The organism is Chitinophaga eiseniae (genome assembly GCF_900167135.1).
In the GTDB taxonomy this organism is placed as follows: domain Bacteria; phylum Bacteroidota; class Bacteroidia; order Chitinophagales; family Chitinophagaceae; genus Chitinophaga; species Chitinophaga eiseniae.
In genome coordinates, this window is sequence record NZ_FUWZ01000001.1 from 806,208 (window position 1) to 921,550 (window position 115,343).

At 51.5% G+C, this 115,343-nt stretch carries 106 protein-coding genes and 3 tRNA genes (2 of these 109 cut by a window edge); 57 read left to right on the forward strand and 52 right to left on the reverse strand.

What is annotated here, in order from left to right:
* Positions 1-456, forward strand: partial view of a LysM peptidoglycan-binding domain-containing protein gene (locus B5D63_RS03385; protein WP_159455875.1) — the end only. It extends 528 nt beyond the left edge of the window; 456 of the gene's 984 nt are visible here — the last part of the coding sequence; its start codon lies beyond the left edge, outside the window; the stop codon is at positions 454-456.
* 166 nt (positions 457-622) lie between these two features.
* On the opposite strand, the gene fmt is transcribed toward B5D63_RS03385, so the two are convergent.
* Both fmt and B5D63_RS03395 read right to left on the reverse strand, forming a co-directional pair.
* Positions 623-1,549 (reverse strand): methionyl-tRNA formyltransferase, encoded by a 927-nt coding sequence (fmt, locus tag B5D63_RS03390; protein ID WP_235021450.1) that lies wholly within the window; start codon positions 1,547-1,549, stop codon positions 623-625.
* Between the two features lie 20 nt (positions 1,550-1,569).
* Positions 1,570-2,742: an exo-beta-N-acetylmuramidase NamZ family protein gene (locus B5D63_RS03395; RefSeq protein WP_078667347.1), complete on the reverse strand. Its 1,173-nt coding sequence runs from the start codon at positions 2,740-2,742 to the stop codon at positions 1,570-1,572.
* A 103-nt stretch (positions 2,743-2,845) separates the two neighbouring features.
* Between B5D63_RS03395 and B5D63_RS03400 the strand changes: the two genes are divergently transcribed.
* Positions 2,846-3,274 (forward strand): FKBP-type peptidyl-prolyl cis-trans isomerase, encoded by a 429-nt coding sequence (locus B5D63_RS03400; protein WP_078667348.1) that lies wholly within the window; start codon positions 2,846-2,848, stop codon positions 3,272-3,274.
* A gap of 58 nt (positions 3,275-3,332) precedes the next feature.
* Here the strand turns inward: B5D63_RS03400 and B5D63_RS03405 are convergent, their stop codons facing one another.
* From B5D63_RS03405 to metE, 3 genes are read right to left on the reverse strand one after another with little or no spacing between them, the layout of a single operon-like run.
* A complete protein-coding gene (locus tag B5D63_RS03405; RefSeq protein WP_078667349.1) occupies positions 3,333-3,725 on the reverse strand; it encodes an acyl-CoA thioesterase in 393 nt (130 codons plus the stop codon).
* Positions 3,726-3,733: 8 nt separating this feature from the next.
* Positions 3,734-3,943 (reverse strand): cysteine-rich CWC family protein, encoded by a 210-nt coding sequence (locus B5D63_RS03410; RefSeq protein ID WP_078667350.1) that lies wholly within the window; start codon positions 3,941-3,943, stop codon positions 3,734-3,736.
* Positions 3,944-3,976: 33 nt separating this feature from the next.
* Positions 3,977-6,265 (reverse strand): 5-methyltetrahydropteroyltriglutamate--homocysteine S-methyltransferase, encoded by a 2,289-nt coding sequence (gene metE / locus B5D63_RS03415; RefSeq protein WP_078668527.1) that lies wholly within the window; start codon positions 6,263-6,265, stop codon positions 3,977-3,979.
* Between the two features lie 195 nt (positions 6,266-6,460).
* Between metE and pepT the strand changes: the two genes are divergently transcribed.
* From pepT to B5D63_RS03430, 3 genes are read left to right on the forward strand one after another with little or no spacing between them, the layout of a single operon-like run.
* Positions 6,461-7,708 carry a peptidase T gene (gene pepT, locus B5D63_RS03420; RefSeq protein WP_078667351.1) on the forward strand — a complete coding sequence of 416 codons (1,248 nt, stop codon included), beginning with the start codon at positions 6,461-6,463 and terminating at the stop codon, positions 7,706-7,708.
* A gap of 58 nt (positions 7,709-7,766) precedes the next feature.
* A complete protein-coding gene (locus B5D63_RS03425; RefSeq protein WP_078667352.1) occupies positions 7,767-8,480 on the forward strand; it encodes a MotA/TolQ/ExbB proton channel family protein in 714 nt (237 codons plus the stop codon).
* Between the two features lie 11 nt (positions 8,481-8,491).
* Positions 8,492-8,887, forward strand: coding sequence for an ExbD/TolR family protein (locus B5D63_RS03430; RefSeq protein ID WP_078667353.1), 396 nt, complete (start codon positions 8,492-8,494; stop codon positions 8,885-8,887).
* A 152-nt stretch (positions 8,888-9,039) separates the two neighbouring features.
* Here B5D63_RS03430 and prmC read toward each other — a convergent pair whose 3' ends face one another.
* Complete coding sequence (gene prmC, locus B5D63_RS03435) at positions 9,040-9,909, reverse strand: peptide chain release factor N(5)-glutamine methyltransferase (RefSeq protein WP_200816900.1); 870 nt, start codon at positions 9,907-9,909, stop codon at positions 9,040-9,042.
* A gap of 107 nt (positions 9,910-10,016) precedes the next feature.
* Between prmC and ribD the strand changes: the two genes are divergently transcribed.
* Together ribD and B5D63_RS03445 are read left to right on the forward strand one after the other, a co-directional pair.
* Complete coding sequence (gene ribD / locus B5D63_RS03440; protein WP_078667355.1) at positions 10,017-11,057, forward strand: bifunctional diaminohydroxyphosphoribosylaminopyrimidine deaminase/5-amino-6-(5-phosphoribosylamino)uracil reductase RibD; 1,041 nt, start codon at positions 10,017-10,019, stop codon at positions 11,055-11,057.
* Positions 11,058-11,090: 33 nt separating this feature from the next.
* Complete coding sequence (locus B5D63_RS03445) at positions 11,091-11,690, forward strand: IMPACT family protein (protein WP_078667356.1); 600 nt, start codon at positions 11,091-11,093, stop codon at positions 11,688-11,690.
* A 430-nt stretch (positions 11,691-12,120) separates the two neighbouring features.
* Here B5D63_RS03445 and B5D63_RS03450 read toward each other — a convergent pair whose 3' ends face one another.
* Positions 12,121-13,005: a 3-hydroxyacyl-CoA dehydrogenase family protein gene (locus B5D63_RS03450; RefSeq protein WP_078667357.1), complete on the reverse strand. Its 885-nt coding sequence runs from the start codon at positions 13,003-13,005 to the stop codon at positions 12,121-12,123.
* Positions 13,006-13,120: 115 nt separating this feature from the next.
* The gene (locus B5D63_RS03455; RefSeq protein WP_078667358.1) at positions 13,121-13,777 is read right to left on the reverse strand and encodes a carboxypeptidase-like regulatory domain-containing protein; all 657 of its coding nucleotides are present in this window, start codon (positions 13,775-13,777) and stop codon (positions 13,121-13,123) included.
* Positions 13,778-13,904: 127 nt separating this feature from the next.
* Here B5D63_RS03455 and B5D63_RS03460 point away from each other — a divergent pair, with 127 nt between their 5' ends.
* Both B5D63_RS03460 and pyrF read left to right on the forward strand, forming a co-directional pair.
* The gene (locus B5D63_RS03460; protein ID WP_078667359.1) at positions 13,905-15,002 is read left to right on the forward strand and encodes an Mrp/NBP35 family ATP-binding protein; all 1,098 of its coding nucleotides are present in this window, start codon (positions 13,905-13,907) and stop codon (positions 15,000-15,002) included.
* A gap of 251 nt (positions 15,003-15,253) precedes the next feature.
* A complete protein-coding gene (pyrF, locus tag B5D63_RS03465) occupies positions 15,254-16,075 on the forward strand; it encodes an orotidine-5'-phosphate decarboxylase (protein ID WP_078667360.1) in 822 nt (273 codons plus the stop codon).
* Between the two features lie 83 nt (positions 16,076-16,158).
* On the opposite strand, the gene B5D63_RS03470 is transcribed toward pyrF, so the two are convergent.
* Positions 16,159-16,596, reverse strand: coding sequence for a YciI family protein (locus tag B5D63_RS03470; RefSeq protein WP_078667361.1), 438 nt, complete (start codon positions 16,594-16,596; stop codon positions 16,159-16,161).
* A gap of 220 nt (positions 16,597-16,816) precedes the next feature.
* Here B5D63_RS03470 and B5D63_RS03475 point away from each other — a divergent pair, with 220 nt between their 5' ends.
* The 3 genes from B5D63_RS03475 to B5D63_RS03485 all read left to right on the forward strand — a co-directional run bounded on the left by B5D63_RS03475 (position 16,817) and on the right by B5D63_RS03485 (position 20,294).
* Positions 16,817-17,995 carry an acyl-CoA dehydrogenase family protein gene (locus B5D63_RS03475; protein ID WP_078667362.1) on the forward strand — a complete coding sequence of 393 codons (1,179 nt, stop codon included), beginning with the start codon at positions 16,817-16,819 and terminating at the stop codon, positions 17,993-17,995.
* Positions 17,996-18,025: 30 nt separating this feature from the next.
* On the forward strand, positions 18,026-19,207 hold the full coding sequence (locus B5D63_RS03480; protein ID WP_078667363.1) for an MFS transporter: 1,182 nt from the start codon (positions 18,026-18,028) through the stop codon (positions 19,205-19,207).
* A gap of 70 nt (positions 19,208-19,277) precedes the next feature.
* On the forward strand, positions 19,278-20,294 hold the full coding sequence (locus B5D63_RS03485) for an FAD:protein FMN transferase (RefSeq protein WP_078667364.1): 1,017 nt from the start codon (positions 19,278-19,280) through the stop codon (positions 20,292-20,294).
* Between the two features lie 181 nt (positions 20,295-20,475).
* Here B5D63_RS03485 and B5D63_RS03490 read toward each other — a convergent pair whose 3' ends face one another.
* The 6 genes from B5D63_RS03490 to B5D63_RS03515 all read right to left on the reverse strand — a co-directional run bounded on the left by B5D63_RS03490 (position 20,476) and on the right by B5D63_RS03515 (position 25,669).
* On the reverse strand, positions 20,476-21,096 hold the full coding sequence (locus B5D63_RS03490; protein ID WP_078667365.1) for an outer membrane beta-barrel protein: 621 nt from the start codon (positions 21,094-21,096) through the stop codon (positions 20,476-20,478).
* A gap of 33 nt (positions 21,097-21,129) precedes the next feature.
* The gene (locus B5D63_RS03495) at positions 21,130-21,771 is read right to left on the reverse strand and encodes a DUF4136 domain-containing protein (protein WP_078667366.1); all 642 of its coding nucleotides are present in this window, start codon (positions 21,769-21,771) and stop codon (positions 21,130-21,132) included.
* A 231-nt stretch (positions 21,772-22,002) separates the two neighbouring features.
* The gene (locus B5D63_RS03500; RefSeq protein WP_078667367.1) at positions 22,003-22,632 is read right to left on the reverse strand and encodes an HAD family hydrolase; all 630 of its coding nucleotides are present in this window, start codon (positions 22,630-22,632) and stop codon (positions 22,003-22,005) included.
* A 32-nt stretch (positions 22,633-22,664) separates the two neighbouring features.
* A complete protein-coding gene (locus B5D63_RS03505) occupies positions 22,665-23,918 on the reverse strand; it encodes a DUF2130 domain-containing protein (RefSeq protein ID WP_235021451.1) in 1,254 nt (417 codons plus the stop codon).
* A gap of 414 nt (positions 23,919-24,332) precedes the next feature.
* Positions 24,333-24,419, reverse strand: a tRNA-Leu gene (locus tag B5D63_RS03510).
* Positions 24,420-24,526: 107 nt separating this feature from the next.
* Positions 24,527-25,669: a sensor histidine kinase gene (locus B5D63_RS03515; RefSeq protein ID WP_078667369.1), complete on the reverse strand. Its 1,143-nt coding sequence runs from the start codon at positions 25,667-25,669 to the stop codon at positions 24,527-24,529.
* A 118-nt stretch (positions 25,670-25,787) separates the two neighbouring features.
* Between B5D63_RS03515 and B5D63_RS03520 the strand changes: the two genes are divergently transcribed.
* The 5 genes from B5D63_RS03520 (at position 25,788) to B5D63_RS03540 (ending at position 29,101) form a co-directional block, all read left to right on the forward strand.
* Positions 25,788-26,807: a glycosyltransferase family 2 protein gene (locus B5D63_RS03520; protein ID WP_078667370.1), complete on the forward strand. Its 1,020-nt coding sequence runs from the start codon at positions 25,788-25,790 to the stop codon at positions 26,805-26,807.
* A 98-nt stretch (positions 26,808-26,905) separates the two neighbouring features.
* The gene (locus B5D63_RS03525) at positions 26,906-27,106 is read left to right on the forward strand and encodes a hypothetical protein (protein WP_078667371.1); all 201 of its coding nucleotides are present in this window, start codon (positions 26,906-26,908) and stop codon (positions 27,104-27,106) included.
* A gap of 342 nt (positions 27,107-27,448) precedes the next feature.
* Positions 27,449-28,675 (forward strand): PepSY-associated TM helix domain-containing protein, encoded by a 1,227-nt coding sequence (locus B5D63_RS03530; RefSeq protein WP_235021452.1) that lies wholly within the window; start codon positions 27,449-27,451, stop codon positions 28,673-28,675.
* 225 nt (positions 28,676-28,900) lie between these two features.
* Positions 28,901-28,976: transfer RNA gene (locus B5D63_RS03535), tRNA-Gly, on the forward strand.
* A 52-nt stretch (positions 28,977-29,028) separates the two neighbouring features.
* Positions 29,029-29,101 (forward strand) — tRNA-Gly (locus B5D63_RS03540).
* Positions 29,102-29,392: 291 nt separating this feature from the next.
* On the opposite strand, the gene B5D63_RS03545 is transcribed toward B5D63_RS03540, so the two are convergent.
* Both B5D63_RS03545 and B5D63_RS03550 read right to left on the reverse strand, forming a co-directional pair.
* Positions 29,393-30,553: a hypothetical protein gene (locus B5D63_RS03545; RefSeq protein ID WP_078667373.1), complete on the reverse strand. Its 1,161-nt coding sequence runs from the start codon at positions 30,551-30,553 to the stop codon at positions 29,393-29,395.
* Positions 30,550-31,521 carry a DUF2157 domain-containing protein gene (locus B5D63_RS03550; RefSeq protein ID WP_078667374.1) on the reverse strand — a complete coding sequence of 324 codons (972 nt, stop codon included), beginning with the start codon at positions 31,519-31,521 and terminating at the stop codon, positions 30,550-30,552. The genes B5D63_RS03545 and B5D63_RS03550 overlap by 4 nt, the downstream gene beginning before the upstream one ends.
* A gap of 131 nt (positions 31,522-31,652) precedes the next feature.
* Here B5D63_RS03550 and B5D63_RS03555 point away from each other — a divergent pair, with 131 nt between their 5' ends.
* Complete coding sequence (locus B5D63_RS03555; protein ID WP_078667375.1) at positions 31,653-32,525, forward strand: SMP-30/gluconolactonase/LRE family protein; 873 nt, start codon at positions 31,653-31,655, stop codon at positions 32,523-32,525.
* 186 nt (positions 32,526-32,711) lie between these two features.
* On the forward strand, positions 32,712-33,005 hold the full coding sequence (locus B5D63_RS03560; RefSeq protein ID WP_078667376.1) for a GNAT family N-acetyltransferase: 294 nt from the start codon (positions 32,712-32,714) through the stop codon (positions 33,003-33,005).
* A gap of 165 nt (positions 33,006-33,170) precedes the next feature.
* On the opposite strand, the gene B5D63_RS03565 is transcribed toward B5D63_RS03560, so the two are convergent.
* On the reverse strand, positions 33,171-33,668 hold the full coding sequence (locus B5D63_RS03565; RefSeq protein WP_078667377.1) for an OmpH/Skp family outer membrane protein: 498 nt from the start codon (positions 33,666-33,668) through the stop codon (positions 33,171-33,173).
* Between the two features lie 511 nt (positions 33,669-34,179).
* Between B5D63_RS03565 and B5D63_RS03570 the strand changes: the two genes are divergently transcribed.
* From B5D63_RS03570 to B5D63_RS03585, 4 genes are all read left to right on the forward strand, one after another.
* Complete coding sequence (locus tag B5D63_RS03570; protein WP_078667378.1) at positions 34,180-34,755, forward strand: RNA polymerase sigma-70 factor; 576 nt, start codon at positions 34,180-34,182, stop codon at positions 34,753-34,755.
* Between the two features lie 10 nt (positions 34,756-34,765).
* Positions 34,766-35,746 (forward strand): FecR domain-containing protein, encoded by a 981-nt coding sequence (locus tag B5D63_RS03575; RefSeq protein WP_078667379.1) that lies wholly within the window; start codon positions 34,766-34,768, stop codon positions 35,744-35,746.
* Positions 35,747-35,760: 14 nt separating this feature from the next.
* A complete protein-coding gene (locus tag B5D63_RS03580; protein ID WP_143312750.1) occupies positions 35,761-37,566 on the forward strand; it encodes an STN and carboxypeptidase regulatory-like domain-containing protein in 1,806 nt (601 codons plus the stop codon).
* Between the two features lie 74 nt (positions 37,567-37,640).
* Positions 37,641-38,777, forward strand: a complete 1,137-nt coding sequence (locus B5D63_RS03585; RefSeq protein ID WP_143312751.1) for a hypothetical protein — start codon at positions 37,641-37,643, stop codon at positions 38,775-38,777.
* Between the two features lie 73 nt (positions 38,778-38,850).
* Here B5D63_RS03585 and B5D63_RS03590 read toward each other — a convergent pair whose 3' ends face one another.
* Both B5D63_RS03590 and B5D63_RS03595 read right to left on the reverse strand, forming a co-directional pair.
* Entirely contained in the window at positions 38,851-39,717 is an 867-nt protein-coding gene (locus B5D63_RS03590) for an NHL repeat-containing protein (protein ID WP_078667382.1), read from the reverse strand.
* 61 nt (positions 39,718-39,778) lie between these two features.
* Positions 39,779-40,645, reverse strand: coding sequence for an AraC family transcriptional regulator (locus B5D63_RS03595; protein ID WP_078667383.1), 867 nt, complete (start codon positions 40,643-40,645; stop codon positions 39,779-39,781).
* Between the two features lie 111 nt (positions 40,646-40,756).
* On the opposite strand from B5D63_RS03595, the gene B5D63_RS03600 reads away from it, so the two are divergent.
* The 3 genes from B5D63_RS03600 to B5D63_RS03615 all read left to right on the forward strand — a co-directional run bounded on the left by B5D63_RS03600 (position 40,757) and on the right by B5D63_RS03615 (position 45,748).
* Complete coding sequence (locus tag B5D63_RS03600) at positions 40,757-41,167, forward strand: hypothetical protein (RefSeq protein WP_143312752.1); 411 nt, start codon at positions 40,757-40,759, stop codon at positions 41,165-41,167.
* A 174-nt stretch (positions 41,168-41,341) separates the two neighbouring features.
* Positions 41,342-43,873 carry a phosphocholine-specific phospholipase C gene (locus B5D63_RS03605; RefSeq protein WP_078667385.1) on the forward strand — a complete coding sequence of 844 codons (2,532 nt, stop codon included), beginning with the start codon at positions 41,342-41,344 and terminating at the stop codon, positions 43,871-43,873.
* 303 nt (positions 43,874-44,176) lie between these two features.
* Complete coding sequence (locus B5D63_RS03615; RefSeq protein WP_078667387.1) at positions 44,177-45,748, forward strand: L,D-transpeptidase family protein; 1,572 nt, start codon at positions 44,177-44,179, stop codon at positions 45,746-45,748.
* Here the strand turns inward: B5D63_RS03615 and B5D63_RS03620 are convergent.
* Entirely contained in the window at positions 45,745-46,503 is a 759-nt protein-coding gene (locus B5D63_RS03620; RefSeq protein WP_235021453.1) for a murein L,D-transpeptidase catalytic domain family protein, read from the reverse strand. The genes B5D63_RS03615 and B5D63_RS03620 overlap by 4 nt on opposite strands.
* A 325-nt stretch (positions 46,504-46,828) precedes the next feature.
* Here B5D63_RS03620 and B5D63_RS03625 point away from each other — a divergent pair, with 325 nt between their 5' ends.
* On the forward strand, positions 46,829-48,469 hold the full coding sequence (locus B5D63_RS03625) for a DUF885 family protein (RefSeq protein ID WP_159455876.1): 1,641 nt from the start codon (positions 46,829-46,831) through the stop codon (positions 48,467-48,469).
* 28 nt (positions 48,470-48,497) lie between these two features.
* Positions 48,498-49,274, forward strand: a complete 777-nt coding sequence (locus B5D63_RS03630) for a DNA-formamidopyrimidine glycosylase family protein (protein ID WP_078667389.1) — start codon at positions 48,498-48,500, stop codon at positions 49,272-49,274.
* 7 nt (positions 49,275-49,281) lie between these two features.
* Here B5D63_RS03630 and B5D63_RS03635 read toward each other — a convergent pair whose 3' ends face one another.
* From B5D63_RS03635 to B5D63_RS03700, 14 genes are all read right to left on the reverse strand, one after another.
* Positions 49,282-50,025 (reverse strand): DUF72 domain-containing protein, encoded by a 744-nt coding sequence (locus B5D63_RS03635; RefSeq protein WP_078667390.1) that lies wholly within the window; start codon positions 50,023-50,025, stop codon positions 49,282-49,284.
* Between the two features lie 37 nt (positions 50,026-50,062).
* On the reverse strand, positions 50,063-50,875 hold the full coding sequence (locus B5D63_RS03640; RefSeq protein WP_078667391.1) for an SDR family NAD(P)-dependent oxidoreductase: 813 nt from the start codon (positions 50,873-50,875) through the stop codon (positions 50,063-50,065).
* Between the two features lie 17 nt (positions 50,876-50,892).
* On the reverse strand, positions 50,893-51,786 hold the full coding sequence (locus tag B5D63_RS03645) for a phytanoyl-CoA dioxygenase family protein (protein WP_078667392.1): 894 nt from the start codon (positions 51,784-51,786) through the stop codon (positions 50,893-50,895).
* A 292-nt stretch (positions 51,787-52,078) separates the two neighbouring features.
* A complete protein-coding gene (locus tag B5D63_RS03650; protein ID WP_078667393.1) occupies positions 52,079-52,663 on the reverse strand; it encodes a nucleotidyltransferase family protein in 585 nt (194 codons plus the stop codon).
* Positions 52,663-53,820, reverse strand: coding sequence for an XdhC family protein (locus B5D63_RS03655; RefSeq protein WP_078667394.1), 1,158 nt, complete (start codon positions 53,818-53,820; stop codon positions 52,663-52,665). Before B5D63_RS03655 ends, B5D63_RS03650 begins: the two co-directional genes overlap by 1 nt.
* A gap of 4 nt (positions 53,821-53,824) precedes the next feature.
* Complete coding sequence (locus B5D63_RS03660; protein WP_078667395.1) at positions 53,825-56,008, reverse strand: xanthine dehydrogenase family protein molybdopterin-binding subunit; 2,184 nt, start codon at positions 56,006-56,008, stop codon at positions 53,825-53,827.
* Positions 56,005-56,985, reverse strand: coding sequence for an FAD binding domain-containing protein (locus B5D63_RS03665; protein WP_078667396.1), 981 nt, complete (start codon positions 56,983-56,985; stop codon positions 56,005-56,007). Before B5D63_RS03665 ends, B5D63_RS03660 begins: the two co-directional genes overlap by 4 nt.
* Complete coding sequence (locus B5D63_RS03670) at positions 56,982-57,620, reverse strand: (2Fe-2S)-binding protein (protein ID WP_078667397.1); 639 nt, start codon at positions 57,618-57,620, stop codon at positions 56,982-56,984. The genes B5D63_RS03665 and B5D63_RS03670 overlap by 4 nt, the downstream gene beginning before the upstream one ends.
* A 255-nt stretch (positions 57,621-57,875) precedes the next feature.
* On the reverse strand, positions 57,876-59,459 hold the full coding sequence (locus B5D63_RS03675) for a RagB/SusD family nutrient uptake outer membrane protein (protein WP_078668529.1): 1,584 nt from the start codon (positions 59,457-59,459) through the stop codon (positions 57,876-57,878).
* Positions 59,460-59,480: 21 nt separating this feature from the next.
* Entirely contained in the window at positions 59,481-62,819 is a 3,339-nt protein-coding gene (locus tag B5D63_RS03680) for a TonB-dependent receptor (RefSeq protein WP_159455877.1), read from the reverse strand.
* A gap of 271 nt (positions 62,820-63,090) precedes the next feature.
* A complete protein-coding gene (locus tag B5D63_RS03685) occupies positions 63,091-64,248 on the reverse strand; it encodes a FecR family protein (RefSeq protein WP_078667399.1) in 1,158 nt (385 codons plus the stop codon).
* A gap of 121 nt (positions 64,249-64,369) precedes the next feature.
* Complete coding sequence (locus tag B5D63_RS03690) at positions 64,370-64,969, reverse strand: RNA polymerase sigma factor (protein WP_078667400.1); 600 nt, start codon at positions 64,967-64,969, stop codon at positions 64,370-64,372.
* Positions 64,970-65,303: 334 nt separating this feature from the next.
* Complete coding sequence (locus tag B5D63_RS03695) at positions 65,304-65,864, reverse strand: SMI1/KNR4 family protein (protein WP_078667401.1); 561 nt, start codon at positions 65,862-65,864, stop codon at positions 65,304-65,306.
* On the reverse strand, positions 65,857-67,077 hold the full coding sequence (locus B5D63_RS03700; RefSeq protein WP_078667402.1) for a tetratricopeptide repeat protein: 1,221 nt from the start codon (positions 67,075-67,077) through the stop codon (positions 65,857-65,859). The genes B5D63_RS03695 and B5D63_RS03700 overlap by 8 nt, the downstream gene beginning before the upstream one ends.
* Before the next feature lie 9 nt (positions 67,078-67,086).
* Here B5D63_RS03700 and B5D63_RS03705 point away from each other — a divergent pair, with 9 nt between their 5' ends.
* On the forward strand, positions 67,087-67,341 hold the full coding sequence (locus B5D63_RS03705) for a hypothetical protein (RefSeq protein ID WP_078667403.1): 255 nt from the start codon (positions 67,087-67,089) through the stop codon (positions 67,339-67,341).
* Here B5D63_RS03705 and B5D63_RS35245 read toward each other — a convergent pair.
* Complete coding sequence (locus tag B5D63_RS35245) at positions 67,330-67,575, reverse strand: hypothetical protein (RefSeq protein WP_200816901.1); 246 nt, start codon at positions 67,573-67,575, stop codon at positions 67,330-67,332. The genes B5D63_RS03705 and B5D63_RS35245 overlap by 12 nt on opposite strands.
* Positions 67,576-67,669: 94 nt before the next feature.
* Positions 67,670-68,308 carry a sugar phosphate isomerase/epimerase family protein gene (locus B5D63_RS03710; RefSeq protein WP_200816902.1) on the reverse strand — a complete coding sequence of 213 codons (639 nt, stop codon included), beginning with the start codon at positions 68,306-68,308 and terminating at the stop codon, positions 67,670-67,672.
* Positions 68,309-68,483: 175 nt separating this feature from the next.
* Between B5D63_RS03710 and lepB the strand changes: the two genes are divergently transcribed.
* Positions 68,484-69,683 (forward strand): signal peptidase I, encoded by a 1,200-nt coding sequence (gene lepB, locus B5D63_RS03715; protein ID WP_078667404.1) that lies wholly within the window; start codon positions 68,484-68,486, stop codon positions 69,681-69,683.
* A 163-nt stretch (positions 69,684-69,846) separates the two neighbouring features.
* On the opposite strand, the gene B5D63_RS03720 is transcribed toward lepB, so the two are convergent.
* The 3 genes from B5D63_RS03720 to B5D63_RS03730 form a co-directional block, all read right to left on the reverse strand.
* A complete protein-coding gene (locus tag B5D63_RS03720) occupies positions 69,847-71,262 on the reverse strand; it encodes an amidohydrolase family protein (protein ID WP_078667405.1) in 1,416 nt (471 codons plus the stop codon).
* Complete coding sequence (locus B5D63_RS03725; RefSeq protein ID WP_200816903.1) at positions 71,259-72,461, reverse strand: MFS transporter; 1,203 nt, start codon at positions 72,459-72,461, stop codon at positions 71,259-71,261. Before B5D63_RS03725 ends, B5D63_RS03720 begins: the two co-directional genes overlap by 4 nt.
* A gap of 77 nt (positions 72,462-72,538) precedes the next feature.
* Positions 72,539-73,381 (reverse strand): helix-turn-helix domain-containing protein, encoded by an 843-nt coding sequence (locus B5D63_RS03730; protein ID WP_078667406.1) that lies wholly within the window; start codon positions 73,379-73,381, stop codon positions 72,539-72,541.
* Between the two features lie 174 nt (positions 73,382-73,555).
* Between B5D63_RS03730 and B5D63_RS03735 the strand changes: the two genes are divergently transcribed.
* From B5D63_RS03735 to B5D63_RS03750, 4 genes are all read left to right on the forward strand, one after another.
* A complete protein-coding gene (locus B5D63_RS03735; protein ID WP_200816904.1) occupies positions 73,556-74,464 on the forward strand; it encodes a YheT family hydrolase in 909 nt (302 codons plus the stop codon).
* Positions 74,465-74,520: 56 nt separating this feature from the next.
* Complete coding sequence (locus tag B5D63_RS03740) at positions 74,521-75,621, forward strand: FecR family protein (RefSeq protein WP_078667408.1); 1,101 nt, start codon at positions 74,521-74,523, stop codon at positions 75,619-75,621.
* 186 nt (positions 75,622-75,807) lie between these two features.
* Positions 75,808-78,477 (forward strand): GH116 family glycosyl-hydrolase, encoded by a 2,670-nt coding sequence (locus tag B5D63_RS03745; RefSeq protein WP_078667409.1) that lies wholly within the window; start codon positions 75,808-75,810, stop codon positions 78,475-78,477.
* A 42-nt stretch (positions 78,478-78,519) separates the two neighbouring features.
* Positions 78,520-79,095 (forward strand): DUF1543 domain-containing protein, encoded by a 576-nt coding sequence (locus tag B5D63_RS03750; RefSeq protein WP_078667410.1) that lies wholly within the window; start codon positions 78,520-78,522, stop codon positions 79,093-79,095.
* An 83-nt stretch (positions 79,096-79,178) separates the two neighbouring features.
* On the opposite strand, the gene B5D63_RS03755 is transcribed toward B5D63_RS03750, so the two are convergent.
* The gene (locus B5D63_RS03755) at positions 79,179-79,400 is read right to left on the reverse strand and encodes a hypothetical protein (RefSeq protein ID WP_143312754.1); all 222 of its coding nucleotides are present in this window, start codon (positions 79,398-79,400) and stop codon (positions 79,179-79,181) included.
* A gap of 109 nt (positions 79,401-79,509) precedes the next feature.
* Here B5D63_RS03755 and B5D63_RS03760 point away from each other — a divergent pair, with 109 nt between their 5' ends.
* A complete protein-coding gene (locus tag B5D63_RS03760; RefSeq protein WP_159455878.1) occupies positions 79,510-80,664 on the forward strand; it encodes a TlpA disulfide reductase family protein in 1,155 nt (384 codons plus the stop codon).
* Positions 80,665-80,668: 4 nt separating this feature from the next.
* Here B5D63_RS03760 and B5D63_RS03765 read toward each other — a convergent pair whose 3' ends face one another.
* From B5D63_RS03765 to B5D63_RS03775, 3 genes are all read right to left on the reverse strand, one after another.
* On the reverse strand, positions 80,669-81,931 hold the full coding sequence (locus tag B5D63_RS03765; RefSeq protein ID WP_078667413.1) for an acetyl-CoA C-acetyltransferase: 1,263 nt from the start codon (positions 81,929-81,931) through the stop codon (positions 80,669-80,671).
* A gap of 50 nt (positions 81,932-81,981) precedes the next feature.
* Positions 81,982-82,947, reverse strand: coding sequence for a 2-hydroxyacid dehydrogenase (locus tag B5D63_RS03770; protein ID WP_078667414.1), 966 nt, complete (start codon positions 82,945-82,947; stop codon positions 81,982-81,984).
* A gap of 78 nt (positions 82,948-83,025) precedes the next feature.
* Positions 83,026-85,530 carry a cation-translocating P-type ATPase gene (locus B5D63_RS03775; RefSeq protein ID WP_078667415.1) on the reverse strand — a complete coding sequence of 835 codons (2,505 nt, stop codon included), beginning with the start codon at positions 85,528-85,530 and terminating at the stop codon, positions 83,026-83,028.
* Positions 85,531-85,770: 240 nt separating this feature from the next.
* Here B5D63_RS03775 and B5D63_RS03780 point away from each other — a divergent pair, with 240 nt between their 5' ends.
* Positions 85,771-87,216 (forward strand): ArnT family glycosyltransferase, encoded by a 1,446-nt coding sequence (locus tag B5D63_RS03780; protein WP_159455879.1) that lies wholly within the window; start codon positions 85,771-85,773, stop codon positions 87,214-87,216.
* A 6-nt stretch (positions 87,217-87,222) separates the two neighbouring features.
* Here the strand turns inward: B5D63_RS03780 and B5D63_RS03785 are convergent, their stop codons facing one another.
* Positions 87,223-87,600, reverse strand: a complete 378-nt coding sequence (locus B5D63_RS03785) for an Hpt domain-containing protein (RefSeq protein ID WP_078667417.1) — start codon at positions 87,598-87,600, stop codon at positions 87,223-87,225.
* Positions 87,601-87,803: 203 nt separating this feature from the next.
* Between B5D63_RS03785 and B5D63_RS03790 the strand changes: the two genes are divergently transcribed.
* Together B5D63_RS03790 and B5D63_RS03795 are read left to right on the forward strand one after the other, a co-directional pair.
* The gene (locus B5D63_RS03790; RefSeq protein ID WP_078667418.1) at positions 87,804-88,493 is read left to right on the forward strand and encodes a hypothetical protein; all 690 of its coding nucleotides are present in this window, start codon (positions 87,804-87,806) and stop codon (positions 88,491-88,493) included.
* Between the two features lie 11 nt (positions 88,494-88,504).
* Positions 88,505-88,891, forward strand: coding sequence for a hypothetical protein (locus B5D63_RS03795; RefSeq protein WP_078667419.1), 387 nt, complete (start codon positions 88,505-88,507; stop codon positions 88,889-88,891).
* A 276-nt stretch (positions 88,892-89,167) separates the two neighbouring features.
* Here the strand turns inward: B5D63_RS03795 and B5D63_RS03800 are convergent, their stop codons facing one another.
* On the reverse strand, positions 89,168-90,226 hold the full coding sequence (locus B5D63_RS03800; RefSeq protein ID WP_078667420.1) for a response regulator: 1,059 nt from the start codon (positions 90,224-90,226) through the stop codon (positions 89,168-89,170).
* Positions 90,227-90,232: 6 nt separating this feature from the next.
* Positions 90,233-91,759, reverse strand: coding sequence for a sensor histidine kinase (locus B5D63_RS03805; RefSeq protein WP_078667421.1), 1,527 nt, complete (start codon positions 91,757-91,759; stop codon positions 90,233-90,235).
* Between the two features lie 174 nt (positions 91,760-91,933).
* Between B5D63_RS03805 and B5D63_RS03810 the strand changes: the two genes are divergently transcribed.
* On the forward strand, positions 91,934-94,327 hold the full coding sequence (locus tag B5D63_RS03810) for an ABC transporter permease (protein ID WP_078667422.1): 2,394 nt from the start codon (positions 91,934-91,936) through the stop codon (positions 94,325-94,327).
* A 7-nt stretch (positions 94,328-94,334) separates the two neighbouring features.
* On the opposite strand, the gene B5D63_RS03815 is transcribed toward B5D63_RS03810, so the two are convergent.
* Both B5D63_RS03815 and B5D63_RS03820 read right to left on the reverse strand, forming a co-directional pair.
* Positions 94,335-95,048, reverse strand: coding sequence for a pirin family protein (locus B5D63_RS03815; protein WP_078667423.1), 714 nt, complete (start codon positions 95,046-95,048; stop codon positions 94,335-94,337).
* Between the two features lie 137 nt (positions 95,049-95,185).
* Positions 95,186-96,139: a YiiG family protein gene (locus tag B5D63_RS03820; protein ID WP_078667424.1), complete on the reverse strand. Its 954-nt coding sequence runs from the start codon at positions 96,137-96,139 to the stop codon at positions 95,186-95,188.
* Between the two features lie 175 nt (positions 96,140-96,314).
* Between B5D63_RS03820 and B5D63_RS03825 the strand changes: the two genes are divergently transcribed.
* Together B5D63_RS03825 and B5D63_RS03830 are read left to right on the forward strand one after the other, a co-directional pair.
* On the forward strand, positions 96,315-98,432 hold the full coding sequence (locus B5D63_RS03825) for a catalase (RefSeq protein ID WP_078667425.1): 2,118 nt from the start codon (positions 96,315-96,317) through the stop codon (positions 98,430-98,432).
* A 165-nt stretch (positions 98,433-98,597) separates the two neighbouring features.
* Entirely contained in the window at positions 98,598-100,142 is a 1,545-nt protein-coding gene (locus B5D63_RS03830) for a sulfatase (protein ID WP_078667426.1), read from the forward strand.
* Between the two features lie 202 nt (positions 100,143-100,344).
* Here B5D63_RS03830 and B5D63_RS03835 read toward each other — a convergent pair whose 3' ends face one another.
* Complete coding sequence (locus B5D63_RS03835; RefSeq protein WP_078667427.1) at positions 100,345-100,764, reverse strand: hypothetical protein; 420 nt, start codon at positions 100,762-100,764, stop codon at positions 100,345-100,347.
* Positions 100,765-100,871: 107 nt separating this feature from the next.
* On the reverse strand, positions 100,872-101,756 hold the full coding sequence (locus B5D63_RS03840; RefSeq protein WP_078667428.1) for a helix-turn-helix domain-containing protein: 885 nt from the start codon (positions 101,754-101,756) through the stop codon (positions 100,872-100,874).
* A 228-nt stretch (positions 101,757-101,984) separates the two neighbouring features.
* Between B5D63_RS03840 and B5D63_RS34550 the strand changes: the two genes are divergently transcribed.
* The 16 genes from B5D63_RS34550 to B5D63_RS03915 all read left to right on the forward strand — a co-directional run bounded on the left by B5D63_RS34550 (position 101,985) and on the right by B5D63_RS03915 (position 113,940).
* Positions 101,985-102,254, forward strand: coding sequence for a hypothetical protein (locus tag B5D63_RS34550; protein ID WP_143312755.1), 270 nt, complete (start codon positions 101,985-101,987; stop codon positions 102,252-102,254).
* A gap of 244 nt (positions 102,255-102,498) precedes the next feature.
* A complete protein-coding gene (ureA, locus tag B5D63_RS03850; RefSeq protein ID WP_078667430.1) occupies positions 102,499-102,801 on the forward strand; it encodes an urease subunit gamma in 303 nt (100 codons plus the stop codon).
* A gap of 18 nt (positions 102,802-102,819) precedes the next feature.
* Positions 102,820-103,194 (forward strand): urease subunit beta, encoded by a 375-nt coding sequence (gene ureB, locus B5D63_RS03855; RefSeq protein ID WP_078667431.1) that lies wholly within the window; start codon positions 102,820-102,822, stop codon positions 103,192-103,194.
* On the forward strand, positions 103,191-104,912 hold the full coding sequence (gene ureC, locus B5D63_RS03860) for an urease subunit alpha (protein WP_078667432.1): 1,722 nt from the start codon (positions 103,191-103,193) through the stop codon (positions 104,910-104,912). The genes ureB and ureC overlap by 4 nt, the downstream gene beginning before the upstream one ends.
* A 12-nt stretch (positions 104,913-104,924) precedes the next feature.
* A complete protein-coding gene (gene ureE, locus B5D63_RS03865; RefSeq protein WP_078667433.1) occupies positions 104,925-105,437 on the forward strand; it encodes an urease accessory protein UreE in 513 nt (170 codons plus the stop codon).
* Positions 105,418-106,131 carry an urease accessory protein UreF gene (locus tag B5D63_RS03870; RefSeq protein WP_235021454.1) on the forward strand — a complete coding sequence of 238 codons (714 nt, stop codon included), beginning with the start codon at positions 105,418-105,420 and terminating at the stop codon, positions 106,129-106,131. The genes ureE and B5D63_RS03870 overlap by 20 nt, the downstream gene beginning before the upstream one ends.
* A gap of 19 nt (positions 106,132-106,150) precedes the next feature.
* Positions 106,151-106,789 carry an urease accessory protein UreG gene (gene ureG, locus B5D63_RS03875; RefSeq protein ID WP_078667434.1) on the forward strand — a complete coding sequence of 213 codons (639 nt, stop codon included), beginning with the start codon at positions 106,151-106,153 and terminating at the stop codon, positions 106,787-106,789.
* Between the two features lie 17 nt (positions 106,790-106,806).
* Positions 106,807-107,613, forward strand: a complete 807-nt coding sequence (locus B5D63_RS03880; protein WP_159455880.1) for an urease accessory protein UreD — start codon at positions 106,807-106,809, stop codon at positions 107,611-107,613.
* On the forward strand, positions 107,610-108,311 hold the full coding sequence (locus B5D63_RS03885) for a hypothetical protein (RefSeq protein ID WP_078667436.1): 702 nt from the start codon (positions 107,610-107,612) through the stop codon (positions 108,309-108,311). The genes B5D63_RS03880 and B5D63_RS03885 overlap by 4 nt, the downstream gene beginning before the upstream one ends.
* A 49-nt stretch (positions 108,312-108,360) precedes the next feature.
* On the forward strand, positions 108,361-109,221 hold the full coding sequence (locus B5D63_RS03890; RefSeq protein ID WP_262488129.1) for an urea transporter: 861 nt from the start codon (positions 108,361-108,363) through the stop codon (positions 109,219-109,221).
* An 11-nt stretch (positions 109,222-109,232) separates the two neighbouring features.
* Positions 109,233-110,834 (forward strand): TonB-dependent receptor, encoded by a 1,602-nt coding sequence (locus B5D63_RS03895; RefSeq protein WP_200816905.1) that lies wholly within the window; start codon positions 109,233-109,235, stop codon positions 110,832-110,834.
* A 17-nt stretch (positions 110,835-110,851) separates the two neighbouring features.
* Positions 110,852-111,250, forward strand: coding sequence for a TonB-dependent receptor (locus B5D63_RS35250; RefSeq protein WP_200816906.1), 399 nt, complete (start codon positions 110,852-110,854; stop codon positions 111,248-111,250).
* A 72-nt stretch (positions 111,251-111,322) separates the two neighbouring features.
* Positions 111,323-112,012: an NUDIX hydrolase gene (locus tag B5D63_RS03900; RefSeq protein WP_078667437.1), complete on the forward strand. Its 690-nt coding sequence runs from the start codon at positions 111,323-111,325 to the stop codon at positions 112,010-112,012.
* A complete protein-coding gene (locus B5D63_RS03905; RefSeq protein ID WP_078667438.1) occupies positions 112,009-112,644 on the forward strand; it encodes a DUF4291 domain-containing protein in 636 nt (211 codons plus the stop codon). Before B5D63_RS03900 ends, B5D63_RS03905 begins: the two co-directional genes overlap by 4 nt.
* A gap of 12 nt (positions 112,645-112,656) precedes the next feature.
* Positions 112,657-113,202: a 2OG-Fe(II) oxygenase gene (locus B5D63_RS03910; RefSeq protein ID WP_078667439.1), complete on the forward strand. Its 546-nt coding sequence runs from the start codon at positions 112,657-112,659 to the stop codon at positions 113,200-113,202.
* A gap of 9 nt (positions 113,203-113,211) precedes the next feature.
* A complete protein-coding gene (locus B5D63_RS03915; protein ID WP_078667440.1) occupies positions 113,212-113,940 on the forward strand; it encodes a metallophosphoesterase family protein in 729 nt (242 codons plus the stop codon).
* A 98-nt stretch (positions 113,941-114,038) separates the two neighbouring features.
* Here B5D63_RS03915 and B5D63_RS03920 read toward each other — a convergent pair whose 3' ends face one another.
* Positions 114,039-115,343, reverse strand: the 3' portion of a protein-coding gene (locus B5D63_RS03920; protein ID WP_078667441.1) for a TonB-dependent receptor. Its footprint extends 1,269 nt past the window's final position; only the last 1,305 of its 2,574 coding nucleotides appear in the window; its start codon lies off the right edge, out of view — the gene reads right to left on this strand; its stop codon occupies positions 114,039-114,041.

A 115,343-nucleotide genomic window follows, 5' to 3' on the forward strand; every position in this document is an offset into this window, starting at 1 on the left:
GCAGAACCTGTAACGCCTCCGGCAACAGAAGCACCCCGTAAAGAAGTGAAAAAAGAAGCCGAAGCCCGCCCGGTAACAGACACCCCGGAAACCGCGCCAGCGCCTGCCCCGGCTCCGAAACCGGCAGCACCCGTAGTGGCCAGCGGCGACTTCGAGAAGCTGTACGATCAACAGACCAGCGGCGGTAAAAAAGCCACCACAGAGAAAGGCCCCGGCACCTGGTTTAAAAGCAACGCGGTAGGTAAATACTACGCGCTGCACAACACAGCAGCCCGCGGTACGATCATCAAAGTCACCAACCCGCTCAACGGTAAAGCCATCTACGCCAAAGTACTGGACGTGATCCCGCAGATGAAATCCAACGCAGGCCTCATCATAAAACTGAGCGATGGCGCTATGCAGGCGCTGGGCACTACAGACGCCCGCTTCTACTGCGAACTGAGCTACGATAATTAGTTCCCGCAAAGCACGCAAAGGCGCCAAGCAGCAAAGACGCAAAGAATAAAATATAAGCGAACCAAGAAAGCAAAGGAGCGAAGATCATATTTTGATCTTCGCTCCTTTGCTTTCTTATAATTCTTATTAGTCCTTTGCGTCTTTGCTGCTTGGCGCCTTTGCGTGGCTAAAAACGGTATCCCCGCAGAAACGCCTCGGTATCCATCCGTTTCTTGCCTTCCAGCTGCACCTCATCGAGATAAAGGTAACCATCCGGCGCCGCCATCCTCACATAGGTCTTTTGGTCTGTGTCGAATTCGCCGGGAGCGATAGACGGTTTTCCCGGCTCCTTATGCGCTTTGTATATTTTGATGCTTTTGCCTTGTAACGTTGTCCAGGCGGCAGGATAGGGGCTCAGGCCGCGTACGAGATTATATATTTTGTCCAATGGCTCCTGCCAGTTGATCTGACAGGTTTCCTTGAATATTTTCGGCGCATGTTTGATATCTTCGGCGGCGATGGTTGCCTGTGGCGTTTCCTGTGCATTACCTGCGGCAATGGCCTGTACGGTTTTTAACAGCAGGCGGGCGCCGGTATGCATCAGCTCATCATGCAGCTCACCCGCAGTTTCATCTTCGCGGATGGCAACTTTGTCGGACAGGAGGATATCGCCGGTATCAATTTCGTGCTGTAGTTTGAAAGTCGTAACACCGGAAGTTGTTTCGCCGTTGATGATGGCCCAGTTGATGGGCGCCGCGCCGCGGTAGTTGGGCAACAGTGACGCATGTACGTTGATGGTGCCTTCCGGAGGCATATTCCACACCATTTCCGGCAGCATACGGAAAGCCACCACCACCTGCAGGTCTGCTTTAAGTGCGGCCAGCTGTGCGATGAACTCCGGATTTTTCAGTTTCTCCGGTTGCAATACGGTTAACCCTTTGCTGACAGCATATTTTTTAACGGCGCTCTCCTGCATTTGCAGGCCACGGCCGGCGGGCTTGTCGGGCGCGGTGATCACGCCCACGATATTAAATCCGTTCTCTACCAGTATATCAAGGGATGCTACTGCGAAATCAGGCGTCCCCATAAAAACGATGCGAAGCTGTTTGTTCATAGACCGCAAAAGTAAATCAATTATTCCTCGTACAGCAGGTATTTTGCACGGATGGCTTTAAACCGCTGCAGCCCCGGTTCCCAGCTTCTGCGGATGTCTGCTTCCGACAGGCCGTTTTTGATTTGCTGCTGTAATTGTGCATTGCCTGCCAGTTTATTGAAGAAGTTGTTAAAGAATTTATCTTTTTCGGGATACAGTGCATATGCCTGCAGCAACCATTTCAACGCTATCTGGCGGCCTTTTGCGGGCGCCGCTTCGGGCGCTTTGCTCAGATCGAAGCCGTAACACAACTGATCTTTCAACGGCGGGTTTTTAGCGCCGGGTACGCTGCGTGGCGTAAAAGAAAAACCCTTCTTAGGGAACAACGGGGAGCCAAACAGTTGGAAAGGCTTGTCGGTGCCGCGTCCCAGGCTGACAGGCGTGCCCTCGAAGAAACAAAGGGAGGTGTACAGGTTCACCGCCGCCATGTCAGGCAGATTGGGAGACGGTGCAACCGGCAAACGATAATACGTATGGTGCGTGTAGTTTTCGCAGGGGATAACGGTCAACCTGCATTTGACACCTTTGTTGAGCCAGCCTTCGCCATTGAGCATCTGTGCGTATTCTCCTACGGTCATGCCATGTACGATGGGGATGGGCTGCATACCTACAAAGGAGCGGAAAGCCGTGTCCAGTACAGGTCCGTCCACATAGTCGCCATTGGGATTGGGCCGGTCGAGCACGATGATGGGTTTGTTGTTGGCTGCGGCAGACTCCATGAGTTCCTGCAGGGAAGAGATGTAGGTATAGAAACGGGCGCCTACGTCCTGTACGTCGAAGATGAGCACGTCTACATCCTGCAGATCGGCTGCTGTGGCTTTCCGGTGCTGGCCGTAGAGTGATACGACGGGCAGCCCGGTATTTTTATCGGTGCTGTTACCCACTTTCTCACCGGCGTCAGCCTGGCCGCGAAAGCCGTGCTCAGGGCTGAAAATCTTGGTGATGTGTACCTGTAGTTTCAGCAGTGTGTCTACCAGGTGCGCCTGGCCGATGGTAGCGGTTTGGTTGACGAGCAGGGCCACCCGCTTGTTTTGCAGCAGCGGCAGGTACTGACTGGTTTGTGCGGCGCCCGGTATCACATGGGTGGCGTACTGCGCCTGTGCGGAGGCGAGCAGGCAGCATAAAAGCGTGCAGAGGATTAATATACGGTTCATGCCTGTTAAGATACGGCAAAACCCGTATGGCAGTGAGAAAAAATGGTGATATATGGTCGGTTTTAGTATCTTGCGGCTATTATTCACTATAAACAACTAATTTATGCAAGCTGTTAAAAACGGGGATACTGTGAAGGTGCACTATCAGGGCCGTTTGACCGACGGTACCATGTTTGATTCCTCCGAGGGCAGAGCGCCGCTGGAGTTCAAAGTTGGTGCGCACATGGTGATCAAAGGCTTTGAGAACGGTGTGCTGGATATGAAGCCGGGCGAGAAGAAAACAATTCATATCCCTGTTGATCAGGCATATGGTCCGAAGAATGATGAAATGATCATGGAATTTCCTAAAGCAAATATACCTCCTGACCTGAACCCGGAAGTGGGTATGGAACTGCAGATGAGCAATCCTGAAGGCCAGGTTTTCCAGGTAAGAGTTGCTGCCGTGGGTGCTGAGTTCATCACCCTGGATGCCAACCATCCGCTGGCTGGCCAGGATCTGGTGTTTGATCTGGAACTGGTGGAAATCGCATAATAGCTGGTTATTTGATCATTGAGATACTTCAATGATCAAATAACCAAACATTGATATTTTAGACCGGTACTTTTATAGGTACCGGTTTTTTATTTTCATCTATTGCCACAAAGGTGAAAATACCGCTGATCGCATGTTCCCGGTGGTCAACGTACATCTGTTCCACATAGATGTCCACTCTTACTTTCAGACTGGTGTTGCCTACATGTATCACCGTGCCGATCAGCTCCACGATGGTGCCGTGCGGAATAGGTTTTTTGAAATCGATTCTGTCTGATGATACGGTGACGGTACGCATTTTCGTGAAGCGGGTAGCGGTGATAAAGGCTACTTCGTCCATCATATGCATGGCGGTGCCGCCGAAAAGGGTGTCATAATGGTTTACCGTGTTAGGAAATACCGCTTTGAAAATTCTGGTAACGGATTTCTCGATCTGTTCTTCGTATGCCATGGTTTGATTTATAGTGGAGCATCAGGCTGTTTTTGCAATGCGGCCTGTAATTCGCGTAAACAATTTTCGCAGAGGCAGCCCTGGTATTTTTCGCTTATCCTGAAACGTTCTTCCAGCGTGAGTGGTACCCCGCTGCACTGGCAGCGATGAATACTGTTGACCCGGCATTCAAAAGTCCGGTTGCAGCGGGGGCAGGAGACGATTTCATGTTTCAGCATGTGCCAAATGTACGAAATGCTGAAGGAATGAAATTACACCAGTTGTTTTCTCACTTCACGGGCAGCCTGTACCATGTTACGCAATGACATTTCCGTTTCCGGCCATTTCCTTGTTTTGAGGCCACAGTCAGGATTTACCCAGAGATTGCGGGCGGGCAGGAGTTCAGCTGCACGCTGCAGCAGTTTGCCCATTTCTGCTACGCCTGGCACACGGGGGGAGTGTATATCGTATACGCCCGGCCCTGTTTCATTAGGGTAGCGGAACTGCGCAAAGGCTTCCAGCAGCTCCATCTGCGAGCGGGAAGTTTCCATGGTGATCACATCTGCGTCCATAGCGGCTATGTGGGCGATGATATCATTGAATTCTGCGTAGCACATATGCGTGTGTATCTGTGTGGTGTCCTGCACGGGCGCTACCGACAGGCGGAAGGCATCGACAGCCTGCTTCAGGTAGGTGTCCTGCTGACTTTTGCGCAGGGGCAGTCCTTCGCGCAGCGCCGGTTCATCTACCTGTATAATGGCTATACCGGCATCTTCCAGGTCTTTCACTTCATCACGGATAGCCAGCGCTATCTGAAATGCTGTATCCATGCGGGGCTGATCGTTTCTTACAAATGACCATTGCAGAATGGTGACAGGACCGGTCAGCATGCCTTTCACTGGTTTACCGGTAAGTGATTGCGCATACCGGCTCCAGGCAACGGTCATCGGCTGTGGGCGCCATACATCGCCGTAGATAACGGGTGGTTTTACGCAGCGCGAACCATAACTCTGTACCCAGCCGTTTTGCGTGAAGGCGAAACCTTCCAGCTGCTCGCCGAAATACTCTACCATGTCGTTGCGCTCAAACTCGCCGTGCACCAGCACATCCAGGCCCAGCGATTCCTGCCATGAGATGGCTTCCCGGATAGCGACGCTGATGTCCTGATCGTATTGTTCAGCGCTGATATGCCCTTTTTTGAGATTGGAGCGCAGCTGTCGTATTTCCACGGTCTGAGGGAACGAACCGATGGTGGTGGTTGGCAGCAACGGCAGTTGCAGCTTTTCCTGCTGTAGGGGCTGACGTTCGGTAAAGCTGTGCGCACGTGAGAAATCATCCGGCGTGATACCTGAAAGCCGCGCTTTCACTGCCGGTACATGAATGCCTGGCGCCGTTTTCCGTTGTTCCATCACCTGCTGGTTCTCCGCCAGCAGCGAGGTATCCCCGGCAATGATTTTTTTCAGGGAGATGACTTCCTGTACTTTCTGCCGCGCAAAGGCCATCCATTGTTTCACATCTGCCTTGAGGGCTGTTTCATCGTCCAGGTTGTATGGCACATGCAGCAGCGAGCAGGAGGTGGCCAGCATGACGCGTTCTGTGCCCAGCGCCGCGGTGGCGCGGTTGATCAGCGCCAGCGAGGCGGCGTAGTCGTTTTTCCAGATGTTGCGGCCGTCTACCACGCCCAGTGATAGCTGCATATTTTCAGGAAGCATTTTCAGGAGGCTGTCCACCTGTTCCGGTGCGCGGACAAGGTCTATATGCAGCGCATTTACAGGCAGCTGCAAAGCCAGTTCTGTATTATCTTCCAGCGCGCCAAAGTAAGTGGTGAGCAACAGTTTCAGGTCCGGGAACGCTTCACGGATAGCGGTGTAAGCCAGCTGGTACAGTATTTTATCAGCAGGTTCGAGGTCAGTCACCAGAGAGGGCTCATCAAGCTGTATCCAGTCGGCCCCGGCATTGCGGAGGGCGGCCAGCAGTTCGAGATAGGCGGGTAGCAGCTGTTGCAATAAGGATGCGCGGGTAACGCCGGCCGTCTTTATTTTGCCACAGAGGATGTATGTCACAGGCCCTATCAGTACAGGTTTGGTGCGGATGCCCTGTTGCAGCGCCTCCTGGAACTCCAGTATGCTCTTACGGGATTGCAGGCTGTAAGTCTGACTGTCATCAAATTCAGGTACCAGGTAGTGATAGTTGGTATCAAACCATTTGGTCATTTCCACCGCCGTGAGATCGAAGCCATTCTTCTGATAACCCCTTGCCATGGCGAAGTACAGCTCCAGGCAGTGCGGGTTGGCAAAAGACCGGCGCAGCTCCTGGAAGCGGGCGGGTATCACGCCCAGGGCCATGCTCATGTCCAGCATCTGATCATAAAAAGAAAAATCGTTGGAGGGTATCAGGTCTATGCCTGCCTGATGAAGGGTTTCCCAGTGCTCTTTTCGTAGTAGCCTGGCCGTTAGTTCCAGTTTCTCCAGGGAAATTTTACCTGCCCAGTAATTTTCACAGGCTTTCTTCAGTTCTCGCTGGCTGCCTATTCTGGGGTAGCCTGGAATATTGGTAATCATATACAGGATGGTTTTTGTTCCCGGCAAACCTATTAATATTGTATGTTTGTTTTATTAATATTGAAAAAATTGGTGTTTTGTAGTAGAAAAATGGTCTTTTGTAGAATTTTTTACTGAAACGACTATTGTGAGCGATGGTTAAACAGAACAATTTACGGCAAAAGGGTGCACCGGTTTTTTCCTTACGTTTGCAATATGTTTACAAATTACTCATATACTGTTGATACGCGCTTTATTCGTTACGCGCAAATAGATACACAATCCGATCCGCAAAGCACCAGCTTTCCCACTACAGAAAAACAGAAAGACCTGTCCCGTCTGCTGGTAAAGGAATTGCACGAGATGGGCATCACCGATGCGGAACTCGACGAACATGGTTACGTCTATGCCACTATTCCGGCCAATACCGACAAACAGGTGCCGGTCATCTGTTTCTGTTCCCATGTGGACACCTCCTCCGACAGCAGCGGCACCGGTGTGAAACCGATCGTGCATCGTGCCTATGATGGTGGTAATATCGTATTACCGGATGATAAGAACGTGGTGATCAGCCCGCGGGAGCATCCTTACCTGGCCGGCAAAAAGGGAGATGACATCATTACCGCCAGCGGCACAACGCTGCTTGGTGCTGACGATAAAGCCGGCGTAGCGGAAATTATGGACGCCGCTCATTTTCTGATGACGCATCCGGAAGTAAAGCACGGCGCCATCCGCATCCTGTTCACTCCTGATGAAGAAGTGGGCCGCGGCGTGGAAAAAGTAGATATGAAAAAACTCGCCGCTCAATTTGGTTATACCATGGATGGCGGTGAACTGGGATCACTGGAAGACGAAAACTTTTCTGCCGACGGCGCTAAAATCACGGTATATGGCGTAAGCGCGCATCCCGGTTCAGCGAAAGACAAGCTGGTAAGCGCTATCAAGATCGCCAGCGAGATCGTGGACGCTTTGCCGAAAGACAGCCTTTCTCCAGAAACAACGGAAGACAGGGAAGGGTTTATCCACCCGGTACGTATAAGCGGCACCGTAGAAAAAACAGAGATTGATTTTATTATCCGTGACTTCACCACTGCCCACCTGGAATCTCACGAGGCCTTCCTGCGCCGCCAGATGGAGAAGGTGCTGGAGCGTTATCCTGAAGCCCGGGCCACACTGAAAGTCAACGAGCAATACCGCAATATGAAAGAGGTGCTGGACCTGCATCCGGAAGTGACTGCGTATGCAGCGGAGGCTATCCGCCGTGCGGGCATACAGCCGTTGAAAATGAGCATCCGTGGCGGTACTGATGGTTCCCGCCTGTCTTTCATGGGATTGCCCTGCCCTAATATTTTTACCGGTGAAATGGCCCTCCACAGCAAACAGGAGTATGTCAGCATACAGGATATGCAAAAAGCGGTGCAAACAATCGTATATCTGGCACAAGTTTGGGAGGAAAAGGCCTGATCAGTTACGTATTTCGTAATTATTTTACTATTTTAACCGTTAATAGAAGAAAATCCACATGATACTAGGGCTTATCACATTATTGCAGGATACATTGCTTCCGAAGGCCGATTCTTTAGCGCAGGCCGCCAATGCAGCTGCAGCACCACCACAAGAGATACACCTGATCGACATGCTCATGAAAGGGGGCGTACTCATGATACCATTGGGTATTCTCTCCGTTATAGCGGTATTTGTGTTTGTAGAAAGATATCTGACCATTGCAAAGGCGGGCCGTCTGGAAGATAACTTTATGCCGATGATCCGTGATCAGATCACTACCGGCAATATTATGGGCGCCCGTTCCCTCGCCAAAAACACGCAGGGGCCTATCGCACGGATGATCGACAAAGGCCTGCAACGCATCGGAAAACCGATCGATTCCATTGAGAAGTCTATGGAAAATGTGGGTAAACTGGAGATCTACCGGATGGAAAAAAATCTGGTGATCCTCTCCATCATCGCCGGTATTGCGCCGATGTTCGGGTTTCTGGGGACCATCGCGGGTATGATCCAGACCTTCTTCAACATCTCTATCACCTCCGATATTACCCTCGGCACCATCGCGGGTGGTATTTATGTGAAGATGATCACCTCGGCTACCGGTCTGATCATCGGTATTGTGGCCTTTATCGGTTACAGTTTCCTGAATGCACAGATAGACAAGGTTGTTAACAAGATGGAAGGCGCTGCAGCAGAGTTTACTGACATTCTGCAGGAACCCACCCGCTAAAACCACCACTCATGAATTTACGCAGGAGAAATAAGAAACACGTGGAGATGCACAACTCGGCACTGAATGACATCCTGTTCATTCTGCTGTTGTTCTTCCTGATTGTTTCCACACTGGCCAATCCCAACGTCATCAAACTGATGTTGCCGAAAGCCCAGAGCAATACCAAAGCCAAGCAGACCGTCGTAGTGAGCATCAACGAAAAGCATGAGTTTTTTGTAGGGACCACCAAAGTGCCTTTCGAGGGCCTTAAACAGGCGCTGGCGCCCGCGGTCGCCAATGAGAAGGTAGACCCGACCATTGTGATCAATGCGGAAAAATCAGTGCCGATAGAAGATGTGGTGAATGTGATGGAGGTTGCCAAACAGATAGGTGCCAAGGTAGTGCTGGCAACGGCTAAGCAGTAGTCTCGCAAAGCGCGCTAAGATTTTAATACAGATTAAGAACGCAAAGAAACGGAGACCATCTTTCAGATTATGTTATGCGGTATGATTGATTTATCATACTTAACATACAAAGATCTGAAAGATGGTCTCCGTTTCTTTGCGTTCTTAATTTATTAACTTAATCTCTGCGTTCTTTGCGAGCCCTTAACCATTCTGTCCTTGCCGAACATATCCTGCCGGAGCGTCACGTCCTGGAAACCGAGCGACTGCAGCAGGTCGACCACCTCTTTGCCCAGTGATTCATTGATTTCGAAATAGAGGGCGCCGCCGGGGTTCAGCTTCTGCAGGGCTGTGCCGGCGATGTGCCGGTAAAACAACAGTGCGTCGTTGTCCGGCACAAACAGCGCGATAGATGGTTCGAAGCCCCATACCTGCTGCTGCATAGTGGCTTGTTCGCGCTGTGTGATGTAGGGAGGGTTGCTGACGATCACGTCAAACGAAGGCAGTGTGGCCATCTGTTGTGCATCGAGGGCGCTGCGCTGTTGGAAATCCACTTCCAGCCGCAGGCGTGCGGCGTTGCCTTTCGCGACGGCCAGCGCTTCTTCACTGACATCTATGGCTGCTACCACGGCGGAGGGGATGTTTTGTTTCAATGCCAGCGGGATACAGCCGCTGCCGGTGCCGATGTCCAGCAGATGCGGGCGGGCGTGGCCGGCGAGGTCGTCCAGGATCCAGGCTACCAGCTCTTCTGTTTCCGGCCGAGGGATCAGCACATGCCGGTTGACGGTCAGTTCCATGCCGTAAAACCAGCCGGAGCCGGTCACATACTGCACGGGTTCCAGCCGTTGCAGCGCTTCTATGGCGGCTTTCAGCCGGGCGTTCTGGTCGGGCGACAACAACCGGGCTTTGTGCACCAGACGGTCCAGTTTATTCATGCCCGTTATATGCTCCAATACGATATGCGCTATATTGGCTGCTTCGCGTGGATCGTATACATCGCCGATGGCGCCGGTGATATAGGTAAAGGCTGTTTGTATAGTCAAATTTGATAATTTAAAAATCAGCCGGAAAATACAAACCGGGGAATGGTTTGGCATTTTCCGTCGGCTAAAAACGTAATTTTGGCAAAAATATTACTTAACTGGGTATCATGAATAGCACAGACCATGAAATTTTTATGCGGCGGTGCCTGGAGCTGGCGGCGATGGGTAGCGGCCATGTGGCGCCCAATCCGGTGGTAGGAGCGGTGCTGGTACACCAGGGCCGTATCATCGGGGAAGGCTTCCACCGGCAATATGGTCAGGCACATGCCGAAGTGAACTGTGTGAACAGCGTAACGCCGGAAGACAGGCCCCTCATCCAGCGGGCTACCATGTATGTAAGCCTCGAGCCCTGTGCGCATCATGGTAAAACGCCGCCCTGTGCTGATCTGATCGTATCAGAAAAGATCCCGGAAGTGGTGATCGGTTGTGTGGACACCTTCTCGGCGGTAGCCGGAAAAGGCATCGAAAAGTTAAATAAAGCTGGTATAAAAGTACATACTGGCGTGCTGGAAAAGGAATGCAGGGCTATCAACCGCCGCTTCTTCACTTTTCACGAACAGCAGCGGCCTTATATCATCCTCAAATGGGCCCAGAGCCGCAATGGCCTTATGGCCGGCCCGGACGGGGCGCCGGTGCGTATCTCCAATCGCTGGAGCGACCGCCTCGTACACCGCTGGCGCAGTGAAGAGATGGCCATCCTGGTGGGTACCCGCACTGCTATTCTCGATAATCCCAGGCTCAATACCCGCTTGTGGCCTGGTAAACATCCGCTGCGACTGGTCATCGACCGGACCCTGGCAGTGCCCCGCACGCATCACCTGTGGGATGGCAGCGTCCCTACTGTTTTTATCACGGCCCGGGATGGGCAGGCCGGAAACGCAGCGCTGCTACAGCTCGACTTTTCTGCACCGCTGCTGCCGCAATTAATGCAAAGTCTTCACCAGCGGCAGGTCCAGAGCGTACTGGTGGAAGGCGGGCCTTATCTGCTGCAGCGTTTCCTGGAAACAGACCTGTGGGACGAAGCCCGCGTGATTACGGGAACGGATACACTGCCGGATGGACTGGCAGCGCCGGCCCTGCGGCAGGCGGCAGGCGTAGAAAGCCTGCACCTCAAGGGGGACCGTATCGACATTTACCGTCGCGGATAAAACAAGAATATCTGGTTTTTCTAAAATATATAGATGGAGGTTTATTTTACAGTTGACAAGACTGCTGTCGCTGAGTTCAAAGACAGGGGCAGCAAATTTCTGGGTTATGTGTTTCCCGTGAAAACCCCTGAAGCGGTGAAAGATTGTCTGATGGAAGTGAAGAAGGAGCATCCCAAAGCCACTCACCATTGTTATGCCTACCGGCTGGGCACCGACGGGATGCAGTTCCGCGCTAATGACGACGGGGAGCCTTCCGGTTCTGCGGGCAAACCCATCCTGGGGCAGATAGACAGTAAACAGTTGACAGATGTGCTGGTAGTGGTGGTGCGGTATTTTGGCGGCACCCTGCTGGGTGTGCCGGGGCTGATCAATGCCTATAAGGTGAGCGCTTCTATGGTGCTGCAACTGGTGCCTGCTGTTCAGAAAAACATCGAGTCAAAATACCATCTCACTTTCGACTATACCATTATGAACGATGTGATGATCGTGGTGAAACAAAATAATTGCACCGTCCTGTCACAGGAGCTGCAGCTTTTCTGTACTATGGACATAGGAGTTCCAAAGACGAACGAGGAGCTGTGCCTTTTGCGTCTCCGCGACATTCACGGACTGGAGATAAAATCGTTGAAGTAGCGGCTGTTGGTTTCGCGGTGAATTGAAAATTGGCAAACAGTTCCAGGCAAAGATAAGGAGACCGGGAAGCTTCCGGCATGTCCATTCTAACGCATGCCCTTTTTAATAACAGCACCATAGCCACCGCGGCTGCTGCAATTAAAAAGAATCTATAACGTTTCAACATAGTGGTAATATTTCAGGGTGATAACGAGGACGATAAAGAAATATGCCAGAAAAATATTTGTTGAAAATGAATAAGTTATACAGTAAATAGGTGGCTGAAATTGTCCGAACACGAAAGCCGAACGTCCAAAACCGGACAACATCAAAAATCAGTTACAAATTACGGATAAGGAATTTACGAATAAAGGGTTTTCTAATGGGATGCATAATTATTAACATTTCCATAAGAAAACCCTCCGTTATTTATAAATAGAAGTACCGGTTATCAAAACCGGGGGCTTACTACGAGATCTTTGCTGCCCGGGGTGTATTTGTAGAAGCCTTCCCCGCTTTTTACACCAAGGTAACCGGCGGTGACCATGTTCACCAGCAGGGGGCAGGGCGCATATTTGGGATTCCCGAATCCATCGTGCAATACATGGAGGATGGAGAGGCATACATCCAGCCCGATGAAGTCGGCCAGCTGTAAGGGCCCCATCGGATGGGCCATTCCGAGTTTCATGACAGTATCTATTTCCGCTACGCCGGCTACGCCTTCGAAGAGGGAGTAGATCGCTTCGTTGATCATGGGCATGAGGATGCGGTTGGCGATAAAGCCGGGATAGTCGTTGACTACACAGGGTACTTTGCCCAGCTTTTCGGAGAGCGCTACGATTTCCTGTGTCACGCTTTTATCGGTGGCGTAACCATTGATGATTTCCACCAGTTTCATCACCGGCACCGGGTTCATGAAGTGCATACCGATGACTTTTGCCGGCCGTTTGGTGACGGCGGCAATTTTGGTAATGGAGATGGAGGAGGTGTTGGTCGCCAGGATCGCCTCCGGATGCGCGTGTTGATCGAGGTCCTGGAATATTTTAAGTTTCAGCGCTACATTTTCGGTGGCGGCTTCCACCACCAGTGCGACTTCTTTTACCCCGTCAGGGATAGCGGTAAAGGTGGTGATATTAGCGAGTGTCTGTGTTTTCTGTTCTTCGGTGACAGTGCCTTTGGCCACCTGTCTGTCGAGATTTTTGCCGATGGTTTGTATGGCTTTTTCGAGGGCTGTCGCTGATACATCTATCAGGTTTACCGAATAGCCATTCTGGGCAAATACGTGTGCAATACCGTTACCCATAGTGCCTGCGCCTATAACCGCTACTTTTTGCATGGAGATTATTTTGGTTCTGATAATAAGGCAAGATAAATGTTTTATGCATAAAAAAACGAAGAGCAGTTGCTCTTCGTTTATCGGGAGAACCCTTTAGTATCTTGTTGATGACCGGTTAATAATCGTCTTTCCGTTTGTAGTCGCCCCGTTTCCAGGCCTGGATAAATTGTGCCCAGGCCAGGGGGTTGAAGATATTCTGCGGTGGTGGCTGTCCGGCGTAGTACAGGGACTGCGCCTGTTTATTGAGGTACATGCTGGTGCCTTCCGCGCCGTCGATCGGCGTGTAGCGGGTCATGGCCCTCAGCCTTGCGTTTTCTGTGTTTTTGCGGGCTATCTCATAGGCATCGTCGGGGATGTCCATGGTAGCGAAAGCTCTTTCAAACTCCTGCCGGCTGAGGTAGGGTTTGATGATAGTTACCGGAAGATAGGTGGTGTCTTCCACCATCAGTTGTATCAGGGAGAAATTATTGCCTTTGAGCGTGGTCGGGATTTTATAGTCCTTCTTTTTAAAGCCTACGGCGCTGAAGGTGAGGGTATCCCCTTTGAACACCACGATGGAAAACACACCGGCGGCGTTGGAGATGGTACCACGGCCCTGGCCTCTGACAATAATGCTGACTGCCGGAACTGCCCGGAGGCTGTCCGCTGTCATGGTAAGACCTGAAATCTGAATGACACTGTCCCTGAAATCCGCAATTTGGGCCTTCAACAGGAAAGGAGATAAAAGGAACACCAGGATGAGTGACAGTATGTAGGATCTTTTGTGATGCATGCCGGCCCTAAGATATAGAAATTTAATTACTTGTCTCCCAGCGATGGATGAACGCGAAGAAGAAGTTGTAAATTAACTTCCAATTGGGTTAACTTTGCAGTCAGGAATCGAATTTTAACAACAATTTATGATGACGAAAGAGCAGATTTTACAGGCCCTGAGCAACGTCGAAGAGCCCGATCTGGGTAAGGATCTGGTGACGTTGAACATGGTAAAAGATATAGAGATAAACGGCAACAAGGTGAAGTTTACGGTAGTGCTGACAACACCGGCCTGCCCGTTGAAAGATCTTATCAGGAACGCATGTGTTAATGCCATTCATATGATGGTAAGCAAGGACGCGGAAGTGGAAGTGGTAATGACGGCCAATGTGAGCTCGCGTCGCACGGAAGGTAAAGGCGTACTGGCTGGCGTAAAAAATATTATTGTCGTGGCCTCCGGTAAAGGCGGCGTGGGCAAATCCACCGTAGCGGCCAATCTGGCGCTGGCGCTGGGCCGTGATGGCGCCCGTGTAGGCCTGATGGACGCCGACATCTACGGTCCGTCCGTTCCCATTATGTTTGGCCTCCGTGGCGAAAGACCGATGATGGTGAACGTGGAAGGCAAAGGCATGATCCAGCCTATCGAGAAATACGGCATCAAAGTGATGTCCATCGGCCTGCTGATCGATGAAAGGCAGGCGGTAGTCTGGCGCGGCCCGATGGCCAGCAGCGCCCTCCGGCAGTTCCTGACCGACGTATACTGGGGCGAACTGGACTACCTGGTGATCGACATGCCTCCCGGCACCGGCGATATTCACCTGACGCTGGTACAGACCGTACCGGTAACCGGCGCCGTGATGGTGACCACCCCGCAGGACGTGGCCCTGGCAGACGTACAGAAAGGTATCGCCATGTTCAACGGGCAGCAGATCAATGTGCCTATCCTCGGACTGGTGGAAAACATGGCTTATTTTACCCCTGCGGAACTGCCGGAAAATAAATACTACATCTTCGGTAAAGAAGGTGGCCGTAAACTGGCAGAAGATCTTGAAATACCGTTCCTGGGCGAAATACCGCTGGTACAGAGCATCCGTGAGGGTGGCGACAGCGGCGAACCAGCCATGGCCGGCGACGACAAAACTACCCGTAAAGCTTTCCTGGACGTGGCCGGCGCCGCCGCCAGAAGCATCGCGATGCGGAATGCCAACATCGCCCCCACCAGAATTGTGGATGTGATCGTATAGGATTCCCCGGGGAGCACATAACTACAGCGAAGATGAGGCGGTATGATCCGCAGCATCTTCGCTGTTTTTTAAAAAATCTTCATTCTTTTTTTCCTTATCTTTAATTGAATCTTCCTCCAAAATGATTGTCGGTAAACCATAACGGCCACAACAAATACACCACAGTAGAATATTTTAGAGGTAATCGTAATATGTTTAAACTGCCGCAATGCCTAAGTTTTGCTTAACTTTGCGCCCCAAATAAACCGACTATGAATCGACAGGAATTGGTGAATCTTATTAAGGAAAAACAATCTTATCTGTGCGTAGGATTGGATACAGACATGCAAAAGATTCCGAAACACCTGCTGTCTCACGCAGATCCGGTGTTTGCCTTTAACAAGGCAATAATAGACGCTACCAAAGACCTTTGTGTAGCGTATAAAATCAATACGGCCTTTTACGAATGTATGGGCATCCGCGGATGGGAAAGTCTGCAGCGTACGGTAGAATACATCCCCTCCGGTATCTTTACCATCGCCGATGCAAAACGCGGTGATATCGGCAATACCTCCACCCAATACGCCAAAACTTTTTTTGATACGTATAAGTTTGATTCCGTTACGGTAGCTCCTTATATGGGGAAAGACAGCGTATTACCTTTTCTTCAGTTCCCGGAAAAATGGACCATCCTGCTGGGACTGACGTCGAATGAAGGCAGCCAGGACTTCCAACTGCAACAGGCGGGTGATGAACTGCTGTTTGAAAGAGTGATGAAAACAGCCATGGAATGGGGCACACCGGATAACCTGATGTTTGTGGTAGGCGCCACACAGTCTGCTCAACTGGGGTATATCCGTAAAATGGTTCCTGACCACTTTTTCCTGGTACCGGGCGTAGGCGCCCAGGGAGGCAGCCTGCAGGACATCTCCACACAGGCCATGAACAAAGATTGCGGCCTGCTGGTAAATGTCAGCCGTGGTATCATCTACGCCGGCAATGGTGAAGACTTTGCCACCGACGCCCGTAACGCCGCCCTGCAATATCAGCAGGAGATGGCCACCTACCTGAACCAGACCACTGTCAGCCTCTGATACTGACAATAGCCGTTGGCGTTAGCTTTTAGCCGGCCTCAAAGAATTTAAGGAAGGCTGAAAGCTAACCGCCACCCAGGCAGCTATTTAAATACGCAGTTTTTTTCCGTCCACCACGGCAGCACCTCAAAACGTAACCGCCCCGCACGCACCGCAGGATCTTCCTTCACCAGTTGTACCGCTTCCACACTATCGCGGCAATCCAGGATAAATATCCCTTTCAGGTCTCCGTCATTACCAAACGGGCCCGCTACCAGCAGTTTGCCGGTTTGCGCCAGCTGCCGGATATGCTGCATATGCGCAGTCTGAATATCCGCTGCCGCTGCTGCCGGCTGATCGCGGTGAGGACCCCCTTTAAGAAATACCATCCAGTAACATTTCATGCCCCCGTCGGCAACAGATCGTTGATGGCCACTAAGAACAGCGGAGGATATTGACTGTAGTGCAGCAGGATGAAAAGACACCGTTACGATAACCAGAAATGCGAGCAGGAAAAGCGCAGGAATAACTTTGCTTGCCATAACTTTTGAATTACGAATGAGGAATTACGTCTTCCAATTATCAACCACAATTTACGAATTACCCGTTACATGATAAGGGCGAACGATTGACTATGAATAACTTAACAAAGCCATCCGTTTGTTGCGGCCATTGGATAACGGCACCATGCGGGAATCTGTCATTTGTAATTCGTCGTTCGTAATTCGTAATTGGTTATATTGGGGTATTAAACCCGAACAGATGTCTAAAGATTTATTCCAGTCACCGGATTATTATGCTGTAGATGGTTTGTTGACAGAAGAACACCTGTTGATCCGCGATACAGTAAGGCAGTGGGTAAAGAAAGAAATTTCGCCCATTATTGAAGATTATTGCCAGCGTGCTGCTTTCCCTTCGCATATCCTGAAAGGGCTTGGCGAACTCGGTTGTTTTGGTCCCACTGTGCCGCAGGAATATGGCGGCGGTGGTATGGACCACATTGCTTACGGGCTGATGATGCAGGAGCTGGAACGTGGCGACAGCGGCATCCGCTCCACCGCTTCGGTGCAGGGTTCCCTGGTGATGTATCCTATTTTTACTTTCGGCAGTGAAGCGCAGAAAAAGAAATATCTGCCTAAACTGGCTACCGGCGAATGGATGGGCTGCTTCGGCCTGACTGAACCGGACCATGGTTCCAACCCGGCCGGCATGATCACCAACTTCCGCGAAGACGGCGATCACGTAATTCTCAATGGTGCTAAAATGTGGATATCCAATGCTCCTTTCGCACAGATCGCCGTGGTATGGGCCAAAGACCCTGAAGGCGTTATCCGCGGCATCATCGTGGAGCGTGGCATGGAAGGGTTTACCACACCGGAGACGAAAGGCAAATGGAGCCTCCGCGCCAGCGCCACCGGCGAATTGGTATTCGACAATGTAAGAGTTCCCAAAGAAAATATACTGCCGTTGGTCAAAGGATTGAAAGGGCCGCTCAGCTGCCTGTCTTCCGCCCGCTATGGTATTGCATGGGGTGTTATCGGCGCTGCGATGGACTGTTACGATACGGCGCTGCGCTACTCCAAAGAACGCAGCCAGTTCGGCCGGCCTATCGGTGGTTTTCAGCTCACCCAGAAGAAACTGGCGGAAATGGTGACGGAGATCACCAAAGCACAATTGCTCAACTGGCGCCTGGGTGTCCTGAAAAATGAAGGCAAAGCCACGCCGGCGCAGATCTCCATGGCTAAACGCAATTCCTGCGAAGTGGCTACCAAAATAGCCCGCGATGCCCGCTCTATCCTGGGTGGTATGGGCATCACCGGCGAATTCCCTGTCATGCGGCATATGATGAACCTGGAAAGTGTGCTCACCTATGAAGGCACGCATGAGATCCATCTGCTGATCACCGGCATGGACGTTACCGGCTTCGATGCTTTCAAATAACATTTTTCTCGGGCGGGTAAACCAAGTGATATGACCTACCTGACGCGTACCATCTGGCTGCTCTCATTGATTAGCCTGGTAACCGATATCGCCAGCGAGATGCTTTATCCCGTTATGCCGATATACCTGCAAAGTATCGGTTTTTCGGTATGGATAATTGGTGTGCTGGAAGGAATTGCAGAAGCTATCGCCGGTTTAAGTAAAGGATATTTCGGAAAACTGTCGGACCAGACTGGCAGGCGTACTCCCTTTATACGGCTTGGATACGGCCTGAGCGCAGTGTCCAAGCCAATGATAGCTGTATTTGTTTACCCGCTTTGGATATTTTTTGCCCGCACGGCCGACAGGCTCGGAAAAGGCATCCGGACAGGGGCCAGGGATGCCCTGCTGTCTGATGAAGCTACCACAGAAACCAAAGGCCGTGTGTTTGGCTTCCATCGGTCCATGGATACGATGGGTGCCGTGGTGGGGCCTTCATTGGCACTTTTGTTTCTTTACTATTTTCCGGGCAGTTACCGTAGTATGTTCCTGATTGCCTTCGTTCCCGGTTTGCTGGCTATCATTTTGTCGTTATACCTGCAGGAGCAAACGGCCTCCCCCACAAAAGAAAAGGCTCCGCCTGTCCGTTTTTTTGCTTTTTTAGATTACTGGAAGAGTAGCCCTGCCGCTTACCGCAGGCTGGTGGCTGGTTTATTGGTATTTACCCTCTGTAACAGTTCAGATGTTTTTCTGTTGCTTCGGATTAAACAGGCAGGTTTGAGCGATAATGCGACCATCGGCATCTATATTTTTTATAATCTCATATATGCACTGGCTGCTTTCCCGTTAGGGATACTGGCGGACCGCATCGGCTTGAAAAAAATATTCCTTGCAGGACTGATGTTGTTTGTGATGGTATATGCAGGCATGAGTGTAGCGGGAAGCTGGCTTTGGTACGCCAGCCTGTTTCTGTTATATGGACTATATGCTGCAGCTACCGAGGGTATCTCCAAAGCATGGATCAGCACTATCACTGATAAAACGGATACAGCCACGGCAATTGGCACTTTTACTGGTTTACAGAGTATCTGCACCATGATGGCCAGCATGCTCACCGGTTGGATATGGTATCATTTCGGAGCTTTGACGGCCTTTCTCCTTACTGCCTGTATCGCTTTTATAGTAGTGGCTTATTTGCTGGTCAGAGTGCCGGCGCCTGATACCAATACCTGACTGTTTTTTACAGAAAACCCCGGCACAAAATATTATCTTACCTGCCTGTCACTCTTGTTATCTGTTTTTTATGAAGACGTTTTTTTTGCTATTGATGAGCATATGCATCGGGACTGCGGCAACGGCGCAGGAACAACTGCTGAAGCTGGTGACCTGTGAAGGAAAGGCGCAGGGCACCTACTACATTGTGAAATATCTCGCTGTAGACACCGCGTCTATGCGGGACCGTATCGATTCGGTGTTTGCTGTGATAGACCATTCGTTGTCATTGTATAAGCCTGGCTCTTTGATCAATCAATTCAATGCCACCGGTGATGTGAAGATGGACGAACATATGCGGACCGTGGTGGAAAAAGCTATCTATACCAGCAAGGCCACGCAGGGTATTTTTGATATAACCGTGAAGCCATTGGTGTATCTCTGGGGTTTTGGCGTTACCAAACCTTCTTTCCGGGGAGTGCCGCCGGCAGACAGTATTAAAAAGGCTTTATCGTATGTGGGTTACCGTTACCTGTCGGTAAAAGGGGATCATCTCACCACCACTAAAAAAGGCGTACAAATAGATTGTAATGGTATCGCACAGGGCTATACGGTAGATGTGCTGGGGAAGTTCCTGGAGCAGCAGGGCATTCAACATTATCTGGTGGATGTGGGAGGGGAGTTGTGTGCCAAAGGCGTGAACCAGCAGGGAAAAAACTGGCGTGTCGGTATTGAACGCCCGGCGCCCGGTGATACGGCCTATGAACCGATACAGGCGATGGTGGAGCTGCAAAATAATGGTATTGCTACCAGTGGCAACTACCGCCGTTTTTTTGACCAGGGGCGTACCCGTTTCGCTCATACCATCGATCCAGGGACAGGCGTGGCGTTGCACAACCAGATCATCAGTGTGACGGTGATGGCGAAAGACTGTTTTACAGCAGACGCCTTTGATAATCCGCTGATATTAATGGGCGTGGAGAAAGGGTTGAAATTTATCGCGCAGCATCCGGCATATGGGCTGGAGGCGCTGTACATCTACAAAGCGGCGGATGGCAGTATAAAGGAGGCGCGTAGCCCGGGCTTTCGGTATTTTGGGATTTTTTGATTTACGATTTTTTGATTTCACGATTACCGAAAACAAGTTTGCTAATTGTCTCCGCTTAATGATTCGCAAAATCAAAAAATCGTAAATCAAAAAATCCCAAAATAAAAAAAGCCCCGCCTCGAATAAACGAGCGGGGCGCATCCTCACTATTCCTCTTTCATGAATATGGATAAAAAATGTTTTAGTGTATGTGTACTTTAATACCAACGTTTGCCTGAACGGTGTTGTAGTTGGTAATATCGTTGTACTTATACGGTGAATAATTGTACCGTACGTTGGCGTTGAACATAACGGGGGAGTAGCGGCCGAAAGGCACGTTGATACCCACTTCCGGGCTGACCATAAACTGCCAGCTGTTTTTCTTCTCTACAAACTCGCCCCAATATTTTTCATAATTCATATTTGCGGCACCTACGCCCAGCACACCGTAAGGAATCACAGCACTGGTGGCCGGTGTGAAAGCATAACCTACCGTAGCCTGAAGGGGTATTACCTGCAGGGTGCGGGACTGTACGGCAGAAACGTCCCCTTGTTTGTCGGGGTATACCGCACGGGGTATTCTTTCATAAAAATCCTGATAGCCGCTGCGTACACCTACAGACAGGCGATCGTTCAGCATATAGGACAAACCGGCGCTCCAGCCACGGAAGCTGGTTTTATCGGTGTAGTCTTTCAGGGAGCCGAGTGGTTGGGCAATGGAGTAATTGATGTCTATGGACAAAGGCGGACGGCTTTGCGCAGACACAGCCTGTGCAGCGATACATCCCGCGAAAATCAACAGCCAGTTTTTTATCTTTTTCATCTCTCTATCAATTTAAAATTTTCGGAATGGGCGTTATTTGCTTTTGCTCAGGTATGCTGATTGTGCAAAGGAAGCCTGTACCATTGGGTCTACGTTGCTGGTATTCCATACGCCTGAGCCGCGCCACAGGGCGTTCCATACAACGTTGAATTTGTCGTTCTTCGCGTTTTTCAGATCGAAGAGATCGATAGCGGTCTGTTTTTCGTTGACCTGGTATACGGTGTAGTAAGAAGGCCAGTACCAGCCGCCACCGGGATAACCCCACCATCCTGCGTCCCAGTAGCCGGGACCGCCCCACCAGCCTGGATTCCAGTTAATGCTGGTATAGGAGTTGTCGATGCGGGTAAGATTAATGCCCAGATCAGGTTTGGCGGATTTGTCCACCTGAGTATAGCCTCTCTGTTTCATGGCAGCCGTCACAGACGCAATGAGTTGTTTGTCGTAGGTGGTCAGGGCTTTTTTGGCGGAATCGCTGTTCCTGCTAAGTACGACCACGGAGTCAACGATACTGAAGGTAGTATAGGATTTAAAATCAGCCGTGTTATCGTGGTTGGTGATATAAATCCGGGACTCCTCGTCTGTCATGTCCTTCAAGGGGTCTTTACGGCAGCTGCTGATGGACATCATTGCCACGAGAGCGGCAACAGCACTGAGTAAATACATTGTTCTTTTCATATCCTCGCGTATTTATTTTTATGATAGGTCTCTTCCGTAAAGGTTAACAGCGGAGTGCGTGTCAAATGTTAACATATAACGCCGGCTGGCACGCGGCTGCAGGGAAGTTTCCGTTTATCCTATTATTCAACGCTTTGGATAGAAAGAAGTTACAGGAAGTTTACTGGAGAATTGTTAAGGTAATCCTAAAATGAAAGTTGGGTTAACAAAATGAGCTTTTAACAAAGATGATTAGTTTAATATGTTTTTGGAAACTAATACATCTTTTAACTGCTCTGGATGAACGAAATGGATGCTGTCGATGCCTTGCGCTTCCGCAGCTTTTACATTGCGGAGATTGTCATCGATGAACAGGGCGTGTTCTGCGTCCACCTGGTAACGGCTGAGGAGGAGCTGATAAAAAGAGGGAAAGGGTTTGCGTTGTCTTTCGCGGCCGGACACCACGATACCATCAAACCATTGCAGGAAGGGGAATTCCACCAGGGCGAGGGGAAATGTTTCGTTAGACCAGTTGGTGAGTGCGTATAATTTGTATTTGCCACTGTCTTTCAGCTGGCGTAGCAATTGCACAGATCCGGGGATTTCGCCGCCCAGCATTTCTTTCCAGCGGCCGTAGTAGGCGCGGATTTGCGCTTCGTGTGCGGGGTGGCTGGTGACCAGCATTTCAGTGGCTTCCTGCAGGCTTCTGCCGGCATCCTGTTCTTCGTTCCAGTCAGGCGTGCAGATATTCTGCAGGAAATTGTCGATTTCTGCTTCTGTCGCAAATATTTTGCGGTACAGATAACGGGGATTCCAGTCGATCAGTACCGATCCCAGGTCAAAAATAATAGTGTCGTACACGTTATTTGTTTGGCTTTTCATAGGTTAATGAGACAATTAGAAAGCGATTGTGTTTAAAGGCTGTCCGGTAATTCATCGGCGGCGTCTTCCAATAGTTTGAGATCTACGGAATCGCTGCCGGCAATACCTTCTATTGAGCCTTTGATATGTGCGGCGTTGAGTAGTACTTTTTCCAGTTGTTTTTCGCGGGCTTTCCACAGTTTTTCCATGGCGTCGCGCTCGCGTTGTATGGAGAGTTTCATGGACATAAAGCCTTCGCGGATTGCTTTCCATTGTTCAGCGAATTCGCTGCTGGTGAGGTATCCGTAGAGCATATGCATTTTGTCCCCTTTGTTTTCCTGGGTGCGGATACTGCCGGCGATTTTGATGATGCCATCGCGCAGTACATAAGCGAGTGATTTTACTTCCGCGAAGGTGCAGATCCAGATACCTTCTTTTTCTCCGAAGCGTTCCATATCACGGGGCATGGCCTGTGTTACGAGGATGGCCACGTCGATGCCCTGGCTGCGCATGTCGGCTTTCAGTTTTTCTATCCAGTCGCGCGTAAATTCTTTGGTCCTTTTGCTTTCGTAGATAATACGGCCGCATTCCTGGCCAAAGGAATTACGTATCAGCTGTACGCAGTCGGCCCCACGCACTCCTTTGCCCACAGGCGTCACCTCGTCATACGGGAATGTGCTGCGGAGCATTTCTTCCAGCACGAGTTCCTGCACTTCGCCCTGCAACTGGGTAGAACCCTGTTCGGCGCGGCGTTTCATTTCCTCCGCCAGTTTACGCTGGTCTTCCAGTTGTTTTTCCAGCTCGCGCATGCGCAGCTGGTATTCGGTATCCTTCAGTGTATTGCGTTCTGCTTCTTCCTTACGGATTTTTTCTGCCAGCTCGCCGCGGGCTTCCATCAGCTTTTTCTGCAGGTCCAGTTCCAGTTCCTGCTCTTTATTTTTCAGTTCCTGCTCTTTCCGGAGGAATTCCAGTTCCTGTTTGCGGGCTTCCCGGAGACGGGCTTCCTGCTCCTGGTTGGCTTCCCGGAGGGTGGATAGCTGGTTGTCATAATCAGCTGTAATGGATTTGCGCAGTTCTTCCGCTAGACTTTCCTGTAGCCGCTTTTTTTCGGCCTGCAGCCGTTGAGCCACTTCCTGTTCCTGTTGCAGCCGGAGCGTTTCTATCTGCTGGCGCTCCTGCGCCATGCGGTTTTTCTCCGTCAGCAGGCTGTTTTTCTCGGCCTGCAGGGAATCGAGGCGCTTACGCCATTCAGATTCCATTTTCCCCCTCATTTCCTTTTCAATGTCTGCGGCAAATGCATCCTCCATGACAAATTGGTGTCTGCAATTGGGACAGGTAATAGATGTTCCCATAATTTCAGTACAAAAATTACGTAAAGATAGGGTTTAAGCAAGTTCGCCGGAAACGAATAAAAAAAGGAAGGAACATGACTTCCTTCCGCTCAACATAAACGGCACAAACAATAGTAAATAGGTTTAACAATAAGATAGTGCAATTTCCTGTCTGGGGGTTATGGCTAAATTCTTCTTTTATTGTTAGCTGAAGGTTAAGGAACGATGAAGGAATTGTTAAGAAAGCTGCCGGTGAGTAGGGATTAAGTGCTTGTTAGTCAATTGATTGGAAATAGAATGATAAAGGGGGGCGGAAGAGATTGCCTTTTTGTGTGAGGGTAACGCTGCATAAAACGACAAAACCCGCTCCTGGAGCGGGTTTTGTTTAAGTGGTGCGAAGGAGGAGATTCGAACTCCCAAGCCCTTTCAGGCACTACCACCTCAAAGTAGCGCGTCTACCAATTTCGCCACCTTCGCATCTTTTCTGGTAGAATGGGCTGCAAAAATAATGGCTTTTTAGAAATAAGCAAATTTATTTATGCTTTTTCTCAAAAATGTGTCTTTGGCGGTGAGGGTGAAACCGGTTATTTCCTAAGCAGGATGCGGAAAGTAGTGCCTTTGTTTATTTCTGAAGATTTTACAAAAAGTCTTCCTTTATGATACTCTTCGATGATTCTTTTGGCGAGGGAGAGCCCTAGCCCCCATCCTCTTTTTTTGGTGCTGAAGCCGGGCTTGAATACTTTTTCGAAGTGCATTTTGGGAATGCCTTTGCCGCTGTCGGAGATATCGATGGTCACGAAGGTGGGGTGGTTGTCGATGTTGATATCGATATGGCCGCTGCCTTCCATGGCGTCGAGCGCATTTTTCAGCAGGTTCTCCACTACCCAGTCAAACAGCGGGGGCGAGATCATGACGGGCAGTTCTTTTTCGGCGGAGTGAACGGAGAAGCGCACTTTCTGCGGCGCTCTTTTCCGGATGTAGGCTGTCATGTTTTCAATTTGTTCGAGCACATCACGTTCTTCCAGTTTGGGCACGCTGCCTATTTTAGAGAAGCGGTCGGTGATGAGTTTGAGGCGGTCTACATCTTTGGCCAGTTCTGTCACCATCATGGTGTTGGCTTCATTTTCCCGGAGGATTTCCAGCCATGCCTCCATAGATGAAAGGGGGGTGCCCAGCTGGTGGGCGGTTTCTTTGGCGAGGCCTACCCACACCTGGTTCTGCGTGGCGCGGTTGGTGCTGGAGAGGGCGAAGAGCACCAGTGCGATAAAAAGGGTGACCACGCCCAGTTGTATGTAGGGGTAGTAGCGTATTTGCCGGAGGATAAGAGAGTCGCCGTAATACACATAGTTGTATTGCTGATGGCCTGCTTCCACGGCAAACGGCGGGTGTTGTTTTTTGAAGGCCTGCAGTTGTTCCTGCAGGTAGCCCGGGTTTTGGGCGATGCGCAGGGAGTCGAGGTTGCGGCTGTCGAGGATACGTCCCTGTTTATCGGTAAGGATAAGCGGGATGGTGGTATTGTTGGTCACTATTTCCACCGCGAGGTTAAGATTGGCGTCGGGGCCTGACTTGAGCAGTTCCCGGTTGGCTTCTACCCAGGTGGCTACTTTTTTGCGTTCTTCATCCTGTATTTTTCTTGTCAGGTTGCTGACGAACCATATCGTGGTCACGATAATGAGCACTGCTATGGAGGCCAGCACGAACTTCCACCCGATGTATTGTCTAAACATATAACTAATTTAAGCCTTATTCCGCTTTGATGATTCGGGATGATTAGCAAATATTAGAATCCTTTGTTGCATATTTGCATCTCTTAATTTTATTATTCACGCATAAACGTAATATCATTTGCACATATTGCCATCAGTTGCTGTCGTTATATTAAATTGGAACGGGAAGGCTTTCCTGGAGAAGTTTTTGCCGTCAGTGTGCCGCTCTACTTATGGTAATCTGCAGCTGGTGCTGGCCGATAACGCTTCTACTGACGACAGTGTGGCGTTTGTGGCCGCCAACTACCCATCGGTACGTATTATCCGTAATCCGTCCAACGACGGTTTTGCCGGCGGGTATAATGAAGCGCTGGCGCATGTGGAGGCCGATATTTATGTGTTACTGAACCAGGACGTGGAGGTGGAACCGGGATGGATAGAGCCGGTGGTGGCGCTGATGGAATCTGATCCGCGCATCGCGGCCTGCCAGCCTAAGATGCGGGCTTACCATCAGCCGGACGAGTTTGAATATGCCGGCGCCGCCGGCGGCTGGATGGATGTGCTGGGCTATACCTTCTGCCGGGGCCGCATTCTTTATACCACGGAAAAAGACGAAGGACAGTATGACGATGTGCAGGATGTTTTCTGGGCAACGGGTGCCGCGCTCTTTATCCGTTCGGCCTGTTTTCACCAGGTAGGTGGTTTTGACCGTGACTTTTTCGCCCATATGGAAGAAGTGGACCTGTGCTGGCGCCTGCAGCGGGCCGGCTACCGGGTATGCTACTGCCCCGGTTCCAAAGTGTTCCACGTTGGCGGAGGCAGCCTGCCACAGGGCAATCCCCGCAAGCTCTATCTCAATTTCCGCAACAACCTCATGATGCTGTGGAAAAACCTGCATAGCGAAGACCGCTGGATCGTATTGTTCCAACGTTTTTTCCTCGATATCCTGGCGGCAGTGAAAAGCCTGGTGTCAGGCAAACCCAAAGACATGGCCGCTATCTGGCGCGCCTATCGCGATTATTACCGCTGGCGGAAGACCTATGTCAACAAACATGAGCTGCCGGAAGTGAAGCTGATGAAAATGAAAGGCGTTTTCCACGGAATCATGATCTGGCGTTATTACTTCCTCCGCAGGAAGAAGTTCAAAGACCTGATATAAAAATCGGGGAAACAGGGGCTCTTCTCCCTAAAATATCCCGATAACTACATACATAAATCCAAAATATTTGTTAGGTTTGCACCGGAAATAAACTGAATATGGAACACAATACAGTAGAAAATAAGAATGACATCACCCGCGACAGGGTTTCCCGCTCCCGTTTCTTTTATTATGTGGGTCTGTTTTGTTTAGTGGCGTTTTTACTCGGCGGCTGCTACAATCTGTACAAACACAAATATCCGGGTAAGCCTGATGTGACTGTTCAGGAAAGTTCCTTGTACAATCCGAAGTATAAATAAGTAATATAAGCAACGCTTATTTACTGACAAACATAATTATCCAGCCTCCCGCGGTTTTCCCCGGGAGGTTTTTTTGACCCCGTGATTCTCCTGATTCTCCTGATTTTCCCTGATTTTTCTGATACCTGCGTTATTTTCCCGGTATGGTGTCTCTAGGCTTTGTTTTTATTGTACCCTCCTGCCTTGTTTTATACTCTCAGCCTTGTTGCCTGATATTACATCCGTACACTGGCGTATTTACCGATGCTTTTCCCTATCGCGTAAATTATATTCCCGATGCGAGTACCGTGTTAACCCATAAGCGAGGAATTTTGTAATGCCGGATAATGCCGGCATGGCTTTATGAGAACAATGGTCCAACGGAAAAAAAAGGAAGCGCACAAACCCGGTAAAAAATCTTTGGCAAGAGTAGTGGTGGACAAGCTGCACCTGTGGCTGGGGCTCGCGTCCGGCATTATTGTGCTGATTATCAGTGTAACAGGGTGCCTGTTTGTTTTCCAACGGGAAATCAGCGAAGTGGTTTACCACAAGGAAATGTTTGTGACGCCGCAGGAGCATACGCTGCCGCTGAGCGAGCTGAAGGCAAGCGCACAGCAGGCACTGGGGGATAAGCCTATTATGTCTGTCACCGCCTGGCGGGCGACGGACCGCGCCTGGGAATTTCTCGCCTATAAAGCCAATGATACCGCACTGACCTATTTCGGCTGCGTGGAATATTACGAGGCGATCATGGTCAACCCGTATACCGGGGCCGTTACCGGCCGTATTGACTACAAAAACACTTTCTTCCCCATCGTGAAGATGATACACTGGAGCCTGCTGTTGAACACCAAATACGGCCAACCGATAGTAGGCTGGAGCACTTTCGTGTTTGTGATCCTGCTGATCACCGGCCTCATCATGTGGTGGCCTAAACGCTGGACCAAAGCGACCCGTGACCAGAGTTTCAAAATAAAATGGAAGGCCAGTTTCAAGCGGGTGAATTACGACCTGCACAATGTGCTGGGGTTCTATAGCCTTATCATCGCACTGGTGCTGGCCCTCACAGGGATGGTATGGGCTTTCACCTGGTTCCAGAAAGCCGTATATGTGGCCGCCGCCGGCACTACGGAGGCGCCCGCGGTAAAACAGGTAACCTCCGGCCCGGCTATCGCTGTGGCCACCGGTAACCCGCTGGACATCGCTTTTACTACCGTTCAGCCGCTGCTTAAAGACGCCGGCCGTGTTTTCGTATATCCGGCAGCGTACCCTGAAGGCGTGCATACCCTGGGCGGCTACAGGGGAGAAGACATTTTCTTTGGCAGTGACGAGTATCAGTTTGATCAATATACGGGTAAACTGGTGGGGCATAGTGAATACAAAAAGAAGAACCGCGGCGAGAAACTGATCGCTATGAATTACGATATTCATGTGGGCGCTATCGGTGGCCTGCCAGGAAAAATAATTGCGTTCATCATCAGTTTCATCTGTGCCTCGCTGCCGGTGACCGGTTTTTATATCTGGTGGGGCAAACAGAAAAAATCAAAAAAGAAAGTGGCAAAACCTGTCGCGCGATTGAATACTGTATAAAAGTGTAATAATTTTTGTTTCTCTGGAATCGGCCATGGTATTGATTTCATGGAGATGATTTACAATTGTGTGCAATTATTTTTTTAAAAACTTTGAAAAAATATTTTGTGTTTTCAGTCCGTTTCCTATCTTTGCAATCCCAACGAAAACGCCACACGGCAAAACAAACACGCTGAAAGCGCCAACAGTTGGGAAGTTCTTAAAAATTTATGTGTTAAAACACCTGCGGAAGTAGCTCATTTGGTAGAGCACGACCTTGCCAAGGTCGGGGTGGCCGGTTCGAGCCCGGTCTTCCGCTCCAAGCCGGAATGCTTAGCAGCATCCCCCGTCGAAAAAAGTTCTTAGTCAAAATTGCGGAAGTAGCTCATTTGGTAGAGCACGACCTTGCCAAGGTCGGGGTGGCCGGTTCGAGCCCGGTCTTCCGCTCTAAAGCCTGATCATACATCATGATCAGGCTTTTTTATGTCCGGTACACAGGCGCTTCCGCCTGGACTTTTACGTGAAACGCTTCTTTTGCTGTTACGTCTTGTCTTCTTTTCCCTACACATCAGAACAAGCCTTTTGTCAGGGCTTTTCCCTGAGGCGCTCATTTTGCCGGTGTGGCCTGCTCGTTTTCTGCACGCCCGGGGTGTGGCCAGCGCCTTACCATAGGACGTGCTCACAAAAAAGCGCACCGTTGCCGATGCGCTTCCTGTCTATAAATATTTTTTATTCAGTTTAAAAATCGCCGCTGGCGCCGCCGCCGCCGCCGGAACCACCGCCAAAATTGGGATGTGTGTCTGCCGGTCTTGCTGTTGGCGGGAATGTTTGTGCTATAATCAACGATTCCAGTTTCAGTCTGTCTGCCATGCCTGACTCATCAGATGGGGCATAGGTGAAACCGTTTTTAGGGGTATGCAGGTACCTTATCAACGCCCATGCGCCGCCTGTCAGCACCAGTCCGCCCAGTGCCATGGCCGATTCCAGCGGCATTACGCTGTGGTAATATCGTATCGTGAATACGATCATGGCAATTAGAATAACGCCTGTACGCAGCAGCACGGCATCTTTTTTACGAACGCCCAGGTAGATATACAACGGAGGAATGATCACCGTCAGGGCCCAGAAGAGCCATCCGGCGGGAATACCGGTATCATTGTCCGGCATGAACAACATGCTGTTGGTTTCCCGTACCACGTAGTAGTTGCCGGCCATATAGAGCGTTATCAGCGATAAAACGCGCAACAGGGTAAAGCAGTCGCTGTAATGCCGCAGTGCCGGACGTTTTACGAGCCGGCTGCTGATCAGGTACACCGCCAGTGAGATACCCATGAGCAGGAACGGCATGAATGCTGTGCTGTAAGGGATCTTTAGCGCTTGCCAGAAAACCAGCAGCAGAAAGGAGAGATAGGCAACGGCGGAAGAAACCATATCGGCATAGCGCAGCGTGCCCAGTACCGTAAGAATAAAGACGGTCAGCGCCCATGCACTTTCCGACATGTCGTAGTTTTCGATGAAAATACCGCAGCAAAACAGCCCGACGGCGCTCCATAACAAGGCTTCGTTGATGCCGGAGCGGTAAGGTCTTTTCTGGCTGATGGCAAATTCCAGTACGCCCAGGCAGAGCAACGACGCCAGTATCAGCGCTACCCGGAAACCGGTAGGAGTATCGCTGCTGAGTGCCAGCAATAAAAAGAACCCGCTGGTAAAAGCGACCACAATAGCTGTGAGCAGAAAAAGCCCGACGCGGATGACGGGGTTGGGCGTATAAAGGTCCACCGGATGCGCTTTACGTATCGCTTCCTGTGTTTCGGTGCTGATGCATCCCTGGCGGTGTGCTTTGTCAGCCTCGTTTTGTACATAGAGATTATCGAGGGTTACTGAAGACCAGGCGATCATTGTTGTTTGATTTTTTTATTGAGTTTGATTAAGAACATAATAACACCTACCGTAGAAAATATCATGTACAGGAACCCGGAATAGATATCGTCTGCCAGGTGATTGAACACGGTGCGTCCCAGCAGGATGCTCAGGCCCACATAGCCGTATAATACCGCCAGTAGTACAAAGTAGAAGGAGTGGTCGCGGAAGGCGCGGTGCCAGGTGAGGTAAGCGCCGGCGGCTAACAGCAGGAACCAGAGCCCAAACCATTTTTCAAAGATGCACATGGCGGCGATGGTGGCGATGAAGAAGATGTGAACGCCGAAGTTGCGGTAGGTAAAGGCAAAGTGTTTTTTGAAATTACGTTTCTCTGATAGCTCTGCCAGCGCCACAAGGCCGATGCCCAGCGCCACGCCGATGTAAATCAGGTTCTCATTGCCGAAGTCATTCTGCGACAGTATCTGGAATGGCGTGATGGCAATGCCCGCCCATGCGGCCAGATTGGTGACAGCCATAGAGAGGATGCCCAGGTGATCGAAGTAGTAGGCCGTGGCAAACAAGGCCACCATGGGGATAAAGGTGGCAAGACCGTAAGCGGTGCCAAATACGGTGTACTGGAACTGCAGGTAACCGATAAAGGTGACGAAGGTGAGGCTGCCTAACAGTAACGCATAATCGTAGAAGGCATTGGGCGATTCGGTTTTTTCACGGGAAAAGGGTGCCCGATGCCGGAAACAGTAGGCATAGCAGCCAATACACAACAACGCAATGAAGAGGAGGATCACCTGGTGCCCGATGGTATCGATGTTTTTGTAAACGAGGATACCGAGGCCGCCGCTCAGTAGTAGTACGCCAAGGTACAGGGCTGATTTGATTTCCCAGTGGAGGGAGAAAAGGCGGTTGTTTTCCGCATGGGTAACACGTTGCATTTCCTCGTCACTGATCAATCCTTCTTTTTGGAGTTTGGAGAAAGTATCAATGTTCATGCAGTGAAAATACGAATTACGCTTTATGAATTGCGAATTAGAGGCTGTTTTCCGGGAAAGTTGCTATGTGAACGTATCATGAGGGCGTCAAAAATTTATAATTCGTAAAGCGTAATTCGTATTTTCATCCCATGGAGAGGTATCAATCAACATTGTTTTCCACAGGGCCTTTTGAGCTGGGCGAAGGAGCATTCTGGTGGCCGGAACGCTCGGCATGGTGCTGGGTGGATATTTTGGGCCATTCCCTGTATATGATGGACGGTAAAGGACAACGGACCCAATATCATATAGGCGAGTATGTGACGATGATAGTGCCGGTACAGGGCAGCAATGAATTGCTGCTGGGGCTTCATGGCCGTGTGGCGCGTTTCTCGCCGGAGCAGGGCCTGGGCCGCACGCTGGCGGTGCTGGACGGGAATCCCGGCCTCCGTTGCAACGATGGCAAGTGTGACCCGGCCGGCCGGCTGTGGATCGGTACCATGCACCTGACCACGCAGCGCGATAATGGCGCTTTGTATTGTATTGACCATAACCGTCCGCCGGTGATCAAGATCCCGCAGGTAAGTATCTCCAACGGGATCGTATGGTATGGCGACCGGATGTATTTTAATGATACCGTGACCAACAGGGTCCAGGAATATGCCTATGACGTGAATTCCGGTGAAATTAAATTCCTGCGCAATGTCGTTGTGATTCCTGCTGAACTGGGATCGCCCGACGGGATGACCATCGATAGCGAAGGCATGTTATGGGTGGCCCAATGGGGCGGTGGCGGGGTATACCGCTGGAATCCGGTCAACGGGCAGCTGCTGGGGAAAATAGAGGTGCCGGCCCCGCAGGTGTCCTGCTGTGTTTTCGGCGGCCCGGATATGCAGGAAATGCTGATCACCACGGCCAGGGAACACATGACGCCCCAACAGCTGGAGGCCCATCCTATGAGTGGAAACGTGTTTCACGCGAGGCTTCCTTTTAAAGGCCTGCCTGTCAACTATTTTAAATATTAGTTTAATATACATTTGATTGTTTCACGAATTCTCGTGTTTTTTTCGTACTTTTGTAGGTATGAACGGGCATTTTTAGGGTATTTTAATACCAGAGCAGCGCTATCTTATCCAACTTCCCTTTTATAATACTTCCCTTTAGTACGCTACTGAAACATTCAAGTGTATTGTATAAACTAATGAACAGTCATGAAGGATTTTACAATTATTGACAACAAAGAGGCCAGGCAGTTTGAGGCGCATATCGCAGGACAGCTGGCAAAGGTTATTTATGAAAGAAATGGCAGCCGTATTTTCCTGACAGGCGCAGAAGTGCCGCCGACCCTGGAAAAACAAGGAGTGCTGCCGATGATGCTGGGTAAAGTGATGGAGGAAATTTCTGCACAGAATATCCGGATGGTCCCTTCCAGCAAAAAAGTAGCGGAATACGTGCGCAGCAATCCTAAATGGAAAACACTGCTGGCACATGGACTGCACATCTAACGAAAAGAGTAAACGATTTTAAAGTAAACGGGCTGTTTATTTATTGGGCTGTTGCAGGAAAAGTACTTTTTCCGAATGGCGGGAGGAGAGGAGTATCTTCAAACGCTACAAGCAACCCAATAAATAAATCAGCCCGTTTAAGTTTTAAAGTCTGAGTTTGGATAATTATTTCAGTCCCAGCTTCGCTTTTACCGATGTCATCAGGTCGTCGGTCTCTGAACCGATCAGCACTTCATCCTTCGAATTGTCAATCACCATCGTGTAGCCTTTTTCAGTAGCTACCGCCTTCAGCGCCTTTTTAGCTTTATCCATGATCGGCACCAGCAACTGTTGGTCCTTCAGCTGTAATTTCTCTTCCATCCGCTGCCGGTAGTCCTGGATGCTGGCCTGTGCGTCCTGCAATTCTTTCTCTTTTATTTCTTTGATCTGCTGTGTCCATTTAGTGGCAAGACTGTCATACTCCTGCAGTTTCTTAGTATATTCTGCAACAAGGTATTGTCCGTCTTTAGCAAGCTCCTGCTGATATTTTTGCAGCGTGTCAGTCGCTTGTTTGGTTTCGGGCATAGCAGCAATCAACTGCTGAAAATTGATATAGGCGGTCTTCTGCGAAAATGCTGCGGTGCTCATGAGCAGCATCAGTGCGACAGCGCAAAAATATTTCATGATATAGTTTTCAGCAATATTATGGAATAGATATATAAGAGAATGTTAAATTGTTCACGCAAAGGAGCTAAGCAGCAAAAGGCGCAAAGACCGGTGTTTTGCACGCAAAGGAGCGAAGCAGCAAAAGGAGCAAAGACCGGTGTTTTGCACACAAAGGAGCTAAGCAGCAAAAGGCGCAAAGACCGGTGTTTTGCACGCAAAGGAGCGAAGCAGCAAAAGGAGCAAAGGACTGGTGTTTTGCACACAAAGGCGCTCAGGTCTAATTGCCAATCATGATAAATTTAAAGGCCGGCCAATGTATTCGCTTTATTATTTCATTATTATGTATGGTTTAATAATTTAATATTTGTGATAATATATTTTCCGCACCTTTGCACCTTAGCTGCTTAGCGCCTTTGCATGAAAAATTTTTAGCGCTCCATAGGGGTAACCTTATCTTTAGGTGTCGTCTTGGAAAGCATTTCAATTGGCAGAAGGAATTATCTTTGACTATAGTTATCAAAACCTACGCATGGAGTTGCAACATCCAGGTGATACTTCGTTACTGGAAAAAGAAGACGTATTAACTTTTGAACAGGCATTTAAAACCCATTTTAAAGGCTTGCATGCCTATGCCTGTACCATATTGAAAGATGAAGTGATGGCGGAAGAAATGGTGCAGAATGTATTCTGTAAACTGTGGGAGAAATCAGGAGATATCAAGATCAAACAAACTATCTCCGGGTACCTCTACAGGGCGGTATATCACGAAAGCATCAATTACCTGCGGCATCAGAAAGTAAAAGCCACGCATCAGGCACATACCCAGTATCAAATGAGCAATAACAGGGATACCGGCAATACGTCCGGGAAAGTGACCATGCGGGAACTGGAGGAAAAGCTGCACAAAGCGCTCCGTGATCTTCCGGAGAAATGCAGGACCATCTTCCAGTTGAGCCGCTTCGAAGAACTAAAATACCAGGAGATTGCCGATAAGCTTGATATCTCGGTGAAAACGGTGGAGAACCAGATGGGCAAAGCGCTGAAGCTGCTGCGCCTCAACCTGGTGGACTTTCTTCCCCTGTTGTTAATATTGCTCCACCTCTAAACCTTCTACCGTGAAAAAGCAAACTGACCATATAAACGACGATCTGCTGGTAAAATTCATGTTAGGCATCACCACGCCGGCAGAACAGCATTCCGTGGAGGCATGGATGGCTGCCGATAGCGCCAATGCCAAATACTATGAACATTTCCGGCTCATCTGGGATGAAAGTAAAAAGCTGGCGGCCGTTAGCACTGTTAACGAAGACGACGCCTGGAAACGCTTCCAGCAACGGGTAAGTACCAACGAAAACAGCGGAGGCGCCCGCATTATCAAAACCGACTTCTCCACCTGGCGCCGGAACCTCGCCATCGCAGCCACTTTGCTGGTACTGCTGGGCGCTGCCGGATTCTGGTTCATGAAAGCATCCCGGCCACAGCATACCGTTTACGCCAGTAATGCAGTCAGACTGGATACTTTGCCAGACGGCTCTTTTGTGACGCTGAATAAACAATCTTCTATCAGTTACGCGAACTCCTTTTCCAAAGAAAGACACGTGAAACTGGAAGGTGAGGCCTTCTTCAACGTAGCGCAGGACCCGGGCCGCCCCTTCGTGATCAAAGTAAACGACGTGACCGTAAAAGTACTCGGTACTTCCTTCAATATCAAAAGTGTCAATGGTAAAACAGAAGTAATCGTGGAAACAGGCGCGGTAGAGGTAACCAAACAACACCACAGCGTACAGCTGCAGCGCAACGAGAAAGCCATCGTGACAGATAAAGACGACGCACCGGTAAAACAAAGCAATACCGATGAACTGTATAACTACTACCGCACACAAACATTTGTCTGCAACAATACACCGCTGTGGAAACTGGTAGATATCCTGAATGAAGCGTATGGCGTAAACATCGTAATCGCCAATGCCGCCAAACGTGACCTGCCGATCAGCGTTACCTTCAGTAACAGCTCCCTCGACAGCACACTGAAAATTATCGGGCTTACTTACGGTATCACCGTAGACCAGCATGAAAACAATATTACCCTGAAATAACTGTAGCACAACGTATGTCGTTTAGCAGAATATTGACAATACTAATACTGATCACCACTTTCTCACTTTCCGCACAGGCACAGGGCCTGCTGAACAGGACCGTAACGGTGGAAGCCAAAAAACAAAAGTTATCGGAAGTACTGAACATCATTTCCAAGCAGGGTAATTTTTTCTTCTCTTATATCAGTAATATTCTTCCGCAGGACAGTCTCGTCAGTATCTCGGTGAAAAATAAAACGGTCCGGCAAACGTTGGATCAGCTATTGGACGGAGAATATCTCTACAAAGAATCGGGCAACTATATCATCCTCTTCAAAAAATCACCCGGACAAGTTTATTACCAGGTCACGGGTTTCGTGACGGACAGTAAAACAGGACAACGGGTACCGAATGCGAGCGTGTACGAACGACAGCAACTTATTTCCACTTTAACCAATAACGAAGGATATTTCAGGCTGCGGTTGCGGGATAAAACCCCTACCGCAGCCATCAGCATTAGTAAAGACCTGTATACCGACACCTCTGTACTGGTACATGCCGGGCAGGACCAGGAGCTGGCGGTGAATATTTCTCCCGTGAGCTATCAGCTGCGGGTGGTGGAAATTACCGGCCATAATATGAAGGTGGAAAAAACGTGGTGGGGACGTACCGTGCTGTCTTCCCGCCAGAAAATGCAGAGCCTCAACATTGGCGGTTTCTTTGCCGATAAACCCTATCAGGCTTCATTGACACCCGGCCTTGGTTCACACGGAAGAATGAGCGGACAGGTGGTCAACAAGTTCTCCATCAATTTTATCGGCGGTTATGCCGCGGGGGTGGATGGCTTTGAAATGGGCACTGTATTTAATATCGTGAAAGGCAATATGCAGCATGTGCAGGTGGGAGGCGTTTTTAACGTGGTAGGAGGAAAAACGAAGGGCGTGCAGATAGCCGGTGTTCACAACCAGGTGCTGGATTCCGTGCGCGGTGTACAGGTGGCGGGAGTCAGCAATATTGTGGAAGGGAGCACAAATGGCGTACAGATTTCCGGTGTTCTCGATCAGATACATGGTAATATGGAGGGCGTGCAGGCACAGGGCGTACTGGGTATCATACAGGGAGATGCAGACGGCTGGCAGCTATCAGGTGTCGGCAACTATGTTGGCGGTGAAGTATCAGGCGTTCAGTTGAGCGGGGTATACAACTACGCCGGCCACGATGTTGGCGGCACGCAGCTGTCCACTATCGGGAATATCAGTCATGGTACGATGAGAGGGCTGCAGCTCGGCACCATTTTCAACTATGCCAGGCATCTCAAAGGAGTGCAGATAGGATTGGTGAATATTGCGGATACTTCTTCCGGTTATACCATCGGTCTTGTTAATATCGTAAAACATGGTTATCACAAACTGTCTGTATATACCAATGAGGTGGTGAACTACAACGTGGCGTGGAAGACGGGCAGCAGCAAGTTATACAGCATCTTGCTCGCCGGTCTCAATGTGGGCGATAACAAAATATATACCGTGGGATATGGTATCGGCAAGGAGTTTAATTTTAACAAACGCCTTTTCCTCGCGGCTGAAATCACCGGCCAGAGCCTGTATACCGGTAACAACAAAGATTCCCAGCTGTACAGGGTACAACCTTTGCTGAACTTCCGGATCTCAGACAAAATTTCCATTTTCGCCGGTCCGGCCATGTCGTTTCACTTATATGAAGAATGGGACCCCAAACCCGGTTATATGTCTGAGCTTCCGGGCTCCGGCTATCATCCTTTCACATTGGGAGATGCGGGCCGCGGCTGGGTAGGCTGGCAGGCGGGCATCAGCATTTTCTGATTTTTATTTGTCGCTGCATAGGGGTAGTTGTTTATTGACGTGTCGTTAATCAGTACGCATTAATACACACTGATATGAAAATAACTACCTTGACCAGAATGATCGTTTTATCCCTACTGACCGTTAACAGTTTTACTATAAAAGTATCGGGACAGTCGAATGCCAGACCGGCCCATGTGGGGATCGTTTATCCGCTTAGTACCAACGGCACACAGGCTGCCAGCTATGTCAATCATTTTTCACTGCACGTTATCGCGGGTCTTTCCAAAGGAGAAACCGGCGCAGCGATCGCAGGTGTTTCCAATATTATCAAAGAAAGCAACAGCGGCGCTGCCATCGCCGGTTTTTCCAATCATATCGGTAACCTTACAAGAGGCGCCAGTATTTCAGGGTTTATGAACATGGTGCGGCAAGACGCGCATGGTATCATGGTGACGGGCTTCATGAACCAGGCCGGTAAGCTGCAGGGATATCAATTGGCCGGCTTTGCCAACATCGCGCAGAAAAGCGATGGCAACAGCGGACAGATATCCGGTTTCATGAACCTTACCGACAGCGTGAGCGTGGCTGTTACGGGCTTTTTAAACAGCCATCGCTCCGCAAAGGTACAGGTAGCGGGTTTCATCAACCAGGCCAAAGACGCTAATTCACAGATCGCCGGCTTCATGAACGTGGCTAAAAAAGTGAAAGGTGTGCAGGTAGCAGGTTTCCTGAACATTGCCGACAGCAGTGATTATTCGATTGCCCTGATCAACATCGTGAAAAATGGTGAAAGACAAATCAGCCTGAGCGTGGATGAAATGTCCAATACGGTCCTCTCCTTCAAATCCGGCGGACGCGTGTTATACGGTATTGTGGGCGTCGGCTACAATTTCAAAGGTGACAGCGCCACCCGCTACGTACTTCAAGGTGGTATCGGTGCACACCTGTTTATCAATTCCCATTTCCGGATTAATATGGAAGCCACCCATACCACTAATACCGACTTCCATAGAGCAGTGTACAATAAAAGCTCCTTTGGCGCTTTCCCGGCCTACCGGTTTGGCAACAATATAGAAGTGTTTGCGGGTCCTACCTTTAACTGGGTCAATACCAAAGAAGGTGTGGGTGAAGACCTGGCGCCATACTATATCTGGTCTAAACATCGCCGGAACGATAAGTTTGACGGTGCTTACATCGGGGGAACAGTCGGTGTGCAGGTTAGATTATAATCACTTGCCTGTGTTTAAAAACAGAAAGGGAGCGGCACGACACGCTCCCTTTATTTTTATATAACCGTGTACGTTAGTGTTTGGGAGAGAAGCGCAGCACATTGCCTTCCATCATCGCCGGAGTAATCACATCTCCCTGTTTGCTGAGCGTAAAATCAGCCGGGCCGGAGATCGGCTCTTTATTGACGGTAGTGGTTTTACCGGTTTTGAGATCTACTTCCACTACTACGCCTTTTTTTTCAAATGCCACCCAGTCGGACACCAGCAGCGTGTTGTGTTTGGTGAGGGCGATGCCGTCGTAGTAGCCGGTACGGTCTGTGAGGCGGACGAATTTTTTATCCTTCTGCGTCAGGTCCACATAGCCGATTTCACCGTTGGGCGTGCCAGCTGCGCCAAAGCCGCATACGTAGAGGCGTTGCCGTTTGCCGTCGTAGATCACGCCGTTGGCGCCTTTTACCGGGTTGTCAAATGCCAGTTCTTCATAGCGGGGCTGTGCGCCCAGATGCACGATATACACTTTGTTGATATCTGTGGCGGAGACAAATACGGTGGAATCGTTCATCGGTGCGATATCATTGAGCAGCACGCTGCCGGTGGCTGCCATATCGAGGGTGAACACCTGCTTGCCGGCAGACAGATCGAAGCCTTTTATTTTATCCACGTCCGGTGTGTACAGGATGTTATGCAGTACCCAGGTGCCTTTAGGAGAATCCAGGCCGCTGGCAAAGATGCTAATGTCGCCCTTACTGTTCATTTTATAAAGGATGCCGTCGCCGTCTTTTTTGGTGGGATCGCCGCCGGTATCGGAAATGTAATAGTCACTACCTTGGATGTATACACTTTCCGGTGCTTTCATGGGGGTGCGATTGAGTTGTTGCATCTGACCAAAGCCTGTACTGGCTGCTGTCAGCAGGGGAATCAGCAAATAAATTGTTTTCATGATGTTGATGGTTTATGGCAAAGATAGTGTTGGCAGGGAGCAGCGGAATAACAGAAAGCGTTCAGAAAATAGCAATTTTAGCCCGTTGCGCATTTTTAGGCGTGTCGCCGTAACGGCTTTTGTATTGTTTAATGAAGTAGGACGTGCTTTCAAATCCGCAGTCATCAGCTACTTCATTGACATTTTTAGGCGTATGGCGCAGCAGGTAGTCCGCATGTTTGAGGCGTTCGTCGTTGATCCATTTTTTGGGTGGAGCGTTATATATTTTGGCAAACTCCCTTTTGAAGGCAGAGAGACTTAACCCACATAGGGCCGCGTATTCCTGCAGGGACAATGGTTTGAGCAGATGTTCCCGGATAGTGAGCGTGAGATTTTCTGTACTGGTGTCGAACATATGATGCAGGAACGCCAGTACCTGTGCGCGATGCGGGCCGGAAAGCAGCAGCAGGAACACCTCCTGTATTTTCAGTTCCAGCAGTTTGCAGGTGTTGTCATTGGCGCGCTGCATGTAGTCGATGATACTGTTGCGGACATTGATGAGCTGTGCAGAGCAGGGCAACACCATGGGGATATTTGTACGCGCTTTTTTAATGTCTTCCATCTCTTCCAGGAAGGAGCGCAGGATGTGGTCATCCACGCAAAGCATCAGTCCCTGAAAGGTCCTGTCTTCTTCCGGCAGCAGTGCCGACATAAAATAGGTACCTCTTTTCAGAAGTATGAGATCACCAGCGGCAGCCACTATCTCCTCATCGGGAAGATGGATGTGTTTACTGCCGGAAATAATGAATACGAGGGTGTTTTCAGTGAGGAATCCTTCTGCTTTGGCCTGGTGCTCCACCAGTTTGAACCATGCCAGTGCGGATTTTCCGGCGCGGTTGATGTGCATGCCGGGATAGCTGCCGAATTCCTGCGGTAAGCGATATAACATAACGCGCAGATTAGTAAGATAAATGTTTTTACAAATATCAGGATTTCTTCATTTGTAGGAAGTAATATTTATGGCATTGTATTTGGTTAATCCATACCAAACACCTTGTATATGAAAACATGGCTATACTTACCACTTCTGTTGCTGGCTGTAGTATTTTCCAGCTGTACCAAAAACTATAATGAGGTTATCCCCAACAAGACAATTTTTTATGACGTGTCTACCACGACATGGAAGTTGGATAATCAGGGCGTTTATTACGTGCAGTTCGACGTACCGGAACTGGACCAGAATTCCAGCCAGCTGGATGGCGTGGTCGTTTCTGTTGCGCGTCAGCAGAACGGCGGATACAACCTCTTTGAGCTGTTACCGGAAGTATTCAACAATGAATACTATAATGTGATACACCAGGCTGGAACGCTGTTGGTGGAGCTGCGTGGGCCTAACGGTACGCAGGCACAGAAACCGACGGTGAACATGCGTTTTAAAATCGTGATCATCCCGGCTAACAACGCTTCCTAAACTCCTTTTAGTGAATATAAAGCAAAAAGCTTCCGCAGCGACGCGGAAGCTTTTTTTATTGTCTTTATGTGACCATTCTTCCCAGTTAATTGTGACATAACATACTTTTTGTTATTTTAAGCCGCTTAAAGCAACCCTGTTGGATGCTTACAGCTGAACAATAAAAAGTATTTCATGAACACCAGAAGAGATTTTATCAAGAAAGCAGCCCTGCTGTCTGGTGCCGCCGGCGTAGCCGGGTCCCTCCCGGGGTCCATCCAGCGTGCATTGGCCATCGACCCCCTTCCCGGTACCACTTTCCACGACGCAGAACACATCGTGATCCTGATGCAGGAAAACAGGTCGTTTGATCACTGCTACGGCACCCTTCGGGGTGTGAGAGGTTACAACGACCCCCGCGCTATCCGCCTCCCGAATAACAACCTGGTATGGCTGCAGACCAATGATAAGAACGAAACGTATGCTCCATTCCGGCTGAACATCCGGGATACCAAAGCTACCTGGATGAGCAGCCTGCCGCACTCCTGGAGCAACCAGGTAGACGCCCGCAATAACGGCCGTTACGATAAATGGCTACAGGTAAAAGCGTCCGGCAACAAGGACTGGGCGCCGATGCCGCTTACCCTGGGGTATTACAACCGGGTGGATATTCCTTTCTATTATGCCATGGCAGATGCTTTTACCGTATGTGACCAGAATTTCTGTTCCTCGCTGACAGGTACCACGCCCAACCGCCTGTACCTGTGGACAGGCACCCTGCGCGACGAGCAGAAAGCCAGCGCCAAAGCGAATGTATGGAATGAAGATGTGGACTATGGTGCAGAAGCCCATTGGACCTCTTTTCCTGAAAGACTGGAAGACAACGGCATCAGCTGGAAGATATACCAGAACGAAATCAGCGCCGCCGGCCTCGAAGGGGAGAAGGACGGTATGCTGGCCAACTTTACCGACAACCCGATCGAATGGTTTGCCGCTTTCAACGTGCGGTTTGCCACCGGTCATATCAAATACCTGCAACGCCGTATCCGGCAGCTGCCGGAAGAAATAGCGAAGTTGGCAGCCGGGATCCCTGCTGCTGACGGTGATAAAGCGAAGAAGATGCAGCAGCAACTGGAAAAGAAAAAGCAGGAACTGGAAAAGGTCAAAAAGGATGCGGAAACTTTTACCGCTGCCAATTTTGCTAAACTGCCACAACGTGCCCAAAACCTGCATAATAAAGCCTTTACAACCAATATCGCGGATGCTGACTATCACGAGCTGGAAACACTGCGCTATAAAGACGGCGATGTGGAAAGGACCGTACAGGTGCCTAAAGGCGACATTCTGCATCAGTTCCGCAGCGATGTGAACAACGGGCAGTTGCCCACCGTTTCCTGGCTGGTAGCTCCCGGTGAGTTCTCCGACCACCCGGGGTCTCCCTGGTATGGCGCCTGGTATGTGTCTGAAGTACTGGACATCCTCACCCAAAAAGAAGCGGTCTGGAAGAAAACCATTTTTATCCTTTGTTACGACGAGAACGATGGTTATTTTGACCACGTGCCTCCTTTTGTGGCGCCCTTCAAACCCGGTACAGGACTCGTTTCCAAAGGTATAGACACCGCAGTGGAATATGTTACCAAAGAGCAGGAGCAAGCCAAAGAACATGTTGGTAACGGTTCGGTACGGGAAAGCCCTATCGGTTTGGGTTACCGGGTTCCCCTGGTGATCGCTTCCCCGTGGAGCCGCGGCGGATACGTGAATTCGCAGGTGTTCGACCACACCTCTATCCTTCAGTTTATGGAAGACTTCCTGCAACATAAGACGGGTAAAGCCATTAAAGAAACGAATATCTCCGCCTGGCGCCGTACGGTATGCGGCGACCTGACGTCGGTGTTTCGCCCTTTTAACGGTGAAAAAGTAAAAGTACCCTTCCAGGAAAGGAATGAGTTCATCGAAAGTGTGTATAACGCCCGTTTCAAAAAACTGCCGGATGAATTTAAAAAACTCACCGCCGCTGAAATTGAAAAGATCAATACCCAACCGGCTAACGCCGAATGGATGCCGCGGCAGGAGGCTGGTACCCGTGTGGCCTGCGCATTGCCTTACCAGTTGTATGTAAACGGTAAGCTGGCTGTTGACAGGAAATCGTTCGAAATCAGTTTTGGCGCGTCCAATGAGGTGTTCGGCAAGAAGGCTGCCGGTTCGCCGTTCAACGTGTATGCTCCCGGTAAATACCTGCAGGCGGACAGTCGTGAGATGGAGCCGGTGCGGACCTGGTCTTACGCCGTTACCGCCGGTGATCAGCTAAAAGACGCCTGGCCTTTGTCTTCCTTCGGGGACGGGCAATACCGGCTGCGTACGTACGGCCCTAATGGCTTTTACCGTGAATTTGCCGGTAATGCACAAGACCCGCGGGTGGATATCACCTGTGAATATCAGCGTGCCCTGCGCAACCGCAAACAGCTGACCGGCAACAGCGACCTGCATATCGCTAACCGCGGCAGTAAAGCTATTACCGTGGTGGTGACAGACAATGCGTACGGCAAAGCTGCCATACGCAAAACCATTGCCGCCAATACACAGGCTGCCATTATTATCGATAACACCAGAAGCCACCGCTGGTATAACTTTACCGTAAAAGTGGAAGGCAACGACCAATTTGAACAACGTTTTGCCGGAAGAGTGGAAACGGGGGCGGAAAGCGTCAGCGACCCGGCCATGGCTTAGCTTCACGCGGAGTTCACGCAAAGCACGCAAAGGAGCAAAGAGCGCAAAGACTATATAAGCGAGCAGAGAAAGCAAAGGAGCGGAGATCAAATTTGATCTCCGCTCCTTTGCTTTCTTATTTAAACTTAAAAAAATCTTTGCGCTCTTTGCTCCTTTGCGTGCTTTGCGTGAACTCCGCGTGAACTCCGCGTGAAACTCCGCGTGAAATTCCACGGTTTGTTTCCCTGCAGCCACATCCGCAGCCCGGTTTCTGCCGGCGGCGGCTCTTTTTCGTTCTGGTGTTTATTTTGATGGTGAAAAGGCATGAGATACCTTTTCCTGTTCCCCCTGCTGGCATATCTCGTTTCAGGCTGTCATTCTCCCTCAGCACCTGAGAATGCCCAAGTCGTGACCGCTGACGTGCTCACACCCCGTAATACGGCGATCACCCCCGAAAACGCTTACAATGATCTCTTCCTGGATACGGCCGCTCTGGAAGGTTTTATTACCAAACGGCAGTTGAATGATACGGTGGCCAACCGGCTGCGCAGCTTTTACAATGCACGCAACTATGAGTTTGCCTGGATCGACAGCCGGGGGCTGACAGAAGAGGCCGCCGCTTTCCGCAGCCTGTTCAACCAAAGCTCCGATACCAGCGGTGACAAGCCGCTGAACAATAAGCTGGACAGGCTGCTGGAAGAAGACAGTCTGCGGGTGAAGGCTACCGATCCGGATATGGTCCAGACAGAGCTGATGCTTACCTGGAGGCTGGTGCGTTATTTCCGGCAGAACGGGGGAACAGTAGCGCAAATGGAGCACATGGCGCCTATGCAGAAAGAAGATATGATGGAAATGGCCGATTCCATGCTACATACCAGTGAAAAGCAGTATCCCGCCATTGCGGAGCTGAAACCCGCCTTGCGGAAGTACCGCGATATCGTCAAAGAGGGTGGGTGGCAGCCGGTAGATTCAGTGGCAGGGCAATTAAAAAAAGGGCAGTCATCTCCCGTGATCATCGGTATCAAACAAAGACTGATGGCCACAGGAGAGCTGAAGGAAAAAGACAGCAGCGGCCTGTTTACAAATGAACTGGAAGCTGCCGTTAACCGTTTCCGTAACGGACATGGTTATACGGAAAATGGCATTATTAACGATACGGTCATCAAGGCGATGAACATAACGGCCAGAGAGCGGTTAAAACAGTTGCTGATCAACATGCAGCGGATGAAGTGGTTGCCTGCCACACCCCAGGGTAAGCTGATCGTGGTGAATATTCCGGCTTTTATGCTGCATGTGACCAATAACGGTCAGAAGGTTTTTGACATGCCTATTGTAGTGGGAAAAGAGGGGCACAGCACTACCATGTTTTCAGGGAAATTGAACCAGGTGGTTTTCAGTCCTTACTGGAATATACCGCGCAGTATAGTACGGAAGGAGATACTGCCGGCGATGGCGCGTAACAGTGGTTACCTGGCCCGCAAGAACATGGAAATCACCGGGCATGTGAACGGACTGCCGGTGGTGCGGCAACGGCCGGGCGTACGCAATGCGTTGGGCCGTGTGAAGTTCCTGTTTCCCAACAGCTTCAATATCTACTTTCATGATACGCCCGAAAAGGGACTGTTTAACCGGGATAACCGCGCGTACAGCCATGGTTGTATACGGCTGAAAGACCCGGTGGCGATGGCGAAGTTCGTGTTGGAAGATGCGCCCGAATGGACAGCTGAAAAAATAGATGCCGCCATGAACAGCGGCAAACAGAAATATGTGGCCGTAAAACATCCGGTGCCGGTGATTATCACCTACTTCACCGCCTGGGCGGATGAAGACGGGACCTTACACATGGTACCGGACGTGTACGGGCATGATGCGGTGATGAAACAAAAAATGTTTTAGCTGTTCACACTGTCTTTCACCAGCATCCTGGAATGCATGGAGTAGTATTTGTCCGGGCTGTAAAGGAACAGGCAGGTGCCGTTGGCAATACGTTGTATCACTTTGCGGTGTACACCTTCCGGAATGGCCGGGCAACCGAGGCTGCGGCCAATGTATCCCTGGCTTTTGATCAGGGCCTCGTTGACATAGGCAGCACTGTGCATCACGATACCGCGGCTGAGCGCATTGTCGTTGATGCCGGCTTCTTCGCCTTCCAGCCGGAGGGAATAACCATGCTCCCCGTTATAGGTGTCGCCGGTTACATAAAAGCCAAGGCTGCTCTTGTAGCTGTTTATTTTATTGGAAAAGGTGCTGGCCAGCAGGGTACCGGAATTCCGGCCATGGGATACCAGCGTATTAAACAACAGCAGTTTGTTTTTGACGTCGATCACAAAAAGCCGCTTCTTGCTGGAAGGCAGCGAAAAATCGACAATCGAGAGAATGTCCGGGTTCCTGAGCCGGCCATTGTTTTCCAGTTGATTGTATCCCTGCATTGCGCTCTCAAATGCGTCCCGGGACAAGCCGGTCGTATCCAGCCGCATGCTGTCATACAAACTCTCCTCCTGCAGTGAGTCGTTCACTGCAGGTATAAGGGTGCGATGCGCATGGGCAGGATTTTTTTCAGCTGAGGTGAGGGTGGTAATCAGGAATACAAAAAAACCGATGGTTGCAATAAAAATTAACGGTTTAATAAACTTCTTCACTTTCAATGTCACTCCGTAAAATATTTATCAAGGTTAGAGAATGATGATTTATTCCATATCGTACGAAAATAACGATTATCGCCCGGAAATCTTGCCCCAAAAATGCCCGTTCCAGCTCGCTTCCGGCTATTTTAACAATATGTTGACATACATGGAAAATGTTTATATGGGCCAATTTTGGTGAAAAAGGGGACAATTTCAGCATAGGATCCCATGGACGGATGATTATCTTTAACGTCAGATCCAAAACAGCCCTTGCGTTATGATTAAAAGATATCTGGTCCTTTTTCCTCTGTTGTTCTTGTTTGCCCGCACAAACGCTGGTACAGGGGAGCCTGTGAAAGAACTAATCCAACAGATGGCAGCCGATGTGGAAGACCTGCACAAAGTTTATATTTTCCGGTACAGCCCGGAATATTTCGGGCGTATGCGTACTTATTACCAGCAAACGCTGACGTCGCTGAAAGCCATACCCTTTGCGTCTTTACCGGTGACGGAACAGGTGGATTACCTTCTCCTGAAGCGGAAGGTGGGCCAGGAACTGCAGCAGATCGACGACAACGAAACGTTGTATAAACTACTGACTCCTGCAGTCATTCCTTTTGCCCAGCCGCTGATGACCATGCAGGTAAAGCGCCGCCGTGGCGATAACCCGGATGTGCCAAAAATCGCGGCGGACCTGGCCATCGTACAGCAACAGATCATCACCGCCCAGGCAGCCCTGAAAAAACAAAGCCGCCTGACGCCTGCGCAGGCCCGTGAGGCCGCAGATATGGTAAGCGACCTGCGTAACGGCCTCAAAAACGTATATACGTTCTATTATGGTTATGAACCGGCCTTCACCAAACAGATAAAACAGCCCTATCAGCAAACAGACAGCCTGCTGGGCCAGTATGCCCGTTTTCTTGGTCAGGAGCTGGCAGACAAAAGCGATAAGTCCCTCGATGCCTCCGGCATCAAAGGAACACCTATCGGCAGGGAAGCGCTCATCTCACAATTGCAGTATGAGATGATCCCTTATACACCGGAAGAGCTGGTAGAAATGGCCAATAAGGAGTTTGCCTGGTGCGATGCGGAAATGCTGAAGGCATCCGCCGCCCTGGGTTTCGGCAAAGACTGGAAAAAAGCGATGGAAAAAGTGAAGGAAAATCACGTAGCGCCGGGCCGGCAGCCGGAAATGATCCACCGGCTCGCCGATGAAGCCATCAAATTTGTGGAAGACAGCAACCTGGTTACCGTACCGGCGCTGGCGAAAGAAGCATGGCGTATGTTCATGTTATCTAAAGAACAGCAGCGCTTTGCCCCCTTTTTCCTGGGGGGAGAATCTATCCTGGTGGCCTATCCTACCGACGACATGGATGAAGCCACCAGGGCCATGAGCCTTCGAAGCAACAACTACGCTTTTTCCCATGCGACCGTTTTCCATGAACTGATACCAGGGCACAACCTTCAAGGTTTCATGAACAAACGCAACAAGCCCTACCGCCGGATGTTCAGCACGCCCTTTTCCGTGGAGGGATGGGCGTTATACTGGGAAATGCTGCTGTGGAATAAGAACTTCCACAGCACGCCTGAACAAAAGGTAGGAGCGTTGTTCTGGCGCATGCACCGCTGCGCCCGCATTATCTTCTCCCTGAATTATCACCTGGGTAAATGGACGCCACAGCAATGTATCGACTTCCTCGTGGACAGGGTAGGGCACGAGCGCTTCAGCGCCTCTTCAGAAGTACGCCGCTCTTTCGAAGGTAACTACGGCCCCCTGTACCAGATCGCTTATATGATGGGCGGATTGCAGCTGCGGGCGCTGCATCATGAGCTGATTGACAGCGGTAAGATGGGCGAAAAACAATTCCATGATGCCTTTTTGCAGGAAAACGCTATTCCCATCGAGATGTTCCGCGCTATCATCACCAACCAGTCACTGACGCCGGAGTTTAAAACCCAATGGCGGTTTGCGGACCAATTGTTGCAACAATAGGGAATCGTTATTTTTATAAAAAAATGCCATGCCTGAATTACCTGACCTGAACGTGTTCAGCCACAACCTGGAGAAAGTATTACTGCACAAGCAGCTGGAAACCATCGACGTACCGGTGAAAAAGAAACTGCGTACCCCCGAAAAGGAGCTGAAAGCAGCACTGGAAGGGCAACGCCTGGAATCCATCCACCGTGTGGGCAAGGAGCTGCATATGGAGTTTAAAAACGGCCATGTACTTGGGATGCACCTGATGCTGCATGGCAAACTATATTTGTTTGAAGATAACAACGAACAGAAACATACTATCTGTACGTTGTTATTCAAAGGAGGTAAAGGCCTGGCGCTGACGGACTACCAGGGCCAGGCGAACATCTTCCTGGACCCTGAGCCGAAGGAAGCACCGGATGCCCTTTCGAAAGAACTAACCCCGGCATGGCTGGAGGCAGCATTGGGCAAAAAAAGAACGGCCATCAAAAAATTCCTGACAGATCAGCATAATATTCTTGGTATCGGTAATGCCTATGCGGACGATATCCTGTGGGAAGCCCGTATCTCCCCCTTTTCTGTTTGCAATAAAATTCCTTCGGCAGCTATCAAAGCGCTGCATAAAGCCATTCATAAAGTATTGACCGACGCGGAAAAAAATATCCGTAAACATCATCCGGATATTATCAACGGCGAGGTGCGCGATTATATGCTGGTGCATAACCATAAGTTGACCGAAAGTCCCGGTGGTGCCGCCATTCAGCATGTTTCGTCCGGCGGGAAAACCTATTACACAGATGAACAGGTGGAGTATAAATAAGCAAATATTATACGTGCAGCAACGCCTTTAGTGCTGATGCATTTTTCAGGGCATACCCGTGGCCATCGTTGTTGAAAAACGCCCATACGGCGTGTTTGTCTGCATGCCATTTCTTTATTTTAGCAGCATAGGCTTTCATTGTTTTATTGTCATAGGCGGTATCATAATGACCGTTGGGCCCGTGAAAGCGGAGGTATATATGTTTGGCCGTTACCCTTTCGGCAAACGGCCAGCGGCCACCAGCGTCAGCGATCACCCAGGCGATATTGTATTGCTCCAGCAACTGGAAGGCTGCTTCCTGTAACCAGCTGTCATGCCTGGCCTCCAGGGCAAATTCATATTCACGGTAAGTAGTTTTCAGGACCTCGAAGAAAGCGTGTATCCGTTCAGGTTGGAACACCAGCGAAGGAGGCAGCTGAATCAATACGGGACCGAGGCTGGCCCTCACGGGATCGAATATGCTGAAATAACGTTCCAGTGGTTCTGCCGGCTCCAGTAGCCGTTTTACATGGGTGATATAGCGGCTGAGCTTCGGACAGAACCAGAAACGTTTTGGTACCTTTTTTACCCAGTTTTCCACAGTACCTGGTTTAGGCAGATGATAGAAGCTGGTATTGATCTCTGTGGTTTTATAGGATTGCGCATAAAACGGGAGATATTCCACTGGCTTCAGTTCCGGAGGATAAAAAATTTCTCTCCAGTGTTTATAACTCCAGCCGGAAGTACCGATATAAATACCTTTTTTTGCCATAGGCAATGAGGTGCAAAAGCCGTTCCTTCGCCACCGATCAGCCCGGCGTGATGATCACTGCCGGTGTTTCTTCCCGCTGTTCGTAGATGTTGGCGGCGATTTTCTCCACCAATGGTTTAGGGAAAAATTTAGGCAGGAATGCATTCAGTTTGTTGACAAACCCCGGCACAATTTCCGCCTTCCCTTTAAACAGGCCGTTGACGGCTATCTTAGCCACTTTCTCAGGCGTCATGTTAAACCGGTCCGCCAGTTTGCGGGTGCTGCCGCCCATGCGGGCGCGGTTTACAAAGTCGGTGTCTGTGCTGCCGGGACTGAGGGCACTGACGGAGATGGGGGAGTGCCGCAGCTCATAGCGCAGTCCCCGGGTAAACGACAACGCAAAAGCTTTGGTCGCCGCATAGATATTGAGATAAGGGACAGTCTGATAGGCCGTAGTGCTGGCGAGGTTGAGCAACCAGGATTTTGGAAACCGGCGCAGTACCGGGATATAGGCGTAAGATAGCCCCACCTGTGCCTTTACGTTTACATCGATGATGTTGAACTGTTCTTCGAGGGTGAGGTTTTCAAAAGCGCCATTGATGCCATAGCCGGCGTTGTTGACTACTACGCTGAGCTGATCATGCCAGCGGCTGCTCCAGGTGGTGACTCTCGATAATGCGTCCGGCTGCGACAGGTCCTGATGAAGCGTGTGTACATGGACGTGATAAAGCCCCACTAATGCTGTCGCTGTTTCCTGCAGGGAAGTATCATCAAGATCTACCAGTAACAGGTGATAGTTTCTTTGTGCCAGTTCGGCTGCGATGGCTTTGCCAATACCCTTGGCAGCGCCGGTTACCAATGCGTAAGACATACGTATAATATTTTATGTTAGATGGCGGTACTGTTGACTTCCGCCAGTTTGCCTTCGGCGGTTTTGACAGCTGCCCATTGCGGTTTGCCGCCGTACAGGTGCTGTTTCAGTTGCGCCAGTTTGTGATAAAATGGTGTAGGGGATTGTGCGTGTTTGGGCTGATAAGCGCCGGTAACTACCGGGATATACATCACCCTGCGGCGGCTTTTTTCGCCGGTAAAGGGTGACTGCTGCACGCGGTGCCACAGGCGTCCGTCATGAACGGTCAGGTCGCCGGCTTCAATGTCGAAGCCTGTTTCCTGCTTGTCCGGCGCATGATCGATAAAGTATTTTTTGCGGAAGAGCAGCCGGAAGAGGCCCTGCCGGTGAGTGCCGGCGAGTACGCGCAGGCCGCCGTTTTCCAGCGGGCAGTCATCGAGGTGGATACCTACGTTGAGCATCGGCAGGATACGTGTGCCCAGGAACAGGTCCCGCGGGCTGTCGGTATGCCATCCCAGCTGGCGGAACTGGCTGCTGTTGGTATTGACGTAGTGGTTGATCACAAGCCCGTCTTTTTCGTTTTCGCCGATGCGTCCGTCGTAAGGCGACAACAGATTGGTCAGCGCCAGGAGACGTTCATCTTTCAGTAGCTCCCGCAGGGCATTACTGTAATGAGAGGCAAATGCGATACGCTGTATCAGCGGCGTACCGTTAATATCGGTCCCGAATTTTAAAGGGATACCGTTTACTTTCTGTACCTGGTTACGCAGGAGGAAATCCTGTACCTGAGCCACTTCCCTTAGGATATCTGACAGGGATGCCCTGTCGAGGAAGTTTTTGAATTGTATGATACCATGTTGCTGAAAGTAAGTCAGTTGCGGCGCAGTGACAGTTTTCCCCAGATGAAATACGGGTTGGTTGTTCGTTTTCATGACGAGCAGTTTTTTGTAACAGTAAAAATGATGGTTGGATACGAAGCTGTATGTGCGGAAGTTTGGTGGGGAAGACCGCAGCAGGGGGATCAGGATTAACAACAACAGGAGCAGGCCGCTGGTTGACCGGCAGATAGAATCCTTTGCAGGAGCAGGTTTAGATGGTGATGGTGATTTTCCATAATGGTAGATTTTATTAGTCTACTAATTATGTAGACAAATGTAGGTAAAAAGATCTGATAAAAAATACAAGGGGGACTAAAATTTTTTTCGGGGCCTGATAATGATGTGGTTAGTGAAGTTGTTGGAGATCTTCGGGGGTGTCTATATCAATAATACCTTCGGGGAAGGAGACGGTGGACACATCTTCGGGGTGTTGAAGAATGATTTTTTTCGCGCCTTCCTGCCCGCCTAACGTTATTAGGTGCGGAAAATACTTTTGATGGAAGAGAACGGGTGCACCTGTTATGCCGCCGTAAGAGCAGGCGGTTATACCTTTTTTTTGCCGGAGGTGGGTGCCGATCATTTCTTCCAACAGCGCGGGGGTGATAAATGGCTGATCGCAGAGGAGAATTAAGATGTTGCTAACGTGATTGCTTATACGTAGTATTTCGCGGACGCCGGTTTGTATGGAGCTGCCCATACCGCTTTCCCAGTCGGGGTTGATCACCGTGGTGGCTTCACTATCCTGCATATCAGGCAGGATAGTGTCGGCGAAGGCGCCCAATACCACCACGACAGGGCGTGCGGTGGTCTGTTGCGCAGTATAAAGGATACGTTGCAGCAGGCTTTGTTGCTGAAAGCGGACCTGCTGCTTGGGCGTTCCCAGGCGGCGGGAAGCGCCGGCGGCGAGTATGACGATACCGGTGTGGCGCATCACAGTTGTTGTTGAATGATCTGTTGATGGGCGCGCTGATGGATAGCGGCAGGATTGTTACGCAGCGAGTCACCTGCGGCGCCGGCCATGACGGCCTTCACCTCGCTGATGATAGACAGCGCTATTTCCTCCGGGGCGTCGGCGCCGATGTCCAGCCCGGCAGGGCCGTATATGCGTGCCCGTTGTTCCGGTGAAGCCGCCGTACCTGCTTCTTCCATTTCCTGCAACATGCGTTGCAGTTTCCTGGCTGGTCCCAGAACGCCGGTGTAACGGAGGTGATGCGGCAGCAGTGCGGTCAGCAGGGCGATGTCGTAGTTATAGTTATGGGTCATCAGTACGGCGGCGGTATAGTCATCCGGTTGCAGGTGTTGCAATACTTCCACCGGTTTGGCGACGATGACGCGCGTAGCTTCCGGGAAGCGTTGTGCCTGGGCGTAAGCCGGACGACCGTCCACAACGATGGTATGCCATCCCAGAACGGAGGCTATTTTCACCAGCGGCCGTACATCGTTACCGGCGCCGGCAATGAGCAGTTGCAAGGCCGGCGGATGCCAGGCGATAAGCGCTGTGATCTGGTCCGGGCCGTCGTTGTAAGTTTTTACGGCGGAGCGTCTGGCTGTAAACGCCGCGCACACATCGGTCAGTATGGCGGTGCGTAGCGGACCGTCTTCCATCAGCACCTGTCTTTCTCCGCCATCGGTGATTAGTATACAGGTACCGGGTTGCGGAGCGGAGCGTTGTTGCGGGCGGAAGAGCGTTACCATCACCGTAGTGTCGCGGCTGCCGGCCTGTTGCTGCAGCAGTGTGAGCGGATTCAGGGCGAGGTGCGGCCCCAGTGGCTCCAGCAGGATGTGTATGATACCGTTGCATCCCAGTCCCACGCCAATAACGGCATCGTCTTCATCGGTGGTATCGTAGGTGACCAGCATGGGTTGTTGTTGCAACATGGCGAGTTGCGCTTTGCGCAGTGCGTCACCTTCGAGGCAGCCACCGCTGATAGCGCCTGTCAGTGCGCCGTTTTCAGTGATCAGCATCCGCGCTCCGGGCTGCCGGTAGGCGGAACCTTCCACGTGCACAACGGTCGCCAGTGCGGTTTGCAGGCCTTGCTGACTGGCGGCAAGGTACGCCTTCACGATATCTTCCAGCTCTTTTTGCATGGTGTTAAATCAGTTTGTCGGGTGTGATGGGCAGGTCGCGGACCCGTTTACCGGTAGCGTTGAAGACCGCGTTGGAAACGGCGGCAGCAAAGCCGATCAGGGCTATCTCGCCCATACCTTTAGCGCCCATCGGGTTAATAACAGGATCTTTCTTATTGATGAACAGTACGTCTGTTGGTGGTGTATCTGCATTCACAGGCACATGGTAGTCTGCATAGTTGTTGTTGACATACCGGCCGTAGCGGTGATCGATCAGGGCCTCTTCCGTGAGGGCCATGCCGATGCCGCCTACCACGCCGCCGATCATCTGGCTGCGGGCGGTTTTGGTGTTTACCACCGTGCCGGAATCGGCCACGCTGACGATATGTTTGATGCGTACCACACCGGTGGCGGGATGTACATGTACTTTGGTAAAATGAACGGAGAAAGAATACATGGCGTAATGTTTCCGTTCGTCGCCGGCCTGGGAGGTAGTGGTAACGGTCAGCTCCGGCAGTTGTTGCAGCTGCAGCAGTGCGGCATAGTCCAGCCGGGTGTTGCCGGCCACCAGCTGGCCGTCTTCATGCTGAATATTTTCCGCTTTCACGCCTTTAAAAGCGGGAATACCGGCCGAGGCCATTTCCCCAAGTTTCTGCTGCAGGCTGCGGCATACGTCATTTACTGCGCTGCCGACGGTGGACACCGTGGATGAGCCGCCCTGGCGGGGCGCTTCCGGATAGGCTGATTCGCCCAGCAGGAATTCTATTTTTTTAGCATCGATGCCGGTAGCGTCGGCGGCTATCTGGACCATGGCAGTGGCGGTGCCCGGGCCTATATCTGCCGCAGCGCTGCGGATCACGAGCGTACCATCTGCTTTGAGGGTGGCGCTGGCAGTGGCTCTGCCGCGCCCGGCGCTGAACACGCCGCTACTCATACCGTAACCGACCAGCCAGCCGTTTTCCTGCAGTTGTCCGGGTGTCTGGCTGCGTTGCTGCCAGCCTATTTTAGCGGCGCCCATCTCGTAGGCTTCTTTCAGGTATTTGCTGGAGTAGGGCAGGTGCTTTTCCGGGTCTGTATCCGCATGGTTCAGGATACGCAGCTGCAACGGGTCCATTTTTAGTTGGTGGGCCAGTTCATCGATTGCTGATTCCAGCGCAAAAGCGCCGGTGGCTTCGCCGGGGCCGCGCATCCATACCGGTGTGCTGAGATTGAGCGGCACCAGCTGGTAGCGGGTGTTTACATTGGGACAGGCATACATCATGCGGCTCATGTTCACGATCGCCTCTGTGAAATCTTCATAGGGCGATGTGTTGGCCACTGCTTCATGTGTGATACCGGTCAGCTTACCATCGGTAGTAGCGCCGATACCTATACGTTGTCTGGCGGCGGGACGATAACCCACGAGGGTAAACATATCCTTACGGGTGATGACCAGTTTCACCGGCTTACGTATTTTCTTCGCTGCCAGGATGGTGGCTACTTCCATGGGCCATATGCGCAGTCCCATGCCGAAGGCGCCGCCCACAAACCGGGAGTGCACCGTGATCTGGCTTTCCGGCAGCTGAAAAAGTGTTTTCAGCGTTTGCTGCACACTTTTAACGCCTTGTGTTTTGGCGTACACCGTCAGTTGATCGGGTGTTTCCCAGTGAGCGATGATGCCCGCCAGTTCCATGGGGTTATGTACCTCAATAGGGATGTTGTATTCCGCTTCCAGGTGGACGGGCGCCTTTTTCCAGGCATCCGCTTCTCCCCGCAGGTAGTCCTTCATGTTTTTATGCTGGAAGGCCTGTCCCATGTTTTCGTCCATATCAGTCTTGTGTACTTCCTGCGCATAGGTAACTTTCACCAGGGAGGCAGCATGTACTGCGCGCTCCAGCGTATTGGCCACCACGATGGCTACCGGCTGGCCGTTGGAGTAGATGCGATCGTCGTAAAATATTTTAAGTCCCTGTTTGGGGTTGGGATTGTCCGCTTTGTAGCCCGGAACAGGCGGTGCGTTGAGGTGAGACACCACGTCGGCCACACCTGGGGCCCGGAGCGCTTTGGCGGCATCGATGGCGGTAATGCGGCCGCTGCTGACAGGGCTGCATACCAGCGCTGCATACAGCATGCCTTCCGGCTGATGGTCCGCAAAGTAGCGGGCCGTGCCGGTTACTTTCAGGCGGCCGTCTACGCGGTCCATGGATTGTCCTACTGCTTGCTTTTTCATACGGCAGCTGCTTTTGATAAGGCGGTGACGAGGCTGTTCTGCGCCATCGGCACTTTAAATGCGTTGTGTTTGTAAGTGCGGGCCGATTGCGTAGCTACGGTAGCGGCTATACGGAAATTTTCGATCGTAGGTGTTTTTCCGATCAGCGCTTTTTCTGCTTCGTGCAGGCGCCAGGGTTTGTGGGCCACGCCGCCCATGGCGAGACGGGCGCTGCGGATGGTGTTGTTGCTGATATCCAGTGCCGCGGCTACGGACACGAGTGCAAATGCGTACGAAGCGCGGTCGCGCACTTTGAGGTAGTATATGTTTTGGGTGAAAGGGCTGGCCGGAATATCAATACCGGTGATCAGTTCGCCCTTACCGAGATTATTGTCTTTATCGGGCGTATTGCCGGGCAACCGGTGAAACTCTCCGAAAGGAATGCGGCGGTTGCCTTTGGGGCCGGCCACCAGCACGGTGGCATCGAGGGCTGCCAGTGCAATGCACATATCGCTGGGATGTACGGCAATACACTGATCGCTGGCGCCGAAAATGGCGTGCATACGGTTGATGCCGCCGATAGCACTACAACCGCTGCCGGGCGTTCTTTTATTGCACGGCATGGTGATGTCATAGAAATAACTGCAACGGGTACGCTGCATCATATTGCCACCGGTGGTGGCCATGTTGCGCAGCTGCTGCGATGCCCCGGCCAGCAGCGCCTGTGACAACAGCGGGTGGCGAGTTGTCACCAGCGTATGGGCGGCCACCTCGCTGTTGAGCGTAAGTGCGCCGATATGCAGGGTATTATTGTTCAGCGTAATACTTTTCAGCGGCAGCCGGTTGATATCTACCAGCTTCTCCGGCGCCACCACGCCATTTTTCATGAGATCAAGCAGATTGGTGCCGCCGGCAATGAAGCGGGCGGATTTATCTTTCGTCAGCGCATCAATAGCCGCCTGCTGGCTGGCGGGCCTGACATAGGAAAACTGGTTCATACGGTATGCCCTCCTTGTTTTACTGCTGTAATGGCTGCCACGATATTGTCGTATGCACCGCAACGGCAGATGTTCCCACTCATGAACTCACGTATCTCTTCCGGCGAGCCTGCATGCCCTTCGCGGATACAGGCTACGGCCGACATAATCTGGCCTGGCGTACAATATCCGCACTGGAAGCCGTCATGTTTGATGAAGGCTTCCTGTACAGGATGTAAGGTGTCTCCCTGGGCAAGTCCTTCGATGGTGGTGATTTTTTTCCCTTCCTGCATAACGGCGAGGGTAAGGCAGGAATTAATACGTTGGCCGTTGACATGAACGGTACAGGCGCCGCACTGACCGTGATCGCAGCCTTTTTTGGTGCCTGTCAGGTTCAGCTGTTCGCGCAGCAGGTCCAGCAGGGTCACCCTGGGCTCCACGGACAGCTGATAAGCTTTCCCGTTGACTTCCAGGCTGACCGGCATTTTCTCGAAGAGGCCGGCAATCGTTTCATCATGTTCGCCTGCTTTGACTACCAGCGGTGGCGTGAGCGCCAGCGCCATCAATGCGGAAGATTGTTTGAGGAAGTCACGTCTGGCTTCGTGTTTGTCCCTCTTACCCGGGCATGACGGGTTTTCATTTGGTGCTTGTGACATACACAAGGGTTTTATTCAGCAATAAGGTAGCTATTTTTTAACATATGAACAAGGAGTTCCCGCAAAGCACGTAAATCACGCAAAGGCGCAGAGCAGCAAAGCACGCAAAGATTTTTTTAAGACAAATTAAGAAAGCAAAGGAGCGAAGATCAAATAGTGTTGATCTTCGCTCCTTTGCTTTCTCTGCCCGCTTATATTAATCTTTGCGTGCTTTGCTGCTCTGCGCCTTTGCGTGATTTACGTGCTTTGCCAGAACTAGTAGCCCGGATTTTGACCGAGGGTTTTATTGATATCTCTTTCTTTTTGCGGTACTGGCCAGAGATAGTCGCGTTGCGGGTTGAAAGAACGTTGATCGGCCACCACGTGATTGCCGGTCAGGGTTACTTTGCCGGTATTGGCGTCTACAGTGCCCAGGCGGGTACCATATACGGTACCGGTCCTAACGGTGGTGCCTATCTGCCAGCGCTGGATATCGTACCAGCGGAGGCCTTCGAGGGCCAGCTCCACACGGCGTTCGCGGCGTACAAGGGTACGCAGGGCAGCGATGTTGTTATAAACGGTACGGTTCACCAATGGCATACCTGCACGGGCGCGGATATCGTCGATCGCCTGGTATACGCTGTTGTCCATGACGCCGGACTCTATTTGTGCTTCCGCGTAGGTGAGCAATACCTCGGCATAACGGATCACGATGATGTTCACACCGGTGTTCCACATGTCCGGGAAGTCCTTCAGGAAAGGAACAAATTTCCGTACCAGGTAACCGGTGGGTGAGTTGTTGCCTTCGCTGTAGTAGTCAGCGGCCCCCGGGGTGATGGGATCGTAGAACTTGTCGTTATATTGTAATCCGGGGTATACCACGCTGGCCGCCAGACGAGGGTCCCTGTTGACATACGGGTTGTTGGCGTCATAACCGGAAGCAGGATCGTCGATCGTTTTGCCGTTGGTCATTTCGTAGGCATCTACCAGCGACTGCGTAGGGCTAAGCGAAGCCCATCCGCCATAACCGGAAGAAGGCAGGATACCGAGGTCTGTATTGGCATTGTCTTTTTCGTTGGCTTTGTATTGTACATCGAGGATCACCTCTTTGTTGTTTTCAAAGTCCTGGCGGAAAAGATCGGTGTAGTTCTTATAGAGGCCGTAACCGAGCGCCATCACTTTTTTACAGTCTTCTATTGCGGCAGCATAATTTTTGTCAAACAGTTCCACGCGTGCTCTCAGCGCTAAGGCGGCGCCCTTGGTGATGCGTCCCACATCGCTGCCATCATATGTTTGCGGAAGGATTTGCGCGACAGCCGCCAACTCATCGGTGATGAATTTGCGGACGTCGGCGCGGGGTGTTCTGCTGACAGTGTTAGCTTCCTGTACGCTCAGGTTTTTTACTACCAGGGGCACATCACCATACAGCTGTGACATGACGAAGTACCGGTAGGCGCGCAGGAAGCGGGCTTCCGCTTTGAAGCGGTTTCTTGTTTTTTCATCGATGGGCGCCTGGTCTACATTTTCGATGAACCAGTTACATTTCTGGATAGTGACAAAATCCCACTGGTTGGCTACCTGCGGATCGGTGGCGGTGGCGGTACCGTTGCCCAGATGTTGGTAGTTGTCCCACGCCCATTGGCTGTAGCTGTTGTCGCTGACGGCATCCATATAAATGGTGTTGTAGCTGGTTTCCCATCCTTTGTAACATCCGGCAAGCGCTGCGGAAGCAGCAGCTTCTGTTGTCCACAGCGATCCGTTGCTATAGGCGTCGGTAGGTGATTTATCCAGGAAATCTTTCTGACAGGCGGCTTGTGTCAGTGCGCCTGCAAGCAGTATATAGAGAAGGTTTCTTTTCATGATCATAATTTTTCGTAACGGTTAAAAACTAACATTCACGCCAAAAGTGTGCACTTTCACCTGCGGGTAGTAATAGATGCTGCTGGTGATGGAGGCCTCCGGATCTATCCATTTATAGAGATGATCAAAGGTCAGGATGTTCTGGCCGCTGTAATAGAAGCGTAGTTTGGTAAGGCCAATCCGCTTGATCACTTTTTCCGGGAGGGAATAACCTATCTGCAGGTTTTTAAGGCGCAGGTAAGAACCATCTTTCACCCAGAAGGAAGAAGGCGTGCCGCTGGGATCATTTTGTTTATAGTTATACCAGGTGCGGGGCATAGAAGCGCCGGGATTCGCTGTTGTCCAGCTGTCGAGGAAAGCGGAAGTCGGTTTGTTGGCATTACCGCCCACAGCACCGATCTTGCCAGCGTCAATATAGTTTTTCACACCGGCAGCGCCCTGCAGGAAGATACCGATATCAAAGTTTTTCCAGGAAGCCGTCAGGTTCAGGCCGAAGGTTACTTTCGGGAAGTAGCTGCCGAGATATTCCCTGTCGGCGCCGTTGATGGTGTCGTTGCCGTCTTTATCGCGGTATTTCAGATCGCCGGGAGCGGTGGTGGGCAACTGGAAAGGTGAATTTTTTATCTCCTCTTTTGACTGGAAGATGCCGTCGGCAACATAACCATAGATGGAGTTTACAGGATAACCTACCTGTTTAAACGTATAGCCGTTGATGATAGGTCCGGAGCCACGGAGGTCGGTCACTTCGTTGTGGATAAAGGCGGTATTGAAGCTGGCGCTATAGTTGAAGTCTCCTTTGTTATCGGCATAACTCAGTAAAAATTCCCAACCGCGGTTCAGCACGGCGCCTGCATTCTGCACCGGGTCCTGGAAGCCATAGGCGGCGCCTACCGGTACGGCCAGCAGGATGCCATTGGTTTTCTTATGGAAGTAATCGGCGCTGAAGTTCAGTTTGCCGTTCAGGAAACCCGCGTCGATACCGACACCTGCTTCGGTGGTGGTTTCCCATTTGATATCCGGGTTGGCGCCGTTGATAGGCGCCACGCCCGGTACTACACCGGCTGCCGTTCCGCCGAATACATAGTTCTGATCGCCGAGGGCGGTGAAGATGTACGGGTAATACGGGAAGGTGGGATATTTGGCATCATCCTTTCCTTTTACGTACTGGTTGCCCAGCTGGCCCCAGGAAGCTCTCAGCTTCAGGTTGGACACTGCTGGTTTCAATGCGTCGAAGAACGCTTCGCGGTCGATGTTCCAGCCGGCGGAGAAAGAGGGGAAGGTACCCCATCTGTTGCCCGGGGCGAAACGGGAAGAACCGTCATAACGCAGGTTGGCTTCCAGCAGATATTTCCCGTCGAAGTCGTAGTTCAGTCTGCCGAACCAGGAGCGCAGGCCCAGTTCATAGCTGTAGTTGAGAGCGTACTGGCCTTCTGTGCCACCGAGGTTCAGATCGGTCAGTTCGTTGTTGAGATAACCTTTGCGGTATCCTTCGTCGAAGGAGTATTTGGTTTGCTCCTGGGAGAAACCGCCCAGTATTTTGAAGTTGTGTTTGTTAAAGGATTTGGTGTATTCCAGCAAAGCCTGCTGGGTAACGGTGTTGCCGAAGTTGTTCTGATCGGTAACGGAACTGGGGCCCTGGTAAAAGGTCTTGTCGCCGTTAGCGTTATAGTATTGCTGGTCAGCCCTGAACTTCTTGATGTGATTGATCTTCATGATATAAGCCAGGGAGGGCTTGAAGTGCAGGCCTTTGATGATTTCCCAGTCCACGCCCACATTGCCTACGAGGTCATAGTAAGAATAGGTGTTTTTGCTGTTACCTTCCAGCCAGGCCATAGGGTTACCATCGCCGATAGCGCCATAGTGGCCGTTGGCATATTTGTAAGGTATGCGCGGGTTGATCCTGTTGATCTGTCTTACCAGCTGTTGAAAATCGCCGGTGTAGGGGTTGGACGGTTCTGTCTGGCCGGTGGAGGTAAAGCCGATGTTGGCATTTACTTTCACGTGGTTGGCCACCTCAGAGGTGATATTGAGGCGGGTAGTATATCTTTTGGCGTTTGTTTCCTTTACGATACCGTTCTCGTCAAAGAGGCCGAGGGACAGTGCGTACTGTGTTTTTTCGCTGCCGCCGGAGACGCCGAGGTAGTGATTTTGCTGGATGCCGCTGCCTTTGTAGAAGAGGCCGAGCCAATCCGTGTTGGGATAGTTGTAGGGATCGGAGCCGTCTTTATATTTGGCGATTTGTTCAGCGGTGTATTTAGGGGCGGACCCTTCGTTGATGGAAGCCTGGTTCTCCAGTTCCGCTACCTGCCAGGAGGGGAGGAAGTCGGGGAGGCCGGTGGCTTTCTGTTTACCTACATAGGCGTTGTAGGTAACCTGCGGAGCGCCTTTTTTTCCTTGTTTGGTGGTGATCAGAATGACGCCGTTGGCCGCGCGGGAGCCGTAGATGGCTGCGGAGGCGGCGTCTTTCAGGACAGACATGCTGGCGATATCGTCCGGGTTGATGTTGTTCAGGCTGCTGACGTTGGTCACCACGCCGTCGATCACGATCACCGGGTCGGCGGTGTTGAGGGTGCCGATACCGCGGATGCGGATGCTGCCGCCGTCGGAACCGGGCTGACCGCTTTTGGCGGCGGTAACGGTAACGCCGGGCATGGTGCCCTGTAACGCGTTGCTGACGCTGGTAACGGGCCTGTTGGCCAGTTCCTTGCTGCCGATGCTGGACACGGCGCCGGTGAGGTTGGCTTTTTTCTGGGTGCCATAACCGACTACTACCAACTGTTTGAGGGAGGCTACGTCGGACTGGAGAACGATATTGAGATGTGTTTTCCCTTTAAGGCTTATTTCCTGGGCGGTATAGCCGATGCTGGTGATGGTGATCACCGCATTTTCGTCTACGCCGGCGATCTGGAATTCGCCGTTGGGGGTGGTGATAGCGCCTTTGGTGGTACCTTTCACCATCACGGAAGCGCCGGGGATGGCTGCGCCTGTTTCGTCCACCACTTTACCGGAGATGGTGACCGGCGGTGGGGTATTGCTTTCCGTGGGTTGTATGTTTTTTGTTGTTTTTTCATTACGGGTGATGAATACCGTATTGCCCTGTACTTCGTAGCTGAGGGACTGATGTTGTAGCACCATGTCCATGGCGGTTTGCAGGGTGGCGTTTTTCAGTTCCACGGTTACCGGGGCCGTGTTTTTCAGGTCTTCCCGGTCGTAGAAGAAAGCATAGCCTGTTTGCTGGCGTATCACGTTCAGCACTCTCTGGAGGCTGACAGCGCGGGCAGACCAGGTAACAGTCTGTGCGCTGGTCGTGGCGCTTACCTGTAAGATACCCATCAGGAGCAGAAGAGAAGTTAGCTTCATAACTAACAAAAGTTTGTTGAACAGCCCGGCTTTTTTTGGATGACAACCGGGTCCGGAATTACAAATAGCCTTTACTTGCATACTTTTGCAATGTTTGGTTGAATTAATAAAGAATGTTTACCGACTTGTTTGTTGGTTTAGCTGAACTAAGGCCGGGGTTCTGACGCCAATCTTTACCCCCGGCTTATTTCATTAAAGTACATGGGAATACCTCTTTGTTAGCCTGAATTGATCATTGTTCCTGTTTTGTTTTTCATCGTTCTTATAAAGGTTATGGCTGGATAACGATCCGGTGGCCATCTTCTATTCTGTATTTTATTCTCGTTTTAGACAGTCCTTTCAGCACCTGGGAGAGGGTAAGGCTGCGGCCTATTTCTCCGTTGAACACGCGGTCCGGTATTTTGCCTTCGTAGCTCACTTCCAGGTTGTACCAGCGCGCGAGTTCCCGCATAACGGTGGGCAGGTCGGCGTTGGTGAAGGAGAAATAGCCTTCTTTCCAGGCGGTGATGGCGGAGAGGTCTACCTGGTCTGCCACCTGAACATCGTTGTGGCTTACCCTTGCCTGCTGGCCTGGTTTCAGTACCATTTGGCGGTTATGGGCAGACACCCGGATGGCGCCTTCCACGAGGGTGGTTTTGATGGCGGCTTCGTCTGTGTAAGCGTTGATGTTAAAGTGGGTGCCCAGTACGTCGACAGTGGTGTTGTTGGCCGTTACGCGGAAGGGCATGCGGGCATTTTTTGCCACATCGAAAAAGGCTTCGCCTGTCACTGTTACCTTTCTTTCTGAGCCGGTGAAGGCGGTGGGATAGGTAATGGAGGAGCCGGCGTTGAGCCATACTTTGGAGCCGTCGGGCAGGATGAGGCTATACTGGCCGCCGAGGGGCGTGCTCATGGTGTTGTACAGTATTTTGCCTGCATCGGTGCCGGCGTTGTCATATACCAGTTGTCCGTTGGCCATTTTGGTGATTTTACTGCCGCCCTGTTGTGCCAGCAGGCCATTGCCGGCGCTGTCGAGTGTTATCTGTGAGCCGTCGCTGAGCGTCAGTATGGCTTTGTTGCCGCCGGGAGCTACGTCGGGAGCTGCCTGGGTGTGTACCGGCGCTCGTGTTTTGGCGGGTTGGGTCCACCACCATGCAATGCCGGTCAGCAGCAGTATGCTGGCAGCTGCGGCCCATTTCCAATGGATGTGCCTGATGCGGGAGGGTTGCCGTGGCTTGTCGGCCGCCAAGATGCCGGTAACGAGCTGTTGCCATTCCGCCGGATCGTGACTGTCCGGGGTGGCGGGCCCATGGAAAGCTTCGATCTGCGTATTGACCATGCCCGTTTCATCCGCCTGGATCATCTCCAGCAGTTCCGTGTATTCATCCTGCGTGGCAAGGCCCTGGCGGGCTTGTGATAATAAATATATCAGTCTTTCAGTATCTGGCAATGACGTGGTTTTTTGTATCGCGTGAACGTTTGATTTTGGTGCAGGGCGACCCGGTTGCAGGGGTGTCCCTGCATATACGTACCGTAAGTGAAGTGATAGTACCTATCGGGCGGAAAAAAAATTAAAAAAAATGGGAAAAACTGTAAGAAAGTAACATCAAAGGGATACTAATACCGTGTCTGAGCAGGTATTCCCGGATGGTGCGAAGGGAGCGCACCAGCGAATTTTTGACGGTTTGGGCGGAGATGTTCAGCTGTCCGGCGATATCGGCTATTTTCAGGCCGCCTTCCCGGCTCAGCAGGTATATTTTCATGGCCTGGGGCGGCAACTGGGTGATGGCTTCCCTTATGAGCCTGGATGTTTCGGAGAGGGACAGGTTTTCCTCGGTAACATTGGTGTATTCTTCTTCGCTCCAGGACAGTTGGTGGCGGGCTTTTTCGCGGACGCCCTGTTTTTGCAACCAGGTGTAGGAGCGGTGGTAGGTCATTTTAAAGATCCAGTTACGGGGGCTGTCAACCGCGGGGAGTTTATCGCGTCCCATCCACAGGCCGAGGAATATTTCCTGGATAATGTCTTTTACCGGGGCTTCTTCCTGGATAATTTGCCGGATGACAGGCCTGATGCGGGGCACATAGAGATGAAACAGCGCTTCAAACGCTGCTTCGTCACCTTCCGCGATCCGGTCAAATAATATTGTCTCCTGTGCTGCGTCGTTCTGCATCCTGTGTCCAGATACTGATCAATCAATGGTTCGCCCCGGTGAGGTCACTCGTATGATGTTTAATGGGCACAACAGTGTAATGAAAGAAATGGCAACCGGGGTGGTCAAAGATAACATGATAATTCGGTAAAAAAGACATTAGGTTTCCGGCGGGGCCTGTGGCGGTTGGGGACGGTGGGGGGGAGCGGATATAGTAATCAGCGCCGTAAGGATTGGACCGTTGCTACACAGGGAGTGTATCTTATAGTGGCCCAGGGGTTGGGCTGGCATCTGCCTGTATAGAACGGAAACTCTTCTGTGTTGCTGATAGTGGCCCAGGGCTTTAGCCCTGGGATCACCGGTAGGGTTTTCCTGCGTTGCGGGTTTCGAAGTTCTGTATTTCCTGCTGCAGCCGGCGTTTCTGCAGGAGATAGGTCTTCAGGTCCAGCCGGGATTTTTCGGCTTCGAGGCCGGAAACGGCCTGGTGTAGCCGTATCCATTCATTGCGCAGCAGATTTTTCTCCGAATGGCGGGCGGTGGTAAAGGCGGGTGCCTCGCGAATCACATCGAGAGAATAACCCTGTTCTGTCCATTGAAGGAAATCGTCGCTGAGGACGTCCATACATTCCGGATCGAGGGCGCCGTAGCCGGTGGTGTATACGGTCAGCGTGGGCCGGGTGGTATCCAGGAAGATGCCGCGGCCGCCGCTGTCGTCTGCTATGCTCAGATAGCCGGGGAGGTACCGCTGCACCTCGTAGTCGTTATTCCTGGTCAGGAGGTCGTCGGTGCCATAGAGGTTTACCAGGTCGGTGACGAGGCGGCTTTCGTGCAGCTGTTCTGTTTCCAGGAAGCGGGCGTAAGCACCCGGCAGGGTGATGCCGAGTGCTGCTGCTATCTGTTGAAGGCGGTTATCCATTGCTTTTGAGTTGCGCCAGCCACTGTTGGGCAAATTCGTTGTCCGGCTCCAGTGCCAGCACTTTCTCGAAGGAGGCGATGGCCAGCGGGAGGTCTTCCATCTGATAGAAGAGGATGGCACGGTTGAGATGGATATAGCTGTTGTCCGGAGCGATGGCCAGTGCTTTGTTGTAGCAGGCGAGTGCTTCCTCGAAATTTTCGGCCAGCATGTACAGGGAGCCCATGTTCACGAGGAGACCAGGTTCCTCTGGCGCCAGCTCAATGCCTTTCCGGGCGTATTCCAGTCCCTGTAGCAGGCGCATCTCCACGCTTTTCTGCGTGTCTTCGTTGAAGCCGTTGTCTTCCATGAAGTTGATGCTGTGGTGGATGCTTTCCAGCAGGTTTCTCACTTCATTGTCGTACCAGCCTGCTGTTTTCTCCACCTCCTGTGTAAAGGGCAGGGCGTCGAGGTCTATGTCTATGTCTTTGTCCAGCTCGGCAGCTGTTTTCATTTTTCCTTTGGCAGGAGCGTACCACCATTCGCAGAATTTGCCGAGTTCACCACCTTCCGGCAGTTCGTCAACCGGTGGAAGTCCTTCTTCGTAGATGGCGTCGTTGGCTACTACGAGGTCGAGGATGATTTTGAGACCTTCGTGGTCGATGGGTTCATTTTCCTGTTCGGCGGCCATCACCATGTAAGGCAGCAGTTGGTACCAGCTGGCGAGCAGGTCACGGTACTGCTGCTGTGCCGCATTTTCTGCGATGATGCGGGCCATGGTGAACACGTCGGACAACTGTGGCGGGGTAGCGTCAGCACCCTGCAGGGTACCGTTGGCCACTAAAGCTTCCCACAGCGTGGAGCCGGCATCGCAGTAAAGGATATACTGTTGCTGTTGCTGGTCGAAATGGGCGTAGCCTGCTATTGGATTGGTTTCCGCGTCCCACTCCGCTTCCGGCTGGGTATAGATGAAGCTGAACTTCCGATGGGCGGCGAGGTTGTCCAGGAACGCCTGATGCTGTGCATAGGAAGGATGCGCAGTTATCGGGAAAGTATATACGAAGCGGCGCTGTACGAGTATATCCATCACCCGGAAATGGGTGAAGCCGGTGTCAAAATTTGATTGCAGCTCGTACAGGCTGTAAAAGAGACTTCTGCGGTCCAGTGAATCATCCTGGCTTTCATGCAGACAGTAGACGGACATCTCCACCAGGGATTCTATTTCATGCATCGACATATCTTGGGTATGCTTTATTTGAAACGCGAAAATACGGATTATGGAAAAAAGCGCGGGGGAGTATCTTCCGGGTGCGCATGCGGCCGGGTGGCAGCTGGTGCCGGCGAGGAGGCTGGTAGTGGTTGCGGTGGACTGAAAGCTATTGCAGGATACTTTGTACTGACATTGTCCCGGGTGCTGCCGGGCATATTACATGCCCCGCTGCTGGTGGCAGTGATGCCCCGGGCCGGATCACTGCCCGGGGCGGAAGAATTATTTCACTAATACGTTTTTCACGTAGTTATAGCTTTTGGTAATGCTGTCGAACGGATCGATGGTGATTTTGTCCTGCTCCACAAAAATATGCTGCACGCCTGCCTGTTTGGCCTGCGCGAAGATCTGCCGGAAGTTAATGCTGCCCGTGCCCACTTCTGCGAAAGACACGCCGGACAACAGCTGCATGGAGGTCTTGTTTTCATTGCCGGCAGCAGTAAGGCTGGCCGTGTTCTTTTTGTCCATGTCTTTTACGTGCCAGGCCACAAACCGGCCGGGCGCTTCGGAGAACAGCTTCAGCGGATCTACGCCGGATTTTACAGCCCAGAAAAGGTCCAGCTCAAATGATACCAGCGCGGGGGTCTGTGTTTTTGAGCATCACCTCATAACCTGTGGTGCTGCTGTCTGCCAGCTTCTTGAATTCCCAGTAGTGGTTATGGTAGCCGATCTGCAGGTTGGATTTTTTACACAGTTCGCCGGCTTTGTTCAGCTGGTCGGCCATGAACTTATAATCATCCGTTTTCAGCTTTTTATCCCACAGCGAGAGCGGGAGCACCGGCACGATAAAATACTGCTGGCCCAGTGACGCCGCCAGGTCAATCTGCGGCTGTAATGCCGCCGGGTCGCCGTTGCCCCGGGTCAGATAGTCGTTGAGCTGATAGTGGCCGCTGGGAGTGACCAGCTGGTATTCCTGGAACAACGCTTTCAGTTCCGATGGCTTGAGGCCCCAGAAGGTACCTTTGTCCTTTTCTCCTGCGTAACCGTAATAAGTCTCCACTTCCTTATAACCAATCTGCGCTACCCGTATGATCGTGCTTTTTACGTCTTTGTCCAGCTGATCCCGCAGCGTGTACAATTGCAGCCCGATATCACGGGAGAGGCCTTTCTTCTCCGTCTGTGCGAAGAGACCGCCGGGAAGCATCATACCGGCAGCTAATAAGCCGGCCTGTTGAATAAATGAACGTCGTGAGTTATGCATCTAATAATGTTGTTTGTAACGTGGACAATGACCGAAATTAAGGAAAAGGGTTTTATTGCCGCTGAAAATGTTGCTGCGGCTTTACAGCAGCGGGTTTGCGGCTAAATAATTTTTATACGGATCTGGTTTTAATTGGTTAAATTGTTAAGACTCTGATTATCCTAAAGCCAACTCGATGAAGCTATTTTTCTGGAAGCGGAAAACGGCCGGGGGACCCCAAAAAAAGAAATCAAAAGTCAGGGAATGGATAGAAGCTGCTGTTTTTGCCATCGTAGTGGCCACGCTGATCCGGACTTTCCTGTTTGAAGCTTTTATGATCCCCAGCGGCTCTATGGAAAGGACCCTGTTAATCCACGACTATCTTTTTGTTAGTAAGATCAGCTATGGTCCGCGCATCCCCATGACGCCACTGGCATTCCCGTTTGCCAATCACACCCTGCCCTTTACCAAAACCACAAAATCTTATTCCACCGCGGTACAATGGCCCTACAAACGACTGCCTGGTTTCAGTGAAGTGAAAAGGAATGATGTGATCGTGTTTAACTATCCTTGCGGAGATACGGCGTTGTACAGCAAATCGGGAGATGATGCCGACTATTACGTCATGAAACGGAACATGACGCCGGACACCCTGAAGCTGTTTTACAGTGACCCCATTTACCGCCCGGTAGACCGGCGGGAGACATGGATCAAACGTGCCGTGGGCATCAGCGGGGATACGATCATGGTGGTAAACGGGCAGCTGTTTGTTAACGGTAAACCGGGTTTTGAACCACCCGAAGCACTTACCGGCTACCAGGTAAAAACGAGGTCCGGAAAAGCGTTCAACGATAAACAGGAAAAAGACCTTGGTGTGGATGGTGGTTATGGCATGGGCGAAGACTCCTCCAGGTACTATACCTACGATCTAACCAAAGATAAAGCCGCACTGGTCAAACAATGGGGAGATACTATCCTGCCAGACCCGAAAACAAAAACACGGAGAGGCATTTTCCCGGGGGACCCCGACAACTTCCCGTGGAGCGAAGATACCTATGGCCCCATTTACGTACCTCAGAAAGGCGTCACGGTAGCACTGGATACCTGCGTATTGCCGCTCTACCGTCGCATTATTGTCAATTACGAGAACAACGAGCTGGAGGTACAGGGTGATAAAATATTTATCAACGGGCGGGAGACAAAAGCCTATACATTTAAAATGAATTATTACTGGATGATGGGCGATAACCGCCACCAGTCGATAGACTCCCGCTTCTGGGGCTTTGTGCCGGAAGATCACCTGATCGGCAAAGCGTGGGTGATATGGTTTAGCTTCCACAAGACCTACAAGGATTTTTATATCCGTTGGGGGAGGTTTTTTACATTGATTAAATAATCCATCATTCCCTTGGTTTAATCACCATCTCCATCCTGGCTTCCCCTTTCAACGCCTAAAATTCAATTCTTAATCTCAATGGCCCAATATCCTTGCCCCGGGTTCACGCCCGTGGCAAGGATGTAACCGGTTTCTTTTATGACAGCAGTATTGTTCTCACAGGTTACTGTGCGTTGGCTGCTTTTACCTTGTTGAGCAGCTGGTCCAGCGCGGTGCGGTCCAGTAACCGGCCTTTGGTGACAACAGCACTTATTTTTTCGGTGTTATGGATGTCTTCCAGCGGGTTGGCGCTGAGCAGCAGGATGTCCGCCTTTTTACCGGCGGCCAGCGCGCCGTAGTCTTTTTTATGCAGGAACGCCGGGGAATTGATCACCGAAGCCTGCAACGCCTGCAGGGGCGTAAGACCGAAACGCACCATGAGCGCCAGCTCCCGGTGTAGTCCGATACCGGGATAGTCGAATGAATTCAGATAACCGGCATCTGTGCCTGCCATGATTTTCACACCGGCTTTTTGCAGCAGCGGCAGGATGGCAGACTCTTTTTCGTATATCTCTTTCCGGTAGGCGATAGCGGCACTGTCGTCTTTCATGACCCGCTTTACCCGCATCTCATAAGTTTTCTGCAACCCTTTGCCGATGTAAACCAGGTAGGGGTCCTGTGCGTGGTTGTCCTGGTCGAAATACGCGAGTATCTGTCCCAGCGATAGAGTGGGAGTAACCGCCGTGCCTTTGGCTGCCATATGGCGATAGGCCTTCAGCGCGGCGGCGGTATCAAAATGGGTCAGTATGTACCGGTTAATATCGCGGCCTTTGATTTCTCCGTTGGCGATACGACGGGAGAGGGCCGCTTCGTCTTTTACACCTGCTTTCCAGACATAGGAGAGGTGTTCTACGGAACTAAGGCCTGCGTCGGTTACCTGTTGCAGCGTAAGGGCATAAGGTACGTGCCCGGAAATGATCATCCCCCGTTGCCGAGCGGCTTTCACCGCTTCCAGATACAGTGCTGGTTTGATCGTGTTGTCCGTAATTTTTACAAAATCTACGTGCATACGTTGCAGTGAGTCCAGCGCCTGGTGTAGTTCGGCGGTGGTACCAATTTCAATATCACCCAGCCATACAGATTTATAGCCTTCCAGTTTGGGGCCGGATGTGAAAATGGCGGGCCCCTGCAAGGTTCCGTTGTTGACTTCATCGCGCCATTTCAGCACTTCTGCGCTGATATCGGCGGCGCAATCGCGGATGGTGGTGATGCCATGAGCAAGATAGAGCGGCAGGAAGTTTTTGTTTTCATCGGCGAGGGTGTCGCCACCGCCGAAGTGCATGTGGTTGTCCCACAGGCCGGGCATGGCATACCGGTTGCCGCCATCAACCGTGTGTGCCGCTTTATACCGCGCGGCACGCTGAGGAGTGGTAACGGCCACGATCATATCGTGACGTACCACAATTGCCTGGTTGGGCGTGATCTTCCCGGTTTTGATATCGATCACTTTTACCGGGGAGATGACCAGGTCCACCGGCTGTTGGGCGGACACCGCGATCCCTCCCAGTAAGGAGAGAAAAATTAAAATTCCTTTTTTCATGATGGTGTGTTATTCCGTTGTTGAAAATTCAGTAGCAATGCGGCCAGTACAAAGGTGCCGCCCAGGAAACAAACGCCTGTCCAGTGCCAGTGGCTCCATACCTGCGCCCCCAACAGTGAGCCGAGTGCGCCGCCGGAGAAAGCGCTGGTCATGTACACGGTGTTGAGCCTGCTGCGTGCCGCAGGTAACAACGCAAACACTTTCGACTGGTTGGAGATATGTGCTACCTGTTGACCTACATCCAGCAACACTACGCCAATGATCAGTCCTGTCAGTGATGCGGCAGAAAAACCCATGATCACAAAAGCGGCCAGCATGGCCATTACGCCGAGGCGAAGGGTAAACTGCGGCCCTCTGCTGTCGGCCGATTTGCCGGCGGCCGGAGCGGCCAGCGCGCCACAGGCGCCGATCAGACCGAAGAGCCCTACCATATCACTTTTATAATGGAAAGGACTGCCTTCCAGTAAAAATACCAGTGTGGTCCAGAACACGCTGAAAGCACCAAAAGTCAGGAAGCTGGTCAGTGCGGCCTGCCGTAACGGGGAATAGGTTTTTACCATCGATACCAGCGATTTCATCAGGCTGCCGTAGCTGCCTTCAAAAGAAGGCGGGTCCGATGGCAACATGCGGTAAAGCACCACCAGTAAAACGGCCATTATACCACCGCCCAGCAGGAATACCGCGCGCCAGCCCCAGTGGGCGCCAATGATACCGCTGAGGGTGCGGGACAAGAGAATTCCGATCAACAGTCCGCTCATCACTTTACCTACAATCCTGCCGCGGGCTTCATCAGGCGCCAGGGTGGCAGCCATGGGCAGCAACAGCTGCGGTACGGCAGAGAAGAATCCGATGAACAGGCTGGCGCCTACCATCATGTAATAGTTCACAGACGCTGCCGCCAGCCACATACACACCGTGGCCCCGGCCAGTTTCCATAATATCAGTTTACGTCTTTCTGTTTTATCGCCCAGGGGTACTATCAACAGCAGCCCCAGCGTATATCCTACCTGCGTGATCGTGGCGATCACGCTCACTTTGCTTTCGCTGATGCCGAAGGTGTTGGCCATCATCAGCAGCAGTGGCTGATTGTAATAAATATTCGCGACTACCATGCCACAGGTTACCGCCATCAGCACAACAAGGGCGTTCGTTATCCCGCTGCCTTTCCTTTTGATGGGCAGTGTCATCACGTTTTCCATACTATCTTTTCTTTAAGGCAAAAGTAGACCGGAACAAAACGATGAAATGGTACTCATTATTGAATGACCGGTACTTTTTATAGATGTCTGACCTGACGGCGAAAGTCCACCGGGGTTTGCGCGGTATACTTCCGGAAGAAGCGGGAGAAATAGGAAGTATCGTTAAAGCCAAGTGAGAAAGCAATCTCTTTTACGTCCATGTCGGTAAGGATCAGCAAGCGCTTGGCTTCCAGCAGCAGCCGGTCACGGATGTATTCCCCGGCGGTGATGCCGGATTCCTTGCGGCAGACAGTATTGAGATAACTGGGGGTAACGTGCAGGCGTGCGGCGTAGTAACTGACTTCGCTGTGTTGTGCGTATTGTTTTTCCAGCAGCTGCAGAAAGCGGTTGATCAGCCGGCTACCTGCGGCAGCTGTTTCCGAAGGATAGGCTACGGCATACCATCGTTGTAACAACAGCAGGATAATCTGTAACCGGTGTTGTGTGATATTGGCTGCCGTTTCACCGGTCATCAGCTGCAGCTCTGCCGTGAGCTGTGTGTATTGCTCGCGTGTCAGCTTCAGCAGCGGCGTGGCGGATGGTGTGAAAAATGGCCACATAGGCCCTTTTTGTAGCATGAAGCTTCCCGAAAACATTACCTGGTAGCCGGTAGTGTTGGCGGAAAGCCGCCACTGGTGCGCTTGCCCGGGTGCGAGGAAAAATACGCTGTGCGGCGTCACTTTATAATCCCGGAAGTCGATAGTATGGGTGCCACTGCCTTTGGCCCCTACGATCAGCAGCATAAAAAAATCATGCTTGTGGGCTTCGTCTATCACAGGCATATTGATCGGTTCATGTTGCACAAGCTTAAAATCCTCCTGCCGGTAAGGGAGATTGAAGATTTTTTCTATGCCAAATGTCCTTAATCCTGTGATTGCCATGACGATTGCTGATTATATGGTGAGCGAAGATCAATCCGACTGCCGTTTTTACAGCGATGTGATCAGGATTACTATAAAATTATGATAATCACCGGCAATTTACTGTTTATCTTTGTGTCCTGATATAAAGCAACTATGGAGTACGCGGCGCCATTTCTTTTACGCAACCGGCATATGCAAACGATCTATCCTTCCCTCTTCAGGAAGATAAGACCCGCTGCCTATCAGCGGCGCCGTATCGATACGCCGGACGGCGATTTCCTCGACCTCGATTTCAGCGGGCAGGGAAACGACCGGGTGGTGGTGATCCTTCATGGCCTGGAGGGTAACGCTACCCGCAAATATGTACTGGGCATGGTACATATTTTTAATGAAGCCGGTTTTGATACCGTATCCATGAACTTCAGAGGATGCAGCGGTGAACCGAATAAACTACTGCGATTTTATCACAGCGGAGAAACGGACGACCTGCAAACCGTGATTGAATACCTCGTGTCGCTGGGTAAGTATACTGCGATCCATCTGGTGGGGTTTTCCCTCGGTGGCAATGTGACGCTGAAGTATATCGGTGAGCGGGGAACGGCTATCGGGCCGTTGATCAAATCGGCGGTGGCCATCTCTGTGCCCTGTGATCTGAAAGGCAGTTCCGCTGAACTCGAAAAGAAACACAACACCATTTACATGCAACGTTTTATCCGCGATCTGAAAGAAAAACTGCGGCTAAAACAAATGCAGTATCCGGACGGTATCAGCCTGGAGGGGTTTCAGCATATCCGTACCTTCCGTCAGTTCGATGACCGCTATACCGGGCCTATGCACGGTTTCCGCGATGCGATCGATTACTGGCAACAGTGCAGTTCCCTGTTTGTATTGCACCAGATCAGTATTCCCACGCTGCTGATCAATGCCAAAGATGACCCATTTCTCAGCCCCGCCTGTTACCCATATGAAATAGCGCGCCACAGCGATACTTTTTTCCTGGAAACACCGTTTAATGGTGGCCATGTAGGCTTCGTGACTTTCAACGAACCTTACTACTGGTCAGAGCAACGGGCGCTCGCCTTTTTCCGGGAACATGCATAACACCATGGACAAAGAAATGGGCCGCAGGTGTTTATTTTTTCTTATTTTGATAATTAATGGCCACCAACAGTAGTGATCAAATACGGATGTTGTTCGAGGAACAACGTAATGGTACCCTTTCCGAATCTGCCGCACAGCAGCTGAAACAGTTGCTGGACAGTGATCCGCTTGCCCGTGAAACCTGGGACGCGCTGCAGCGGCAAACAGTGAGGGAATCCGGTACAGGCAGGCCGCCACGGCGTCTTGCAGGCCAATGGTTTGCCTGGGCCGCTACGGCCCTGTTACTGATGGTCGCAGTCGGCAGTTATTTCATTTATCATACCCACCAGCATCATGACAGCACTTTTCCCGCCATGACGCGCAAATTTGTGCCCGTAAAAAATGCAGTACAGTTGCTGGTACCCGGCCGCGCTTCACTGGCGCTCACCGGTGACAGCTCTTTCCAGATATGGCAGGTTGGACAGGTGCAGCTGCGCAACGATTCTACCGGACTGCATTATGGCGGGCCCGCCAAAGGTTACGGGCTTAATACCCTGCTGGTGCCCCCCGGCGCTGACTACCGCATCACCCTGTCGGACGGAACACAGATATGGCTCAACTGTGCCTCCAAGCTGCGTTTCCCTTTCAGCTTCCCCGATCATAAACGGGAGGTGTACCTCGAAGGGGAAGCCTGGTTTAAAGTAGCCGCCAATCCGGAACAACCTTTTGAAGTACATACGCCCAATACCTCCATTACTGTGTTGGGCACTGCTTTTAATGTCAATGCCTACGACGATGAGCGCGTACGGGTGTCGCTTGTGGAAGGCGTGCTGACGGTGAAAGGCGCTTCCGATGAAGTAACCCTGAAACCGGGCATAGAATGTGTGTATGGCGATTACAACGGTTTCCGTGCCGCTCCCTTTGATACCGCCACCATCCGCGGATGGATGAAAGGAGAAGGTTATGCTATCCGCAACCAGAAATTACGTGACCTCAAACCTATCCTGGACCGCTGGTTTGCTGTGCAGGTGATTTTTGATAAACCTGAAATCGCCCATGTCGCCGTCACCGGCCCGCTGGAAAAGAACAAACTGCCCGCTTTCCTGCATGAAGCAGAGACCTCCGGCCATGTCCGTTATTACTTTACGGGGAATGAATTACATTTCACCCAGCCTTAAAAAATCGGGTATTATTTTTCCGGTAAAAAAGACTATCTAATATGCTTCAGGCTTGCTACTATTGCCGGAACATAGAAAATACAGGATGCCGGGAGACTTATGATTATCCACCGCCGCGAGCCCCTATATTTGGAAAATATTCCTTCCTGATTTTATTATCTTTCTGTCTTTGACCAATTGATCTCTATGGGACTTGCACGCAGAAATTTTCTGAAAAATATCGGGCTGGCCATGGCCGGTACTATGATGGTAAGGATACCGGCGCTGGGCCGGGCGGTAATGCCGGGCGGCGACCTGCTGCTGGCAAGGCAGCCGGATACCGCATGGCTGGCGTCTTTATATGACCGGGGCCAGACCACCACATACCTGAAAAGCAGGAACGAGCTGCAATATATCGGTATGCCGGTAGGCGGTATCCTCTGCGGTACCGTATACCTCGGCGGCGACGGCCGGTTGTGGCTGTGGGATATTTTTAACCTGAACCAGGAAGGAATAGAGCCGAAGGAGGTGGACTGGAAAGAGGCGGTACTGGGACAGGCAAAGAAAGTCCGCTCCCGCGATGGCGCCTGTTATATCCAGCCTTCTAAAGATATTCGTCCGCTGGAGCAGGGGATGGCGCTAAAGCTCACGATTGGAAAAGAAACGATGGTTCGCCCGCTGGACGAAGCCAGCTGGCCGGAAATAGCCTTTGAAGCCACTTACCCTATGGCCACCATCCGTTACATAGACCCTGCGTTGCCGGTGGAACTGACGCTGGAAGCGTTTTCTCCTTTTATTCCCCTGAATGAAGATGATTCCGGGTTGCCGGTCACCCTGTTATCCTTCCATATCCGTAACAAGGGTAAAGTGCCGGTGGAAGCGACTTTGCTGGGATGGCTGGGAAACAAGGCAGGTATCCATCACGCAAAGGAAGACCAGCACGAACGGGTAAATACCTCCGCCGGCGGCAACGGCTGGAAAGGCGTTTTGTCTGCCGTACGCGCTAAAGACGCTGCCAGCACGGCATGGCAGCAAAGTCCGGATAACGGTAACCTCTGTCTCGCAGCACTGGATGACAAGGCGACTGTCATCACACAGCTGGAACTGCCGTTGACCGAAACTTCGTTTAGCCGCTCACGTCAGGAGGCTGTAGTGCACCGCATCAAAGAAAAACTGATCGCTGGTGTTGCGGTAAGACATCGCTTGCTACCGGGTAGGGATATACGTACTGACTTTGCCATCAGCTGGTATTTTCCGAATCTCTCTTTTAAAGATATACAAGGCAAAGGGCGCTATTATGCCAATCATTTTGCAGACGCAGCAGCTGTAGTGACTTATGTACGGGAGCATCATGCACGGCTTACAGCCGACAGCCGGTTGTGGAAGACTACCTGGTACGACGCTTCGTTGCCCTGGTGGCTAATGGAGCGCACCTTTCTGAATATTTCCACACTGGCTACTACCACCGCGCACCGTTTTCAGTCGGGCCGCTTTTATGCCTGGGAGGGTGTGGGCGCCTGCGAAGGTACCTGCACGCACGTATGGCAGTACGCCCAGGCGGTAGGCAGGATATTCCCGGCGCTGGAACGCGACACGCGGCAGCGGGTGGACCTGGCCATCGGCATGCAACCCGATGGCGGCATCCTGTTCCGCGGAGAGGCAGAGAAACGCCCGGCTATCGATGGACAGGCGGGCACCGTGCTGCGTATTTACCGCGAACACCAGATGACCACGAATGACCGTTTCCTGCGGCAGAACTGGCCGCAGATCAAAAAAGCGACGCAGTTTATCATCCGGCAGGACCGCAACGGTGACGGGCTGGAAGACACGCCCATGGAGAACACGCTGGACGCTGTATGGGACGGTGAGATCGCCTGGATAGCAGGGTTGTGTATCGCCGCCGTACAGGCAGGCGCGCTGATGGCCGCAGAAGTGGGAGATACAGCGTTTGCCGATACCTGCAAAGCATATGTGCAAAAGGGCAGGCGGAATATGGAGACACAATTGTACAACGGAGAATATTTTATTCACCAGCCGGATAAGATAAAGGGCCGTTCGGTAATCGGCAGTTACAACACCTGTCACATCGATCAGGTATATGGCCAGAGCTGGGCTTTCCAGGTAGGAATGGACAGGGTGCTGGATAAAGAGAAAACACTATCTGCATTGCGTGCCTTGTGGAAATATAATTTTATGGAAGATGTAGGACCATACCTGGCCAGCCATCCGGGCGGCCGCCCTTATGCCCTGCCGGGCGAAGGAGGGATGATCCTGAACACCAATCCTTATAAGGAAGCATATCCGTTTGGCGTGAAAGACGCATGGCAGCTGGGATATTTCAACGAGTGCATGAGTGGTTTTGAGCACCAGGTGGCGTCTCATATGATGGCGGAAGGGATGACGACGGAAGCGCTTACGCTGACGAAAGCGGTGCATGACCGTTACCATGCCGCCAAACGTAATCCCTTCAACGAAATAGAATGCAGCGACCACTACGCCCGCGCTATGGCCAGTTACGGTACGTTTATCACCGCCTGCGGATTCGCCTGTCATGGTCCGCATCAATATATCCGCTTTGCACCAGCGCTGCAAAAAGAAAATTTCAGGGCGCCTTTTGTGACAGCAGAAGGGTGGGGTACCTATACACAACAACAGCAGCAAGGCCGGGGGAACTATCGTCTTGCGCTGAAACATGGACAACTGTCATTGCGGACCTGTTGTTTTGAGCAGGCCAGTCCGGCTGCAGTGGTGGTGAAAGCGGATGCACGGCAACTGCCTGCGACGTTCACCCACGAAAACGGGCGCGTAACGATTACGCTGAAACAGGCTGTCACCCTGCATGCGGGAGAAACATTGCAAGTCACCATGACGTCATGAACCGGAATTGTGTAGTTTTGTGTTTTCGTTAAACCCGAGTAAATGGAACCTTTGAAATTGTATATGTTATTGCTGGGGTGCACCATCCCCGGCCGTCATACAGAACAACATGATGTTTTTTTCGGCATTGCGCATAAACTGAGCGACCTGATACCAGATATGAAAGCTTTCTGGCCTGAAGCGGGCGACAAGCTACATGTAGATGCCTGGCGGGAAGTGACAGGTGTCGGTAACTATCAGATCACCGTGGTATCACGGGAGGAAACAGTGGATAACGCTGAACAGCTGTATTTCCTGAACCTCGGCGGATATAAGCCGGGGGAAATGGAAGAGTACCATTACAAAATGCTGCACGTCAGCAAGGACATCGGCACCGCTATCCGCGAAGCGAAAGAGACGGCTTTCTGCCAGCATAATACCTTTACCTCTCCGGGATCACCTGCCGCTACTTCCCACGTGGACGATAAATACGGCGTGGACGTAGATGATATTGTTCCGGTAAAAGACATCCTGCCGGCATCCGTGAGAACGCAGTATCAGCTGAAAATAGTACCGGTGGCCGATCAGCATCCCGAAGACGAACTGCATCTGGGATATTTCCAGTTACATAAATTATAATTACGGATTACGATCTTACTTACTGACAGTTTTTTTAACGGCTGCTCCATAATAAGGTTTACAATTCGTAATTCGTAATTGATTCAGGGATTTTCCTCGTCAATTTCTTCCTGCGAGTTTTCATCCAGCTCTTCATCAAATTCCAGTTCTTCCTGATCTTCCTGGTCTTCTTGCCCGGGTTGGTTGGGCTGGTTAATACCGTAGTTGTTGGTTTGTTCTGTCTGCTGGAATTCGCCGGTTTTTTCCCTTTGGGTATGGTGCTCGTTATTGTCGGGCTGGCCAGCGGGTTTGCGTTCTTTTGCCATACACATGATTTTAGGGAAAAAGCCACAAAGACTACGCCATTGGATGAACGGTAAATCGAATTCCGGTCTTTTTTTATACTTTTCCAGTCACAACCAACCATTAACACTGATGAAAAAAGCTTTTCTCGTATGCGCTGCCATGGCAGGCATGACCCACCTGTATGCACAAAAGGCGGGGGTAACTATCACTGGTAAAATACCGTCTGTTTTCAACAATGAGTACATCTATCTGCTGAAAGGCAGAGGTACCATGCTTGATTCCGCCAAAGTGGAAAAGGGCGCTTTCACGCTGAAATATGAATTGACGGATACTATTCAGGCTGCTTTGCGGGTCGTAAAAAAAGAAGACGGCAAATCCTATTACGGTACCAGGAACCTGTTCCTGAAGCCGGGTGACAAAGTATCGCTGACTGTAAAAGATACCAGTGGCGGTAACCTGCTGGTGAAAGGAGTGCTGAAAGGAGCTGCGCTCACCGTACAACAGGAGCAGCTGCAAAAAGAATTAAAAGAGGTAAGCGGAGAGATGGACGCGCTGCGTTCCAGGTACATGCAGCAGATGCAGGCTGTACAGAGCGGTAAGGCGCAAAGGGATACGGCTGCTGAAATAGCTATGAGCAAAAAAATGAGCGAACTGTGGAAACAACAGGAGGACATCACCAACACCTTTATCAACGCTCATCCGGATTATTATGTAAGCCTGGTGGAATTCAAGGAAAGCCTGGGAGGCCGCGTGAAAGACGTAGCTGCCACACAGGAACGTTTTAACAAATTTACACCGGCACTGCGACAGTCTTCACTCGGACTGTCTGTACAGGAGTTGCTGAAAGCGTCTGCCAAACTGAGCGTTAACCAACCGGCGCCTGATTTTGCATCTACTACGCCGGATGGCAAAACATTAAAGCTGTCTGACCTGAAAGGCAAATATGTACTGCTCGATTTCTGGGCCAGCTGGTGCGGTCCCTGCCGTGCGGAGAACCCCAATGTGGTAAAGGCCTTCCAGCAGTATAAAGACAGGAATTTTACGGTGCTGGGCGTATCACTCGACCGTGAAGGCGCGCATGATAAATGGACGGAAGCCATTGAGAAGGACGGCCTGGCATGGTATCATGTGAGTGACCTGAAATGGTGGAAAGCAGATGCAGCAGCGTTGTATATGATCCGTTCCATTCCACAAAACTTCCTGATCGATCCCAGCGGAAAAATCATTGCTTCCAACCTGCGTGGTGAAGCGCTGCAGGAAGAACTGGCGAAACTCCTGAAATAATATGTTACCGCTCCAGGATCGCGGTAACGCCCATGCCACCGGCGGTGCAGATAGACACCAAAGCCCTGCCCCCGCCGCGTTCCTGGAGTATTTTAGCTGTTTGTGCCACAATCCTCGCCCCGGTGGCGGCAAAAGGATGGCCGATGGCCACGCTGCCACCTTTCGTGTTTAGTTTGTTACGGTTTATACTCCCCAGCGGGGCATCCAGTCCCAGCTTTTTACAATAAGCGGCGTCTTCCCAGGCTTTGAGGGTACAGAGTACCTGACCGCAGAAAGCTTCATGAATTTCATATACATCGAAATCCTGCAAGTGCAGGTTGTTACGTTGCAGTAGCCGCGCTACGGCATAGGTAGGCGCCATCAGCAGCCCTTCGCCGTGTACATAGTCCACCGCTGCGGTTTCCCCGTCTGTCAGATAAGCCTGTACCGGCCATTGCCGGCGCTGTGCATATTCTTCGGAGGCCAGTAGCAGTGCAGCGGCGCCGTCGGTATAAATAGTGCTGTTGCCCGCGGTGAGCGTGCCTTTGCCGGTATGATCAAAAGCGGGTTTCAGCATGGCCAGTTTTTCAGGAGTGGTATCGGAACGGACGATGGTATCGCGGCTGACGTTTTTAAAAGGGATGACCAGCCCTTCGAAGAAACCAGCCATATAGGCGCGGGTGGTGTTCATATGACTGGTGTACGCCAGCGCGTCCTGGTCTTCCCGGCTGATGCCCCATTCCTGCACCATCTTTTCAGTATGTTGCCCCATAGAGAGACCGGTGCGTGGTTCTACAATGGAAGGGTAGAGAGGTGACAGGTCGCGGAAACGGAGAGAAGTAAGTATACGCAGTCTTTCCCCCGGTGTTTTGGCGCCTTTGAGGGCGGTGAGTTTCCAGGATAACTGCTGTTGCAGCATCAGGGGTAGGTCACTGTTGGTATCGCTGCCGCCGGCGATACCGGTTTCTATCTGTCCGGCCGCGATGCGCAGGCCCAGTTGTATGGCGGCGTCGAGGCTGGTGCCGCAGGCGCGTTGTACGTTGTAAGCCGGGGTGTGCGGATCGAGCGCCGTGCCCAGCACACATTCCCGTGCGAAGTTCCATTCAGTGGAACGGTTCAGCAGCGCGCCCAGCGCTACGTCACCAATGCGGCGCCCTTCCAGCCGGTAGGTGCTCACCAGGGCGTGCAGGCAGGCCGTGAGCATCTCCTGGTTGGAAACCCGGTTGTATTCCCGGAAGGATTTGACAAAGGGGATTCTTTTCCCGCCGATAACAGCCACTTTTCTCATAAAAGCGCATTTACTTAAAGGTACTTAAAATGAAAGAAGCGACCATGTTGTTACAGGCTGGTGACGGGATTAGGCAGGGGATCTCCTTTGAATGCGGCCAGTATGTTTTTGGCGGCCATGGCAGACATGGCATTGCGGGTTTCCTCGGTGGCGGAGCCAATATGTGGCAGTACCGCCACGGTCGGCATGTCGAGCAACGGATTATCGGGCTGCATCGGTTCCGGATTGGTGACATCCAGCCCTGCGCCCCAGATAACGCCCTGCTGCAGTGCAGCAATGAGATCTGCCTCGTTATGGATAGCGCCTCTGGCGGTATTGATGAAAATAGCCGATGGCTTCATCTGTTCAAAAACAGCTTTGTTGAACACGCCGGTGGTCTGCGGTGTCAGTGCGGTATGCACCGTGAGCACATCGCTCTGCGCCAGCAGTTCTTCAAACGAAACCCTGACGGCGCCCAGTTCTTTTTCCGCCGCTTCGTTGCGGCCGCGGTTGTGGTAGATCACTTTCATATTAAAAGCACTGACGCAACGTTTGGCCATCACATGACCAATATTGCCCAGTCCCCAGACGCCGAGTGTTTTTCCTTCCAGGTCAACGCCCAGGTTGGCGGTAGGTTCGGAGAATCCCCACTCTCCCCGCAGGATACGCCGGTAGTGGAAAAACGCTTTGCGCGCTACAGACATCATCAGCAGGAAAGCGGTATCGGCAGTGGCCGCGCTTAATACGCCCGGCGTATTGGTCACCGGTACCCGCAGTTCGTTGGCCGCCGCCACATCTACTTTGTCATATCCTACAGACAATAGCGCAATCACTTTCAGGTGGCGGCACTGCTCCAGGAAAGTGCGGTCAATGTGGTTGTCGCTGGCCAGCAGTAATGCGTCGTATTGCCGGCAGTGTGCAATCAGCTCCGCTGGGGATAGTCCACGCTTCTCTGTCCATTGGGTTACGCTGATGCCTGCACGCTGTAATAGTTCCAGTCCATCCGGCGGGATGACTCTTGTCACAAAAACCTTCATATTTGGCTATTTTATTATTTTTTTATTTGGTTATTGAAAGTATGAAAGCACTCTTCCTTACTTTCAATAACCAAATATCTAAATATCTAAATTCCTACATCGTTTGTTCCATTTCCATATCTCAAACCACCATACAGATACCGCGCCAACGCCTGCGCAGATCAGCAAAGAACGTATATCCAGCGCCGTGATATGGAAAAAGCCCGCCACCGGGGGGATATAAAGCATACATGCCAGCAGCGCCAGCGTGATCAGGATAACGCCCACCATCAGTTTGTTGTGGTTGCGCATGCTGGTGATAAATGAATAATAGAAAGAGCGGTTCACCTGTGTCAGAAATACATTGGCCAGTACCAGGGTGGTAAATACCATGCTGCGAACATAGGTTTCATCATGGCCTTGTGACAGGCTGTACTGGTAAACGCCCAGTACACCGGCGGTGATAAAAAGCCCCTGCACCAGGCTGACGGCCATCTCTTTAAAAGAGAGAAATGTTTGTCCGATAGGCCGTGGCGGCAGCCGCATGGCATTGGGTTCCATCGGTTCGTTTTCATAAACGATGGAGCAGGTGGGGCCCATGATCAGCTCGAGGAAGATGACGTGTACCGGTGTGAAGATGTTCGGGTACGCCCATCCGAGGAACAGCGGCAGCGACACGGTGAGGATAATGGGAATATGAATGGAGATAATGTATTGTACTGCTTTTTTGATGTTGGTATAAATCCTGCGGCCGATGGCAACGGCATCTACCATGCCGGAGAGGTCATCGTTCACGAGGATCAGGGCGGCGGCCTGTTTGGCGATCTCGGTGCCTTTCTGTCCCATGGCGATGCCGATGTGGGCGGCTTTCAGGGCGGGGCCGTCGTTGACGCCGTCGCCGGTCATGGCCACTACCTGGCTATCTGCCTTGAGTGCATTGATGGCGGCCAGTTTGGCTTCGGGGAACATGCGGGTGAAGATGTTCACCCGCAGCAGGGTGGCCTGCATTTCCGGAAGGGACTGTTGCATGAGCGCGTCGCCGTCTATCGCTTCCGCGGCGTGCCGCAGTCCGGCCTGCGCAGCAATGGCCCTGGTGGTGGCGCTGTTGTCGCCGGTAATGATCTTGATATCGATGCCGGCTTCATAAAACTGTTGGAAAACCTGGCTGATATTGGCTTTGGGAGGATCGTAAAAAGCCACCAGCCCCACGAAGGTAAAGGGCAGTTCCTGTTGTTGTGCCGGGTAATCTGTGCCTTTGAAGTCGGAGGTAGCTACGCCCAGCAGGCGGTATCCTTTTTCCGCCAGTTGACTGAGCTGTTGTTGTACGTTGTTTTTTTCCGCCTCCGGCAGATGACAAACGCGGAGAATAGCCTCCGGTGCTCCTTTGGCGGCAATGATCCGTTGACCGTCATTGGTTTCAAACACGTGGGTCATCATGGGTGGTTTACCTTCCAGCGGGTATTCATGCACCATGTGGTACTGCGGGCGTTCATCCGTGGCCGTAGTCTGTTCATACAGTTGATGCAGCGTTTTTTCCATCGGATCAAACGGTACCGGCTCGCTGGCCCACATGGCGGCGCGGATAACGGCGGCCGGCCACCGGCCGTCCTGGTACAGCGTTTGGTCGGCAGCGTTATAGGCCGACTGCAGGCTCATTTTGTTTTCCGTGATGGTGCCGGTTTTATCGGTACAGATAACGGTGGCGCTGCCCAGGGCTTCCACCGTGCGTATTTTCTTGACGATAATGCCCAGCTGCATCAGCCGCCGGGAGCCCAGCGCCATAAAGGTCGTAAACGCTACAGGTATCTCTTCCGGCAGGATGGACATGGCGAGGGTGAGCCCTTTCAGCAGGCTATCGGTCAGGCTGCGGCTCTGGATGAAATTGTACAGCCATACGGCGAGGAATACGCCGATGCCGATAATGGCCATGCCTTTTACAAACCGTTCTATCTGTTGCTGCAGGGGGGTGGGTTCTTCCCGGATGTCGAGGATGGCTTTGCCCAGCTGCCCTATCCTGGTCTGGTCGCCGATCTGTTCCACGCGGCAGATAGCGAGGCCGGACACTACGACGGTGCCGCTGTATACACGGGGGTTTTCGCTGCCGGCGTCCTTGAAAACGGCGTAGGCTTCGCCTGTGAGCGCGGATTCGTTGACGGAGAAGTCGTTGCTGTGCACAATCACCCCGTCGGCGTTGATGGTACTGCCTTCAGACACCACCAGCATGTCGCCGGTGACGATATCGGTGGTGGGAATAGATTGCAGGGTACCGTTGCGGACGACTTTACTCAGCGGCTCGTTCATTTTCTCCAGGGCTTCCAGGGCTTTACGGCTACGGCTATCCTGGTAAAATGAAATGCCGGATACCACCGCGATGGCGGCCAGCATAAAATAGGCTTCGCCCCATTCGCCGAGTACAAAGTAGATGGCTGTAACGGCAATCAGCAACATCAGCATAGGCTCCTGCAGTATCTCTTTCAACAGGGCCAGTACAGGGTTGATGGAAGGCTCCGGTGGAAGGTTCCGGCCGTACTCTTCCCGGGAAGCAGCTACTGCTGCGTCGTCGAGGCCGGTGATATTTTCCGGTAAATTGATTTTTACTGCCATACGCCGATTTTTATTGATACTGCCGTTGAAAACCGCCACAGTTTGCATCAGAATGGGGAAATAATAGCGTCTCTAATATAACAAATAATGGTGGGGCACAGGCAAAAGTGTTATCTTCCCATCAGAAACATGTCCGGAATGGTTCTTGTGGGCATCATCATCTAACTGTCGTCACAACTCATGCGGAAACCGGGTCCGAGTAATCTATTTATCAGATATATCTCTGCAAATAAGTGGTTGGTGGCTGCCATCTGTGTAGTTACCGTATTAAGACTTTCTTTTATTGGCGCTATGGGGCTGATGCCCCAGGATGCGTACTATTTTTTTTATGGTCAGCATCCGGCGTTGTCCTATTTTGATCATCCGCCGGCCATCGCCTATACGTTGCGGCTTTTCACCGATGTATTGGGCAGGCATGCCTGGGTGATCAAGCTGGCTGATACGGTGGTGACGATCGGCACATTGCTGGCGTTTTACCGGTTGTCCACTTTTTTCCTGTCGCGGCACCGCGCTTCCCATGCCATATTGTTGCTATATTCCACGCTGATGATCACGCTACTGTCGCTGGTGTCTACACCAGACGTGCCGCTGCTGTTGTGGTGGGGCGTTTCGCTGATTGCGTTGTACAAAGCGGTGTTTGAAGACAGCCGGATGGCCTGGGTGTGGACGGGCATTGCGATGGGACTGGCGTTTGACAGTAAGTATACCGGTATTATTTTGCCGGCGGGCACCATTCTGTTTTTGTTGCTGTCTGCCCGCCACCGGCGCTACCTATGGTCACCGTGGTTGTTGCTGGCTGTGGCTTTTTTCCTGCTGACGATTTCCCCGGTGGTGATCTGGAATGTGGAAAACCAGTTTGCCTCTTTCCGTTTTCAGTCGTCCGGAAGGGTGGGTGGCATAGAGCTGCATCCGCTGGACTTCTTTGGCGTCATTGGCCATCAGGCTGCGATACTGATACCGGTGTTGCTGGGCGCTTTGTTTTATTATTTGTACAGGGCTTTCGGCCGTTACCGGCGGAGGTTGTGGCGTGTGCCCGCAAAGCAGCTGTTCCTGCTGTGTTTTTTCCTGCCGCCGTTTTTGGGTTTTATGTTGATATCTCCTGTTTACTGGGTGAAGCTGAACTGGATGATGCCGGCGTATATCACGGGTATTATCTGGGTGAGTGCCTGGATGGGCATGAAATATATCCGTTGGCAATGGATCGTTTCCATGGTGGTGCATCTGGTGCTGGCGGTGGAGATTCTTTTTTATCCTGTGCCTATTCATTCAGATGATACCATGATTGGCTGGGACGGTTTGGGGAAGGCGGCGCGGGAGATACGCGCGCAGTACCCCGATGATTTTATGTTTTCTGCTGATGATTATAAAACGAGCGCCATGCTCAATTTCTATCTTCCCGGAATGGTCTATTCCAGGAATGTTATCGGGGAGAATGCGCTTCAATTTGATTATATCGGTACAGATCTGAGGCGGCTGGAAGGCAGGAATGCCATCTTTATCAATTCCCTGACAGATGTGAACGATGATAAGGACGAGCAGGCATATGCAGATGAGCTGAAGCCTTATTTTGCGGAGTTGGAGCCGCTGCCGCCTATTATTGTGAAACTACATGGCAGGGTGGTACGTAAGTTCCTGGTGTACCGCTGTTACGGCTACCGGCCGCCACTACCGCCTGCGGTAGAGTAGCCGCCGTTACAGGTCCAGGTCTTTCCTTACCAGGGGAACATTATTTTCCGCGGTGTTGATCAGTATGTTAATGCTGTCATTGGTGGCGTTGTCCCAGGCGCCGGTGTGTTTGATCTGGTCGAAGCAGGGCTGCAGGTAGTCCATGCCGAGGCTTTTGAAAGACGTTGCTATTTTATGTGTCTGGTGTTTGAGGGTGTCGAGATCTTTATCTGCTGCCAGCTGGCGGCAGCTGTTCACATATTCCAGGAGCGCATCGAGGTACATGGAGGCGATTTCCTTCAGGAATTTGTAATCGCCGGCGCTGACGAGCAGCAGGTACTCAAAGGAGTAGGCCGGGGTGGCCACATTGGCCAGTTGCCGGAGTTTTTCCGCGGAATTACGCATAAGGGGTGGCTTTAGGGGTTTTATAATTAGATATGTACCATTAAGTTACGACAACTAGCCGGATTTCGGTGACGGCCGTCACCGGTTGCGTTGATGACAATCATTGCATGTTGCTACAATTATCATTGTTCAGGGTCCGGGGTGGAAGTACCTTTGTGATGTCGGGAATATTTAATGGTTTTCTTTTTTTAATATGAACGCATATGTTTACCGGTTTTTTTTCCTCATCCCTGCAGCGGAGATTTTGTGAAGGCTTTCTTTTTTATCCGATCAGAAGGCTGCGGCAATACGGAGGATACATCTTCAAACAGTATAAATCAAAGTCTGGCATCAAAACGCTGCTGGAAAATCAGCGACAGATATTTGATTATAACGGTTACTATGCGGCGGAACTGGCCCGGCAGCTGAAAGAAACGGCGTTGCCGCAGGCAACAAAGCTTTCCCGGAAACTGGAGGCGTTGTATGTGGCCAGCAGACAGGAGATGCAACACAATGCGGTAAGCTTTGTGGAGTTCAACGAGGTGATCATCAGCTATTACCGGGAACTGAGCACTTACCAGGCGGTGGTGCTGGAAAGCCTGGAAAAAGAAATGAAACCGGCGATCCGTATCAAGGCCGATGATGCGGCTTTACAGTCCTTCAGGCCAGACTATCACGGCAACGTGCGGGATGTGATGAAGGGTTTTATCAGAGAGAGTAACAGGACCGCCAGATATTTACAAAAATGTATTGACGGTGACAGTAATATTTATGATATTTGTGCAGATCGAAAAATGCAGGACCTGGTCAACAGCATCAAGGAGATGTCTCTGATACAGCGTGGAATGGTTACCTTGCTGCAACACTGGGAAGACCAGCAAAGGCTGAATGGTCTGCAGGTGTATTATAACTAGCAGCACTTACTATGAACAACCGGGAAGAAATCAGGGGAAAGAATCTGCAAGACCAGCAGATATGCAGAGGATGGCTTAGTATTCTGGAAGGATTAAGAAAAGAGAACACGGCACTGTTAGACAGGCTGACTGACTCCCTGCGCCATATTAATTCCCGGGACTTCCTGGACCAGGCGGAAGCCTTTCAGGAAAAAATGATCAGCAAAAACGAGTCTTTGAAGTTATTGCGGCATGAAGTGATGGAGCAGCTGGACTGGCTGGACATTGTGCCACAGCCAAGTGAAGAGGCGCCACACGACTGGCCGGTGCTCACGCAGGATATGCGGAAGATGCAGGAAGAATTTGAAAAGATGAAAGCGGCGTTCAATAACCTGTTGCGCAACTGGCAATTAGAGTAGAGATACCTGAATGATTGATAAATGAGAAGGAAAATCGTGTAAAAGATGTAATGTGAATGTGCGGATGAAAGTGTAGCAAGACCGAGGAAACGACAGCGTGGATGAAAAGATTGTGTAAGTGGATGTGGGGATGGTTTGTGAATGGATGGGAATGTGAAAGTGCTATGCAGAGATGGGGGGTTTGAAATTGTGGGGAATGTGAAAGTGACGATGTGTGAAGATCATTTTTTGTCCCCCGGGCTTACAGGCCCGGGGCAAAAAGTGTTTTAGGCCGGATCAGTTGCGCATTGCGGCGATTTTTTCTTTTTCCTTCAGTACGATGGTCCCGTCGCGTAAAGTAATCAGTTGTTCGTCCCTGAAATCCCCGAGTGTGCGTATCAGCGACTCCTTGGCCACTCCGGCCACCGCAGCCAGGTTCTCCCGGCTGATATCTATTTCAAATTGTGGTTTTTGTGTGGTGTTGTACTTATGGTCCAGCGTGATAAGGGCGGAAGCCACTTTTTTACGCAGGGAGCTATAGGCCAGCGCAATCAGTTGTTGTTCTTTTTCCGCAATATTTTTCGCCAGCAGCTGTACAAAACGGCTCAGCACTTCCGGGTTGTTGTTCACCAGGTTTTCAAAATCCTGGTGTGGAATAATAGCCAGTACGGTATCTTCGATGGCTTCCGCGCTTTCCTGGTAAGCGCCTGCTTTCAGTAAAGCCGTGTACCCCAGAAAATCCCCTTCGTTATACAGTCCGGTAATCAGTTCCTTACCATCATCATTGCGCTGATAGGTTTTCACTTTGCCTTCCATGATATAATAGAGGCTATCGGGCCGGTTGCCCGCAGCGTATATCTGTTGTTTCCTTTTATAGTGATTGGTATTCCGGCCTTCTTTCAGGGAGGCCAGCAGGTCTTTGCCGGAGGTATTGGACAGCAGCGTGTGTAATCCGCTGATGCCGGAAGCTTCCGGCTGCCGTATTTCCGCACATCTCCGGAGACGGCTCTCGATGGCGCTCAGTAGTTCGGCGCCTTCAAAGGGTTTGGTGATATAGTCGTCGGCGCCCATTTCCATGCCTTTCCGGACGTCGGTGCGTTCTGTTTTGGCGGTGAGGAAAATGAACGGGATGGGCCGCAGGCTTTCATTCTTATGCAGCATATGGAGTACGCCGTAGCCGTCGAGCACGGGCATCATGATATCGCATACGATGAGATCGGGCTGTTGTTCGAGGGCTATGGTCACACCCTCTTTACCGTTGGAGGCCGTCAGTACATGGTAATTGGCCAGTTCAAGAATCTCCGACAGGTTATCGCGGATATCTTTATTGTCTTCGATCAGCAGGATTTTTTCCAAGATATGTCAGGTTTTGGGGGTGGGAATATGAACGATGAATTCGGTGCCTTTGTCTGGTTCACTGTGGCAGGTGATCTGTCCTTTCATCAGTTCCGTGTATTTGGCCACGATATGCAGGCCAAGTCCGGTGCCCTGGATGTTTTCGACATTGCTGCCGCGGAAAAATCTTTCAAACAGGTGCTGTTGGTCTTCCGGTTTGATACCGATACCGCAATCCTTTACCGACACGGTCAGCCGGTAGGGGGTAGCTAACGTGCGTACATACACGGTACCTTCTTCGGGTGAAAATTTTAATGCGTTGGATACAAGGTTGGTCAGTATATGGCGCAGCAGGCTTCCGTCGAACGTACTCTCCGCGGGGCCATCGTGGTGGTATACCACCTGTTGTTTGCCGCGTTTCAGTCCTTCGGCTTCCGCCAGAATCTTTTCCACATGTTTACGCGTATCGGTGAGCGCCGGCCGTACCTGAATTTTTCCTTCCTCGATTTTTCCGAGTGACAGGAAATCATTCAGGATATCGGTGAGCAGGTGCACGGCGGATGCTATCTTCCGGATATGCGCCAGCCGCTTGGGCTGGTCCTCTGTGGTGGTATATTTTTCCAGCAGGTAGGTAGAGGATAAGACGGTGCTGAGCGGCGTACGGAATTCATGGGAAGCGATAGACACGAAGCGGGACTTCAGCACATTCAGCTCTTTCTCTTTGTCCAGCGCCTGCCGCAGCTCCGCTTCCGACTTCCGCCTGGCAGAGATGTCGAGGCCAATGGCGATGTACCCGGTGACCTGCTGACTTTCATCCCGTATAGCCGATACCGTTAACGCCACGGGAAAACGGGTGCCGTCTTTGCGGATGTAGCTCCACTCAGATTCATTGGGCAGGTTGAGCCGAGCTTTGGCCGTCAGGACGTCGAACCCGGGTTCCACCACCTGCTGCAGCTCTTCCGAGAGTTTGGCGGCGCGGTCCTCCAGTTCCCCGAAGTCGTGAAACTGTATCAGCGAGCCGGTATCGGTCACCTCACGGGCAGGATAACCCAGCATTTTTACCGCAGCGGGATTAAAGAAACGGATATGCCCCATGGGTTCGGTCACAATCAGTATGGCGTCGAGGTTGGTCCAGATGCTGTTGAGGAAATTGCTGACCCTCCGGTAGGCCGATTCTTTCCCGGCCATGATGTGCGCTTCCAGCTGTTGGGCGTCCTGCGCTCTTTTCAGGGCATCGGCCGTTTGCTGTTGCGCGGAAAGGTCGGTAATGAAACAAACCTGGTAGTGCTGGTCTTCCTGCAGGTAAGAGGTGGTGGTCACTTTCACCGGGATCACCTGCCCGTTTTTACAACGCAGCCACGACCGGATATCACCAGCCAGCAGGCTGTCTGTTGGCTTGTTCAGCACTTCTTCGGGCGTATGGCCGCTCCATTCCAGGAAACATGGATTGGCCGCCTTGATCAGGCCGGCCCCGTCTACCAGGAGTATGCCCTGGGTAGCATGATTGAAGAGCAGCTCAAAACCTGGCATATGTGCCGTGCTTATGATGGTCATGGGTCTGAAAGGGTCTGTTATAAAAATAAGGAATCCATGGTTATAAAAATACAGGTCGTCCGATTTCGGACAATCTCTTTGCGCAACTGGACAAAGTTATTTTAATTTTAATTAGTAAAATTATCATTTTGAGAGGGCTATGAAGTTGGTATATTGATCGCTTGTAGCCTTACTATGTTGATCAACTACTTCAAAACAGCTTCCCGCAGTTTGCGCCGTAACAAGGTCTATACTGTTGTTAACATACTTGGCTTGTCCGCAGGCATTGCCATCTGCCTGGTTATCTTTGCGATCATCCGTTTTGAGACGGGGTTCGATCGTTTTCATACCAATCAGGACAGGGTGTACCGGGTGGTTACCCGGATGGCCAAACCCAATGGGGGCGATGTGATGGCCGGCTCTGTATCGGTGCCACTGCCGGGCGTACTGTCCGCCGAAATTCCGACCATCGCGGCGGTGAGCCCGTTTGTGCAGATCCCGGACATGGAGGTGCGGCTACCGGAAGAACACAGCCTGCTTCACAAAACGTTCAAGGAAAAGAAAGGCATCTTCGCGGTGACGCCGGCATTTTTCCAGCTGCTCGATTTTACCTGGCTGGCGGGGAATCCTGCTGTGCTGGCTGACAAACAGGCGCTGGTACTCACCCGCGAAACGGCTGCACGTTATTTCGGCGACTGGAAAAAAGCGCTGGGTCAAACCATCCGGCTGGGCGCCGACCTGCAGCTGCAGGTCAGCGGTATCGTAGAACGACCGGTCAACACAGAGTTCCAGTTTGACCTGCTGGTGCCGTTCATCGCTACGCCCTATGCAGCGAATAATGACTGGGGCGGGTTGACTTCTGTTTACCAGTGTTATGTTTTGCTCACGCCGAAGGCCGACGTGGCGCAGGTAGACCGGCAGTTGGCGCAGCTGGCTAAAAAATACCTGCCGGCAGGGCTGAAGAATGTCTTTTTGCTGCAACCCTTGCAAGACGTGCATCTGAGCCAGTTGCCCGAAAATATCGCCGCTCACGGCATTACACCGGACCGCGTACGGGCCATGTGGTGTATTGCCGGCTTCATTTTACTGATCGCCTGTATCAATTTCATCAATCTCTCCACGGCACAGGTAGTGCAGCGTGCCCGGGAAGCCGGCATCCGTAAGGTGTTGGGTAGTAATCCCGGTCAGCTGCGGCTGCAGTTCCTGGTGGAAACGTTTATACTGGTGCTGTTCTCCTGCCTGCTGGGCTTTTCGGTGGCAGGCGCACTCCTGCAGCCATTAGGGGCGATGTTGGGCGTACCACTGCCCCGGACGGAACTCTTCCTGGTAACAACCGGCCTTTTCCTGGTAGCGGTACTGGTGACCGTCACCCTGCTGTCCGGAATTTATCCGGCCATGGTACTGGCCCGCACAAACCCCGTAAGCACGCTGAAAAACAGGTTGCTGCAACAACGGTCGGACGGCTTTTTCCTGCGTAAATGGCTGGTCATATTCCAGTTCATGATTGCACAGGCATTGATCATCGGCACACTGATCATCGTAAAGCAGATGGACTTTTTCCGTACCACCGCCATGGGTTTTGAAAAAGACTACATCGTCAACCTGCCGATGCCGGCCGCATCATTAAGCGCTAAGCGTGACCTGTTTCACGAGCGGCTTTCCAGGCTGCCACAGGTGTCTGCTATTAGTTTCAATACCGCGCCACCGGCATCGGATGACAACTGGTGGACCGATTTTAAATTTGATAACAGCCCGCGAAGCTCCGACCTGAATGCTATCCACAAAGCGATTGATACCGCCTATCTGCCACTGTTTCAAATTCCGCTGGCCGCAGGGCGCAACGTGACCGCCAACGATTCTGTCCGGGAGTTTCTCATTAATGAAACGCTGGTCAAAAAACTGGGTTATCATCAACCGGAAGAAGTACTGAACAAACGGATTGAAATGTGGGGCTTTATGAAAGGTACAGTAGTGGGCGTGGTAAAGGATTTTCATGCCACTTCCCTGAAAGACGCCGTAGCGCCGCTGTTGCTGTTCAACTTTAAAGACCCTTGTTTTAATGCTACGGTGCGGCTTACAGGAACTGATCTCTCTGCAGCCATGCGTAACGTCGAAAAAACATGGGAAGAAGTATACCCGGATACTCCTTTCGAATACCAGTTCCTGGACGACAAGATCGCCGGTTTCTATACACGCGAAATGCAGTTATCCATGCTGTACCGTTTGTTTGCAGGTATTGCCATCTTCCTGAGTTGCCTGGGGCTTTACGGGCTGGCCTCCTACATGGCTGTTCAGCGGGTGAAGGAAGTTGGTGTAAGGAAAGTGCTGGGCGCCACCGTTGCCAATATCGTAGTGTTGTTTTCCCGCGAATTTGTTGTGATGGTGGGCATTGCCTTTATGCTGGCGGTACCGCTGGCATGGTATTTCCTGCGCCAGTGGTTGCATTCCTATGCTTACAGCGTTGGTCTGCCCTGGTGGCTGTTTGCCGCCGGCGGTCTCATGGCGCTGCTCATTGCCATGGTGACGGTGAGCTTCCATGCATTACGGGCTGCGATGGCTAACCCGGTAAAAAGTCTGAGGGGAGAATAACAGGTGGTTATTTCTGGTTAATAGGTGTTTCTATGATCAGGAACTCGGTCTCTTCGCCATGTTGCAGGCTGATTTCGCTGGCTTCCCAGATGCCTATGGCATCGCGGGGATGCAGCACCTGGTTGTTCACTTTCAGGGTACCTTCGATCAGGAAGATGAACAGGCATTTATTGACCGGATGGAGCGTGTAAGGTACAGAGCCGGGCAGGTCGTAATACCCGAGGGAGAGCCGGGTATTCTGATTGATCCAGCAGTGTTCCTGGCCTTCCTCTGACGACACGATGGTGGTAAGCCGGTTTTTTCTTTTGCTGCGGGGAAAACTGCGTTGCTGGTAGCGGGGGGTAATATTCTGTAACTTAGGCTGTATCCATATCTGAAGGAAATTCACATCACCTTCTCCTACATTGTACTCTTCATGTCTTAGCCCTTCACCCGCACTCATGATCTGCACGCCGCCTGCTTCTATTTTAGTGCTGTAACCAAGTGTGTCTTTATGGTTCATCTTACCTTTCAGCAGCACGGAAATAATTTCCATGTTCACATGCGGATGGATACCGAAACCTTTTCCGGCGGTCACGAAATCATCGTTGAAAGCCACCAGCGTACCAAAAGCGCTGCGCATAGGGTGGTAGTAGTCGCTGAAGCTGAAGCAAAAATTGCTTTTCAGCCATCCGATGTCTTTTACGCCTCTTTCTCCGGCAGGGAAGTATTGTGTTTTCATAGTCAATCGGGTTGGGTTTCATGCAAAGCAGCTAAGCAGCAAAGGCGCGAAGATTTTTATAAGATTTATAAAAAAGCAAAGGCGCGAAAGATTAAATTTCCTGGCGCCTTTGCTGCTTAGCGTCTTTGCGTGAGCAACTAGCTGTTAAAAGAATTATAACTGCTGATCAGGTTGTCATAGCTGCTGCCCAGTGATTCTACCTGGTATTCATCTATCTTGCCTTTTTCAGCGCTGTCACGCATTATTTTTTTGGCGGTGATCAGAAAGTCGTTCACACGGTCGTAGAAAGATTTATAGTAGCCGTCTTTGCGTTCCTTTTTAGCGTTGTCCTGGTTCAGCTGGCTGTGTTCGGCCTGGGCTTTTTCCAGCGCGGCATAAGCGGCTTCTGCTTTTTGTTTGATAGCGTTGTAGTCGCCTTCGCTGCTTTCTGCCAGTTCCACGAATTCACGGACAGATTTCAGGTCCGCTTTCATGGCGAGGATGTAATCTTTCAGCGGGCTTTCTTTCAGTACAATGGCTTCGCTGGCGTCAGCGATTTCATTGACTTTTTTCATCAGCACCGCTTTGTCTGTCATCAGCTGCTGGGTGGTGGTACGGATAGAATCCACCAGTGCAAAGCCCTGCGCGCTTTTATCGTCTTTATAGTTTTCCGCTTTCAGGTAGTCGGACAGTTTTTTGTACTGCTCCTGCAGTTTTTTGAAGCTGGCGGTGTAGGCTGGTACCTTTTCCTTGAAGAACTTTTTATCGTCGCTGCTCAGCTCGTCCACCGGCTCTTCCGGCTTTATTTTGTTCATGGATCTTACCATGTCAAAATAAGTAGGGGTAATGATACCAATAAAAGCGAAATGGTCGGAAGGGTTTTTCAGCCCTTTCTCAATTTTATCAGTGTTCTCGGCCACCCGGGTGATATAGCTGTTTTGTTTGTTGGCTATGTCAATCAGCAGGTTGGTGTATTCAATAACATGACTGGCTTTTTCTACGGAGTTATTCTCGTAGGCGGCAGGGCCCTTTGCGCCTTTGCTGTTGTCACATGATACAGATACAGAGAGCATAGCCACGCTCATGGCTGCGTAAAGGAACTTTTTGTTCATAGTGAAATGGTGATTATTGGATTAAACAAATGACCGGGGTAATTTGATTGAAATAATGCCGCAAATATAATATTTAATATTCCTAATAACAATCGGCAGGGTTCAGGCTGTTATCTCCGGTATAAAATCTGTGGCGGGAAAGGAAAGTGTTTCTCACCCTTAAACCCGGATAACCATGGCAAAGAAAAAGAATGAATTCCCTGATAAGAAGGCCGAACAGCTGGCTCCGCACACAGAAGACGGGGCTGACCAGTTCCTGACCACCGATCAGGGTGTCCGTATCAACGATAACCAGAACTCCCTGAAAGCGGGAGAAAGAGGCCCTTCTCTCCTGGAAGATTTTATTATGAGGGAAAAAATTACCCATTTTGATCACGAGCGGATACCCGAACGGATTGTACATGCCCGCGGCGCCGGCGCCCATGGCTATTTCCAGGTATATTCCCCTATGGCGGAATATACCAAAGCCGGCTTTCTCAATGACCCTGCACGGCGCACCCCGGTATTTGTAAGGTTCTCCACGGTGGCCGGTTCCCGCGGGTCTACCGACCTGGCCCGGGATGTGCGGGGCTTTGCGGTCAAGTTCTACACAGAGGAGGGCAATTATGACCTGGTGGGCAATAATATGCCGGTGTTTTTTATCCAGGATGCGGTGAAGTTCCCCGATTTCGTACATGCCGTAAAACCAGAACCACACCACGAGATGCCGCAGGCGGCCTCCGCACACGACACCTTTTGGGACTTTATATCCATCATGCCGGAGTCCATGCATATGATCATGTGGGTAATGAGCGACCGCGCCATCCCCCGCAGCTACCGTATGATGGAAGGTTTCGGCGTACATACGTTCCGGTGGATCAACGCTGCCGGCAAGGGCTGCTTCGTAAAGTTTCACTGGAAACCCCTGCTGGGTGTACATTCCGTAGCCTGGGAGGAAGCACAGCAGATCTCCGGTAAAGACCCCGACTTCCATCGGCGGGACCTGTGGAACGCCATCGAGAGCGGGAATTTCCCCGAATACGAGCTGGGCGTTCAACTGATACCGGAAGAAGATGAACATAAATATCCTTTCGACCTGCTGGACCCGACCAAGATCATCCCGGAAGAAATCATCCCGGTGCAACGTATCGGAAAGATGGTGCTGGACCGCAATCCGGATAATTTCTTCGCGGAAACGGAACAGGTAGCCTTCCATCCGGGACACCTGGTACCCGGCATCGACTTCACCAACGACCCGCTATTACAGGGACGACTGTTCTCTTACCTCGATACACAGCTGTCGCGCCTCGGCAGCCCCAATTTTCACGAGATACCGATCAACCGGCCGGTGGCGCCGGTCCACAACAATCAGCGTGATGGACATATGCGGCAAACCATCAACCGTGGCGGTACTGCCTATGAGCCCAATACCGTCAGCGCCGGCTGCCCGTTCCAGGCGAAGATGGCGGACGGCGGCTTCCATTCCTACACAGAACGGATCGACGGACAGAAAATACGCGGCAGAAGTAAAAGTTTCTTCGATCATTTCAGCCAGGCCACTTTGTTCTACCACAGCCAGTCACCCGCGGAACAACGGCACATCATCAACGCGCTGCGCTTTGAGCTGGGGAAAGTAACGAATACGGATATACGCATTCGTATGGTGGGACTGTTGTCCCAGGTAGACAACGGGTTGGCCGCCGCCGTGGCGGAAGGGCTCGGCGTTACCGTGCCGGCGAAGCCGGAGCAGCCGGTGAACAGAAGCATACCGGCAGATGGTGATCCGGCGCGGTACCAGCCGCAGACGGTGCGGCAGCCGGTGGACAAATCCGACGCCCTCAGTATGGCGCACACTGTAAAGGACACTATTAGAACCAGGCAGATCGCCTTTCTCATCGCCGATGGGGTGGACTCTTCGGCCATCACCGCCATGAAGGATGCGCTGCTAAAGGCCGGTGCACAGGTGCAGTTGGTGGCGCCGCGGCTGGGAGCCATCAAAGCGGCCAGCGGCAGCAGCTTCGAGGCAGACCAGAGCCTGCTCACGGCAGCTTCTGTGCTGTTTGACGCCGTTTATGTGCCCGGTGGCGCTGACAGCATAGCCGTGCTGCAACAACATCCGGACGCCATCCGTTTTGTCAATGAAGCCTACCGCCATTGCAAGCCGGTGGCCGTAGCCGGGGATGGGCTGCAGCTGCTCAGAGCAACGATGGTGCCGCCGGAAGAAGCGCCCGGCGTGGTGATCAGCGGACAGGTCAAGGCATTTATAGCGGCTATTGCACAGCACCGGTTCTGGGAACGGGAGCTCGCAAAGTAGCAAAGCAGCAAAGAACGCAAAGATTTTTTAAGATTAGTAAGCAGGCAAAGGAGCGAAGATCAAATCGAATTGGTCTGCGCTCCTTTGCTTGCTTTGTTTCTTATTTATTCTCTTCGCGTTCTTTGCTGCTTTGCGCCTTTGCGTGATGCGTGTATCTTTAGAGGTATGAAAACAACCCTCATTGCCTGTACGCTCATAGCCACAGCTGTCAGCGTCTCTGCCCAGTTCAAAGACCCGCGGCGGACAAAGCCGAAGCCTAATATTATCGTCTTCCTGGTAGACGATATGGGCTGGGAAGACACTTCGGTGCCTTTCTGGGACCGGCTGACGGACAAGAATAAACGCTTTCGCACGCCCAACATGGAGCGGCTGGCCAGAGAAGGCGTGAAGTTCACCAACGCCTACGCCACGCCGGTATGCACACCTTCGCGGGTAAGCATGATCACGGGTATGAATGCAGCGCACCATGGGGTGACCAACTGGACGTCGCCGCGTAAGGACGTTAATGCCGATGCGCCCGATAATACGCTGGACAGCGCTCCCTGGAACCAGAACGGCTTCAGCCCGGTAAAAGGAATACCGCATACCGTATATGCCACCCCGTTGCCGGCCCTGCTGAAAGGCGCCGGTTACTACACCATTCATGCCGGTAAGGCCCACTGGGGCGCTATGGGCACGCCCGGCGCCAATCCATACAATATGGGCTTCCTGGTGAATATCGCCGGTCATGCCGCAGGGCATCCGCAGAGTTATTTGTCGGAGGAAAACTATGGCAATATGCCGGGTAAGGCTACCGCCCAGGCGGTGCCCGACCTGGAAGAATATTACGGTACGGGCACCTTCCTCACGGAAGCGCTTACACGCGAAGCGCTGAAAGCGCTGGATGAACCGGTCAGCCGAAAACAGCCTTTCTATCTCTACCTCGCACATTATGCGGTACATGTGCCTTTACAGGCAGATAAACGCTATTACCAGCATTACCTGGACATCGGGCTGGATGACGCGGAAGCAAAATATGCTTCGCTGATAGAGGGCATGGATGCCAGCCTGGGAGAGGTGATGGACTATCTCGGCAACCGGAAAATAGCCAGCAATACTATCATCCTGTTTATGAGCGACAACGGAGGGCTAAGCCTGGCGCCGCCGAGAGGTGGCGCGCCGCACACCCAGAACCTGCCGCTGCGCGCAGGAAAAGGATCGGTATATGAAGGCGGCATCCGGGAGCCGATGCTGGTGAAATGGCCTGGCGTAACAAAGGAAGGAAGTGTGGCGTCTCAGTATGTGATGATCGAGGACTTTTTCCCTTCCATACTGGAAATGGCCGGCATACAGTTGTATGACGCTGTTCAGACAATAGACGGGAAAAGTTTTGTGCCAGTGCTGCAGGACCCGTCTGTAACGGATTCGCTACGGACGCTGGTGTGGCATTATCCGAATAAATGGATACCGGACGGAGGACCAGGCATTAATTATAAAAGTGCGCTCCGGCAGGGACGCTGGAAGGTCGTATATGATCAGCAACAGGGTACTGCTGAGTTGTATGACCTGGTAGCAGACATCGGCGAAAAACGTGATCTGGCGGCCGTTTACCCTGAAAAGACGCGGTCGTTGCTGACATCGCTGTCACAGCAGTTGCAGCGGTGGAATGCCCCCATGCCGGTGCTGAAGGCGAGTGGAAAAGCTTTGCCGTGGCCGGAAAATAAACGCTAACCTTGAGGAAAGTAACGAACTTTTTTAAAATCCGGTGTTGTACCTTTGTGGCTTGTTACTAACAGTGTAACAGTTGTAGGTTATATGGTGACTGGAATAATCTTATCCGAGTCTCGATAGAAGAGGCTATCCCTGATAACGGATAGCCTCTTTTATTCATGCCCCTTATCAGGGTTGAAAATTCTCCTTAATCCATCCCCGTTTATTTATTTTCTCCTGCGTCTTTTTTCTTTTTGTCTTTGTCATGATGCTGTGCATTCATGGCTTTGAGTTTGGCCTGTTGGTCCGGTGTCAGGATGGCCTGGAATTGTTGTTTGCGGTAAGCAGAAATTTCTTTTTTACCTGGACCGCCTTTCTGGCCGGCTGCTTTCAGCGAGTCTTTACGACGGATGCATTCTGTGTTGACCGCCAGAATTTTTTTGTATTGATCATCTGTCAGGTTCAATTTTGTTTTCAGCTCGTCGGCGTACTGTGCGGCGCGTTGTTCCGGTGCGGCTTTGGGAGCTTTGGCGGTTTTAGCCGGCGCCTGCTGGGCCGGAGCGGGCGCAGTAGTGGGAGCGTTCTGCGCGAAGGCAGGAGATACGGCCAGCATAATAGCGATAGCGGCGATTAACTTTTTCATGTGTTTTAAAGTTTTGTATGCGGGGTAATTCAATTTCCTTGCCATGTGGTCCAAACATGACCGGGAAGGACTTAAAATTTCCTTAAAACATGCCCGGGCGGGGTGGTTTAACTGACTTTGATTTTTTTACGATAGGCAGAAGGGGAGAGGCCGGTGACCTGTTTAAACAGGCGGGTGAAGTAGGAGGCGGATTGATAGTTGAGTTCAAAGGCAATGCCGGCGATATCGCGGGCAGGGTCCTGGAGGAGGATCTGGCTGTGCAGGATGCTGATTTCATTGATCCATTGTTTGGGTGGTTTGCCGGTAGCCTCTTTTACACATTTATTCAGATAGTTTTCGGAGATATTGAGTTGCCGGGCATAGTACTCCACCGTTTTTTCGCGCAGATGATGCCGTTGTACTTTTTCGCGGAAGCGCAGGGAGATGTCGAGGCTGCGGTTGAGCGCCACGGGGCGGGGCGATTCGTGCAGCAGGATTTTGTTGAGTAAAGCGCGGAACAGCGGTACGCATATTTCCATGGAGCCGTTGACGAGGCTGAGTTCTTCTTCCAGCAGCACGCTGAGGTGGGCCAGCCATTTCACGGCTTTGGCCGGCAGGGTGACGAAGGGGGTGGCAAAGAAGAAGTTAAGGAGGTTATTGTTGAGCGACAGCCGGTTGATGATTTCATTTTCATAGACAATAAAAAATCCGGTAGCATCCGGCGATATTTCCAATGTTGCGGTGATACTGCCTTGTTTGATGAGCAGCACGGAATTGGCTTCCAGTTTATAGGAAGATACTTCGAGTTGTTGTACGATGGCGCCTTTGGTAACAAAGAGGAGAAAGTTGAACGAGGTGCGGTACGGTGGCACCGGTATGACGATGTTGCGCAGGTAGTTTTCGATGCGGTACACCTGTAGCTGTGCATCGTTGAACAGCACCTGCCTGGATACGCCCGGGAGGAAGGATTTCTTATATTCAAAGTTGGTAAATAGTTTGACAGATGATTTCATATCCGTCGTTAAAGGTAGCGTGATTTGTGAAAAAAAATGCGGGATTTGTGCTATTCACCGTTTGTTTTTACGTCTACCTTGCATCCTGAAATGAAAGCCATCGTTCGGTACATATTGTTTCTGTTTTTCCTGATTGGATTTACCTTTACGGGCCACAACAAAACTCCTTTATTGTCAGCCAGGGCCAGTCACCAATCATATGATGCGGGAAAAAGTTGTTCGGATACCTTGTTGTCAACAAAAGACCATCGCGATTTTTTGCAGTTGTTTTCTTTTGTGGACGGCGAGCGTACGGATGACGAGAGCGATGTTTTACGTGGTCCCCAATTACAACGATTTACGATTCTTTTTGCTGCTTATTACCAGTCTTTATTCCTGGCGACAGATAATGCTTTGCTGGTAGGGCCTGACCGTTTTGTGCATCCTGATGCCGCTGTGAAGCCGGTTCCCCGTTTTATCCTGTTCCATACCCTTATTATTCCTGCTCACCTGGCGTAATCTGCCTCCTTCTCTTTTTCTGTTTATTCGATTTACAGGGTTCCTGCCTTGTTGTTCGATTGACGTAGCTCTTACCTTGTTGTTCGACTTACAGGGTTCCTGCTTCGCCGGAAACGTACGTCCTAACGGGCTTACAGATGCTGTAAATTAATATATGAAAAAGAGTCGAAATATTATTATTTTTTCTTTCTTCGACTGAAATCGAGATAAAAATCATGATTTTAATCATATTAAAATAAATTATATGCATTTAACACCACGCGAAACGGAAAAGCTATTGCTTCACCTGGCCGGAGAACTGGCTGCCAAACGCAAAGCCCGTGGACTGAAGCTCAATTATCCGGAGGCGATCGCCCTGATCAGCAGCGAGCTGCTGGAAGCAGCAAGGGATGGCAGATCGGTCGCTGACCTGATGCAATACGGCGCCACCATCCTCACCCGGGAAGACGTCATGGAAGGCATTCCTGAAATGATCCACGACGTACAGATAGAAGCCACCTTCCCGGACGGCACCAAACTCGTTACCGTTCACCATCCCATCCGCTAACCAGTAAAATCACTGAACATGATACCCGGAGAGTACTTTCTCGCCAACGGCGACATCCACTGCAACGAAGGCCGTCAGACGGTCACCATAAAAGTGATCAACACCGCCGACAGGCCCGTGCAGATCGGTTCGCACTACCATTTTTTTGAAGTCAATCGCCAGATGAGCTTCGACAGGGCCAAAGCCTTCGGTAAAAGACTCAACATCCCCGCCGGCACCGCCGTGCGCTTTGAGCCAGGAGAAGAAAAAGAAGTACAGCTGGTAGAACTGGGCGGCGCCCGCCGTGCCTTCGGCCTTAATCACCTGGTCAACGGCGATACCACCCTCGAATCCAGCAGGGAAAAAGCCATGGCAAAACTCGCAGCTTCCAACTTCAAAAACCAGCAATCATGAGCCTGATCATCAACAGAGAACAATATGTGAACATGTACGGTCCGACCACCGGCGACAAAGTTCGTTTAGGCGATACCGATATCATCATCGAAATAGAAAAAGACTTTAACCACTACGGCGACGAAAGTAAATTCGGCGGCGGTAAAACCGTTCGCGACGGCATGGCCCAGTCCAGCACCGCTACCCGCGACCAGGGCGTACTGGACATGGTGATCACCAATGTGATGCTCATCGACCACTGGGGTATCGTAAAAGGAGACCTCGGCATCAGGGACGGGAAAATCGTAGGCTTTGGCCAGGCCGGCAACCCCGACACGATGGACGGCGTAGACCGTAACATGGTGATCGGCGCCTCCACGGAAGTACACGGCGGCAACGGCCTCATTGCCACTGCCGGCGGTATCGACACCCATATTCACTTCATCAGCCCGCAACAGATTGAAACCGCTCTGTTCAGCGGCATCACCACCATGATCGGAGGTGGTACCGGTCCGGCAGACGGCACCAACGCCACCACTGTCACCCCCGGTAAATGGTACATCGCTAAAATGCTGCAGGCGGCCGACGACTTTCCCATGAACCTTGGCTTCTTCGGAAAAGGCAACTGCTCCACCGAAGCGCCGATCGCCGAACAGGTGGAGGCCGGTGCCCTCGGCGTAAAAATTCACGAAGACTGGGGCGCTACGCCAGCGGTGATAGACGCTGCCCTCAATGTGGCCGACAAATACGATGTGCAGGTAGCCATCCATACCGACACGCTCAACGAAGCCGGTTTCCTGGAAGATACCATCAACGCCATCAACGGCCGCGTCATACACACCTTCCACACAGAAGGCGCAGGCGGCGGCCACGCACCGGATATCATCAAGGCTGCCATGTATCCCAACGTGCTGCCCGCCTCCACAAACCCTACCCGGCCCTATACCGTCAACACCATCGACGAACACCTCGATATGCTGATGGTATGCCACCACCTGAGCAAAAGCATCCCGGAAGACGTAGCCTTCGCCGACTCCCGTATCCGCCCCGAAACCATCGCCGCGGAAGATATCCTGCACGATATGGGCGTATTCAGCATCATGAGCTCAGACTCACAGGCAATGGGACGTGTAGGCGAGGTCGTTACCCGCACCTGGCAAACCGCCGACAAAATGAAAAAACAACGCGGCTTCCTCGAAGAAGATGCTACCGCACAAAGCGACAACTTCCGCGCTAAACGTTACGTGGCCAAATATACCATCAACCCGGCCATTGCACATGGCATCGACGAACACGTAGGTTCTGTTGAACCCGGCAAAATCGCCGACATCGTGCTGTGGAAGCCCGCCCTCTTCGGCGCCAAACCGGAAATGATCATCAAAGGCGGTATGATCATCGCTGCCAAAATGGGCGATCCCAACGCGTCGATCCCCACACCGCAGCCGGTGATCCTCCGTACCATGTTCGGCGCCCACGGCCGCGCCATGCATCAGACCTGCGCCACCTTCGTGTCCAAAGCATCCCTCGAAAAAGGAATCGTGGAAGAATACGGCCTGCAAAAAATGGTGCTGCCCGTATCCGGCTGCCGTAACATCTCCAAAAGAGACCTGATACACAACGATAAAACACCGGAGATCACCGTCAACCCCGAAAACTACGAAGTGCGGGTAGATGGCGTGCATATCACCTGTGAACCGGTAGATACCGTGCCGCTGGCACAGCGGTACTTCCTGTTCTGAAAAAAGTACATCATGATTATTGATAAAATTATCGGTAATACCGGCACTATGTCCCTGGAAAGCCGCGCCACTGATCCCCTGCTGCTGGAGTGGTTTGAAACCACCAAACGCATTCAGCGCAAACACACGCAGCAGGGCATGGAGATAGCCATCCGCTTCCTGAAGGAAGGACAGCGCCTGCGTATCGGCGACATCCTCTATATGGACGACACCCGGGCGGTAGTTGTAGACATTATTCCCAGCGACGCGATCGTGGTCACCCCGCGGTCGCTGCTGGAAATGGGCAGCGTATGTTATGAGATCGGCAATAAACACCTGCCCATGTTCATCCAGGACGACCAGGTGCTGTTGCCCTTTGAAGAGCCCATCTACCGCTGGCTGACAGCTGCCGGGTACCAAACCGAAAAAGCGCATACCAAACTGACCAACCTGCTCAACGCCAATGTGCAACCACATACGCATGGCAACAGTAGCGGTAGTTCCCTTTTCTCAAAAATCATGAGCCTTGCAGCAAAAGAACGATAACATCACCACCGCGCATTTCCTCGGCAGTCTCCTGCATCTCAGCGATCCTACGCTGCCCATCGGCGGCTACACCCATTCCAACGGGCTGGAGACCTACGTGCAGCTGGGACTGGTGAACAACGTGTCTTCTGCGGAAATGTTTGTGCAGCATATGCTGACCAACAACCTGCAATACAACGACGCCGCTTTTGTTTGCCTGGCTTATAACGCTGCAGCGGCAAACGATCTTACTGCCTTGCTGGCACTGGATGAAGAAGCTGCGGCACTCAAGCTGCCCAGAGAGATACGGCAGGCCAGCCAGAAACTGGGCGTGCGGCTGATGAAGATCTTCAGCCGGCAACAAACCTATGCGCTGGCGCAGCAGTACGAAGCGGCCACCCTCGCTAAAAAAGCCGAAGGGCACTACAGCATCGCCTACGGGCTTTACGCTTGCCTGAAGGGCGTGCCGCTGCCCGAAGCGTTGTACGCTTTTTATTACAATGCGGCGGTGGGCATGGTGACCAATGCCGTGAAACTGGTGCCGCTGGGGCAACTGGACGGACAGGATGTGCTGTTTCGTATGCAGTCCGTTATTCAATCGCTGGTGGGCGCCACCATGGCGCTGGACCGCGAACTGGTAGGTGTGTGCAACATCGGCTTCGATATCCGCTGTATGCAGCATGAGCAGCTGTATTCCAGGCTTTATATGTCTTAACCAACAACAAAAAAAGATTATGAGCGACAGAAAATATGTGAAAATAGGCGTGGCCGGCCCGGTAGGTTCCGGTAAAACCGCCCTGATAGAACGGTTGTCCCGTGCACTGATGAACACCTACGACATGGGGGTGATCACCAATGATATCTATACGAAGGAAGATGCGGAGTTTCTTACTAAAAACAGCCTGCTTCCCAAAGAACGTATCATCGGTGTGGAAACCGGCGGTTGCCCGCATACGGCCATCCGCGAAGATGCGAGTATGAACCTCGAAGCCGTGGATGAAATGGCAGCGCGCTTTCCCGGCATAGAACTGATTCTGATAGAGAGCGGCGGCGATAACCTCTCTGCTACTTTCAGTCCCGATCTGGCCGACGTGACCATCTTCGTGATCGACGTGGCGGAAGGAGACAAGATTCCCCGCAAAGGCGGTCCGGGCATCACCCGCTCCGATCTGCTGGTCATCAATAAAATAGATCTCGCCCCGTACGTACATGCAGACCTCGGCGTGATGGAAAGGGACGCCCGTAAAATGCGGGCGGGCAAACCATTTGTGTTTACCAACCTCATGTCCTTACAGGGATTGGATACCGTCATCGGCTGGATAAAAAAATATGCACTGCTGGAAGAGACGGAGGAACCGGCACTGGTAAGATAATGCATAACGGAATCAACATGAATCAACTCAGTTTAATAAGCGGATATAAAAACGGGCGCTCCTGGCTGAAGGACAGCTATTGTACCCGGCCCTTCAAGCTGGCGAATGTAGGCATCTACCGGCAGGACCCCGCTTTGTACCTGATGGTGATGAGCTCTTCGCCGGGTATTCTCGACGGTGATCATTACGATATCGATATCCGCACCGAATCGCACAGCCGGCTGCAGCTGCAGTCGCAATCCTACCAGCGGCTGTTCAATATGAAAACCGGTGCGCAACAGCAGCAGCGTATCCATATGGAAGCGCAGAGCGTGTTCAGCTACGTGCAGCATCCGCTGGTACCACATGAAAACGCGATGTTTAAATCGCATACGGTCGCACACCTGGAAGATGACTGCCAGTTTACCTTTGGTGAGATTATCACCTGTGGCCGCAAACATTCCGGTGAGGTATTCCGTTTTTCCAGACTGCACAGCGTCACCGAAATATTCCATCGTGGTAAACTCATCCTGAAAGACAACCTGCTGCTGCAGCCGCAACTGTTGCCCATGCAGGCTATCGGTCAGATGGAAGGATATACGCATCAGGCTACGCTGCTGTATATCCATACCGGTGCCACCGATATGGAATTACATTTGACTGCCCTACGGCAGCTGCTGGAAGAACCGCCGGGTGTTGTTGGCGGCGTGTCGCTGCCGGATGCCCGCTGCCTGGTGGTACGCATACTGGGCAACGGCGGAGAGCAGCTGTACGACTGCCTTCGGAAGATGCAGCGTTATTGCTGGCAAACTGCCGCTGAATCACTTAAAACAGCTATCGCATGAATATAGGATTAACAACGCTGGTAGTGTCTGCTGTAACGATCAGCTGTTTACATACCGCCACCGGCCCGGATCATTACCTGCCGTTTATTGTATTGTCCCGCTCCAAAAAATGGACGATGTCTAAAACGATCTTCTGGACAGTACTCTGCGGCTTTGGGCATATCCTCAGTTCCGTTGTCATTGGTTTGATAGGCGTGTTGCTGGGCTGGCAGCTGTCGAAGCTGACCTGGTTCCAGGATGTGAGAGGCAATATGTCCGGCTGGTGCCTGCTGGGCTTTGGTATCGTTTATTTGTTGTGGGGGCTGCGGCAGGCTTATCTTAATAAACCCCACAAACATTTTGACGTCTACGAAGGCGGCGATATCTATGTCTATGAGCACCGGCATGGCGATATCGTTTACCCGCAGCAGCGGGTGAAAGTTACGCCATGGATATTGTTCGCCATTTTTGTGATGGGGCCCAGTGAACCGTTGGTGCCGCTGCTGTTCTATTCCGGTTCGCATCGTTCCGCACTGGAAGTGGTGGTGCTGATCAGCGTATTCACGCTTACTACCGTGCTGACGATGCTGGCGATGGTGCTGATTGGCTGCTATGGCTATTCTTTTCTGAAAACAGATAAACTCGAAAGATATGTACACGCCATCGGTGGTGCCGTGGTGACCCTGTGTGGCATAGGCATGGTATTCCTTGGATGGTAAAAAAATAACGTTAACGCAATCCTCTTGCTCATCATCTAAAAAAAATAATGTGATACAACGGAAATCGTTTGTCCTCTCTTGCCTGAGGGGGGTAGGGCAAATCATGCTTCAAAATAATGCGTGGACGGGCGCACTTTTTCTGCTGGGGATCTTCTACGACTCTATGGTAATGGGCCTTGCAGCCGTTGTGGCGGTGATTGCCGGTACGCTGACGGCCCAACTGCTTCGTTACCCGGAAGCAGACATCGATGCTGGTCTGTATGGCTTCAGTCCCACCCTGGTGGGCGTGGCGCTGACCTTTTATTTCAACCCTGTGCCGCTGGTATGGGTGGCCGTTATATTGGGAGCCGCCGCCGCGGCATGGTTACAGCATCAGTTCATTCGTCGCGGGCTGCCGGGCTTTACGTTTCCTTTTATCCTCGTAACATGGGTATTGTTATACCTGTTCCTGCATGTGTATACACCGGGGGCTGCCGCTTCTGTGGCTGGCGGTATGCCGCTCAGCGATGACTTCACCACTGCTACCAATGGTTTCGGAGAAGTGATTTTCCAGGGCAGTGTGATTGCCGGCATCATCTTTTCGGTGGCCGTGTTTATCAGTTCCCCGGTAGCGGCGCTTTACGGCGTATGTGCTTCCCTGTTAGGCGCCTTTATTTCGCTGGAATTTGCAGAACCGGCCACAGATATTCACATGGGGCTGTTCAGCTTCAATGCGGTGCTGTGTGCCATTACTTTTGCGGGTGACAAGCCCCGCGACGGTATCCGGGTATTGTTTTCCGTGGTGCTCTCCGTTTTGCTGGACGTATGGATGCTGCAGCAGCACATGGCGGTGTTAACATTCCCGTTTGTGGCGGCCAGCTGGATCACGCTGGGCCTGCAGCATCTCTTGTTGAAAATAAAAACTAAATAAAAGACTAACAGATGAAAAAAGTAGTATTGGCTGTGGGCCTGCTGTTAACCTGGCGGCAGCTGCTGGCGCAGCAACCGGCGGACACTGCCCATACACAGCTCGGACAGATAGTGGTGAACGCGCCCCGTATTGAAAAAGCCATGATGCATGTAGACCTGAAGAAGATCCCCGTGAATACCGCACAGGACTTGTTGCGAAAGGTACCGGGGCTATTTATTTCGCAACATGCCGGCGGCGGAAAAGCAGAGCAGATCTTCCTCCGTGGCTTCGACTGCGATCATGGCACCGATGTTAATATTTCTGCCGACGGGATACCGGTGAATATTGTATCCCATGCCCACGGGCAGGGGTATTCCGATCTGCATTTCCTGATACCTGAAACCGTGGAAAATATTGACTTCGGGAAGGGCGCTTATTATGCCGATAAGGGTGATTTTAATACAGCCGGCTACGTGAATTTCGCGACGTATGATCACCTGGACAATAGCCTGATCAAGGTAGAAGGCGGTTCGTTCAATACCATGCGCCTGGCGGGTGTGTTCAACCTGCTGGCTGATAAAAGCGCTGCCAAACGCAATGGCTATATCGCCACGGAATATAATTACACCAATGGTCCGTTTGATGTGCAGCAGCAGTTCAGCCGCTTCAACCTCTTTGGTAAATACAACCAGTGGCTGAATGACAAGGACTACGTTTCCTTCCAGGCTTCCACGTTTACTTCCGGCTGGAATGCTTCCGGGCAGGTCCCTGAAAGGGCCGTGGCTGAAGGATTGATCAGCCGGTGGGGTTCTATTGATCCTACCGAGGGGGGTAATACCTCGCGCACCAATGCTGCACTAACGTACCGGCATCAGGCCAGTGGGGATGAATCGTGGCAGAGCTTTTTCTACTATAGCCGTTACCAGTTCAACCTGTATTCCAACTTCACCTTTTTCCTGAAAGACCCTGTGTATGGCGATGAGATACAGCAGAAAGACGATCGTAGTATTTATGGGTTCGAGCAGCAGTATACACATGATTATACCCTGGGTAACAGCCGGCTGACCTGGCAGTCCGGCGCCGGATTGCGCCTGGACGATATACAGGACCTGGAGCTGAATCATGTGTATCGCCGCGATACGCTGCTGAACAGGCTGGCCTGGGGCAGCGGTCGGGAGACTAACTTACATGCCTATACGGTACTTACTGTGCATACGGGGCATTGGCGTATCCATCCTGCGGTGAGGGTAGATCATTTTATTTTCAACTACCAGGATAAACTGAAGCCGGCCAACGGAGAGCCCGGGGTAACCGCTACGCGCGTAAGTCCCAAGCTGAATTTCTCCTATTCCACCGGGGATATTGCGCAATGGTACCTGAAGACAGGTATGGGATTCCACTCCAACGACATGCGGGTGGTGATGCAGCAGCAGGGGAAAGACATACTGCCTTTTTCTGCCGGCGCTGATCTGGGCGTGGTGCTGAAGCCGGCGCCTAACCTGTTGATACAGCCGGCGCTCTGGTACCTGTACCTGCAGCAGGAGTTTGTGTATGTTGGGGATGAGGCGGTGGTGGAATCTTCCGGTAAAACGCGGCGTTTGGGCGTAGACGTGAGCATGCGGTATCAGCGGTAAAATGGCTTTACCTGGACGTGGATGTCAACTACGCACATGCGAGGGAGATAGGGCAGCCGAAAGGCGCCGACTATATCCCGCTGGCGCCGGTACTCACCAGTACGGGTGGCATTGGCGTGAACCTGCCCATGGGTTTCTCTGCCAATCTCCGCTACCGTTATATGAAAGACCGGCCTGCCAATGAAACGAACAGTCTTGTGGCCAAGGGGTACTTCGTCAATGACCTCATGCTGGCATATACCCATCGGCAGTTCCAGTTCACAGTGCAGGCACAGAACCTGTTCAATGTTAACTGGAATGAGGCACAGTTTGAAACGGAGACGCGTTTGCAGCAGGAGAGGGAAGCTGTCACCGATATGTGTTTCACGCCGGGCACGCCGTTTTATCTAAAGGCTGGTGTTGCTCTGAGGTTTTAAAAGATAATCTCCCCTTTTTTAGGCTATTTCATAAAAATTCATTTACTTCACGTCAAAATGACGTAAACAAATATGGCGAAATCATTTCACGAATACAAAAATCCATCGCTGGCGGTAGACCTTGTGATATTCGGGTATCATGACAACACGCTTTCTGTGCTGTTGCTCAACAGGAAAGAGGAGCCGTTTAAGGACTGCTGGACGTTGCCCGGCGGTTTTTTGCAGATGGAGGAAACCTTTCTGGGCACTTGTTCACGTATCCTGAAAACCAAAACCGGGATGGACGATGTATACCTGGAGCAGCTGTATTCGTTTGACGGCCTGGGGAGAGATCCCCGTGGCCGCGTGATCGCTGTGGGTTATTATGCGCTCATTAACCCGGCCCGGTTCAATATCATTGCCGGCAGCATGGCCAACGACGTGAAATGGTTTGATGTGCACAAGATGCCGAAGCTGGGGTTTGACCACCAGGATATTTTCCAGCTGGCGCTGCAGCGCCTGAAGTCGAAGATATTGTATGATCCTGTGGGGTTTGAGTTGCTGGATGAACTATTTACGATTACCGAATTGCATGAGTTGTACGAGTGTATCCTCGAAACCACCATCGATCGCCGCAATTTCCGCCGTAAGATCCTGGATGCTGAATATGTGATCAATACCGGCACTAAAAGGGAGGGACTGCAAAACCGTCACCCCGAATTATATAAGTTCAATAAAAAACTGAAAAAGAACAGTTTTCAGATCAATGTTAATGTCTCATGAAGCTAAAGATCGTTTCCTGGAGAAAGTTGCAGGAAACCTTACCGGCCTCCGGTAAACAACTGATTGCCCAACAGACTGCCGATACCGTAGTAGTGTATCAGGCCTACAGACCCGCCATCGCCAATTATGCCGCTGACCATCAGGTGTTTGGCGGCAATGCCTACAGTTATGACCGCATGTCGTGGATAAAGCCCAATTTCCTATGGATGATGTACCGCTGTGGCTGGGCGGCAAAAGAAGGACAGGAAAGAGTGCTGGCAATCCATCTCCCCAAAGTATTTTTTGAAAAAATCTTGTCACAGGCAGTTCCTTCATCTTATAAACCCTGGCTTTTTCCTGAAAGGGAAGCCTGGCAGGCTGCTTTAGCGGCAGGAGATGTGCGGCTCCAGTGGGACCCCGACCATGATCCCTGGGGCAATAAACTGGAGCGAAGAGCCATTCAGCTGGGGCTGCGGGGAGATATCCTGAAAGAATTCGGACAGCGGCAGATCACCGCTATTGAAGATATCACTGATTTTGTGAAAGAGCAGTATGCCGTGTTGCAGCGCGATCCCGACGCACTACAGGTGCCGGAAGAAAGCGTGTATCCGCTGGAGGACCCTATGCTGCTTCATACCATTGATTTACGTTAAAAAAAGTACGCTATGGAAAAACATACCTACGCCCCCGGAATTTTCACCTTGAAGCATTTCCTTTCTGCGGAGGAATGCCGGGCACTGATAGGCCGCAGCGAGGCTATGGGCTATGAAGAAGCCATGGTGGACGTGGGTAACGGCCGGCAACGGATGCTCAAAGGCGTCCGTAATAACGAAAGGGTGTTGTATAAAGATGCAGCTTATGCTACCTTTATATGGGAAAAGTTGCGTCCCTATGCACCGGAAGGAGACGATAACCGTATCGCATGCGGCCTGAATGAGCTGTTCCGTTTTTATAAATACAGCCCGGGACAGCGCTTCAAAATGCATAAGGACGGTAGTTTTGTCCGGAATCGTTTTGAGGCCAGCCAGTATACCTTTATGATTTATCTCAACGAAGGTTACAGCGGCGGCAGCACGGTTTTTAAAACAGGAGAGGAGATCCTGCCGGAAACAGGGACAGCGCTGATTTTTTATCACCCGTTGCTGCATGAAGGTACGCTGCTGACGGCAGGTACCAAGTATGTGCTACGATCGGACATTATGTATAAATAAAAGGAAATCATGCCTGCCACATACGTTATTGGCGATATTCACGGCGCCCTGAAAGCACTGAAACAGCTGCTGGAAAGGATCGGGCCGGAAAAGGACGACCGGTTTATTTTTCTCGGAGATTATGTAGATGGCTGGTCTGAGTCTGCGGAACTGATCCATTTCCTGATGGAACTGTCTTCGCAGTACACTTGTATCTTTGTCAAAGGCAACCACGACGCCTGGTGCGAGATGTGGCTGGCCGGAGAACAACCGGTGGCCAGCTGGCTGCAACACGGCGGCAGAGCTACCGTGGCCAGCTACCATAAACTGTCCGACAAAGACAAACTGCATCACCTGGCTTTCTTTAACAGGATGCTGAATTATTACGAGGAGAATGACCGGCTGTTTATCCATGCGGGCTATGCCTCCATGCACGGCCCTGCCTACGAACGTTTTGAAGCCATGTGTTACTGGGACCGGACCCTTTGGGAGCTGGCGCTGGCTATGGACAAAAGACTGAAAAAGGATTCCCGCTGCTACCCCAAGCGGTTGCTGCTATACAACGAAATATATATCGGTCATACCCCTACGCTGAACTACGACGAAGAACTACCGATGAACCGGGTCAATGTGTTCAATATTGATACCGGCGCGGCCTTTACCGGTAAATTGTCGGCTATGAACATCGACACAAAAGAGGTGTGGCAGAGTGATCCAGCCTACCTGTTATACCCCAACGAAAAAGGCCGGAATCCATAGATGCCGGCACCATTCAATCTTACCTTTAAAAATGATAAGGGGATTTATTGATGCAGCCCGTTGCATCAATAAATCCCCTGGATCCGGAAGCCAGTATATTACTGCACTACTTCCTGCATGCCCTGCATACCGCCGGCCATGTTCTTGCGTTTGAACAGCGTCATATCCACTTTCCCGAAGCGATAAGCGAAGTTGAGGCGGATCATCTGCGGATCACGGAGCCGGTTGTAATACTGCGTGAAGTAAGCGCTTTCAGAGTACTGGTCCATTTTGCGGGTCCTGAAGATATCGCTGAAGCTCAGTGTCACCGAAGCGGCATTGTTTTTCAGGAAGCTCTTCTTGATCGCGGCATCCACGGCGTAGAAGGAAGCAATGTAACCTTGTGACGCATTTTGTGACTGCTGCATAGGAGGCCCGTCCTGTCTGCCTTTGTTGTCGTTAACCGGCAGATTAGTTTTGGACTGGTACAAACCGGTGAGCTGTATCTCGAAGTTGAGCGGCAGCTTGAAGGTGTTGTTCAATTTGCCGAACCAGGCCCACAGAGCGTCCTGCGAAGGCTGACCGGTATTGTCCGTATTAATTTTCGAATTGTAAATATTCACGTTGGCAGACATCGACCACCATTTGGTAAGGGTGTTCATGGACGTCAGTTCCGCACCCATGGAGTAGCTGGAATTGGCATTGATATAGGTATTTACCAGCAGTTCGGCGCCATTGGCCGGATCGGTTTCCTTGGTGAGGAAGCGGGTGATCAAACCGTTGGTGTGCTTGTAGTACACCGTACCCATGAAAGTGTTGTTGCCTTTAAATGTTTTGAGGTAAGACATTTCCACAGAGTTGGTGAACTCAGGCACCAGACCGGGATTACCTTTCGTGATGTTCAGTTTATCGGTAGAATCGGTAAACGGAATCAGCTGGAAGAAGTTCGGCCTGTTGATCCTGCGGGTATAGCTTACCTGGAGTTCCTGGTCGTGTTTCAGCTTCTGGCTGAGGAACACGGACGGGAACAAGCTGACAGGGTAGTTGTTTTTAAACTCCTGTTTTACGTTGATCAGTTCCCCGTTGTAGTCAGAGCTTTCTGCACGCAGTCCCACCTTGTAACCAAAGTTTTTGATGGTTTGGGAGATGCTGGCGTAAGCGGCGTATACGTTGTCCGTATTCTTGAAATTGTTGGATGCGCCGGGGATCAGTTTGTATTCCTTGGTATCGTGGTCGTAAATGTAGTTATTGAAATTAGTTTCCGTACGGCGGCTGGACATGCGCAGACCTGTTTCCAGTTTCAGTGTTTTGGTGAAGGGTCTTACGTAGTCTGTCTGTACGGTGATGAAGGAGATCTTGCCGTTACCGAGTATCTGTTGTTTGTCGGTACGGTTGATGGCGCTGCCTTGACCGTTGCTGTAGAA

Coding starts and splice junctions, on each gene's coding strand:
- B5D63_RS03910 (WP_078667439.1), top strand. CDS start 112,657: ATGGAAAAACATACCTACGCCCCCGGAATTTTCACCTTGAAGCATTTC.
- B5D63_RS03680 (WP_159455877.1), bottom strand. CDS start 62,819: ATGAAGCTAACTTCTCTTCTGCTCCTGATGGGTATCTTACAGGTAAGC.
- B5D63_RS03515 (WP_078667369.1), bottom strand. CDS start 25,669: ATGTTTAGACAATACATCGGGTGGAAGTTCGTGCTGGCCTCCATAGCA.
- B5D63_RS03820 (WP_078667424.1), bottom strand. CDS start 96,139: ATGAACAAAAAGTTCCTTTACGCAGCCATGAGCGTGGCTATGCTCTCT.
- B5D63_RS03770 (WP_078667414.1), bottom strand. CDS start 82,947: ATGAAGGTTTTTGTGACAAGAGTCATCCCGCCGGATGGACTGGAACTA.
- B5D63_RS03475 (WP_078667362.1), top strand. CDS start 16,817: ATGTCTAAAGATTTATTCCAGTCACCGGATTATTATGCTGTAGATGGT.
- B5D63_RS03815 (WP_078667423.1), bottom strand. CDS start 95,048: ATGAAAACACAATACTTCCCTGCCGGAGAAAGAGGCGTAAAAGACATC.
- B5D63_RS03460 (WP_078667359.1), top strand. CDS start 13,905: ATGATGACGAAAGAGCAGATTTTACAGGCCCTGAGCAACGTCGAAGAG.
- B5D63_RS03545 (WP_078667373.1), bottom strand. CDS start 30,553: ATGATCGCCTGGTCTTCAGTAACCCTCGATAATCTCTATGTACAAAAC.
- B5D63_RS03635 (WP_078667390.1), bottom strand. CDS start 50,025: ATGGCAAAAAAAGGTATTTATATCGGTACTTCCGGCTGGAGTTATAAA.
- B5D63_RS03830 (WP_078667426.1), top strand. CDS start 98,598: ATGAAAACAACCCTCATTGCCTGTACGCTCATAGCCACAGCTGTCAGC.
- B5D63_RS03505 (WP_235021451.1), bottom strand. CDS start 23,918: ATGGAGGATGCATTTGCCGCAGACATTGAAAAGGAAATGAGGGGGAAA.
- B5D63_RS03490 (WP_078667365.1), bottom strand. CDS start 21,096: ATGAAAAAGATAAAAAACTGGCTGTTGATTTTCGCGGGATGTATCGCT.
- B5D63_RS03605 (WP_078667385.1), top strand. CDS start 41,342: ATGAACACCAGAAGAGATTTTATCAAGAAAGCAGCCCTGCTGTCTGGT.
- B5D63_RS03690 (WP_078667400.1), bottom strand. CDS start 64,969: ATGCAGAACGACGCAGCACAGGAGACAATATTATTTGACCGGATCGCG.
- ribD (WP_078667355.1), top strand. CDS start 10,017: ATGAATAGCACAGACCATGAAATTTTTATGCGGCGGTGCCTGGAGCTG.
- B5D63_RS03640 (WP_078667391.1), bottom strand. CDS start 50,875: ATGTCTTACGCATTGGTAACCGGCGCTGCCAAGGGTATTGGCAAAGCC.
- B5D63_RS03730 (WP_078667406.1), bottom strand. CDS start 73,381: ATGGCAATCACAGGATTAAGGACATTTGGCATAGAAAAAATCTTCAAT.
- B5D63_RS03480 (WP_078667363.1), top strand. CDS start 18,026: ATGACCTACCTGACGCGTACCATCTGGCTGCTCTCATTGATTAGCCTG.
- metE (WP_078668527.1), bottom strand. CDS start 6,265: ATGATTACCAATATTCCAGGCTACCCCAGAATAGGCAGCCAGCGAGAA.
- B5D63_RS03645 (WP_078667392.1), bottom strand. CDS start 51,786: ATGAAAACGAACAACCAACCCGTATTTCATCTGGGGAAAACTGTCACT.
- ureC (WP_078667432.1), top strand. CDS start 103,191: ATGAGCCTGATCATCAACAGAGAACAATATGTGAACATGTACGGTCCG.
- B5D63_RS03895 (WP_200816905.1), top strand. CDS start 109,233: ATGAAAAAAGTAGTATTGGCTGTGGGCCTGCTGTTAACCTGGCGGCAG.
- B5D63_RS03585 (WP_143312751.1), top strand. CDS start 37,641: ATGAAAATAACTACCTTGACCAGAATGATCGTTTTATCCCTACTGACC.
- B5D63_RS03425 (WP_078667352.1), top strand. CDS start 7,767: ATGATACTAGGGCTTATCACATTATTGCAGGATACATTGCTTCCGAAG.
- B5D63_RS35245 (WP_200816901.1), bottom strand. CDS start 67,575: ATGGACAAAAAGAACACGGCCAGCCTTACTGCTGCCGGCAATGAAAAC.
- B5D63_RS03400 (WP_078667348.1), top strand. CDS start 2,846: ATGCAAGCTGTTAAAAACGGGGATACTGTGAAGGTGCACTATCAGGGC.
- B5D63_RS03615 (WP_078667387.1), top strand. CDS start 44,177: ATGAGATACCTTTTCCTGTTCCCCCTGCTGGCATATCTCGTTTCAGGC.
- B5D63_RS03525 (WP_078667371.1), top strand. CDS start 26,906: ATGGAACACAATACAGTAGAAAATAAGAATGACATCACCCGCGACAGG.
- B5D63_RS03660 (WP_078667395.1), bottom strand. CDS start 56,008: ATGAAAAAGCAAGCAGTAGGACAATCCATGGACCGCGTAGACGGCCGC.
- B5D63_RS03880 (WP_159455880.1), top strand. CDS start 106,807: ATGAATCAACTCAGTTTAATAAGCGGATATAAAAACGGGCGCTCCTGG.
- pepT (WP_078667351.1), top strand. CDS start 6,461: ATGTTTACAAATTACTCATATACTGTTGATACGCGCTTTATTCGTTAC.
- B5D63_RS03900 (WP_078667437.1), top strand. CDS start 111,323: ATGGCGAAATCATTTCACGAATACAAAAATCCATCGCTGGCGGTAGAC.
- B5D63_RS03495 (WP_078667366.1), bottom strand. CDS start 21,771: ATGAAAAGAACAATGTATTTACTCAGTGCTGTTGCCGCTCTCGTGGCA.
- B5D63_RS03750 (WP_078667410.1), top strand. CDS start 78,520: ATGGAACCTTTGAAATTGTATATGTTATTGCTGGGGTGCACCATCCCC.
- lepB (WP_078667404.1), top strand. CDS start 68,484: ATGAAGCTATTTTTCTGGAAGCGGAAAACGGCCGGGGGACCCCAAAAA.
- fmt (WP_235021450.1), bottom strand. CDS start 1,549: ATGAACAAACAGCTTCGCATCGTTTTTATGGGGACGCCTGATTTCGCA.
- B5D63_RS03785 (WP_078667417.1), bottom strand. CDS start 87,600: ATGCGTAATTCCGCGGAAAAACTCCGGCAACTGGCCAATGTGGCCACC.
- B5D63_RS03725 (WP_200816903.1), bottom strand. CDS start 72,461: ATGGAAAACGTGATGACACTGCCCATCAAAAGGAAAGGCAGCGGGATA.
- B5D63_RS03655 (WP_078667394.1), bottom strand. CDS start 53,820: ATGCAAAAAGAGCTGGAAGATATCGTGAAGGCGTACCTTGCCGCCAGT.
- B5D63_RS03790 (WP_078667418.1), top strand. CDS start 87,804: ATGTTTACCGGTTTTTTTTCCTCATCCCTGCAGCGGAGATTTTGTGAA.
- B5D63_RS03555 (WP_078667375.1), top strand. CDS start 31,653: ATGGAGAGGTATCAATCAACATTGTTTTCCACAGGGCCTTTTGAGCTG.
- B5D63_RS03665 (WP_078667396.1), bottom strand. CDS start 56,985: ATGAACCAGTTTTCCTATGTCAGGCCCGCCAGCCAGCAGGCGGCTATT.
- B5D63_RS03675 (WP_078668529.1), bottom strand. CDS start 59,459: ATGAAAAGAAACCTTCTCTATATACTGCTTGCAGGCGCACTGACACAA.
- B5D63_RS03595 (WP_078667383.1), bottom strand. CDS start 40,645: ATGTTATATCGCTTACCGCAGGAATTCGGCAGCTATCCCGGCATGCAC.
- B5D63_RS03450 (WP_078667357.1), bottom strand. CDS start 13,005: ATGCAAAAAGTAGCGGTTATAGGCGCAGGCACTATGGGTAACGGTATT.
- B5D63_RS03705 (WP_078667403.1), top strand. CDS start 67,087: ATGCTTTATTTGAAACGCGAAAATACGGATTATGGAAAAAAGCGCGGG.
- B5D63_RS03670 (WP_078667397.1), bottom strand. CDS start 57,620: ATGTCACAAGCACCAAATGAAAACCCGTCATGCCCGGGTAAGAGGGAC.
- B5D63_RS03805 (WP_078667421.1), bottom strand. CDS start 91,759: ATGACCATCATAAGCACGGCACATATGCCAGGTTTTGAGCTGCTCTTC.
- B5D63_RS03580 (WP_143312750.1), top strand. CDS start 35,761: ATGTCGTTTAGCAGAATATTGACAATACTAATACTGATCACCACTTTC.
- B5D63_RS03410 (WP_078667350.1), bottom strand. CDS start 3,943: ATGCTGAAACATGAAATCGTCTCCTGCCCCCGCTGCAACCGGACTTTT.
- B5D63_RS03740 (WP_078667408.1), top strand. CDS start 74,521: ATGGCCACCAACAGTAGTGATCAAATACGGATGTTGTTCGAGGAACAA.
- B5D63_RS03560 (WP_078667376.1), top strand. CDS start 32,712: ATGAAGGATTTTACAATTATTGACAACAAAGAGGCCAGGCAGTTTGAG.
- B5D63_RS03600 (WP_143312752.1), top strand. CDS start 40,757: ATGAAAACATGGCTATACTTACCACTTCTGTTGCTGGCTGTAGTATTT.
- B5D63_RS03745 (WP_078667409.1), top strand. CDS start 75,808: ATGGGACTTGCACGCAGAAATTTTCTGAAAAATATCGGGCTGGCCATG.
- B5D63_RS03530 (WP_235021452.1), top strand. CDS start 27,449: ATGAGAACAATGGTCCAACGGAAAAAAAAGGAAGCGCACAAACCCGGT.
- B5D63_RS03430 (WP_078667353.1), top strand. CDS start 8,492: ATGAATTTACGCAGGAGAAATAAGAAACACGTGGAGATGCACAACTCG.
- B5D63_RS03765 (WP_078667413.1), bottom strand. CDS start 81,931: ATGAGAAAAGTGGCTGTTATCGGCGGGAAAAGAATCCCCTTTGTCAAA.
- B5D63_RS03755 (WP_143312754.1), bottom strand. CDS start 79,400: ATGGCAAAAGAACGCAAACCCGCTGGCCAGCCCGACAATAACGAGCAC.
- B5D63_RS03570 (WP_078667378.1), top strand. CDS start 34,180: ATGGAGTTGCAACATCCAGGTGATACTTCGTTACTGGAAAAAGAAGAC.
- B5D63_RS03760 (WP_159455878.1), top strand. CDS start 79,510: ATGAAAAAAGCTTTTCTCGTATGCGCTGCCATGGCAGGCATGACCCAC.
- B5D63_RS03470 (WP_078667361.1), bottom strand. CDS start 16,596: ATGGCAAGCAAAGTTATTCCTGCGCTTTTCCTGCTCGCATTTCTGGTT.
- B5D63_RS03630 (WP_078667389.1), top strand. CDS start 48,498: ATGCCTGAATTACCTGACCTGAACGTGTTCAGCCACAACCTGGAGAAA.
- ureE (WP_078667433.1), top strand. CDS start 104,925: ATGATTATTGATAAAATTATCGGTAATACCGGCACTATGTCCCTGGAA.
- B5D63_RS03905 (WP_078667438.1), top strand. CDS start 112,009: ATGAAGCTAAAGATCGTTTCCTGGAGAAAGTTGCAGGAAACCTTACCG.
- pyrF (WP_078667360.1), top strand. CDS start 15,254: ATGAATCGACAGGAATTGGTGAATCTTATTAAGGAAAAACAATCTTAT.
- B5D63_RS03445 (WP_078667356.1), top strand. CDS start 11,091: ATGGAGGTTTATTTTACAGTTGACAAGACTGCTGTCGCTGAGTTCAAA.
- B5D63_RS03885 (WP_078667436.1), top strand. CDS start 107,610: ATGAATATAGGATTAACAACGCTGGTAGTGTCTGCTGTAACGATCAGC.
- ureA (WP_078667430.1), top strand. CDS start 102,499: ATGCATTTAACACCACGCGAAACGGAAAAGCTATTGCTTCACCTGGCC.
- B5D63_RS03455 (WP_078667358.1), bottom strand. CDS start 13,777: ATGCATCACAAAAGATCCTACATACTGTCACTCATCCTGGTGTTCCTT.
- B5D63_RS03795 (WP_078667419.1), top strand. CDS start 88,505: ATGAACAACCGGGAAGAAATCAGGGGAAAGAATCTGCAAGACCAGCAG.
- B5D63_RS03835 (WP_078667427.1), bottom strand. CDS start 100,764: ATGAAAAAGTTAATCGCCGCTATCGCTATTATGCTGGCCGTATCTCCT.
- B5D63_RS03500 (WP_078667367.1), bottom strand. CDS start 22,632: ATGAAAAGCCAAACAAATAACGTGTACGACACTATTATTTTTGACCTG.
- B5D63_RS03840 (WP_078667428.1), bottom strand. CDS start 101,756: ATGAAATCATCTGTCAAACTATTTACCAACTTTGAATATAAGAAATCC.
- B5D63_RS03565 (WP_078667377.1), bottom strand. CDS start 33,668: ATGAAATATTTTTGCGCTGTCGCACTGATGCTGCTCATGAGCACCGCA.
- B5D63_RS03395 (WP_078667347.1), bottom strand. CDS start 2,742: ATGAACCGTATATTAATCCTCTGCACGCTTTTATGCTGCCTGCTCGCC.
- B5D63_RS03695 (WP_078667401.1), bottom strand. CDS start 65,864: ATGGATAACCGCCTTCAACAGATAGCAGCAGCACTCGGCATCACCCTG.
- B5D63_RS03825 (WP_078667425.1), top strand. CDS start 96,315: ATGGCAAAGAAAAAGAATGAATTCCCTGATAAGAAGGCCGAACAGCTG.
- B5D63_RS03710 (WP_200816902.1), bottom strand. CDS start 68,308: ATGCATAACTCACGACGTTCATTTATTCAACAGGCCGGCTTATTAGCT.
- B5D63_RS03720 (WP_078667405.1), bottom strand. CDS start 71,262: ATGAAAAAAGGAATTTTAATTTTTCTCTCCTTACTGGGAGGGATCGCG.
- B5D63_RS03485 (WP_078667364.1), top strand. CDS start 19,278: ATGAAGACGTTTTTTTTGCTATTGATGAGCATATGCATCGGGACTGCG.
- ureG (WP_078667434.1), top strand. CDS start 106,151: ATGAGCGACAGAAAATATGTGAAAATAGGCGTGGCCGGCCCGGTAGGT.
- B5D63_RS03700 (WP_078667402.1), bottom strand. CDS start 67,077: ATGTCGATGCATGAAATAGAATCCCTGGTGGAGATGTCCGTCTACTGT.
- B5D63_RS03550 (WP_078667374.1), bottom strand. CDS start 31,521: ATGAACATTGATACTTTCTCCAAACTCCAAAAAGAAGGATTGATCAGT.
- B5D63_RS03650 (WP_078667393.1), bottom strand. CDS start 52,663: ATGCGCCACACCGGTATCGTCATACTCGCCGCCGGCGCTTCCCGCCGC.
- B5D63_RS03735 (WP_200816904.1), top strand. CDS start 73,556: ATGCAAACGATCTATCCTTCCCTCTTCAGGAAGATAAGACCCGCTGCC.
- B5D63_RS03810 (WP_078667422.1), top strand. CDS start 91,934: ATGTTGATCAACTACTTCAAAACAGCTTCCCGCAGTTTGCGCCGTAAC.
- B5D63_RS03405 (WP_078667349.1), bottom strand. CDS start 3,725: ATGGCATACGAAGAACAGATCGAGAAATCCGTTACCAGAATTTTCAAA.
- ureB (WP_078667431.1), top strand. CDS start 102,820: ATGATACCCGGAGAGTACTTTCTCGCCAACGGCGACATCCACTGCAAC.
- B5D63_RS03775 (WP_078667415.1), bottom strand. CDS start 85,530: ATGGCAGTAAAAATCAATTTACCGGAAAATATCACCGGCCTCGACGAC.
- B5D63_RS03915 (WP_078667440.1), top strand. CDS start 113,212: ATGCCTGCCACATACGTTATTGGCGATATTCACGGCGCCCTGAAAGCA.
- B5D63_RS03590 (WP_078667382.1), bottom strand. CDS start 39,717: ATGAAAACAATTTATTTGCTGATTCCCCTGCTGACAGCAGCCAGTACA.